Origin of the sequence: Stenotrophomonas sp. MYb238, assembly GCF_009496535.1 — a bacterium.
In the GTDB taxonomy this organism is placed as follows: domain Bacteria; phylum Pseudomonadota; class Gammaproteobacteria; order Xanthomonadales; family Xanthomonadaceae; genus Stenotrophomonas.
In genome coordinates this window covers 1-115343 of record NZ_WIDL01000004.1, presented here as the reverse complement: position 1 = coordinate 115343, position 115343 = coordinate 1, and the positions used below count along the sequence as shown (strand labels likewise).

At 70.1% G+C, this 115343-nt stretch carries 77 protein-coding genes (1 of these 77 running past the window's edge); 52 read left to right on the top strand and 25 right to left on the bottom strand.

Annotation, left to right across the window (positions count from 1 at the left end; all coding sequences use genetic code 11):
- Positions 1–535: the 5' portion of a phenylalanine 4-monooxygenase gene (gene phhA / locus CQ393_RS04155; RefSeq protein ID WP_153190364.1), read on the bottom strand. 356 nt of this gene lie to the left of the window's left edge; 535 of the gene's 891 nt are visible here — the first part of the coding sequence; the start codon lies at positions 533–535; its stop codon lies off the left edge, out of view.
- A gap of 127 nt (positions 536–662) precedes the next feature.
- Here phhA and CQ393_RS04150 point away from each other — a divergent pair, with 127 nt between their 5' ends.
- Both CQ393_RS04150 and CQ393_RS04145 read left to right on the top strand, forming a co-directional pair.
- Positions 663–1148 carry an Lrp/AsnC family transcriptional regulator gene (locus CQ393_RS04150; protein ID WP_055768812.1) on the top strand — a complete coding sequence of 162 codons (486 nt, stop codon included), beginning with the start codon at positions 663–665 and terminating at the stop codon, positions 1146–1148.
- Between the two features lie 132 nt (positions 1149–1280).
- Positions 1281–2510 carry an alginate export family protein gene (locus CQ393_RS04145; RefSeq protein ID WP_153190363.1) on the top strand — a complete coding sequence of 410 codons (1230 nt, stop codon included), beginning with the start codon at positions 1281–1283 and terminating at the stop codon, positions 2508–2510.
- 287 nt (positions 2511–2797) lie between these two features.
- Here the strand turns inward: CQ393_RS04145 and CQ393_RS04140 are convergent, their stop codons facing one another.
- Together CQ393_RS04140 and CQ393_RS04135 are read right to left on the bottom strand one after the other, a co-directional pair.
- Positions 2798–3835 (bottom strand): patatin-like phospholipase family protein, encoded by a 1038-nt coding sequence (locus CQ393_RS04140; RefSeq protein ID WP_343199549.1) that lies wholly within the window; start codon positions 3833–3835, stop codon positions 2798–2800.
- A 70-nt stretch (positions 3836–3905) separates the two neighbouring features.
- Entirely contained in the window at positions 3906–4919 is a 1014-nt protein-coding gene (locus CQ393_RS04135; protein WP_153190361.1) for a TIGR00266 family protein, read from the bottom strand.
- Positions 4920–5249: 330 nt separating this feature from the next.
- On the opposite strand from CQ393_RS04135, the gene CQ393_RS04130 reads away from it, so the two are divergent.
- Positions 5250–7421, top strand: coding sequence for a methyl-accepting chemotaxis protein (locus tag CQ393_RS04130; RefSeq protein WP_194269588.1), 2172 nt, complete (start codon positions 5250–5252; stop codon positions 7419–7421).
- 92 nt (positions 7422–7513) lie between these two features.
- Here CQ393_RS04130 and CQ393_RS04125 read toward each other — a convergent pair whose 3' ends face one another.
- From CQ393_RS04125 to CQ393_RS04115, 3 genes are all read right to left on the bottom strand, one after another.
- Positions 7514–8623 carry a glycoside hydrolase family 18 protein gene (locus tag CQ393_RS04125; protein ID WP_153190359.1) on the bottom strand — a complete coding sequence of 370 codons (1110 nt, stop codon included), beginning with the start codon at positions 8621–8623 and terminating at the stop codon, positions 7514–7516.
- Between the two features lie 170 nt (positions 8624–8793).
- Positions 8794–9636, bottom strand: coding sequence for a phosphatase PAP2 family protein (locus tag CQ393_RS04120; RefSeq protein ID WP_228114254.1), 843 nt, complete (start codon positions 9634–9636; stop codon positions 8794–8796).
- 57 nt (positions 9637–9693) lie between these two features.
- Complete coding sequence (locus CQ393_RS04115) at positions 9694–10518, bottom strand: ATP-binding cassette domain-containing protein (protein ID WP_153190357.1); 825 nt, start codon at positions 10516–10518, stop codon at positions 9694–9696.
- Positions 10519–10647: 129 nt separating this feature from the next.
- Here CQ393_RS04115 and CQ393_RS04110 point away from each other — a divergent pair, with 129 nt between their 5' ends.
- From CQ393_RS04110 to CQ393_RS04085, 6 genes are all read left to right on the top strand, one after another.
- Positions 10648–11850, top strand: a complete 1203-nt coding sequence (locus CQ393_RS04110; RefSeq protein WP_153190356.1) for a fatty acid desaturase — start codon at positions 10648–10650, stop codon at positions 11848–11850.
- Entirely contained in the window at positions 11847–12218 is a 372-nt protein-coding gene (locus tag CQ393_RS04105; protein WP_153190355.1) for an EF-hand domain-containing protein, read from the top strand. Before CQ393_RS04110 ends, CQ393_RS04105 begins: the two co-directional genes overlap by 4 nt.
- A 242-nt stretch (positions 12219–12460) precedes the next feature.
- A complete protein-coding gene (gene mutM, locus CQ393_RS04100; protein WP_153190354.1) occupies positions 12461–13273 on the top strand; it encodes a bifunctional DNA-formamidopyrimidine glycosylase/DNA-(apurinic or apyrimidinic site) lyase in 813 nt (270 codons plus the stop codon).
- 106 nt (positions 13274–13379) lie between these two features.
- A complete protein-coding gene (locus CQ393_RS04095; RefSeq protein ID WP_153190353.1) occupies positions 13380–14975 on the top strand; it encodes a glucan biosynthesis protein D in 1596 nt (531 codons plus the stop codon).
- Positions 14976–15252: 277 nt separating this feature from the next.
- Positions 15253–17895 carry a TonB-dependent receptor gene (locus CQ393_RS04090; protein WP_153190352.1) on the top strand — a complete coding sequence of 881 codons (2643 nt, stop codon included), beginning with the start codon at positions 15253–15255 and terminating at the stop codon, positions 17893–17895.
- Between the two features lie 110 nt (positions 17896–18005).
- On the top strand, positions 18006–19466 hold the full coding sequence (locus CQ393_RS04085; RefSeq protein ID WP_153190351.1) for an MFS transporter: 1461 nt from the start codon (positions 18006–18008) through the stop codon (positions 19464–19466).
- A gap of 203 nt (positions 19467–19669) precedes the next feature.
- Here the strand turns inward: CQ393_RS04085 and CQ393_RS04080 are convergent, their stop codons facing one another.
- The gene (locus CQ393_RS04080; RefSeq protein WP_153190350.1) at positions 19670–20686 is read right to left on the bottom strand and encodes a cupin-like domain-containing protein; all 1017 of its coding nucleotides are present in this window, start codon (positions 20684–20686) and stop codon (positions 19670–19672) included.
- 169 nt (positions 20687–20855) lie between these two features.
- Positions 20856–23924: a TonB-dependent receptor gene (locus CQ393_RS04075; RefSeq protein WP_153190349.1), complete on the bottom strand. Its 3069-nt coding sequence runs from the start codon at positions 23922–23924 to the stop codon at positions 20856–20858.
- On the opposite strand from CQ393_RS04075, the gene CQ393_RS04070 reads away from it, so the two are divergent.
- Positions 23923–24144 (top strand): hypothetical protein, encoded by a 222-nt coding sequence (locus CQ393_RS04070; protein WP_153190348.1) that lies wholly within the window; start codon positions 23923–23925, stop codon positions 24142–24144. The two genes, CQ393_RS04075 and CQ393_RS04070, sit on opposite strands and share 2 nt — an antisense overlap.
- A gap of 60 nt (positions 24145–24204) precedes the next feature.
- Here the strand turns inward: CQ393_RS04070 and CQ393_RS04065 are convergent, their stop codons facing one another.
- Positions 24205–25269: a LacI family DNA-binding transcriptional regulator gene (locus CQ393_RS04065; RefSeq protein WP_153190347.1), complete on the bottom strand. Its 1065-nt coding sequence runs from the start codon at positions 25267–25269 to the stop codon at positions 24205–24207.
- Between the two features lie 197 nt (positions 25270–25466).
- On the opposite strand from CQ393_RS04065, the gene CQ393_RS04060 reads away from it, so the two are divergent.
- Both CQ393_RS04060 and CQ393_RS04055 read left to right on the top strand, forming a co-directional pair.
- Positions 25467–28046: a glycoside hydrolase family 3 protein gene (locus CQ393_RS04060; RefSeq protein ID WP_153190346.1), complete on the top strand. Its 2580-nt coding sequence runs from the start codon at positions 25467–25469 to the stop codon at positions 28044–28046.
- Positions 28031–29047 carry a glycoside hydrolase family 16 protein gene (locus tag CQ393_RS04055; RefSeq protein WP_153190345.1) on the top strand — a complete coding sequence of 339 codons (1017 nt, stop codon included), beginning with the start codon at positions 28031–28033 and terminating at the stop codon, positions 29045–29047. The genes CQ393_RS04060 and CQ393_RS04055 overlap by 16 nt, the downstream gene beginning before the upstream one ends.
- A gap of 66 nt (positions 29048–29113) precedes the next feature.
- On the opposite strand, the gene CQ393_RS04050 is transcribed toward CQ393_RS04055, so the two are convergent.
- Positions 29114–29734 (bottom strand): thymidine kinase, encoded by a 621-nt coding sequence (locus tag CQ393_RS04050; RefSeq protein WP_153190344.1) that lies wholly within the window; start codon positions 29732–29734, stop codon positions 29114–29116.
- A gap of 142 nt (positions 29735–29876) precedes the next feature.
- On the opposite strand from CQ393_RS04050, the gene CQ393_RS04045 reads away from it, so the two are divergent.
- Positions 29877–31862, top strand: coding sequence for a UvrD-helicase domain-containing protein (locus CQ393_RS04045; protein WP_153190343.1), 1986 nt, complete (start codon positions 29877–29879; stop codon positions 31860–31862).
- A gap of 73 nt (positions 31863–31935) precedes the next feature.
- Entirely contained in the window at positions 31936–32457 is a 522-nt protein-coding gene (locus CQ393_RS04040; protein WP_153190342.1) for a GNAT family N-acetyltransferase, read from the top strand.
- 150 nt (positions 32458–32607) lie between these two features.
- Here the strand turns inward: CQ393_RS04040 and CQ393_RS04035 are convergent, their stop codons facing one another.
- Entirely contained in the window at positions 32608–33267 is a 660-nt protein-coding gene (locus CQ393_RS04035; RefSeq protein ID WP_153190341.1) for a DUF480 domain-containing protein, read from the bottom strand.
- Between the two features lie 157 nt (positions 33268–33424).
- On the opposite strand from CQ393_RS04035, the gene CQ393_RS04030 reads away from it, so the two are divergent.
- The 4 genes from CQ393_RS04030 (at position 33425) to plsB (ending at position 38968) form a co-directional block, all read left to right on the top strand.
- Positions 33425–34342, top strand: coding sequence for a 5'-nucleotidase, lipoprotein e(P4) family (locus CQ393_RS04030; RefSeq protein WP_153190340.1), 918 nt, complete (start codon positions 33425–33427; stop codon positions 34340–34342).
- Positions 34339–35079, top strand: coding sequence for an orotidine-5'-phosphate decarboxylase (pyrF, locus tag CQ393_RS04025; RefSeq protein WP_153190339.1), 741 nt, complete (start codon positions 34339–34341; stop codon positions 35077–35079). Before CQ393_RS04030 ends, pyrF begins: the two co-directional genes overlap by 4 nt.
- Positions 35080–35444: 365 nt before the next feature.
- Entirely contained in the window at positions 35445–36353 is a 909-nt protein-coding gene (locus CQ393_RS04020; protein WP_194269587.1) for a hypothetical protein, read from the top strand.
- Positions 36353–38968, top strand: a complete 2616-nt coding sequence (plsB, locus tag CQ393_RS04015) for a glycerol-3-phosphate 1-O-acyltransferase PlsB (RefSeq protein WP_153190338.1) — start codon at positions 36353–36355, stop codon at positions 38966–38968. Before CQ393_RS04020 ends, plsB begins: the two co-directional genes overlap by 1 nt.
- Before the next feature lie 289 nt (positions 38969–39257).
- Here plsB and CQ393_RS04010 read toward each other — a convergent pair whose 3' ends face one another.
- On the bottom strand, positions 39258–39461 hold the full coding sequence (locus tag CQ393_RS04010; protein WP_153190458.1) for a YdcH family protein: 204 nt from the start codon (positions 39459–39461) through the stop codon (positions 39258–39260).
- A gap of 68 nt (positions 39462–39529) precedes the next feature.
- Between CQ393_RS04010 and ttcA the strand changes: the two genes are divergently transcribed.
- The 3 genes from ttcA to CQ393_RS03995 all read left to right on the top strand — a co-directional run bounded on the left by ttcA (position 39530) and on the right by CQ393_RS03995 (position 42335).
- Positions 39530–40459 carry a tRNA 2-thiocytidine(32) synthetase TtcA gene (gene ttcA, locus CQ393_RS04005; RefSeq protein ID WP_194269586.1) on the top strand — a complete coding sequence of 310 codons (930 nt, stop codon included), beginning with the start codon at positions 39530–39532 and terminating at the stop codon, positions 40457–40459.
- 126 nt (positions 40460–40585) lie between these two features.
- Positions 40586–41494 carry a recombination-associated protein RdgC gene (locus CQ393_RS04000; RefSeq protein WP_153190336.1) on the top strand — a complete coding sequence of 303 codons (909 nt, stop codon included), beginning with the start codon at positions 40586–40588 and terminating at the stop codon, positions 41492–41494.
- Between the two features lie 52 nt (positions 41495–41546).
- Positions 41547–42335, top strand: coding sequence for a SprT family zinc-dependent metalloprotease (locus tag CQ393_RS03995; protein WP_153190335.1), 789 nt, complete (start codon positions 41547–41549; stop codon positions 42333–42335).
- A gap of 101 nt (positions 42336–42436) precedes the next feature.
- Here CQ393_RS03995 and CQ393_RS03990 read toward each other — a convergent pair whose 3' ends face one another.
- The 3 genes from CQ393_RS03990 to hemH form a co-directional block, all read right to left on the bottom strand.
- Positions 42437–42631, bottom strand: a complete 195-nt coding sequence (locus tag CQ393_RS03990; protein ID WP_153190334.1) for a hypothetical protein — start codon at positions 42629–42631, stop codon at positions 42437–42439.
- Between the two features lie 57 nt (positions 42632–42688).
- Entirely contained in the window at positions 42689–43465 is a 777-nt protein-coding gene (locus tag CQ393_RS03985; RefSeq protein ID WP_228114266.1) for an alpha/beta hydrolase, read from the bottom strand.
- A gap of 68 nt (positions 43466–43533) precedes the next feature.
- Positions 43534–44496 (bottom strand): ferrochelatase, encoded by a 963-nt coding sequence (hemH, locus tag CQ393_RS03980; protein ID WP_153190332.1) that lies wholly within the window; start codon positions 44494–44496, stop codon positions 43534–43536.
- A 283-nt stretch (positions 44497–44779) separates the two neighbouring features.
- On the opposite strand from hemH, the gene CQ393_RS03975 reads away from it, so the two are divergent.
- The 4 genes from CQ393_RS03975 (at position 44780) to tatC (ending at position 47176) form a co-directional block, all read left to right on the top strand.
- Positions 44780–45676, top strand: coding sequence for a lipid-binding SYLF domain-containing protein (locus tag CQ393_RS03975; protein WP_153190331.1), 897 nt, complete (start codon positions 44780–44782; stop codon positions 45674–45676).
- Between the two features lie 75 nt (positions 45677–45751).
- Complete coding sequence (gene tatA, locus CQ393_RS03970) at positions 45752–45979, top strand: Sec-independent protein translocase subunit TatA (protein ID WP_153190330.1); 228 nt, start codon at positions 45752–45754, stop codon at positions 45977–45979.
- Positions 45980–45995: 16 nt separating this feature from the next.
- Entirely contained in the window at positions 45996–46436 is a 441-nt protein-coding gene (gene tatB / locus CQ393_RS03965) for a Sec-independent protein translocase protein TatB (protein WP_343199503.1), read from the top strand.
- On the top strand, positions 46433–47176 hold the full coding sequence (gene tatC, locus CQ393_RS03960; protein WP_153190329.1) for a twin-arginine translocase subunit TatC: 744 nt from the start codon (positions 46433–46435) through the stop codon (positions 47174–47176). The genes tatB and tatC overlap by 4 nt, the downstream gene beginning before the upstream one ends.
- A gap of 72 nt (positions 47177–47248) precedes the next feature.
- Here tatC and CQ393_RS03955 read toward each other — a convergent pair whose 3' ends face one another.
- The 3 genes from CQ393_RS03955 to CQ393_RS03945 all read right to left on the bottom strand — a co-directional run bounded on the left by CQ393_RS03955 (position 47249) and on the right by CQ393_RS03945 (position 51270).
- Positions 47249–48139 carry a BPSS1780 family membrane protein gene (locus CQ393_RS03955; protein ID WP_153190328.1) on the bottom strand — a complete coding sequence of 297 codons (891 nt, stop codon included), beginning with the start codon at positions 48137–48139 and terminating at the stop codon, positions 47249–47251.
- A gap of 639 nt (positions 48140–48778) precedes the next feature.
- Positions 48779–49504: a glutamine amidotransferase gene (locus tag CQ393_RS03950; RefSeq protein WP_153190327.1), complete on the bottom strand. Its 726-nt coding sequence runs from the start codon at positions 49502–49504 to the stop codon at positions 48779–48781.
- The gene (locus CQ393_RS03945; RefSeq protein WP_153190456.1) at positions 49501–51270 is read right to left on the bottom strand and encodes a GspE/PulE family protein; all 1770 of its coding nucleotides are present in this window, start codon (positions 51268–51270) and stop codon (positions 49501–49503) included. Before CQ393_RS03945 ends, CQ393_RS03950 begins: the two co-directional genes overlap by 4 nt.
- 121 nt (positions 51271–51391) lie before the next feature.
- Between CQ393_RS03945 and glyQ the strand changes: the two genes are divergently transcribed.
- Genes glyQ through CQ393_RS03930 form a run of 3 tightly spaced genes read left to right on the top strand, consistent with a single transcriptional unit; the run spans position 51392 to position 56034 of the window.
- Complete coding sequence (gene glyQ / locus CQ393_RS03940; RefSeq protein WP_153190326.1) at positions 51392–52303, top strand: glycine--tRNA ligase subunit alpha; 912 nt, start codon at positions 51392–51394, stop codon at positions 52301–52303.
- Complete coding sequence (gene glyS / locus CQ393_RS03935; RefSeq protein ID WP_153190325.1) at positions 52300–54468, top strand: glycine--tRNA ligase subunit beta; 2169 nt, start codon at positions 52300–52302, stop codon at positions 54466–54468. Before glyQ ends, glyS begins: the two co-directional genes overlap by 4 nt.
- Positions 54469–54471: 3 nt before the next feature.
- On the top strand, positions 54472–56034 hold the full coding sequence (locus CQ393_RS03930; RefSeq protein WP_153190324.1) for a sulfotransferase: 1563 nt from the start codon (positions 54472–54474) through the stop codon (positions 56032–56034).
- Between the two features lie 48 nt (positions 56035–56082).
- Here the strand turns inward: CQ393_RS03930 and CQ393_RS03925 are convergent, their stop codons facing one another.
- Positions 56083–58857, bottom strand: coding sequence for a TonB-dependent receptor (locus CQ393_RS03925; protein WP_153190323.1), 2775 nt, complete (start codon positions 58855–58857; stop codon positions 56083–56085).
- Positions 58858–59058: 201 nt separating this feature from the next.
- On the opposite strand from CQ393_RS03925, the gene CQ393_RS03920 reads away from it, so the two are divergent.
- The 8 genes from CQ393_RS03920 (at position 59059) to CQ393_RS03890 (ending at position 81742) form a co-directional block, all read left to right on the top strand.
- Entirely contained in the window at positions 59059–60843 is a 1785-nt protein-coding gene (locus CQ393_RS03920) for an autotransporter assembly complex family protein (protein ID WP_153190322.1), read from the top strand.
- Between the two features lie 92 nt (positions 60844–60935).
- A complete protein-coding gene (locus CQ393_RS03915; RefSeq protein ID WP_153190455.1) occupies positions 60936–64715 on the top strand; it encodes a translocation/assembly module TamB domain-containing protein in 3780 nt (1259 codons plus the stop codon).
- Between the two features lie 114 nt (positions 64716–64829).
- The gene (locus CQ393_RS03910; protein ID WP_153190321.1) at positions 64830–66974 is read left to right on the top strand and encodes a S46 family peptidase; all 2145 of its coding nucleotides are present in this window, start codon (positions 64830–64832) and stop codon (positions 66972–66974) included.
- A gap of 222 nt (positions 66975–67196) precedes the next feature.
- Positions 67197–67901 (top strand): response regulator transcription factor, encoded by a 705-nt coding sequence (locus tag CQ393_RS03905; RefSeq protein ID WP_194269585.1) that lies wholly within the window; start codon positions 67197–67199, stop codon positions 67899–67901.
- Positions 67902–68144: 243 nt separating this feature from the next.
- Positions 68145–68918: a response regulator transcription factor gene (locus CQ393_RS03900; protein ID WP_153190319.1), complete on the top strand. Its 774-nt coding sequence runs from the start codon at positions 68145–68147 to the stop codon at positions 68916–68918.
- A 236-nt stretch (positions 68919–69154) separates the two neighbouring features.
- A complete protein-coding gene (locus tag CQ393_RS03895) occupies positions 69155–77335 on the top strand; it encodes an SdrD B-like domain-containing protein (RefSeq protein WP_194269584.1) in 8181 nt (2726 codons plus the stop codon).
- A complete protein-coding gene (locus tag CQ393_RS18025) occupies positions 77332–80715 on the top strand; it encodes an Ig-like domain-containing protein (RefSeq protein WP_194269583.1) in 3384 nt (1127 codons plus the stop codon). Before CQ393_RS03895 ends, CQ393_RS18025 begins: the two co-directional genes overlap by 4 nt.
- Positions 80716–80725: 10 nt before the next feature.
- Positions 80726–81742: an OmpA family protein gene (locus CQ393_RS03890; protein WP_194269582.1), complete on the top strand. Its 1017-nt coding sequence runs from the start codon at positions 80726–80728 to the stop codon at positions 81740–81742.
- Positions 81743–81812: 70 nt separating this feature from the next.
- Here CQ393_RS03890 and CQ393_RS03885 read toward each other — a convergent pair whose 3' ends face one another.
- On the bottom strand, positions 81813–83762 hold the full coding sequence (locus CQ393_RS03885; RefSeq protein ID WP_194269581.1) for a GGDEF domain-containing protein: 1950 nt from the start codon (positions 83760–83762) through the stop codon (positions 81813–81815).
- Between the two features lie 127 nt (positions 83763–83889).
- Positions 83890–85158 carry a hypothetical protein gene (locus CQ393_RS03880; protein WP_153190315.1) on the bottom strand — a complete coding sequence of 423 codons (1269 nt, stop codon included), beginning with the start codon at positions 85156–85158 and terminating at the stop codon, positions 83890–83892.
- A 126-nt stretch (positions 85159–85284) separates the two neighbouring features.
- Between CQ393_RS03880 and CQ393_RS03875 the strand changes: the two genes are divergently transcribed.
- A complete protein-coding gene (locus tag CQ393_RS03875; RefSeq protein ID WP_153190314.1) occupies positions 85285–86715 on the top strand; it encodes an ATP-binding protein in 1431 nt (476 codons plus the stop codon).
- Between the two features lie 84 nt (positions 86716–86799).
- Positions 86800–90222 carry a PAS domain-containing hybrid sensor histidine kinase/response regulator gene (locus tag CQ393_RS03870; RefSeq protein ID WP_153190313.1) on the top strand — a complete coding sequence of 1141 codons (3423 nt, stop codon included), beginning with the start codon at positions 86800–86802 and terminating at the stop codon, positions 90220–90222.
- Positions 90223–90495: 273 nt separating this feature from the next.
- Here the strand turns inward: CQ393_RS03870 and mntP are convergent, their stop codons facing one another.
- Positions 90496–91077 carry a manganese efflux pump MntP gene (mntP, locus tag CQ393_RS03865; RefSeq protein WP_153190312.1) on the bottom strand — a complete coding sequence of 194 codons (582 nt, stop codon included), beginning with the start codon at positions 91075–91077 and terminating at the stop codon, positions 90496–90498.
- Positions 91078–91429: 352 nt separating this feature from the next.
- Between mntP and CQ393_RS03860 the strand changes: the two genes are divergently transcribed.
- Positions 91430–93895 (top strand): methyl-accepting chemotaxis protein, encoded by a 2466-nt coding sequence (locus CQ393_RS03860; protein WP_153190311.1) that lies wholly within the window; start codon positions 91430–91432, stop codon positions 93893–93895.
- A gap of 61 nt (positions 93896–93956) precedes the next feature.
- Here the strand turns inward: CQ393_RS03860 and CQ393_RS03855 are convergent, their stop codons facing one another.
- The gene (locus tag CQ393_RS03855) at positions 93957–94622 is read right to left on the bottom strand and encodes a response regulator transcription factor (protein ID WP_054668422.1); all 666 of its coding nucleotides are present in this window, start codon (positions 94620–94622) and stop codon (positions 93957–93959) included.
- A 138-nt stretch (positions 94623–94760) separates the two neighbouring features.
- Positions 94761–96704 carry an acetate--CoA ligase gene (gene acs / locus CQ393_RS03850; RefSeq protein WP_153190310.1) on the bottom strand — a complete coding sequence of 648 codons (1944 nt, stop codon included), beginning with the start codon at positions 96702–96704 and terminating at the stop codon, positions 94761–94763.
- Positions 96705–96945: 241 nt separating this feature from the next.
- On the opposite strand from acs, the gene CQ393_RS03845 reads away from it, so the two are divergent.
- The 4 genes from CQ393_RS03845 to bla all read left to right on the top strand — a co-directional run bounded on the left by CQ393_RS03845 (position 96946) and on the right by bla (position 101745).
- Positions 96946–98376 carry a DcaP family trimeric outer membrane transporter gene (locus CQ393_RS03845; protein WP_228114252.1) on the top strand — a complete coding sequence of 477 codons (1431 nt, stop codon included), beginning with the start codon at positions 96946–96948 and terminating at the stop codon, positions 98374–98376.
- 148 nt (positions 98377–98524) lie between these two features.
- The gene (locus CQ393_RS03840; RefSeq protein ID WP_153190309.1) at positions 98525–98842 is read left to right on the top strand and encodes a DUF485 domain-containing protein; all 318 of its coding nucleotides are present in this window, start codon (positions 98525–98527) and stop codon (positions 98840–98842) included.
- Positions 98839–100563 carry a cation acetate symporter gene (locus CQ393_RS03835; RefSeq protein WP_153190308.1) on the top strand — a complete coding sequence of 575 codons (1725 nt, stop codon included), beginning with the start codon at positions 98839–98841 and terminating at the stop codon, positions 100561–100563. Before CQ393_RS03840 ends, CQ393_RS03835 begins: the two co-directional genes overlap by 4 nt.
- Before the next feature lie 141 nt (positions 100564–100704).
- Entirely contained in the window at positions 100705–101745 is a 1041-nt protein-coding gene (bla, locus tag CQ393_RS03830) for a class A beta-lactamase (RefSeq protein ID WP_153190307.1), read from the top strand.
- A gap of 21 nt (positions 101746–101766) precedes the next feature.
- Here bla and CQ393_RS03825 read toward each other — a convergent pair whose 3' ends face one another.
- A complete protein-coding gene (locus CQ393_RS03825; protein ID WP_153190306.1) occupies positions 101767–102522 on the bottom strand; it encodes an AraC family transcriptional regulator in 756 nt (251 codons plus the stop codon).
- A 162-nt stretch (positions 102523–102684) separates the two neighbouring features.
- On the opposite strand from CQ393_RS03825, the gene CQ393_RS03820 reads away from it, so the two are divergent.
- The 9 genes from CQ393_RS03820 to CQ393_RS03780 all read left to right on the top strand — a co-directional run.
- Positions 102685–103629 carry a proline racemase family protein gene (locus CQ393_RS03820; RefSeq protein ID WP_153190305.1) on the top strand — a complete coding sequence of 315 codons (945 nt, stop codon included), beginning with the start codon at positions 102685–102687 and terminating at the stop codon, positions 103627–103629.
- Complete coding sequence (locus CQ393_RS03815; protein WP_343199498.1) at positions 103626–104744, top strand: FAD-dependent oxidoreductase; 1119 nt, start codon at positions 103626–103628, stop codon at positions 104742–104744. The genes CQ393_RS03820 and CQ393_RS03815 overlap by 4 nt, the downstream gene beginning before the upstream one ends.
- Complete coding sequence (locus tag CQ393_RS03810; protein ID WP_153190304.1) at positions 104741–104983, top strand: (2Fe-2S)-binding protein; 243 nt, start codon at positions 104741–104743, stop codon at positions 104981–104983. Before CQ393_RS03815 ends, CQ393_RS03810 begins: the two co-directional genes overlap by 4 nt.
- Positions 104980–106284: an FAD/NAD(P)-binding oxidoreductase gene (locus CQ393_RS03805; protein ID WP_153190303.1), complete on the top strand. Its 1305-nt coding sequence runs from the start codon at positions 104980–104982 to the stop codon at positions 106282–106284. The genes CQ393_RS03810 and CQ393_RS03805 overlap by 4 nt, the downstream gene beginning before the upstream one ends.
- Positions 106281–107183, top strand: coding sequence for a dihydrodipicolinate synthase family protein (locus CQ393_RS03800; protein ID WP_153190302.1), 903 nt, complete (start codon positions 106281–106283; stop codon positions 107181–107183). The genes CQ393_RS03805 and CQ393_RS03800 overlap by 4 nt, the downstream gene beginning before the upstream one ends.
- Position 107184: 1 nt before the next feature.
- Positions 107185–108777, top strand: a complete 1593-nt coding sequence (locus CQ393_RS03795; protein ID WP_343199496.1) for an aldehyde dehydrogenase (NADP(+)) — start codon at positions 107185–107187, stop codon at positions 108775–108777.
- Positions 108774–109979: a Xaa-Pro peptidase family protein gene (locus tag CQ393_RS03790; RefSeq protein ID WP_153190301.1), complete on the top strand. Its 1206-nt coding sequence runs from the start codon at positions 108774–108776 to the stop codon at positions 109977–109979. Before CQ393_RS03795 ends, CQ393_RS03790 begins: the two co-directional genes overlap by 4 nt.
- A gap of 238 nt (positions 109980–110217) precedes the next feature.
- Positions 110218–112551, top strand: coding sequence for a S9 family peptidase (locus CQ393_RS03785; RefSeq protein WP_228114251.1), 2334 nt, complete (start codon positions 110218–110220; stop codon positions 112549–112551).
- A gap of 489 nt (positions 112552–113040) precedes the next feature.
- A partial coding sequence (locus tag CQ393_RS03780) for a fibronectin type III domain-containing protein (RefSeq protein ID WP_194269580.1) occupies positions 113041–115343 on the top strand: 2303 nt, incomplete at its 3' end.

Here is a 115343-nt window from a genome sequence, read left to right as displayed (position 1 = left end):
AGTACAGGCGGGTGAGGTTCTGCAGCGCGTCCGGGCCCACGGCGTGCGCCTTGACGCCGCCGCGGCCGTAGGCGGCCATGTAGTCGGCGAACACCGGGTTCATCAGCAGCGGCACGTGGCCGAACAGGTCGTGGAACAGGTCCGGCTCGGCGATGTAGTCGATCTGGTCGGGGCGGCGGATCCACCACGTCACCGGGAAGCGGCGGTTGGCCAGGTGCTCGAAGAAGTCCAGTTCCGGCAGCAGGCCTTCCACGCCGACCAGGGTCCAGCCGGTGGCCGCGCCCAGCACTTCGTTGAGCTGGTCGAAGCGCGGAATCATGTGCTCGCTCATGCCCATCTCGTCCTGGGCATCGAGGAACTCCCGGCAGGCGCGGCCGACCAGCAGCTCGCGCTGGCGCCGGTACAGCGTGCTCCAGGTGGCGTGGTCGTCGGCGCTGTAGCCGTCCCACGGCTGCTCCACCACGGCGGTGGTGTAGACCGGCACGTATCCCTTGTCGGTCTGATGGTGTTCTACGCGGCGCGGGGACGTATCCATGGCGGTGTTCCAAAAAGTGGATCACCCGGATGGTAGAAAGCCGGCCACGCAACAGGTGTGCGAAATTGCGCCAGATGCATGACATGGCGCAACATTGTTGCGTCGATTCGATGTTGCGGAGCAACAAATGAATGCCGTCTCCCTCGACCGCACCGATCTGCGCCTGCTGGCGGAAATCCAGCAGCACGGCCGCGCCACCAACGCCGAACTGGCCACGCGGGTGAACCTGTCGCCTTCTGCCTGCCTGCGCCGCGTACAGCGGCTGGAAGCCGAGGGCGTGATCGCCGGTTACGGCGCGCGCCTGGAACCGCGCGCCATCGGCCTGGGCCTGCAGGCCTTCGTGCGCGTGCAGCTGTCCAAGCACGGGCAGGCGGCGATCGGCCATTTCGTCGAGGCGGTGCAGCTGTGGGACGAGGTGGTGGCCTGCCACGCGCTCACCGGCGACATGGACTACCTGCTGCACATCTACGTGCGCGACCTGGACCACTTCTCCGCGTTCCTGCTGGACAAGCTGCTCGACGCCACCGGCGTGGCCGACGTCAATTCCAGCTTCGTGCTGCGCACGGTCAAGGAGTTCCGCGCGCTGCCGCTGTCGCAGCTCGGCCGCGGCTGATGCCGGCCGGCGCGCAGGCCGGCGGGGCAGCCGCACATTGGATCAGGATGCGATCGACGCCGGCTTGATCCGCATCATGGTGGCCGTGGGAGCGGGCGCGGAGGATGGCGCCACCCCCCACGAGAGCCCGCCATGTCGATCCGCCTCCTCCACGCCTTGCCCCTGCTGCTGGCCGCCGCCCCGGCGCTGGCGGCCGATGCCGGCGGCACGCCGCTGCTGGACCTGCGCTACCGTTACGAGCATGTCGGGCAGGACGGCTTCGCCCGCGACGCCGATGCCCACACCGCACGCCTGCGGCTGGGCTATCGCACCGCGCGCTGGCACGGCTGGTCGGCGCTGGGCGAGGTCGATGGCGTGGCCCACCTGGTCGGCGAGCGTTTCAACGACACCCGCAACGGCCGCACCCGATACCCGACGGTGGCCGACCCGGACTACGCCGAACTCAACCAGGCGCTGTTGCGCTACGACGGCGCGCGCGGCAACGTGCAGGTCGGCCGGCAGCGCATCAACCTTGGCAACCAGCGCTTCGTCGGCGGCTCCGGCTGGCGCCAGAACGAGCAGACCTACGACGGCGCGATGGCCGAGTGGGCGCCGGATACGCGCTGGAAACTGACCTACGCCTACGTGGGCAACATCAACACCGTGTTCGGCCCCGACGAACCGGCCACGCCCAGCCTCACCGCGCCGGCCAACATCCACGGCGACAGCCACCTGCTGCAGGCACGGTTCGCGCCCGGCGCGGCGCTGGCGCTCACCGGTTACCACTACCGCCTGGACCTGGAGAACGCGGCGGTGGCGGCCGGCGCGCCGCGCGGCACGCTGTCGAGCGACACCACCGGCCTGCGCCTGCAGGGCAGCCACGGCGCCTTCGGCTACGTGCTGGAGCATGCGCGGCAGGTCGACGGCCACGGCAATCCATGGTCGCTGGACAGCCGCTACTGGCTGGGCGAGGCCAGCCACGCCGCCGGCAACGTCAGGAGCACGCTCGGTTACGAAGTGCTCGGCGCCGGCCACGGCGGACCCGGCAACCGCGCCTTCCAGACGCCGCTGGCCACCAAGCACGCCTTCCAGGGCTGGGCCGACCAGTTCCTGACCACCCCGGCCGACGGCCTGCGCGATGCCTACGCGGGCGTGGCGCTGCCGTTGGCCGGCGGCAAGGCGCAGGCGATGTACCACGACTTCCGCAGCGACCGCGGCAGCCATCGCTACGGACGCGAGTTCGACCTGTCGTGGGAGCGCGCCGTTCCGCAGCTGAAGGGCCTGAGCGTGCTGCTCAAGGCCGCGCGCTACCGCAGCAGCGACGAGCTGCGCACGCGCGACGCCGACAAGCTCTGGGTGCAGCTGCAGTACACCCGCTCGTAGGAGCGCATCGCCGGCGCGCTCCGTAAGAGCACACCGTAGGAGCGCACTTCAGTGCGCGATGAAGCTTTACCGGAAAACCCTCGTGCATCGAAGCGCGTTCCCAAGACGCCGGCCCGCACAGCGAGCCGGCCAGGATGGCATTCGCGCCCGCGCCAGTCCCTGCCGGGATGACGTCAGCCGCGACCGCGCTTCCCGGCGATGCCCTGGCCGCACCTGCACCGGGAGCCGCCGCGCAGAAGATCCGGAGGCTTTCGGATGACCCGCTGGATTAAACGCCGCTCGCCGCTTCAGCGCGCAGGCGCAACGCAGTCCCCTTCCTTGCCGCGTAGCTTGTCCAGCCGCGAACGGCCGTCCAGGCAGCGCTGGTAGGCCTCGGTCGCCGCGGCACTGGCGCGCGCGTCGGCATCGCGCGCGGCCGCCGCGTGCGCCTGCCGCAGGCGGGCGATGCCGGCGCGGATCTGCGGCATCGCCGCCATCGCCGCCTTCTCGCCCTCGAGGATGGCGCGGCCGCGCTGCTCGAAATCGGCCGCGCCGATGTCCAGCACCTGCGGGCGGATCACCACGTCGGCGCGCGCCAGTTCCTGCTCGCCCAGGCGCTGGCCCATGATGGCGATGGACTGGTTCACCGCGCCCAGCAGGCTGGTCGGCCGCTGGCCGCTGGCCTTGCTGGAAATGTCCACGGCAATGACGTACTCCGCGCCCAGCTGCCGCGCGGCGTCCACCGGCACCGGGCTGACCACGCCGCCGTCGACGAAGGTCTTGCCGCCGATGGTGACCGGTTCGAACACGCCCGGCACCGAACTGGACGCGCGCACCGCCTGGCCGACGTTGCCGCGCACGAACACCGCGCGCTCGCCGTTCTCCAGCTGCGTGGCCACCGCCGCGAACGGCTTCTTCAACTGTTCGGCCGGCTTGTTGCCCACCTGCGCGTTGACGTAGTCCTGCAGCTTCTGGCCCTGGATCAGTCCGCCGGAGAACAGGCGCACGTCGCGGATGCTGGCCTGGTCCAGCGACACCGCCTTCTGCTGCATGTCGAAGGCGTTCATGCCGCTGGCGTACAGCGCGCCGACCACGCTGCCGGCGCTGGTGCCGGACACCACCACCGGTTCGAAACCGTTGGCCTCCAGCATCTTGATCACGCCGATATGGGCGAAACCCTTGGCCGCGCCGCCGCCCAGCGCCACGCCGATCTTCACCGGCTTGCCCGGTGCGACCGGCGTGGCCGCCATCGGCGCCGCGGACTTCACGTTCTCGCCCCCGCACCCGGCCAGCAGGCCGAACAGGGACAGGGACAGCAGCAGGCGGGCGTTGCGCGGCTTCATGATGAATGGGTGTGCGGGAAAGGGCGCAAGCATAGCGGCAACCGGCCAAACCGCGGGCCAACGGCCCGCGCGGTCAGAACCGGTTGTCGCCGTCCAGGATGCGTCCCAGCCCGCCCAGCACCGACCCCTCGCCGCGGCTCTGGCCGCCGCCCTGCGGCGCGGCCGCGAACATGCGTCCGGCCAGGCGCGAGAACGGCAGCGACTGCAGCCACACCTTGCCCGGGCCGGTGAGGGTGGCCAGGAACACGCCCTCGCCGCCGAAGAACATGCTCTTCAGCCCGGCCACGCGGCGCACGTCCATGTCCACGCCGGCGTGGTAGGCGACCACGCAGCCGGTATCCACGTCGATGCGCTCGCCGGCGGCCAGCTCGCGCTCGACCACGCAGCCGCCGGCATGCACGAACACCCAGCCGTCGCCTTCGAGCTTCTGCATGATGAAGCCCTCGCCGCCAAACAGGCCGGTCATCACCTTGCGCTGGAAGTGCACGCCGACCTGCACGCCGCGCGCGCCGGCCAGGAAGCTGTCCTTCTGGCAGATCAGCCTGCCGCCGTGCTCGTCGAGCTTCATCGGCAGCACGGTGCCGGGGTAGGGCGCGGCGAAGGCGACCTTGGCCTTGCCCTGGCCGGTGTGGGTGTAGAGCGTGGCGAACAGGCTTTCGCCGGTGATGACGCGCTTGCCGGCCGACAGCAGCTTGTCCATGAATCCGGCGCCCTGGCTTTCGTGGCGGCCGTCGCCGAACACGGTGTCCATCTGCACCGCCGCGTCCTTGAACATCAGCGCGCCCGCCTCGGCGATGGCGCTCTCGCCCGGGTCCAGCTCGATCTCCACGAACTGCATCTCATGGCCGACGATGCGGAAGTCGATGTCGTCGGCGCGGTTGCGGCGCCCGCCCACCGGCGGCGGCATCGGCGGCGGCGCGGCCTGGCCGCCGAACTCGGGCAGCGACACGGCCGGCTGCCAGCCCTGCATGCCTTCGCGCCAGGCCAGCGCGTCGCGGTGCAGCTGCACGTGGCGGCGGGCGTCGTCGTCGCCGAGCGGGCCGACGCGATCGGGTTGACCGGGGGTGTGGAAATACCACTGGCTCATGGACGGACCTGGCTGGCAAGGAGCGCCCAGTCTATGCCGCGCCGACGCCGTCCACGCATGCGTCGGCCATCGCCCCGCGTGCGTGTCGCGCGCGGTTCGCTCCATTCATTCTTTTCTTCGGTGGCAACGCTAAAGCGGCCGGTCGCAAGGCCGATAGATTCCGCACCGCGAGGAAGGGCTGGAGGCCGCGCCGCGCAGTTCTTGGCAATGCCGCCATGCTCGGGTGGTTGCTGAACAGGCAGCCATGAAGGCGCCACCCCGTCCGCCCTGGGAAAGCGGAGCGGTGGCGACGGAATGAGTCAGGGCGTTCACTCATTCAAGGGGAACTTCATGTCGATCAAAACGCTGTTCATCAGTCTGTTCGCCGTCACCCTGGTCATCCTCGGCCTGGTGTTCGCTTCCATCTTCGAGGTCAAGGCCACCGCCGCCCGGCTCAAGGCGGCCCAGCAGACGCGCTACGACTCCTACATGCTGGCCGACGAGCTGCGGCAGAGCTCGGACGACCTCACCCGGCTCGCGCGCATCTATGTCGTCACCGGCGACGAGCGCAACGAACAGCAGTACGCCGATATCGTCGCCGTCCGCAACGGCGGCAAGGCGCGTCCGGACGGCCAGGCCGTCTCGCTGCAGAAGCTGATGGAGAAGGCCGGCTTCACCGCCGCCGAGTTCGCCAAGCTCAAGCAGGCCGAAGACCTGTCCAACGAGCTGGCCAAGGTGGAGAACGCGGCCATGCACATGGTCAAGGGCCGGTACGACGACGGCAACGGCGGCTTCACCCGCGAAGGCGAGCCCGACCTGGAACGCGCGCGCGCGCTCATGCACGACCAGGCCTACCAGGACACCAAGGCCGCGATCATGAAGCCGATCGGCGAGTTCTTCGTGCTGCTGGACACGCGGACCGAAGGCCAGGTGCAGGCGGCGGAAAAGGCCAACGGCCTGTGGACGGGCATTGCCGTGACCTCGATCGTGGCCGCCCTGGTGGTGCTGCTGGGCGCGCTGCTGTTCGCCTTCCGGCGCATCATCGGCCAGCTCGGCGGCGAGCCGCAGGACGTGGTCAAGGCGGTGGAGCGCATCGCCAACGGCGACCTGCAGACGCCCATCGCGCTGCGTCCGGGCGACACCTCCAGCCTGGTGCATTCGCTGCGCGGCATGCAGGGCAGCCTGAAGTCCATCGTCGCGGACATCCAGTCGATGGCCGAGGCGGCGGTCCGTCGCGGCGACTTCAGCGTCAAGATGGACAGCGCCGGCCGCGCCGGCTTCATGAAGGACATCGCCGGGCTGCTGAACGAGCTGTCCGACGTGACCGAGGCCGGCCTGCAGGACATCAGCCGCGTGTCCGGCGCGCTGTCGGCCGGCGACCTCTCGCAGAAGATCGGGCAGGACTACCCTGGCCTGTTCGGGCATACCGCCGGCGCGGTCAACCACACGGTCGCGGTGCTGGCCGGCCTGGTCGATGAAATCCGCACCCTGGCCGACAGCGCCGGGCAGGGCGATTTCAGCCGCCGCATCGAGCTGGACGGCAAGCAGGGCTTCGGCCAGGAGATCGGCCGCCTGCTCAACCGGCTGTCCGTCACCACCGATTCCGGGCTGCGCGACGTGCTGCGGGTCGCCCAGGCGCTGGCCCAGGGCGACCTGACCCAGCGCATCGACACCGAATATCCGGGCCTGTTCGGCCAGGTGCGCGCCGGCATGAACGCCACCGTCGCCAACCTGCACCGCCTGGTCCAGCAGATCAAGGACGACGCCGACCAGATCGGGCTGGCCACCACCGAGATCGCCAACGGCAACCAGGACCTGTCCGCGCGCACCGAGACCCTGGCGGCCAACCTGGAGGAGACCGCAGCCAGCATGGAGGAGCTGACCTCCACCGTGCGCGACAACGAACAGCGCGTGGCCCGCGCCGGCGACATCACCCATTCCGCCACCGACGTGGCCGCGCGCGGCGGCGAGATCGTCAAGGCCTCGATCGTCACCATGGACGAGATCGCGCACAGCTCGCGGCAGATCGCCGAGATCATCAGCGTCATCGACGGCATCGCCTTCCAGACCAACATCCTGGCGCTCAACGCCGCGGTGGAGGCGGCGCGCGCCAGCGAGCACGGCCGCGGCTTCGCGGTGGTGGCCTCGGAGGTGCGCAGCCTGGCGCAGCGTTCGGCCGAGGCGGCCAAGGACATCAAGAACCTGATCACCGACGCGGTGGAAAAGGCGGAGAACGGCACCGAGCGCGTGCACCGGGTCGGCGAGGCGATGGAGGAGATCGTCACCGGCATCGGCGGCGTGACCGCGATCATGTCCGAGATCCTGCTGGCCAGCCGCGAGCAGAGCAGCGGCATCAGCCAGGTCGCGCAGTCCACCACGCAGATGGACGAAGTGACCCAGAGCAACGCGGCGCTGGTGGAGGAAGTGGCGGCGGCGGCGACCTCGCTGCGCGACCGCGCGCAGAGCCTGATGCAGTCGGTATCGGCGTTCAACCTCGGCAGCAGCCTGCGCCTGGCAGCGTAAGCGATTCACCCGTAGGAGCGGCTTCAGCCGCGAAGGGGCTTTCCCAGGAGAGCCCCTCGCGGCTGAAGCCGCTCCTACGGTTCCGCCGGCGCTCAGCGCGCGTGCAGCGCCTTGTGCAGCGCGTCCAGCAGCTGGCCGTCGTCCAGCCGGTGTTCCCAGTACATGATGCCGCCGAGCCGGTTGCGCCGGACGTAATCGGCCTTGATCGCCAGCGACTGCGGGTCGTCGTAGGTGATCAGCTGGCGGGTGGCGGGATTCCACAGCCACGGCACCTGCGCCTGCGCGTCCCAGTGGCGCTCCCAGCCCGGCGCGCCGAGGCGGCTGCGCACGATCTCGCCCCAGTCGATGAAACCGCCCTCGCTGCCGAACCTGCGGTACAGGCCGGCATCGACCGGCTCCACGTCGCCGAAGCGGCGGCCGTAGAACGGCACGCCGACGTTGATCTTGTCCGCCGGCACGCCGGCGTCGAGGAAGTAGCGCACCGCGCCTTCGGTGGTGCGTTCGTCCGCCGGCGCCAGCGCCGAACGCGCCAGCCCGCTCTGGTGGCCGGTGGTCGGGGTCAGGCTGCCGTGGAAGTCGTAGGTCATCAGGTTGATCCAGTCCAGCGACCGGGCGATGCGCGGCAGTTCCAGGCCTTCGGCGAAACGGCCCTCGGCCGCGGCGATGGTCAGCAGGTAGTGGCGTTGGCCCTGGCCTTCCCCGTCCAGCCGCGCGCGCAGTTCTTCCAGCAGCAGGGTGAAATTGCGGCGGTCGTCCGGGCTGTGCCTGATGCCGGCGTCGCCCAGGGTCGGGTATTCCCAGTCGATGTCCAGGCCGTCCAGGTCGAAGCGGTGGAGCAGGGCAACGCCGCTGTCGATGAAACGCGCGCGTGCGACCGCGGTGGCGGCTGCCTCGGAGAAGTTGCCGGCGCCCCAGCCGCCGATGGACAGCACGATCTTCAGCGCAGGGTTGTCGGCGCGATGGGCGACGAGCGCGTGCACGTGCGCCGGGTCGACGCTGTCGGGCAGGTACAGGCTGCCATCGGGCGCGACCTTGGCGAAGGCGAAGTTGACCACGTCCAGCTGCGCGGCCGGCAGCCGCGGCGGCGCCGGGCCGTCGGTCACGTAGCCGATCAGGCGGAAGGGCTGCGCCTGTGCGGCGGCGGCGAAGGCGAGCAGCGCGGTCGCCAGCAGGGCGCGCAGGCGGCGGTGTGATGCGGACATGGAAGGCCCTGGCAAGGATGAGCGCCAACTCTAGCCGCTATGGTGGGCGCCGCCGCGCGAGGTAACGCCTGAAACCGGCAGCCACGGGAAACCGTAGGAGCGACTTCAGTCGCGAAGGGGCCTTCCCGGTAAAGCCCCTTCGCGACTGAAGTCGCTCCTACGAAAGGCAGTCAGCGCGCTTCGGGCAGGTCGGTTTCCAGCGTGGCGGCTTCGGCGGCGCAGTCGCGCGGCACCGGCAGCGCCTGCACGCGCGCGGCGGCGATCTCCTGCCGCGCCGCGGCCAGGTCGGCGCGGAATCCGGCGTTGTCGTGCAGGCGCGCGACGGTGGCCGCGCCCATCGCCTGGCCCTGCTGCACATCGCTGTACCAGTGCACGTTGCACACCAGCCGGCTGTGGCCGTAGTTGCGGCCGCGTTCGAGCAGCGCGGTGGCGCGCTCGGGAGCGATCTCCGCCAGGATCAGCGCCCAGGCCCAGCCGATGGCGGTGTGGCCCGACGGGTAGGAGCCGCTGCCGCGCAGGTGCGGTTCGTCGTCGGGCGTGCAGGTCGGCTGGCCGTTGACCATGAACGGGCGTGGCCGCTGGTACCGGTTCTTGGCCGCGCGGGTCGCCGCGCTGGCGTCGATCAGGCTGCGCTGCAGCAGGCGGTACAGGGCCGGCGTGCGTCCGGCATCGACCGGCACCCCGAGCGCGCAGCTGAACTGCCCGGCGCCGGCGGGGAAACGCAGGTCGGCGTCGGCATGGGCCTGCTGGAAGCGCGCGCTGCCGCGCAGCGCGGTGGCCTGGCGGGCGACGGCGTCGTCCAGCGCGGCCCAGGCCGAGCCGGGCGCCGGCGGTGGCGGGCTCAGCGCCAGGCTGTCGGGGATCGCGTCGCCCTGCAGGTAGCCGGTCGGCGCCGGGGCGGGAATCGCGCCGTGGCCGGTGGAAACGGGCGCCGGTGCGCTGGCGCAGGCGCCGAGCGCGGCGGCCAGGACGAAGGCCGCGCCCAAGCGCGGCGGAAACGGGGAACGGGACATCGAGGGGCGTGGACGGATGGAACGGGACGGCATCATCGCACCGACGCCGGCGCCGACCTACACCGCGCGGGCCCAGGCGGTCAGCCGTCCGTCGTCCTCGCGCACCTCGATCGGGCCGCCGAACACCTCCGACAGCGGGCCGGCGCGCAGCAGCTCGCCGCGCAGGCCATCGGCGAAGATGCGGCCGCCCTTCATCAGCACCACGCGCTGGATTTCCGGGATCACTTCCTCGATGTGGTGGGTGACCAGCACCAGGGTGATGCCCTGCCCGGCGAGGTGGCGCATGGTGTCGATCAGGTGCTGGCGCGAGATCAGGTCCAGCCCGGTGGAAGGTTCGTCCAGCAGCAGCGCGCGCGGCTGGTTGACCAGCGCGCGGGCGATCAGCACGCGGCGGGTCTCGCCGGCGGACAGTTCGGCGTAACTGCGGCCCAGCAGCGACGAGGCGCGGGCCAGTGCCAGCGCGTGGCGCGCGCGTTCGCGCATGGCGTCGGTGACGTCGCGGTGCGCCGGCACCACGTAGCTGGCGAAGAAACCGGAGATCACCGCCTCCTCCACGCCCAGCCCGGGCATGTCGGACAGGTTGCTGGACAGGTCGCCGGTGACGATGCCCAGCTGCGAGCGCAGCCGGTCCACCTGCCAGCGGGTCTGCCCCATCACCCGGACCGGCACGTGGCCGTCGGCGCGCGCCAGCGGGTACAGCTCGCGCGTGATCAGCTTGATGAAGGAGGACTTGCCGCAGCCGTTGGGGCCGAGGATGGCGGTGTGCTGGCCCTGTTCGATGCGCAGGTCGAGTTCATGCAGGACCCGGACCTGGCCGCGGACGACGCAGGCGTGGTCCAGTTCGATCAGGGGGGCCGCGACGGCGGCGGGTGCGGTGGACATTCAGGCGGCGGCGGGGCAGGTGAAGGATTGGACCGGAAATCGCGCTCCGGGTGGATGAAGTTTGCCGCTACAGGCCCCATCATGTGTATCCACGGTTTCATCTGCCACCGAACGACCTGGAGTTCCACGATGTCCAACACCCTCCTCGACTTCCTCACCGGCGGCCTCGCCGGCCTGGGCTGGTGGGGCATGCTGGCGGTGCTGCTGGTGTTCACCCAGCTCACCATCTTCGCGGTGACCCTGTACCTGCACCGCAGCCAGGCCCACCGCGGCGTGGACTTCCACCCGCTGGTCGCGCACTTCTTCCGTTTCTGGACGTGGCTGACCACCTCGATGATCACCCGCGAGTGGGTGGCCATCCACCGCAAGCACCACGCCAAGGTGGAAACCGACGAGGATCCGCACAGCCCGGTGACCAAGGGCATCGGCCGCGTGTTCTGGCGCGGCGTGGAGCTGTACCGCGAAGCCCGCGCGCAGCGCGGCGACATCGAGCAGTACGGCCGCGGCGCGCCGGAGGACTGGATCGAGCGCCACCTCTACACCCCGCACGCCAACCTCGGCCCGGTGTTCCTGTTGGCGCTGAACTTCGTGCTGTTCGGCCTGCCGGGCATCGCGCTGTGGGCGATCCAGATGGCGTGGATTCCGTTCTGGGCCGCCGGCGTGGTCAACGGCCTGGGCCACTGGTGGGGCTACCGCAACTTCGAATCGGCCGATACCTCGACCAACCTGACGCCCTGGGCGTTCTGGATCGGCGGCGAGGAGCTGCACAACAACCACCACGCCTTCCCCAGCTCGGCGCGCTTCTCGATGCGCCGCTGGGAGTTCGACATCGGCTGGCAGGCGATCCGCCTGCTGCAGGCGCTGGGCCTGGCCAAGGTACTGCGCGTGGCGCCGACCATGGACATACGCCCGAACATCACCGTGCCCGATGCCGACACCCTCAGGGCGCTGCTCTCGCACCGCTTCCAGGCGATGACCGACTACCAGCGCAACGTGTTCGCGCCGGCCCTGCGCGAGGAAGCCGCCGCCGCCGGCGCCAAGCTGCGCAAGCTGCTGCCGCGGCGCATGCGCAAGGGACTGGTCAACGACGGCCGCTGGCTCAAGCCGGCCTGCCGCGACCAGCTGCAGCAGTGGGTGAGCCAGCGCCCGCGCATCCAGCTGCTGGTCGAGCACCGCGCGCGCCTGGCCGCGCTGCTGGAAGCGCGCACCCACGATGCCGCCGAACGCCTGCGACATCTGCAACAGTGGTGCCACGAGGCCGAGGCCAGCGGCGTGGCCGCCCTGCAGGCCTACGCGGCGCGGCTGAAGGGTTATTCGCTCAGCGCGGCATGACCGGCCGCATCCCGTGTTCCACCCGCAGACGCCGCCTCGTGCGGCGTCTGTCGTTCCTGCTGGCGGCGACGCTGCCATGGGCCGCGCCGGCGCAGGTGCAGGACACCGCCGAGTACCTGCGGCGCATGGACCTGGATGGCGACGGACGGGTAAGTCCGGACGAATACCTGCAATGGATGCTGTATGCCTTCGACCGCATGGACCGCAACGGCGACGGCGTGCTGGAACCGGAAGAGCAGCCCGGCGGCCGCGGCCGGCCGATCACCCGCGAGCAGCAGAAGCAGGTGATACGCGCGCGTTTCCACAGGCAGGACGCCGATGGCGACGGCTACCTCAGCGCGCGCGAACTGATGGCGCCGCCGCGCTGACCATGGTTCTCCAGCCACACCCCGTGGCCAAGACGCGGGATGTGGCAAGCGATAGACGGGGCCCGCGGTTTGCACCGCAAATCGTGGGGCGACAGCGCGGAGCGATGGCGCGTACCCCCTGAGTCAGGGGGCAAGCCGAAAGCGCGGGGTGTGGCAGGCGAAAGACGGGGCCCGCGGTTTGCAACGCAAACCTTGGGGCGATAGCGTGAAGCGATGGCGTGCCCCCGCACTACAATCGCCGCATGCCTGAACTGCCCGAAGTCGAAACCACCCGCCGCGGCCTGGAACCCCACCTGCAGGGGCGCCGCATCCATGGCGTGATCCTGCGCCGGCCGGACCTGCGCTGGCCGATCCCGCCGGAGGTCGAGCGCGAGCTGCCCGGCCAGCGCATCGCCGCGATCCGCCGCCGCGCCAAATACCTGCTGCTGGACACCGATGCCGGCAGCGCACTGCTGCACCTGGGCATGTCCGGCAGCCTGCGCGTGCTGCCCGGCGATACGCCGGTGCGCACGCACGACCACGTGGACATCAGCCTGGAGGACGGGCGCCTGCTGCGCTTCAACGACCCGCGCCGGTTCGGCTGCCTGCTGTGGCAGCCTTCGGGCGAGACGCACGAGCTGCTGCGCGACCTCGGGCCCGAGCCGCTGGACGACGCGTTCGACGGCGACTACCTGTTCGCGCGCAGCCGCGGCCGCAGCGCGCCGGTCAAGGCGTTCCTGATGGACCAGCGCATCGTCGTCGGCGTCGGCAACATCTATGCCGCCGAAAGCCTGTTCATGGCCGGCATCGGCCCGCTGCGCGAAGCCGGCAAGGTGTCGCGCGAACGCTACCAGCGGCTCGCCATGGCGGTGAAGGACATCCTCGGCCATGCCATTACCCGCGGCGGCACCACCCTGCGCGACTTCATCAGCCCCGACGGCGCGCCCGGCTATTTCGAGCAGGAGCTGTCGGTATACGGCCGCGAGGGCGAGGCCTGCGTGCGCTGCGGGCGCGTGCTGCGCCACGCCAGCATCGGCCAGCGCGCCACCGTGTGGTGCGGCCACTGCCAGCGGTGAACGGCCGGGCAGGCCGGCCCGCGGGCACGTTCCTGCCTTCACCCGCGGCTTACCTCCGTTCACCCGCGCCTGCCTATCATCCGCCCAACTCCTACCGGACGAACGCATGGATCGACGCGACTTCCTCCAGCGCGCCTCGCTGGCCCTGGCCGCTTTCGGATTGCCGGCGCTGCCGGCCTGCGCCGCCGCCGACAGGCAGCTTGGCCTGCGCCGCACGGGCCAGCCGCAGCCGTTCGATTTCGCCGCGCTGAAGGGACAGGCGCGCGCGCTGGCGCAGGCCCCGTACCGCAGCCACAAGCGCAGTCTGCCGCCGGAAGTGGAAGCGCTGGACTGGGACCAGTACCAGTCCATCCGCTACCGCCAGGACCATGCGCTGTGGGCCGACCAGCCCGGGAAGTTCCAGGCCAAATTTTTCCACCTGGGCCTGTATTTCCACACGCCGGTGCGCATGTTCGACGTGGTCGACGGCAAGGCCCAGGAGCTGGCCTATGACGGCGCCGCGTTCGACTACGGCAGCAGCGGCATCCATGGCGGCCGCCTGCCGGCGGACCTGGGATTTGCCGGCTTCCGCCTCAATACCCGTGCCGATACCGAGCGCGACTTCGCCGCGTTCCTCGGCGCCAGCTATTTCCGCGCGGTGGGCAAGGAGGGCCAGTACGGCCAGTCTGCGCGCGGTCTGGCGATCGATACCGGCATGGGCAGGCCGGAGGAATTCCCGGACTTCATCGCGTACTACCTGGAGCAGCCGGCGCGCGACTCCGACACCGTCGTCGTCTACGGCCTGCTCGATTCGCCGAGCGTGGCCGGCGCCTACCGCTTCGCCATCACCAATGGCGACGTGCTGCTGATGGACATCGACAGCGCGCTGTACCCACGCCGGGAAATCGAACGGCTGGGCATCGCGCCCTGTACCAGCATGTACCAGGTCGGCGAGAACGACCGCCGCATGGCCTGGGACTGGCGCCCGGAAATCCACGACACCGACGGCCTGTCGATGTGGAACAGCGCCGGCGAATGGATCTGGCGCCCGCTGTGCAACCCGGCGCAACTGCGCTTCAACATGTTCGTGGACGACAACCCGCGCGGCTTCGGCCTGCTGCAGCGCGACCGCGACTTCGACCACTACCAGGACGACGGCGTGTTCTACGAGAAGCGCCCGTGCCTGTGGGTGGAGCCGAAGGGACAGTGGGGCGAGGGCTCGGTGCAGCTGGTGGAGATTCCCACGGTCGACGAGACCTTCGACAACATCGTCGCGTTCTGGAACCCGAAGCAGAAGCCGCAGCCCGGGCAGGAGCTGCTGGTCGGCTACCGCCTGTACTGGGGCGCGCAGCCGCCGGCGCGGCCGCCGCTGGCGCAGTGCGTGGCCAGCCGCACCGGCCTGGGCGGGGTGATCGGCAAGAAGCGCGGGTATTTCTCCTGGCGCTTCGCGGTGGATTTCGAGGGCGGCGAACTGGCCGGCCTGATCGACAAGGCCGAGGTCGAAGCCGTGGTGGAAACCAACCGCGGCCGGGTGGAAGTCGTCTCCGCCCGCCCGCTGCGCGAGATCAAGGGCTACCGCGCCATGTTCGACCTGGTGCCGCCGGACGACGGCACGCAGCAGATCGACCTCCGCCTGTACCTGCGCAGCGGCGGCAGGACCCTCACCGAGACCTGGCTGTACCAGTACAGCCCGCCGCCGCCGGACCAGCGCACGCTGTACTGATCCTGCGGCGTCGCCCATCCGCGGTTCGCCCCATGCGACGCACCGCGGATGGGCCGTATTGCCCCCGTCGCGGACGGGCCGCGCAGCACATGGGCGCAGGTTTCATGCTGCGTTGCAGCGAAAAATCTCTTTCCGATCCATGGTTTGCAGGCGTGCCAACGCCTGCGCGGGTCGTGTCCGATCCGCGATTGACAGCGTTGTCAGGTGGCGCGTAAAACGTCCGTCGCCGGCCACGACGCCGTCACGAACATTCCGAAAGTCTTTGGAGAGAGACCAGATGGCCAACCACTGCCGGCAACACGCGCTCGCCTGCGCGATCCTCGCTGCGCTGATCACGACCGCCACCGCGCTGCCCGCCGCCGCGCAATCGGCGCAACAGGAAGAAAAGACCGAGGCACGCGATGCCTCCACGCTCGATGCGGTGATCGTCACCGTCGAACGCCGCGAACAGGACCTGCAGAAATACGCCGGCACCGCGCAGGCGATCTCCGCCGACGACACCCGCGCGCTGGGCATCAACAACGAGCTGCGCAACATCCAGGCGCTGGTGCCGGGCATGAGCATGGCCAACCAGGAAGGCAACCTGGAAATCTTCATCCGCGGCGTCGGCTCGTCCAACAACACCGAACTGGGCGACCCGGGCGCCGCGCCGCACATCAACGGCGCCTACATCCCGCGCCCGCGCGGCCTGGGCGGCATGTTCTACGACATCGAACGCGTGGAGATCAACAAGGGGCCGCAGGGCACGCTGCGCGGCCGCAACGCGCTGGCCGGCACGCTCAACATCATCACCAAGCGCCCGGACCTGGAGGCGTTCGGCGGCTACGTGCAGGCCGAGGCCGGCAACCGCGACCACCGCGGCGGCGAGTTCGCGCTGAACATGCCGCTGGGCGGCTGGGCCGCGATCCGCGTGGCCGGCTACAAGGTCGAGAAGGATTCGTCGTTCGAGAACGCCGGCAGGATGCAGGAGCTCGACCCGGCCGGCATCCAGGACGAGCACGGCGCGCGCGTGTCCTTCCTGTACCAGCCCGACGACAAGCTGTCGGTGTTCGCCATGGCCGACATGGGCAAGGAAGGCGGCACCGGCTACCCGGGCGCCACGGTCTACACCGCGGCCAAGGCCGGCTACCTGCCCGACGACCTGGACCTGCGCAAGATCGTCTACCGCGGCGCCCAGGGCACGCTGGACAGCACCAACTGGGGCGCGCAGACCAACGTCAGCTACGACTTCGGCCCGGTGGCGCTGGAATACAACGCCAGCTACCGCGACGTCGATTACCGCCAGACCAACGCGCAGAGCGAAGGCATCCTGTGGCCGGGCCGCAACATCGAGCCGGTCTCGCCCGCCAATCCCGGCGGCGTCGACTACGACAACTATTCCACCCAGTACTGGATGACCCAGTCGCAGTCCTACATCCACGAACTGCGCCTGTCCTCGGCCGACGACGCGCGCCTGCGCTGGACCACCGGCCTGTTCCACTTCAACGAGGACCAGCAGGTCGGCTACCTGTCGCTGGTGGACAAGGGCAGCTGGTACTCGGGCACCGAATTCACCATGCCCAAGGTCAACGGCCGTTCCTCGGCCGCGTTCGCCGACGGCACCTTCGACGTCACCGATCGCCTGCGCCTGAAGGGCGGCCTGCGCTACACCCAGGAAGAGAAGTCGCGCTACGGCATCGGCGGCAACTGGGCGATCGGCTTGGTCGGCACCGGTGGCGGGTTTTCCACCCGACTGGGTACGCCCGGCTTTGCGCCGGCCTTCATGAAGCGCCCCAACTTCGATGTGAGCAACATCACCTCGCAGGCGGACATGGCGCGTTTCCTGCTGCAGGGCATCCTGTCGCATGGTCGCAATGACACCATCCTCGACCAGATCGGCGGCGTGGCCAACGGTGGCAGCTTTGGCTGCGTGGATCGGCCGGACATCGGCGGCGACACTGCAAACTGCCCGTACGAATACGCCACCATCAGCGGCATCCCGGCGCAGCAGTTCGGCAGGAGCAAGTTCAACTTCACCGACTGGCGCGTGGGCTTCGAATACGACGTGTCCGACGACAGCCTGCTCTACGGCTTGGTTTCCAGCGGCCACAAGGCCGGCGGTTTCAACGACACCTTCGATCCGAAGGAGATCCCGGAGACGTTCAAGCCCGAATCCATCGTCGCTTACGAGATCGGCAGCAAGAACTCGTTCCAGATGCTGGGCCGCACCTCCACCTTCAACGTCAGTGGTTTCTACTACGACTACAGCGACCAGGTGTTCCAGGACCTGGCGGTGATCGCCACCAATCCGTCCACCGGCGAGGCCACCGGCTACTCGCTGGTCAACCGCAACGTCGGCAAGTCGGCGGTGTACGGCGTCGAGTTGGAAAGCGCGCTGCGCTTCCCCGGCAACGTGATGCTGAACCTCAACGCGTTGTGGCTGGACAGCGAGATCAAGGAAGGCAAGGTGGCCGATGTGCGCAGCCAGAACTACGGCGCCGGCGGCATCACCTCGATCATCGACCTGTCCGGCAACGAACTGCCGCTGGCCTCGAAGCTGACCTTCAACGCGCGCCTGCAACACACCATGGAACTGCCGTTCGGCACCCTGGACTGGCAGCTGTTGGCCTCGTACCGCTCGGCCTACTACCTGACCCAGTACAACAACCGCGACGTGGTGTTCATCTCCGACACCGCCGGCACGGTGGACCACGTCGAAGGCGCCGTCGAAGCCGGCTTCCCCGACCGCCAGCGTGCCCGCACCACGGTCAACGCCGGCATCGGCCTGACCACGCTGGACGGCCACTGGCGCGTGGAAGCCTGGGGCAACAACCTGCTGGACAACGACATCTCGCAGAAGGCGCTGGTCGGGTCGGGCATCAACGTGCGTTTCCTCAACGATCCGCGCAGCTACGGCCTGCGCCTGCGCTACCAGTTCTGATGTGACAGGATGGACCGCCCGCGGCGGCCGGCCATTGCCGGCCGCCGCGTCGCGGATGCGCGTGGGCAACGCCACGCTTGACGCCAACGTTCCGCCATGACGGAAAAGCCATGAGCCAAAAAACCCGCTGGTCGCAGTTCGGTGTACTCATCACGGTGTTCTTCTTCTGGGGCTTCGTCGCCGCCAGCAACGGCATCCTGATCCCAGTGTTCAAGAAAGCCTTCGACCTGACCCAGGCGCAGAGCATGTACGTGGCGATCGCGTTCTACGTCGCCTACACGGTCGGCTCGCTGATCTACGTCGCCGTGTCCAAGTCGATGGGCGTGGACGTGCTCAACCGCATCGGCTACAAGAACGGCATCTGCGTCGGCCTGCTGATCTCGGCGCTGGGCGCGCTGCTGTTCTACCCGGCGGCCAACCTGGGGTCGTTCACCCTGATGCTGTCGGGCCTGTTCATCGTCGGCCTGGGCTTCTCGCTGCAGCAGATCGCCGCCAACACCCTGGCCATCATCATGGGCGATCCGGCCACCGGCTCGCAGCGCCTGACCATGGCCGGCGGCGTCAACAACCTGGGCACCACGGTCGGTCCGCTGCTGGTGAGCATCGCCATCTTCGGCAGCGTCGCCGCCGGCAATACCGAAGCCAGCATCGAAAGCGTCAAGACGCCCTACCTGGTGCTGGGCGCGGCCTTCGTGCTGGTGGCGCTGTTCCTGAAATTCTCCTCGGTGCCCAACCACATCGACCTGGAGAAACTGTCCGAGACCGAAGCGCAGGACAGCAGCCGGCTGATCCACAGGAAGTCGGCGCTGGCCTATCCGCAGCTGGTCATGGGCATGATCGGCATCTTCCTCTACGTCGGCGTGGAGGTCTCCACCATCGACAACCTGCCGGCCTACCTGGAACTGCCGGTGGAGAAGGGCGGGCTGGGCATCGAGACCGCGCTGATCGCGCCGTTCGTGTCGCTGTACTGGGCCAGCCTGATGATCGGTCGCTGGGGCGGCGCGGCGGGCGCATTCGACGTGGGCGCCGGCACGAAGAAACTGCTGATGCTGGTGCTGCCGTTCGTCGCTTTCGGCGTGTACCTAGCGGTCAACGCGATCTCCGGCCACGACGCCTCGCAGTTCTTCCACTACGCGCCGGTGATCGTGCTGATGATCCTGGCCACCCTGGCCAGCAAGGGCAACCCGGCGCGCATGCTGCTGTACTTCGCCCTGTGCGGCATCGCCGCGCAGCTGGTCGGCATGTTCACCACCGGCATGACCAGCGTGATCGCCTTCATCAGCGTCGGCCTGTTCTGCAGCACGATGTGGCCGTGCATCTTCACCCTGGCGATCACCGGCCTGGGCAACACCACCAACCAGGGCAGCAGCCTGCTGGTCATGATGATCATGGGCGGCGGACTGGTCAGCTGGGCGCAGGGCGCGCTGGCGGACAAGGTGGGCGTGCATTACAGCTTCATCGTCGGCGTGCTGTGCTTCGCCTACCTGGCGTTCTATGCCGTCGCCGCCACGCGTACCCTGCGCCGCCAGGGCATCGACCTGGACAAGCTGGCGGCTGAAGGCGGGCACTGAGCCGGCCTGCCAGGTCTTCTGGAACCACAAACCCCGGTACCGCAAGGTGCCGGGGTTTTTTTGTGGGGCACTCGCCCACGGCGTATCGATGGCGCCCGACCCCGGGGCAGGTGGCAACGCAGGGCAACGCTGGATGGAGCAGGCACGCCGACGTTGTCGGCCGATGCCCGCAGCCAGCGCCCTCCGGCGCTTTGCCGGAAAGCTCAGGACTGCAGGCGTTTCAGCAGGTGCGCGCGCAGGTTGGCAGCCTTGTCGGCATCCAGTTCGCCTAGCACGTGGCGGGCGTGCGCGGGGATGTGCCCCGCCACCGTTTCCGCGTCGAACTCGAACACGTAGTGGCGGAATACCTCCTGCCATGTCGCGCGCTGTTCCGGGGGCAGGTCGCGCATGCTCAGCAAGGCCAGCATCAGCGCGTTCAGCGGCGCGCCGAGGTAGTCCGGCGTGCTGCGCCACCAGTAGTTGAGCAGGACGTTGAAGGCATCCAGCGCTTCGACGTGGTGCCACCACATCGACGGGATGAACAACGCATCGCCCGGCCCCAGTTCGGCCACCTGCGCGTGCCGCCAGGCCTCGGAAAAGCGCGGGAAGCGCGCAAGGTCGGGGGCCAGCGGATCGACCAGGCTCACCGGCTGCCCGGCGGGAGTGAAGTCCAGCGGCCCGATGTACAGATTGGCCAGCTGCTCCGGCGGAAACAGAGTGAAACGCCGCCGCCCCGCCGCGACGCAGGCGAGGTTGTCCGGCAGGTCCTGGTGCGCCGGTACGCGGCTGCGGTTGCCGATCCAGATGCTGGCCAGCGGCGCGCGCGCGCCCAGGTCGACGGCGTTGGCCGCACCCAGGCCGGGCAGCCAGGTATCGCAGGTGGTGGCGCCCAGGTAGATGGTGGGCGCGTCGGGTTGGCCTTCGTAGTTCAGCAGCGTATTGAGCGCGGCCGTGAGCGGCACCTGTTCGCGCCGGAAGTTGAAGCCGGTGAAGGAGGCATCGTAGAAGATCCTGCCTCCCGCCTCGGGCGGGGCCACGGTAGCGATGGCCGGCAGCGCATCGTTGGCGAAACGCTTCAGGTAGGCCACCGCCTCGGCATCGGAGCGGCGCGCGGCGGCCACCAGCGGCCAGTGCGCGACCAGGCCGCGCACGACCAGCGGCACGGGCGAGGACAACACCGTTTCCAGCGACGTATGCGCCGCGGCTTCGCGGATGGACTGGGCGGGCGGCAGGGGCGGCATGCGGGGCTCGCGTCCGGCGGGAGTCTGCAAGATAACCGACGCGGCATCGGTTGCGGCCCGTCGGCGTTCCTGGCGCCTTTGGCGCCGATCCGCTGGCGCCACCGCAGGTCCGCCGTGCATCCCGGCGACGGGGAGAGTAGCCGTCGCCGGGATGCGGGCAGTGGAGCGTTTAGAACTTGTAGCGCAGGCCCAGCATGTAGCGCGGCCCGGTCTGCGTGGCCAGGAACGCTTGCCGCTCGTTGCGCCCGTGCACGCGCATGGTCGCGTCGGTGAGGTTGATCGCCTCGGCGTGCAGCGACAGGCGCTCGTTGACCTGGTAGCCGATGTTCACGTCCAGCTGGCCGTAGTCTTCGACATAGAGCGGGTTGGGACGCCAGCTGTCGAAGGTGCTGCTCAGGAACTTGTCGCGCCAGTTGTAGGCCGCGCGGATCTGCCACGGCCCCTTGTCGTAGAAGCCGACCAGGTTGGCCGAATTGCTCAGGCCCACCAGCGGGAACTGTTCGTCGAGGTTGTAGTTGTCGTAGGTCAGGTTGGAATCGACGATGGTGTAGTTCGCCGACATGCCGAAGCCGCTGGCGCCGAACATGTGCTGGATGTTGAACTCCCAGCCGCGCAGCACGTTCGAATCCTTGTTGACCGGCACAGTGACCCGGAACAGCGCCGCCGGATCGCCCGGCTGGCCGGCGATGGTGCCGGTCAGGTTGCCGCTGGAATCCTTGCCCGTCACCGTCACGCCCGGCGAATTGGCGTAGTTGGTGAAGATGTACTGGCGCACGCAGTTGCGGAAGTCGACGCCGGTCGGGACGCAGCCGTTGGCTACCGCCGCGTTGAAGTAGGCGCCGCCCACCGGCGTGTGCAGGTCCGGGTGCTGCAGGTCGATGCTGGAGGTGCCGATGTAGTTGTCGATGTCCTTGCGGAACCAGCCCACCGACACGTAGCTGGCGTCGCCGTAGTACCACTCCATCGACAGGTCGAAGTTGCGCGCTTCCAGCGGCTTCAGGCCGGGGTTGCCCTGCGCGCCGGTACCGCCCTCGTAGGCGGCGAACGAGTCGATGGTCTGCCCGCCCTGGATGTGGTTCCACTGCGGCCGGCCGATGCTGTGGCCGTAGCTGGCGCGCAGCACGATCTGGTCGCTGACTTCCCAGCCCAGGTCCACGCTCGGCAGCCAATACCGGTAGTCGCCCTTGAGCTGGGTGAAGTCGGGCGCGCCGTACTGCACCGAGAACTCGTTGCCGCCGGTCCACAGCAGGCCGGTGGCGATCGGCACCAGCGCCTGCGAGGTCACCTCGGTCTTCTCGTAGCGCACGCCGAAGGCCGCGTTCAACGGCCGGCTTTCGCCCCAGCTGTTGCTCCACTGCAGCCACGCGCTCTGCGACTTCTCGGTGGTGCGGCGGTCGGTGGTGTAGCTGGTCGGACGCAGGTAGGCGGCGGCGTCGCCGCCGCGCGCGGCGATGGCGGCATCGCGCACCTTGTCGAAGTCGAACACGAAGAACTGGCCGAACATCGCGCCGCTGTTGGAGAAGCTCTTGAAGTAGCGGCTCATGTCCGCCGGGATCCACAGGTCGTCGGCGTAGTCGGCCGCGCCGCCGCCGAAGCCGCCCCAGTCGTCGCGCTGCACGAAGTTGTAGGCGGTGCGGTTCTGCACCTTGGTGTTGGCGATGCCGAAATCCAGCTTGGAATAGTTGTCGAAGGTGAAACGGCCGCGTGCCTGGCCCTGGTCCACTTCCGACTTCATGTAGCTGTCGCGGAACGACGAACCGGTCACCATCATCGCGCTGGCCGGCACCTGGCTCATGCCCGCCGGCAGCATCACCCCGAGGATCGGCAGCTTGCCGCTGAAGTCCACGCTGGTCACGCCGCGCACGAACGCGGCCGTACCGATCACGTTGTTTGAGCCGTACGGGCTGTCGGCGCCGGATTCGGCGGTGGAACGGTGCCAGTCGAACTCCAGGTTCAACGAATCGCTGGCCGCCCATTCCACGTTGAAGCCCAGCGACTTGTTCTCGTTCTTGGTGGCGAACAGCGCGCCGGCCATCGCCAGGTCGCCCCAGCGCGGCTCGAACCCGGCCGGGCAGACGTTGGAGGCGTTGCTGGCGGTCCACTGGTCGGTGGACGGGTTGTAGCAGCCGGCGTACTCGGTGTAGTGGGTCGGGGCCGCCACCGGGCCATCGGTCCACGCGCTTTCCGACGTGGCCTGGTTGAACCAGGTGGACAACTCGTGGCGGCGGTGCTGGATGCGGTTTTCCGAATAGGTGTAGTCCAGCGTGGCGGTGATGTTGTCGGTGGCCTTGAACTGCATCACCGCCTGCGCGTTGGTGCGCTTGCGCTGCACCGAGTTCAGCGCGTACAGCATGTTCTGCGGGATCGAATAGACATCGCCGGCGCTCGCGTCCGGCGGGTTGGTCGCGTTGCCGCTCAGCGCAGGATTGCTCATCGGGTCGCACCAGCGCGGGCAGCCGTACCAGCCGCCTGCCGAACCGCCTTCGTTGTAGCCGAGATCGCGGTCCTGGTAGCTGCCGGACAGCGCGAAACCGAAACGGTCATCGGCGAACCTGCGGCTGAAGATGCCGGAATATTCGCCGGTCCACGAATCGCCCTTCATCACGCCCGGCAGGTTGCCAGCCGAGGTGTCGTGCACGCCTTTGATGCCGAAGTTCGCTACCGGAGCGCTTTCCAGCGGCCGCGCGGTCTTGATGTTGATGGTCGCGCCGATGCCGCCGGTGGACGAGGACGCGCGGCTGGTCTTGTAGACCTCCACGCCGGCGATGGCCTCGGAGGCCAGGTTGGCGAAATCGAACGCGCGCGAGTTGGAGGCGTTGGTCGCCTCGATGCTCGATGCGGGCATCTGCCGGCCGTTGAGCAGCACCAGGTTGAAGTCCGGGCCGACGCCGCGCACCGTGACCTTCGAGCCTTCGCCCATCGAACGGTCGATCGACACGCCGGAAATGCGCTGCAGCGATTCGGCCAGGTTGGTGTCCGGGAACTTGCCGATGTCCTCGGCGACGATGCCGTCGACGATGCCCGAGGCGTCGCGCTTGAGGTTCATCGACGACTGCAGGCTGCCGCGGATGCCGGTGACGGTGATGGTGTCCAGGTCGGTGGCCTGGAGGGTTTCCTGCTTGGGTGCGCCCTCGGCCTGGCTGTTGCCGGCGTCCTGGGCCAGGACGGGCGAAGCGAGCGCGAGCATCAGCGCGGAGGTCAACAGGCGCCGTTCCGGCGCAACACGAGACTGCCTCATGAATCTTCCCTCCCCGGGGATTCAGATGGGTTCTTGGATGGTCGTGCGTTCAAGTGGAATCCAGCCGGAAAGGCTGGCGACTGGATTGGAAGTTAATTTGACAGCGTTGTCAAACAGACGCCAAAAAATAAGCCTGGTTTGCTTCAACCTGTTGATGAACAAGGGGAATGGAGATTTTGCATTGCCGCAAAACATCGCCGGCAGCCATCGCGCCGGATGACAGCGGGAGCAAACCCGATGGCGCCGACCACTCCGGGCGGCAGCCCGCGCGTTGCGTGCTTCAGTCCGGCGCCGGACCGGTGGAGCGCCGCACCTGCAGCGTGTAGGCCACGTCGACCACGCCGCCGCTGCCCATCTCGCGGATCTCCTTGAGCAGCTCCTGCGCGGCCACCCGGCCCATGTCGCGGGTGGGCTGGCGCACGGTGGTCAGCGCCGGGTAGATCTGGCGGGAGATCGGCGTGTCGTCGAAGCCGCAGACCGAAATATCGCCGGGCACCGACAACCCGCGCTCGCAGACGGCGCAGATGACGCCGGCGGCCATGTCGTCGTTGGCCGCGAAGATCGCGGTCGGCCGCTCGGGCAGGTCGAGCAGCGCGTTGGCGCCGGCATAACCCGATTCGTAGGAGAACTCGCCGTCCACCACCAGCGCCGTGTCGTAGCGCAGCCCGGCGCGGCGCAGGCCTTCGCGGTAGCCGGCCAGGCGCCACATGGCGGCGCCGTGCGCGGCGTGGCCCTTGATGTGCGCGATGCGGGTATGCCCGAGCGCGGCCAGGTGCGCCATCAGCGCGCAGACCGCGCCGATCTCGTCCACCACCACGCCCACGTGCCGGTTCTGCTCCTTGGCGGAGATGCTGGAATACGGGATGCCCAGGTCGACCAGGCGCTCCAGCAGCGCGGTGTCGTCGGTGAGCGGCGGGGTGAGCACGATGCCGTCCAGCTGCGACTGCATGATCAGCGATTCGACCTTGCCCACGATGTCCGCGGCGTCGTACACCAGCGGCGCCAGCATCAGGTTGTAGTGCTGCGCCTGGCAGGCGTCGAGCACGCCCAGCTCGATCTCCATCAGGTAGTTCGAGGACGGGTTGTCGAACAGCATGGCCACCAGGTACGAGCGCCGGCCGGCCAGCACGCGCGCCGACGGCAGCGGCCGGTAGCGCAGCTTCTCCACCGCCGCTTCGACCAGCGTGCGGGTGCGCTCGGACACGTTCGGTTCGTTGTTGAGCACGCGCGAGACGGTCTTCATCGACACGCCCGCCGTCGCCGCCACGTCCTCGATGCGCACGCGCCCGGGCTTGCCCGCGGTCGCCTGCGTGGATTCGGCCACCGCCCGTTTCTTGCCAGTCATATGGTTCCCGGTTCCCGCCAGGCAGGTGCCAACGCACATGGATACAGGTGCAACTTTATCCGCAATGCGGCGTGCCGCTATGCAGCAAGCCATCATCGCGTACTGGCGTTATTCTGCATTCGCCTGACAACGCTGTCATGGTGTCCTGCACAATCGTGCGTTTCTCCCAGCCCTCCCGTCCAGGAAGACCCTCGCCCATGAAGCCCAGCCTTCCGCATTCCCGCACCTGCGCAGATCGTCGACGGCTGCGCCCCCTCCTGCTTGGTGTCGCGCTGGCGCTGGCCTGCGCGCCCGTCGTCGGTGCCGCGCCGGCCTCGAAGGGCGCGGCGCCGGCCCGGATCGACCCCGCGCACTGGCCGCAGCCGGCCTGGCCGCTGGCGCTGGACCCGGCGATGGAGAAACGCATCGACGCGCTCATGGCGGCGATGACGCTGGAGGAAAAGGTCGGCCAGGTGGTGCAGGGCGACATCGCCAGCATCACCCCGGACGACGTGCGCAAGTACCGGCTCGGCTCGATCCTGGCCGGCGGCGGCTCCGACCCCGGCGGCAAGTACAACGCTCCGCCCAAGGACTGGCTGGCGCTGGCCGACGCGTTCTGGGAAGCCTCGATGGATACCCGCGGCGGCGGCAAGGCGATCCCGATCATCTGGGGCATCGACGCCATGCACGGCCAGAGCAACGTGGTCGGCGCCACCCTGTTCCCGCACAACGTCGGCCTCGGCGCCACCCGCAACCCGGAACTGCTGCGCGAGATCGCCCGCATCACCGCCGCCGAGACCCGCGCCACCGGCATGGAGTGGACCTTCGCGCCGACCGTGGCGGTGCCGCAGGACGACCGCTGGGGCCGCGCCTACGAAGGCTATTCGGAAGACCCGGCGCTGGTGGCCAGCTACGCCGGGGTGTTCGTCGAGGGCCTGCAGGGCAAGGCCGGCGCGCCGGACTTCCTCGACGACCACCACGTGATGACCACGGTCAAGCACTTCCTCGGCGACGGCGGCACCGACAACGGCAAGGACCAGGGCGACACCACGGTCGATGAAGCGCAGCTGCGCGACATCCACGCTGCCGGCTACATACCGGCGATCGCCGCCGGCGCGCAGTCGGTGATGGCCTCATTCAACAGCTTCCACGGCGAGAAGATGCATGGCCACAAGCCGCTGCTGACCGACGTGCTGAAGCAGCGCATGCACTTCGGCGGCTTCGTCGTCGGCGACTGGAACGGCCACGGCCAGGTCAAGGGCTGCAGCAACACCGACTGCGCGCAGACCTACATCGCCGGCCTGGACATGGCGATGGCCCCGGATAGCTGGAAGGGCATGTACGAAAGCACCCTGGCGCATGCGAAGGACGGCACCCTGCCGGTGGCGCGGCTGGACGACGCGGTGCGCCGCATCCTGCGCGCCAAATTCCGCATGGGCTTGTTCGAGAAGCCCAAGCCCTCGGCGCGCGCACTGGGCGGCAAGTTCGAGCTGCTCGGCGCGCCGGAACACCGCGCGGTCGCGCGCCAGGCGGTGCGCGAATCGCTGGTGTTGCTGAAGAACCAGGGCGGCGTGCTGCCGCTGGCGCCGAAGCAGCGTGTGCTGGTAGCCGGCGACGGCGCCGACAACATGGCCAAGCAGGCCGGCGGCTGGACCCTGACCTGGCAGGGCGACGGCACCAGGCGCGCCGACTTCCCCAATGCCGACACCATCTGGGACGGCATGAAGGCGCAGGTGGAAGCGGCCGGCGGCAAGGCCGAACTGGCCGTCGATGGCGCCTACAAGAGCAAGCCGGACGTGGCGGTGGTGGTGTTCGGCGAGGAACCCTACGCCGAGTTCCAGGGCGACCTGCCGGACCTGATGTTCAAGGGCGGCAAGTCCGGCGACCTGGAACTGATCCGCAAGCTCAAGGCCGACGGCATCCCGGTGGTGGCGGTGTTCCTCAGTGGCCGTCCGCTGTGGATGAACCGCGAGATCAACGCCGCCGACGCCTTCGTCGCGGCCTGGCTGCCCGGTTCGGAGGGCGCTGGCGTCGCCGACGTGCTGCTGCGCAAGCCCGACGGCAGCGTACGCCATGACTTCCACGGCAAGCTGAGCTTCTCCTGGCCGCGCCGCGCCGACCAGTACGCCAACAACGTCGGCCAGAAGGGCTACGACCCGCAGTTCGCCTACGGCTACGGCCTGACCTACGCCGACAACGGCAACCTGCCGGCGTTGTCCGAGGACCCGGGCATCGACCCGAACGCCTCGCGCACCAGTGTCTGGTTCGACCGCGGCGTGGCGACCACCGGCCTGACCCTGCGCCTGACCGGCGCCGACGGCGAGGCGATGGACATCGTGCACCCCAACGCCGCGACCGCCGACGGTTCGGTGGTGATGACCGCGGTCAACACCGACGTGCAGGAAGGCGCGCGCCAGTTCGCGTTCAAGGGCGCCGGCCTCGTCGAACTGCGCGCGAACATGCCGCTGGACCTGGTGCGGGAAACCAACGGCGACGTGCTGGCGATCGCCAGCGTGCGGGTCGAGGCGCTGCCCGCCGGCGGCAAGGTGGATTACCTGGCCACCTGTGGCGCCGGCTGCCGCGGCGAGATCGCCATCGGCGACGCGCTGGCGAAGCTGCCGCAGGGCCAGTGGGCGCGCCTTGGCGTGCCGCTCAAGTGCCTGCGCGGCGCCGGCGCCGATACCGGCAGGCTGGACATGCCGTTCGCGCTGCGCGGCAGCGACGGCCTGCGCCTGTCGCTGGCCAGGGTGAGCATCGGCACCGACTACGACCGGAAGGTCGAATGCCCGGCGCCCTGAGCCTGCTGGCGGCGGCGCTCCTGTCCGGCGGTGCTGCGCAGGCCGCGCCGCCGGGCTGGGAGCTGGTGTGGCAGGACGAGTTCGACGGCCAGGCCATCGACCCGTCGAAGTGGGAGCTGGAAGACAACTGCTGGGGTGGCGGCAACCACGAGCAGCAGTGCTACACCCGGCGCCGCGATCGACGGCCGGGCGCCAACGCGTACCTGGCCGATGGCCTGCTGCACATCGTCGCCCGCCGCGAAACCTGGACCGGCCCCGCGTCCCCGGAGGGCCGCGGCACGGCCAGTGCCACGCTGCCCTACACCTCCGCGCGGCTGCGCACCAAGGGCCGCCAGGAGTGGACCTTCGGCCGTTTCGAGATCCGCGCTAGGCTGCCGGCCGGGCAGGGCAGCTGGCCGGCGATCTGGATGCTGCCCACCGGTTCGCCGCATGGGCGCTGGGCCGCTTCCGGCGAGATCGACATCATGGAGGCGGTGAACCTGGGCACGCCCTCGGACATGCCCGGCGCCGCGCCCGGCACCCCGGAAACGCGCGTGCACGGCACCCTGCACTATGGCCGCCAGCCGCCCGGCAACGTGCATGCCGGCACCTGGCATGTGCTGCCCGGCAGCGCGAACCCGGCCGATGGTTTCCACGTCTATGCGCTGGAATGGGAGCAGGACGAGATCCGCTGGTACGTCGATGGCGTGCACTACGCCAGCCAGCGCGCCGAAGACTGGTATTCGCAGCGGCAGGATGCGCGCGGCGGCTGGGTCGATGCGCCGCCTGGCGCTCCGTTCGATGCCGCCTCGAAATTCCACCTGCTGCTCAACCTCGCCGTCGGCGGCGACTGGGCGGGCAAGGTCAACGCCACCGGCATCGATCCGGCCGCCTACCCGCAGGCGATGCAGGTGGACTACGTGCGGGTCTACCGCTGCGGTGCCGGCCGCCCCGACGGCAGCGGCTGCGCCACGCGCGACCCGGCGGCGCAGCGGGTCGTCCCCGGGAGGCCGAAACCGTAGGAGCGCACCTTGGTGCGCGATGGGGCCTCATCGCGCACCAAGGTGCGCTCCTACGAGGATCGCCCGTTACAGCGGCAGCGGCGCCTGCATCGGCTCGATGCGGCCCTCGCCGCGGGTGATCTTCTTGAATTCGGCGCGGCTGACCGACACGTAGCGGTCGTTGCCGCCGATCTCCACCTGCGGGCCGTCCTGCACCGCGAAACCGTTCCCGTCCACGCGCACGGTCATCGTCGCCTTCTTGCCGCTGTGGCAGATGGTCTTGATCTCCTGCATCTCGTCGGCCCAGGCCAGCAGGTACTGGCTGCCCTCGAACAGCTCGCCGCGGAAATCGGTGCGCAGGCCGTAGCACAGCACCGGGATGCGCAGCTGGTCCACGACCTCGCTCAGCTGCCACACCTGTGCCTTGCTCAGGAACTGCGCCTCGTCCACCAGCACGCAGCCCAGGCGCCCGTGCGCGGCCATGTCGCGTTCGACCAGTTGTTGCAGGTCGGTGTCGTGGTCGAAGGCGGTGGCCTCGGCCTGCAGCCCGATCCGTGAGGCGACCACGCCGCTGCCGGCGCGGTGGTCCAGGCGCGGGGTCAGGATCGCCACACGCATGCCGCGCTCGCGGTAGTTGTGCGCCGACTGCAGCAGGGTGGTGGTCTTCCCGGCGTTCATCGCCGAATAGTAGAAGTAGAGCTTGGCCATGGGACTGGGAACGGGAACGTGGTGAATGGGAACGAGGAACGGAAGGCAACGGCTGGCCCTGCGAGGTGACAGAATACCCGCCGCCGGCCGGCCCCGGCTCTCCCGCATTCCCCGTTGCCGTTCACTCGTTCCTCGCCTGCAGATGCTCGATTCCCTCAATCCTCCCCAACGCGCGGCGGTGCTGCACACCGAAGGCCCCCTGCTGGTGCTGGCCGGCGCCGGCAGCGGCAAGACCCGCGTGATCGTGGAGAAGATCGCCCACCTGATCGGCAGTGGCCGCTACAGCGCCCGCCGCATCGCCGCGATCACCTTCACCAACAAGTCGGCCAAGGAAATGCGCGAGCGCGTGGCCAAGCGCCTGCGCGGTGGCCCGGCCGAGGAGGTGACCATCTGCACCTTCCACGCGCTGGGATTGAAGTTCATGCAGATCGAGCACGCCGCGGTGGGCCTGAAGCGCGGTTTCTCGATCTTCGACGCCGACGACGCGGCGGCGCAGGTCAAGGACCTGCTGGGCGGCAGCAATGCCAAGCCCGACGACATCGAGGACATGAAGAACCTGATCTCGCGCGCCAAGAACGCCGGCCTCTCGCCGGAGCAGGCGATGCGCGCGGCGCGCAGCAACCGCGAGAAGGACGCGGCCATGGTGTACGAGCTGTACCAGGCGCGGCTGACGGCCTTCAACGCGGTCGACTTCGACGACCTGATCCGCCTGCCGGTGCAGGTGCTGGAGGAGAACCCGGACATCGCGCTGGCCTGGCGCGAACGCATCGGCTACCTGCTGGTGGACGAATGCCAGGACACCAACGACGCCCAGTACCGCCTGCTCAAGCAGCTGGCCGGGCCGGCCGGCAACTTCACCTGCGTGGGCGACGACGACCAGTCCATCTACGCCTGGCGCGGCGCCAACCCGGAGAACCTGCAGAACATGGCGGTGGAGTATCCGTCGCTGCAGATCATCAAGCTGGAGCAGAACTACCGCTGCTCCAACCGTGTGCTGCGCGCGGCCAACGCGCTGATCGCGCACAACCCGCACGAGCACCTGAAGACGCTGTGGTCCGACCAGGCCGACGGCGAGCGCATCCGCGTGTGGGAATGCCGCAACAGCGAGCACGAGGCGGAGAAGGTGGCCGCCGAGATCCAGTTCATCGCCACCAGCCGGCGCGTGCCGTGGAGCGATTTCTGCATCCTGTTCCGCGGCAACTTCCAGAGCCGGCCGCTGGAAAAGGCGATGCAGCTGGTCGGCGTGCCCTACCACCTGACCGGCGGCACCGTGTTCCTGGAACGGCAGGAAGTGAAGGACACGCTGGCCTGGCTGCGGCTGCTGGTGAACCCGGACGACGACACCGCGTTCATGCGAGCGGTGCAGGCGCCCAAGCGCGACGTCGGCGCCGGCACCCTGGCCAAGCTGGCCGAACTGGCCTCGGAGAAGGGCATGTCGATGGCGCAGGCGGCCGAGGCGATGGGCGCGCTGGCGCAGCTGCCGCCGCGCGCGGCCAACAGCCTGAGCCGCTTCACCGACATCCTGCGCGCGCTGCGCATGGACATGCGCCAGAGTTCCTCCGGCGACCTGGTGCGGCGCGTGGCCAGGGACTCGGGCCTGCTGGCCGAACTGCGCCACCAGGCCAAGGACACCGCCGGCTACGAGCGCCGCGCCAACAACCTGGAAGAACTGGCCTCGTGGTTCGAGAACGGCCCGCGCGGCGCCAGCGCCGCGGACATGGCCGCGCAGCTGGCGCTGATCTCGCGCAACGACAAGGACGACGGCGGCAACCAGGTGCGCATGATGACCCTGCACGCCTCCAAGGGCCTGGAATTCCCGTACGTGTTCATCGTCGGCTGTGAGGACGGCGTACTGCCGCACCAGGTCAGCCTCGACGAGGGCAACCTGCAGGAGGAGCGGCGCCTGCTGTACGTGGGCATCACCCGCGCCAAGATCCAGCTGTGGATGAGCTACAGCCGCCTGACCCGCAAGTTCGGCGAGCACGTGCGGCTCAAGCCCAGCCGCTTCTTCGACGAACTGCCGGCGGCGGAGATCCAGCGCGATGGCGCCGACCCGGTGGCCGACGCGGCGAACAAGAAGGAGCGCGCGCAGGCCGGGCTGGCGGCGATCCAGGCGCTGTTCGACTAGGCGTCCTCCGGCGCTTGCGCATGTCCGCGGCCGGAGCGACGCTGCCGGGCGACGACCATGGGCGGGGCAGGCGATGTTGATCGAAACCGAACGGCTGCGGCTGCGCCCGCTGCGCGACGACGACGGCGATGCCGCGGCGATGCTGGAGCTGCTCAACGAGCCGGGCTTCCACCGCCATATCGGCGACCGCGGCATCCGCACGCTGGAACAGGCGCGCGACTGCATCCGCAACGGTCCGATGGTGAGCTATGCGCGCCATGGTTATGGCATGTACGCGGTCGAGCGGCGCAGCGACGGTACGTGGCTGGGCAACGCCGGGCTGGTGCATCGCGCGGCGCTGCCGCATGCCGACGTGGGCTACGCGCTGCTGGAGCGCCATGCCGGCCAGGGCTATGCGCTGGAAGCGGCGCGGGCGGTGCTGGCCCATGCGCGCAGCGCGCTGGGGCTGGATACGCTGTGCGCGATCGTGGCTCCCGGCAATGCGCGTTCGGTAGCACTGCTGGAGAAGCTTGGCTTCGGGGCCGCCGGCACCGTGCGCCTGCCCGGCAAGGACGAGGACCTGCTGTTCTTCCTCAACAGACCGACAATCCGGTAGCTCGGGTTGCACTTCCGATGCGCGGGACGCAGGACGCGCATGCCGGGGGCATGACCGCGACCTGCCTCGCTCCGTAGGCGAGGGGTTTGCCCCTCGCGGGGCATTCCGGGCGATGTCCCCTGCGGGGCAAGCCCCGCAGCTGCGTCTGGATCAACCTTCCAGCCGGGACTGCAACTGCGCCAGCTGTTCCTGCAGCGCCGCCACGGTGGCTTCCAGCTGCTGCACGCGCTCTTCCAGCGCGCCGCCGTCCGCCGCGGCGGAAGAGGGCGCGCGGTACTGCGCCGCCAGTGCGTCCACATCCACCGGACCGCCCAGCAGATGCATGTAGCGGTCCTCGCGCTGGCCAGCGGCGCGCGGCAGCTGCACCACCAGGTCGCGCTGGATCAGGCGCCCGAGCTGGTGGCGCAGGTCCTCGGCGTCGGCGAACTTCGCCATCCGCTCGCTGCGCGTGGCCAGCTCGCCGGCGGTCTGCGGACCACGCAGCAGCAGCAGGCCGAGCAGCGCGACCTGCTGGCGCGGCAGGTCCAGCCTGGCGCCTAGCAGGTGTTCGTAGCGCTCGGCGCGCGCGGAGAAATGCTGGCGGGCCAGGCCCATCGTCTCCAGCTGGCGCAGCGCGTGCTGCACGTTGCCGGCGTCCAGGGCCATCACCGGGTCGCGCGCGGTCTTCTGGTTGGCGGCGGTCTGGGTGGCGTTGACGGTCAGCGGGTAGGCTTCCGGCGTGGTCGCCTCCTTCTCGATCAGGCAGCCGAGCACCCGCATCTGCGTGGCGTCGAGCACGGGAACGGGCGAGGAGGGGGTGGTATCGGTCATCGTCGGCATCCGGTCGCGCGAGGGGGCGCAAGCATAGCCGAGGGCGAAACCGGGGTCAGGGCAGGAGTCCGGCCGGATCCCGATTCCGGGCCCGGGGCGGGCAGGACAGCGAGCCGGTAAACTTGCCGGGTTTTCGTTCTGTCCGGTAGCCGCACCCATGTCCCGAACCCCGACCTCCCTCCTGCTTGCCGGCGCGCTGCTGTCGCTGGCCGCCTGCAGCACGTCCCGCCCCCTGGTCCACGGCGAACCCGCCGGCCCGGCTGCGGTCGTCGCGGCGCCGGCCGCGGTTGCCGCCGATGGCGCCAACGACAACCTCAACGCCGTGCTGTGGGTGCAGCGTGCGCAGGAATACCGCGCCAATTCCCTGCAGACCTGGCGCGCCGCGGCCGCGCAGCTGGACCGCGCGCTGGCCGACCGCTCGTGGACCGCGCTGCTGCCGGAAGAAGGCGGCAGCCACCAGTCGGCCAAGTTGAAGCCGGCGGTGGTGGTGGACGTGGACGAGACCGTGCTGGACAACTCGCCCTACCAGGCGCGGCTGGTGCGCAACGGCGGCAGCTACGACGATGCCAGCTGGGATGCCTGGGTGTCCGAAGGCAAGGCCGGCGCGGTGCCGGGCGCGGTCGAATTCGCCCAGGCCGCCGCCACCAAGGGCGTGACCATGATCTACATCACCAACCGCACCGAGCACATGAAGGACGTCACCCTGGCCAACTTGCGCCGGCTGGGCTTCCCAGTGGCCGGCGACGACGTCTACCTGGGCTTGGACAAGTACGTGCCCGGCTGCGAGCAGGAAGGCAGCGAGAAGGCCTGCCGCCGCCAGCTGGTGGCGCAGCAGTACCGCGTGCTGATGCAGTTCGGCGACCAGCTCAGCGACTTCGTCGCGATCGGCGTCAACACCCAGGCCGGCCGCGACGCGCTGCTGCAGGCCCACCAGGGCTGGTTCGGCCAGCGCTGGTGGATGCTGTCCAACCCGACCTACGGCGGCTGGGAGCCGGCGCAGTTCAACAACGCCTGGTCGCTGCCCGAATCCGAGCGCCGCGCCGCCAAGCGCGCCGCGCTGGACGTCGCCCAATGAACCGCGGCCCGCTACCGCTGCGTGCCGACGAGCGCCTGATCTTCGCGCTGGACGTACCGGGGCGCGCCGAGGCCATCGACTGGGTCGAGCGGCTCGGCGACGCCGTGTCCTTCTACAAGATCGGCATGGAACTGCTGGCCTCCGGCGAGTACTTCGCGGTGCTCGACGAACTGGCCAGGCGCGACAAGCGCGTGTTCGTCGACCTGAAGTTCTTCGACATTCCCGCCACGATCGCCGGCGTCGTCCGCCGTCTTTCGCAGTGGCCGGTGAGCTACTGCACCATCCACGGCTGGCATCCGGCGATGATGGAAGCCGCCGCGGCGGCCAACACCTCGGACATGCGCCTGCTGGCGGTCACCGTGCTGACCTCGATGGGCCGCGCCGACCTGGCGCAGATGGGCATCGACCGCGAGCCGGTGGACGTGGTGGTCGAGCGCGCGCTGGCCGCGCAGCGTGCCGGCATCGACGGCGTGATCGCTTCCGGCCAGGAAGCGGCGCCGATCCGCGCCGCCACCGGCGCCGGCTTCTCCATCGTCTGCCCCGGCATCCGCCCCGGCGGCCCGGCGGGCGACGACCAGCAGCGCACGGTCGGTGTGGCGCAGGCCTTCCGCGACGGCGCCGATGCCATCGTCGTCGGCCGCCCGATCCGGCTGGCGCCGGACCCGCGCGCGGCGGCGCAGGCCATGCAACGTGAAGTTGCGGATTTTTCATTTGAAAATCAATGGATTACGCATTGATTCATGAAGTGTTGCATTAACTGAAGAGGGCGCGTAGGCTGTGCCCGTCCCGGCATTGCCGGCGATGTGTCACATGTCCCCGGCCCTGCCGGTTTGAGGAGGTTCGCCACCGGCAACGGGGCGGCCTCTTTTTTTATGCGCGGCGTTCCCCGGCCTTGTAGGAGCGACTTCAGTCGCGACGGGCTTTACCGGTGAAGCCCCATCGCGACTGAAGTCGCTCCTACAGTCCGGCAGTCCCGCAAGCACGCTTGCCGCTGTCACCGGGCAGGCCGCAAGATGCGACGGCCCCGGGGAGGACCAACGACGCCATGCCACGCCGTTCATCTCGCAGCCGTTCGCATCTCCTGTTTCTGTCCCTGTGCGCCGTGGCGGTGCTCGCCGCCGGCTGCCGGCGGTCGCAGGAACCCCTGCCCGGCGCCGCCACCGAACCGGCCGCCGCCGTGCGCCAGCTGGTCCAGCACCTGCACGACGACGACCTGGAAGGCTACGCCCGCGCGGCGGTGCCACCGGCGCAGTACGCCGAACTGGAAGCGGCCTGGGCCCAGGGCCACAGCCGTTGGCCGCTGGACGAACTGCCCCTGCACGACAAGCTGCCGGCGCTGCTGGCCACGCTGTCGGCGGCCGATGCGGAAACCCGGCTGCAGCGCGCGTTCAAGGCGCAGATCGCCGGGCAGACCGCCAGCGTGCGCCAGGCCGCGCACTCGCTGGGCCTGTTCGGCGAGCAGTACATCAGCCACCAGGGCGACTACAGCGACGACGAGCGCGCCCACTACGTGCAGCTGGTCAGGGCGCTCGGCGACTGGGCCCAGGCCGCGCCGCTGTCCGATCCGAAGCTGGCCGGCGCGGCCATCGCCACCCTGACCGCCGCCGCGCGCGCCACCGGGCTGGACAGCGACGCCGCCCTGCAGGAAGCGGGCATGACCGGCAGCCTGCAGCGGCTGGCGCCGTTCGCCAAGGCCGCCAAGCAGGTGCTGGCCGGCTACGGGCTGTCGCTGGACGACAGCATCGCCCGGCTGCGCACCGGCCTGATCAGCCAGAAGGGCGACCGCGCCACCGTGCACGTGCAGTACCCGCTGGCCGGCAAGGACATCGACCTGCAGGTGGCGCTGGAGCGCCGCCAGGGGCGCTGGTACCTGGTGCGTACCCTGGCCGAGGTGGACGCGGTGCTGGCTGCCGCGCGCGCCGCCGCACCGGCGCCGGAACAGGGCGGTGCCCTCCCGCCTGGAGCCGGGGACGACACCGGGGACAGCCCGGCGGCGGCGGCTAAGCCATAATGTCGCCGATGTCGAAACAGAATTCCCGGCCCGAACAGGGCGAACTCCTGCCGTCGGGCGAGGCCAGCGCCCCGGCCTCGTCCCCCCTGCCGCCGACCCCGGCCGGCCGTCCGCCCGTGCGCCAGGGCCGGCGCCCGCTGTGGGCGCGCCTGCTCGGCCGGCTGATCGAGCCGTGGCTGGGCCTGAAGATCGAACCGGAACAACTGCAGCACGACCCGGCGCAGCCGGTGGTCTACGTGCTGGAGGACTACGGCCTGTCCAATGCGCTGATCCTGGACAAGGCCTGCCGCGACGCCGGCCTGCCGTCGCCGCTGGTGCCGCTGCCCGGCGACCCGACCGGGCGCAAGCGCGCCTACGTGGCGTTGTCGCGGCGTTCGAGCAACAACGCCTTGATCCCCGAGCAGCGCGGCGCCCGCACCCATTCCGATTCGCTGGCCCGGCTGCTGCAGGCGCACCGCGCCAACCCGGCGCTGGACGTGCAGCTGGTGCCGGTGTCGATCTTCGTCGGCCGCGCCCCGGACAAGCAGAGCGGCTGGTTCGCCGTGCTGTTCTCGGAGAACTGGGCGCTGGTCGGCCGCTTCCGCCGGCTGCTGGCGGTGCTGCTCAACGGCCGCGACAGCATCGTGCGCTTCGCCGCGCCGATCTCGCTGCGCCAAACCGTGGACGAAGGGCTGGAGCCGGAGCGCACGGTGCGCAAGCTGCAGCGCGTGCTGCGCGCGCACTTCCGCCGCATCCGCGAATCGATCATCGGCCCGGACCTGTCCACCCGCCGCCTGCTGGTGGACAAGGTGCTGGAAGCGGACACCGTGCGCGAGGCCATCGCCGCCCAGGCCAAGCGCGACAACTCCAAGCCGACCGATGCCTGGAAGAAGGCGCAGGGCTACGCCTGGGAGATCGCCGCCGACTACTCCACCCCGGTGGTGCGTTCGGCCAGCTTCCTGCTCAGCCACGTCTGGAACCGCATCTACGCCGGCGTGCTGGTCCACCACCTGGACAAGTTCAAGGAGGCCGCGCCCGGGCACGAAGTCGTCTACGTGCCCAGCCACCGCAGCCACATGGACTACCTGCTGCTGAGCTACCTGCTGTACGACCGCGGCATCGTGCCGCCGCACATCTTCGCCGGCATCAACCTCAACCTGCCGGTGGTCGGCACCCTGCTGCGCAAGGGCGGCGCGTTCTTCGCGCGGCGCAGCTTCCGCGGCAATCCGCTGTACTCGGCGGTGTTCTCCGAATACATGGCGCAGCTGGTCTCCGGCGGTTATTCCATCGAGTACTTCGTCGAGGGCGGGCGCTCGCGCACCGGCCGCCTGCTGCAGCCCAAGGGCGGCGTGATCTCGATGACGCTGCGCGCGTTCCTGCGCCAGCCGCGCAAGCCGGTGCTGTTCCAGCCCATCTACATCGGCTACGAGAAGCTGATGGAGGGCAACAGCTATCTGGACGAACTGTCCGGCCGGCCGAAGGAGAAGGAATCGATCTGGGCGCTGCTGTGGGGCATCCCCAAGGTGCTCAAGCAGAACTACGGCCAGGTGGTGGTGAACTTCGGCGAGCCGATCGCGCTCAACGACGTGCTGGCCGAACACGCCCCCGAGTGGGACGGCCGGCCGGTGCCCGAGGACGAGAAGCCGGCGTGGCTGATGAAGACGGTCGATACGCTGGCGCAGAACATCAACGTGCACGTCAATGCCGCCGCCGACGTCAACCCGATCAACCTGCTGGCGCTGGCGCTGCTGTCCACGCCCAAGCACGCGATGGGCGAGGCCGACCTGATCGCGCAGATCGAACTGTGCAAGAAGCTGCTGGTGGAGATGCCGTACTCGGACCGGGTGACGGTCACCCCGCATTCGCCCGAGCGCATCATCGCCCACGCCGAGGAGATCAACGTCCTCACCCGCGTCAAGCATCCGCTGGGCGACGTGCTCAGCGTCAGCGGCGACACCGCGGTGCTGCTGAGCTATTTCCGCAACAACGTGCTGCACCTGTTCACCGCCTCTTCGTGGGTGGCCTGCTGCTTCCAGAACAACCGCCGCATGAGCCGCGCCGGCCTGCTGCGGCTGGGCCGCGGGCTCTACCCGTTCCTGCAGCAGGAGCTGTTCCTGCCGTGGACCGAGGACGAATTCGCCGCGCGCATCGAGCAGACCATCAACGTATTCGTGCGCGAAGGCCTGCTGCAGCAGGTGGGCGAGGACGAGGGCGGCATGCTCGCGCGCAGCACCGGCCAGACCGACGAGGTGTTCCGCCTGCGCGCCATCGGCCACTCGCTGCAGCAGGCGTTCGAGCGCTACTACATCGCCATCTCGGTGCTGGTGAAGAACGGCCCCGGCGTGCTCGGCGCCGCCGAGCTGGAAAGCCTGTGCCAGCAGGCCGCGCAGCGCCTGAGCCTGCTCTACGCCCCGGCCGCGCCGGAGTTCTTCGACAAGACCCTGTTCCGCGGCTTCATCCAGAAGATGCGCGAACTGCGCCTGGTCTGGCCGGACGAGAACAGCAAGCTGCTGTTCGACGAGCGCCTCGACGCCTGGGCCAAGGACGCCAAGTTCATCCTTGGCCGCGAACTGCGCCACACCATCGAGCGCGTGAGCCCGGAAGCGGTGAAACCGGAGGAGCCGGCGGCGGGCTGATGGCTCCGCCGACACGCAACCCGGCGGCGACACGCAATGCGGCAACAGGTTTCCTGCTGGCGGTGACGATCTCCGGGTGTTGGCGGCGATACATGCCATGCGCACCTGGCCACGCGGCACTTCCGTGTGGTCAGCACCTTCGGATGAAGTAATGTCGCCGCTGGGCAGTGGACGGAGGATCGCTGCCATCCGGGCGTAGCTGCGGCAATGCGATGCATCCTTCTTGCTGGAAGCAAGCCGCGTCATCGACCGCTACGTGATCTGAACGCCCGCCGCCAATACCGGCGGCTCAGGCCGGCTCGTCCGGAATCAGCATGCTTTCCAGCCGGGCGATGCAGTCCTTGAGCTGCAGCTTGCGCTTCTTCAGGCGCTTGGCTTCCAGGTCGTCGTCCGGGTTGGCCGCTAGCTTGGCGATGCGCTCGTCCAGGCTGCGGTGCTCGGCCCGCAGTTCGGCGGTGCGCTGGCTGATCTCGGCGGGCGTCAGGGTTTCCATGGACATCGAGCATACAGGCTGTCGCACCATGCGCGAGGGGGCGCCGCCAAGCCGGTAGAATGCAGCCGATGAGTGCCGTCATTCCCCTTCCCGATCCCGCGCCCCGCGCCCGCGATTCGCGCATGGCCGAGCGCGAACACCACAAGCTCGCCAAGCGCCTGCGCCGCCAAGTCGGCCAGGCCATCGCCGACTTCGGCATGATCGAGGCCGGCGACAAGGTCATGGTCTGCCTGTCCGGCGGCAAGGACAGCTACACCCTGCTGGACATCCTGCTGCAGCTGCAGAAGAAGGCGCCGGTGCCGTTCGAACTGGTGGCCGTGAACCTGGACCAGAAGCAGCCGGGTTTCCCCGAGCACGTGCTGCCGGAATACCTGGCCGGCATCGGCGTGCCGTACCACATCATCGAGCAGGACACCTATTCGGTGGTCAGCCGGGTGATCCCGGAAGGCAAGACCATGTGTTCGCTGTGCTCGCGCATGCGCCGCGGCTCGCTGTACAGCTATGCCGAGGAGAACGGCTTCACCAAGATCGCGCTGGGCCACCACCGCGACGACATGGTGGCGACGTTCTTCATGAACCTGTTCCACCACGCCAAGATTTCCGGCATGCCGCCCAAGCTGCGCAGCGACGACGGCCGGCACGTGGTGATCCGCCCACTGGCCTACGTGCGCGAGAGCGACATCGTCGACTACGCGGCCGCGCGCCAGTTTCCGATCATCCCGTGCAACCTGTGCGGCAGCCAGGAGAACCTGCAGCGCAGGCAGGTCGGGCTGATGATGAAGCAGTGGGAAAAGGAGCACCCCGGCCGCATCGAGCAGATCTCGCGCGCCATGGGCGACATCCGCCCCTCGCAGATGGCCGATCCGAACCTGTTCGATTTCCTGGCGCTGGGCCGCCGCGACGGCGCGCCGCTGCCCGATGCGCATGCCTGGCTGGCCGGCGGCGAGAAGCAGGAAGAACCAGAAGCCCCTCTCCCACCGGGAGAGAGGCCGGGGTGAGGGCGATGGCGTCCTGATGCTTCCGGCATCGATGGCTTCGTCCGCCCCTCATCCGCCCTTCGGGCACCTTCTCCCGGCGGGAGAAGGGAAAAACCCGCATCCCCTTTCCCAGTTCCCGGATCCCCGATGTTTTTCAAGAATCTCACCCTGTTCCGCTTCCCCACCTCCGTCGATTTCTCCGAGGTCGATACCCTGCTGCCGCACGTCGTGCTCAAGCCGGTCGGCGCGCTGGAAATGAGCTCGCGCGGCTTCATCTCGCCGTTCGGGCGCGAGGAGAAGGAGCAGTTCTCGCACCGCATCGGCGATGCGCTGTGGCTCACCGTCGGCGGCGAGGAGAAGATCCTGCCCGGCGCGGTGGTCAACGACCTGCTGGCGCGGAAGCTCGAGGAGATCGAGGAGAAGGAAGGGCGCAAGCCCGGCGGCCGCGAGCGCAAGCGGCTGAAGGACGATCTGCTGCACGAACTGCTGCCGCGCGCCTTCGTCAAGAGTTCGCGCACCGACGCCTTCCTCGACCTGCAGCACGGTTACGTCGCGGTGGACAGTTCCAGCCGCAAGACCGGCGAGAACGTGATGAGCGACATCCGCGGCATGCTCGGCAGCTTCCCGGCGATGCCGCTGAATGCGGAAGTCGCGCCGCGCGCGATCCTGACCGCGTGGATCGCCGGCGAACCGCTGCCCGAAGGCCTGAGCCTGGGCGAAGAGTGCGAGATGAAGGACCCGGTCGAGGGCGGCGCGGTGGTCAAGTGCCAGCACCAGGAACTGCGCTGCGACGAGATCGACAAGCACCTGGACGCCGGCAAGCAGGTCACCAAGCTGGCGCTGGTGTTCGAGGACAACCTGTCCTTCGTGCTCGGCGACGACCTGATCGTGCGCAAGCTCAAGTTCCTCGACGGCGCGCTGGACCAGCTCGAACACATCGACGAGGAAGGCCGCCGTGCCGAACTGGACGCGCGCTTCGCGCTGCAGAGCGGCGAGATCCGGCGCCTGTTCCTGCTGCTGGAGCAGGCGTTCAAGCTGAGCAAGGCCGACAGCTGAACGGGCAATCCACCTACCTGCCCGGCGAACGGGCAGGGACTATGCTGGGCACATGGCCAACCTGTTCCGCCGTCTGATCGCACCCGCCGCGCCAAGCATCCAGCGCGACACGGTGCGGCTGCGCCTGGACGACGCCGAGATCGACGTGCTGCGCGTACGCGACCCGCGTGCGCGCCGGCTCAAGCTCAGCGTGGACGAACGCGGCGCGCGGCTGACGATGCCGCTGCGGACCAGCCTGGTTGCCGGCGAACGCTTCCTGCACGACAACCGGCAGTGGCTGCAGCAGCAGCTGGCGCGCTTCGACGGCGACGGCCTGCTGGTGCCGCCGCTGGTCCTGCGCGAGCCCGGCGCCTTGCCGCTGCACGGGGCGCTGTTGCCGGTGCGCTGGCAGGACGGCCGTTTCACCCGGATCGAGGTGGATGCGGCGGGCGCCTGCATCCAGCTGCCGACGCGGGCCGGCGACGCCTCGCTGCGCCGCGTGCTGCGCGAGTTCTATGAGGCGCAGATGCGCGCCGACGTCGGGCGCTGGCTGCCGGCCTACCTGCCGGGGCTGCCGCGCGCGCCGGTGCGGTTGCGGCTGAAGGTGATGTCCTCGCAGTGGGGCTCGCTGGCGCCGGACGGCTCGATGGCGCTGGACCTGGCGCTGGCGTTGGCGCGTCCCTCGGCCTGCGAGTACGTGCTGGTCCACGAGCTGTGCCACCTGATGCAGGCCAACCATTCGCCGGCCTTCTGGGCCGAGGTCGAGGCGCGTTTTCCGCATTGGCGGCAGGAGCGCGACTATCTGCGCGAAGAAGGGCGCCGGCTCAAGGCGGCCCTGCGGCAGCTGCTCAGCCCCCCGTAGGAGCGGCTTCAGCCGCGATGGGGCTCTACCGGTAAAGCCCCATCGCGGCTGAAGCCGCTCCTACGATAAAGAGTGGCATCGGCGGGAATGCTTGCCTGGTGCTACAGGAAGAGGACGAAGCCGCGGATCAAGGCCGCTACCGCGTCGGGCTGGTCCATGTACAAGACGCTATGGTTATGGCGCAGCAGCGCGGCGTTCGCGAGGCAGGCCGCCGGTTCAATGCGGCCATGCGGCAACTGTTCCGCAAACGGTAGGAGCGGCTTCAGCCGCGAGAAGCCTTCCCGGTAAAGCCCCATCGCGGCTGAAGCCGCTCCTACGAAAAGAGTGGCATCGGCAGGGATGCTTGCCCGGTGTTACAGGGAGAGGATGAAGTCGCCAACCACGGCCGCCACCGCGTCGGGCTGGTCCATGTGCAGATGGTGGTGGCCTGGCAGGGTGTGCAGGCGGCCATGCGCCAGCAACGCCGCGCGCTGGCTGCGTTCCGGCTCAGGGAAGTACGCCTGCGCCGGCGTGGCGTAGATCACCTGCGCCGGGCATTGGATGGCGGCCAGTACGTCGCGCACCTGGTCCTCGGTCATGCGCACTGCCGTGGGCAGCATCAGCCGCGGATCGCTGCGCCAGCTCCAGCCGCCTTCGACCGGGCGCACGCCGCGTTCGACCAGCAGCCGTGCCGAGTCCTCGTCCAGCTGGTTGGCCAGCATGCGCGCGCGCACCGGCGCGGCGAGGTCGGCGAACACGCGCAGCTGCTTGTCGCCAAGCGTGGCCAGCGCCGCCACATGCGCGCGCAACCGGACGACGGTTTCCTCCGCCGGGGCGGCGAGTCCGCCGAGCGCCTCGATCGCGACCAGCGCGCGTACCCGCTGCGGCGCCACCGCGGCCACCAGGCTGGCGATGGCAGCGCCCATCGAATGGCCCAGCAGCACGCAGCGCTCCCAGCCCAGCGCATCCATGATCGCCAGCACCTGCACGATCGCCTGCGGCGTGGTGTAGGCCGCATCGGCGGGCAGGTGATCGCTCTGGCCATGGCCGGGCAGGTCGACCATCGCCCAGTCCAGGTCCGGCAGCCGCGCCGCCAGCGGGACGAAGCTGGCGGCGTTGTCGAGCCAGCCGTGCAGGGCCAGCACCGGCATGCCGCCGGCCGTGCCGGTGCGGAGCCCGGCCACGCGCAGTCCGCCGGCATTCAGTGCGAACGGCGTGGTCATGCCGTCTGCGCGGTCGCCAGCGCGGCCAGCGCGCGGGCGTGGGCGGGCGTGTCGTTCAGGCAGGGGATGTAGCGCATGGCGGCGCCGCGTTCGGCGACGGTGGCGGTGAAGCCCATCGCCACTTCCTCCAGCGTTTCCAGGCAGTCGGTGGCGAAGCCGGGGCAGACCACGTCGAGCGTCTTCGCCCCGCCTTCGGCCAGCGCCCACAGTGTGGGCTCGGCATAGGGCTGCAGCCAGCGCTCGCGGCCGAAGCGCGACTGGTAGGCCAGCTGCCAGTCGCCCTCGCCCAGTTCGAGGGCGGTGGCGATGGCGCGCGCACTGGCCTCGCAGCGCTGCGGATAGGGGTCGCCGGCGTCGGCCAGCCGTTGCGGGATGCCATGGAAGGAGAACACCAGCCGGTCGCCACGGCCGTGCCGCTGCCAGTAGTCGCGGATCGAATCGGCCACCGCCGCCACCCACCGCGGGTCGTCGGCGTAATCGCGGACGAGGCGAACGTCCACGTCGCGGTGGCGCGCCTGCCACTGCTGCACCTGGTCCTCGACCGAGGCGGTGGTGGTGGTCGAATACTGCGGGTACAGCGGCAGCACCACGATGCGCGTGGTACCCGCCGCGGCCAGCGCGTCTAGCGCGGGCAGCAACGCCGGCTGGCCGTAGCGCATGGCCTCGCGCACCTGCCAGTGCGGCAGTTCGATGGCGAGGTTCGCCGCCAGGCGACGGGTGTACACCGCCAGCGGGGAGCCCTCGGGCAGCCAGACCTGCGCGTACTTGTGCGCCGAGCGGCCGCCGCGCAGCGGCAGGATCAGCCCGTACAGCAGCGGCTTCCACAACAGCGGAGGAATCGAGACCACGCGCGGGTCGCCGAGGAACTCGGCCAGGTAGCGACGCACCGCCGCGGCGGTGGGTGTCTCGGGCGTGCCTAGGTTGACCGCGAGCAGCGCGGTGGTGGGTGCGTCGGACATTCGCGCATTGTCGCAGAAGCAGGAAACGCGGTAGGGGTCGCGGAACGAAAAAGCCGCCCGCCGCGGCTGCCGCTTTCCACCGGCAGCGGAAGAAACGGCGCGGGCCTGCTCCCCGCCTTCGCGCCGGGTTCGGGGAGCGGGATGTCCCGCCCCCTGCTTGCGCCCCGCCGCGCTTTTCCCGGGCGCGGCCGCGCCGCCATTCCGCTCACTCCCGATTCATCGCCGTGCTTCCAATCTCCATCGCTTGCCGTATCTTTCCGTGCATCGACCTGTGGAGTCCGCCATGCGCCGCCTGCCGTACATCGCTCTGCTGCTGTCCGCCAGCCTGTTGTCCGCCACCGCCGTGGCCGGCCCGCAGGAGGACCAGCGCGCCCGCAACGCCGTGCGCGTGCTGGGCGAAATCCAGGAGATTCCCGAGCAGGCGATCCCGGACAAGCTGCTCGACGAGGGCCGCGCGATCATCGTCATTCCCGACACCATCAAGGCCGGCCTGGTGCTCGGCGGGCGCCGCGGCCATGGCCTGATGTCGGTCAAGACCGCCGACGGCAGCTGGTCCAACCCGGTGTTCGTCAAGCTCACCGGCGGCAGCATCGGTTTCCAGGCCGGCGTGCAGTCCTCCGACGTGATCCTGGTGTTCCGCAACAACCGCAGCCTGGACAACATCGTCAACGGCAAGTTCACCCTGGGCGCCGATGCCGGCGTGGCCGCCGGCCCGGTCGGGCGCAGCGCCGCCGCCGCCACCGACGGCCAGCTCAAGGCCGAGATATGGTCGTGGTCGCGCGCGCGCGGCCTGTTCGCCGGCGTGGCGCTGGATGGCGCGGTGCTGTCCATCGACGATGCCGCCAACCTCGACGCCTACGGCCAGGGCACCACGCCGCGCATGATCCTCGAAGGCCGCCTGAATGCGGCGCCTTCCAGCGACGTGGTCGCCTTCCGCGACCGCCTGGAAGAGTCCACCTACGCCGCGCGCGAGAAGCGCGGCACCCAGGGCGCCGCCGCGCCGGTAGCGTCGTCGGCGCCGCGCGCGCAGCCGGTCGCCGTGTCGGGCAATGCGCAGCAGGGCAGCGAGGCCACCACCCAGCCGCTGCAGCCGGCCACCACCGAGCCCGCGCCGCAGCAGGGTTTCCAGCCGGTGTCCGAAGGCGAGATCCGCACCGAGTCGCTGGACGGCGGCAACTGACCTTCGGCAGGGGCGTCCGGCAGGGCCGGGTGCGTTATGCTCAACGGCCTCCACACCGAATAACGCGAGCGGATCATGGGCAGTTTCAGCATCTGGCATTGGTTGATCGTGCTGGTCATCGTCGTGCTGGTGTTCGGCACCAAGCGGCTGACGAGCGGCGCCAAGGATCTGGGCAGCGCGGTCAAGGAATTCAAGAAGGGCATGCGCGAGGAAGACACCCCGCCGGCGCGCCTGAACGACGAATCGCGCGAACGCGAATCCAGCCGCGACACGCAGGCCGAGCGCGACCGCGAAACGCGCTGAACCGAAGGTTCCAGGCGTGTTCGATATCGGCTTTGGCGAACTGCTGCTGATCGCGGTGGTGGCGCTGGTGGTGCTGGGCCCGGAACGGCTGCCCAAGGCGGCGCGCTTTGCCGGGCTGTGGGTGCGCCGTGCGCGCAACCAGTGGGATTCGGTCAAGCAGGAACTGGAGCGCGAGCTGCAGGCCGAGGAGCTCCAGCGCAACCTGCGCAGCGTGCGCCAGTCGGTGCAGCAGGCCGAACGCGGACTGCAGGAAGGCGCCACGCAGCTGCACGGCGAAGTCGACGCGCTGCGTCGCGAGGTCGATGCGCCCGCCGCATCCGCGCAGCCTGCCGTCGATGCCGCCAAGGACGCTCAGGCCGGCTCCCTGCCGGCGCCCGTCGCCGGGGCGCATGAAGCGGACGCGCAGGCAACGACGGAGATAGCCGGGCCGCCGGAACAGCGGGAGCGCGCGCCATGAGCGACGAGTTCTCCGAGAGCCCGCTGATCGAACACCTGATCGAACTGCGCGCGCGGCTGGTGCGCGGCCTGCTCGGACTGGGCGTGGTGCTGCTGGCGCTGCTGCCGTTCTCGCGCGCCCTGTACAGCCACCTCGCCACCCCGCTGATCTCGCAGCTGCCCGCCGGGCAGTCGATGATCGCGACCAATCCGGCCGGCGCGTTCTTCGCACCGCTCAAGCTGACCTTCTTCACTGCCGTGTTCATCGCCGTGCCCTGGCTGCTGTACCAGGCCTGGGCGTTCGTGGCGCCGGGCCTGTATGCGCGCGAGAAGCGCCTGGCCCTGCCGCTGCTGGGATCGGCCGTGGCGCTGTTCTACATCGGCTGCGCGTTCGCCTATTTCCTGGTGCTGCCGGCGGTGTTCCATTTCCTGACCACCTTCCGCCCGGACGTCATCGCGATCACCCCGGACGCCAGCGCCTACCTGGATTTCGTGCTGGCGATCTTCTTCGCCTTCGGCGCCAGCTTCGAGCTGCCGGTGGCGATGGTGATCCTGGTGCTGCTGGGCTGGGTGACGCCACAGCAGCTGCGCGAGGGGCGCGGCTACGCCATCGTCGGCATCTTCGTGCTGGCGGCGGTGCTGACCCCGCCGGACGTGGTCTCGCAGCTGATGCTGGCGATCCCGATGTGCGTGCTCTACGAACTGGGCATCCACGCCGCGCGCTGGCTGATGCCGCGCAAGCAGGCGGTATCGGAGCCGTAGGCGGGACCTGCCCAGCCCGGGGTTTTCCGGTAGTTACCTGCGCGGGGCGGCTTCTGCCGCCCGCGGGACGACTCAGGCTTCGAAGACGTGCGTGTCGAGCGCCGGCGGCACCGCGCCGGCCGGGCCGAGCATCTGCTTCCAGGCCGCGTACACCGCGCCGGCGAACACCGGCATCAGCACCGCCATCAGCAGCAGCTGCGCCACCGCCATGGCCACGGTCTGACCGGCGATCAGGCCGACGATGACCGCCAGGATCATCACCGCGAAATAGATCGCGAAGATGGCGATGAAGGCCAGCACGAAGAACACCAGCATCGCCGGCAGGTTGCGCAGGCTCGAACGCAGGCTGCGGCGCAGTGCGTGCCAGCCGCCGACGCGCTGGAACATCACCTGCGGCGGCATCACGAACAGCGCCAGGGTGAGCGCGGCGAAGGCGGCCAGCATCAGCAGCAGCCACAGCAGGATGCGGCCGGCCGGCAGCGTCGCCACCAGCGCCTCGATCTGCGCCGGGTCCGGCTGCGCGCCGGACTGGCTCAGTTCGTTGAGGCGCAGCATCACCTCGGACAACCGCTGCAGGCCGTCGGTGCCGACCAGCACCAGCAGCAGCGTGCCCAGCACCAGCGCGGCCACCAGCTGCGGCAGCAGGGCCACCAGCAGGTGCGGCGCGCGGCCTTCGCGCACGCCTTCGAGCAGGTGCGACGGGCGCGCCTGGCGGTTCTGGTCGACTTCGCGCACGGCCCACAGCAGGCCGCCCATGAACAGCGGGCCGGCCAGCAGCAGCAGCAACTGCACCAGCGTGCCCAGCGCCGGCACCAGCAGGGACAGCGACAGCACCAGCGAGGTGCCTACGCCCCACAGGATGCCCAGCGAGCCCAGCGCCAGCGGCGCGCGCTTGAGCAGGCCGAAGCCGACCAGCAGCCATTCCGCGCCGGCGGAGGCCGGCACCTTGCGAATATCGCCCATTGCAGTTCCGAAAAGGGGAGGGCGCCGGCGACAGGCCGGCGCTGGGCGGATTATCGCCCGAAACCCCGTCCGGATTTATGAGGAACAAGTAACGGTGCGGCGGTGGCGCGGGGAGACTGTTTCGGGCTGCCGCCTTGCCGGGCACCCGCGTGGCGTCCCCGGCCGGCGGTACCCGGCAAGGATCGTGCTGGCAGTCGTGGCCGGCCTTCGATCCACCGGGGAAGCGCCAGCCGGGTCGTCGCGACGCCGCCGGCCGGTACCCCGCGCGGCGAGGCCCTGTGGGCAGGAACACGCACCGGTCGCAGTCTTAGGCCCGGCGATGCGAATCCGAACCGGCGCGCGGCCGGCGCAGAGCCGCTTGCAGCCAGTGCCCTGTTCAAGCAGCCAGTGCCCTGTTCAACGCGACGCAACCCGGTAGACCGCACATGACCGGCAAGCGGGATGTCGGCGACAGGCGGAAGGCTGGCGAAGATCGGCGCCGCAGCTGCCCGCCGGCAGCGACTTCGATCCCGACGCCCCCGTCATGTTGAGCCCGGCCAACCGGCCACGCGGGCCGTATCGGCAACGTCGCGACAACATCGCAGGCGATGGATCAGGGCCGTTCCAGCAGCGCGTCGGCGGGATGCCCGGCTACCGCCCTCAATGCACCTCGCGCCGCACGTGCCGCACGAAGCGGCGCAGCAGCTGGCGGGCCAGGGGGGCGGCGCTGACGTCGCGGGCCAGGCTGCGGGCGCAGCCGCCGTGGCGGGCGATGCAGTCGGCGCGGGCGCGCACGTAGCCGCGCATGTGATGGGTGGCGAATTCGGGGTGGAACTGCAGGCCCCAGGCCCGCTCCCCCCAGCGGAAGGCGTGGCAGTTGTCCTGCACCGAGCGCGCCAGCACGGTGGCGCCTTCCGGCGCGCGCAGCACGGTCTGCAGGTGGGTGGCGTGGGCCGGGAAACTGGCCGGCAGGCCGGCGAACAGCGGATCGGTGGCGGCGGGTTCGGCCAGCTCCAGGCGGATCGTGCCGGATTCACGGCCGGCCGGGTTGTAGTCCACCTGCCCGCCCAGCGCGTGCGCCAGCAGCTGGTGGCCGTAGCAGATGCCCAGCAGCGGCATGCCGCCGTGGGCGGCTTCGCGCAGCCAGTCGGCGCTGCGTTCGCTCCAGTCGGCGCGGTCGGTGACGAAGGCGGCCGAGCCGGTGACGATCGTGGCGGCGAAGCCGTGGCGTTCGGGCAGGCGTTCGCCGCGCTCGACGTTGACCACCACGGTCTCGGCTTCCTCCAGCCCCGCGGCGACGCGGATCCAGTGCGGGAAACGGCCGTAGCGGCGCAGGGTCGGGAACGGTTGCCCGGTTTCGACGATCAGGAACGGCTGGGACTTCATTCCGCGGGAGGCAGTACTGAAAGGACTTCCTCGATTGTAGTCAGCCCCTGCGCCACCTTTTCAAGCCCGGTGCGGCGCAGGGTTCGCAGCCCTTCGGCGCGTGCGGCGCGGCTGAAACCGGCCAGATCCATGTCGCGCGCGATCAGCGCGCGCAGCCGCGGAGCCAATGGCAGCAGCTCATACAGGCCGATCCGGCCCATGTAGCCGGTGCGCCGGCACTCCAGGCAACCGACCGGCGCACAGGCGTGGATGGCATCAGGTAATGCCTCATCGCCATCACGCAGCGGCGCCCATTCCTCGTCGTCGAGCACGTCGGCGCGCTTGCAGTGCGGGCACAGGGTGCGCACCAGCCGCTGCGCCAGCACGCCGTTGACGGTGGAGGCGATCAGGTAGTGCGGGATGCCCAGGTCGAGCAGGCGGGTGATGGCCGAGGGCGCGTCGTTGGTGTGCAGGGTGGACAGCACCAGGTGGCCGGTCAGCGCCGCCTGCACCGCCATCTGCGCGGTCTCCAGGTCGCGGATCTCGCCGATCATGATGATGTCCGGATCCTGCCGCAGCAGGGTGCGCACGCCGCTGGCGAAGTCCAGGTCGATGTTGGCCTGCACCTGCATCTGGTTGAACTCCGGCGCGATCATCTCGATCGGGTCCTCCACCGTGCACACGTTCACGTCCGGCGTGGCCAGCCGCTTGAGCGTGGAATACAGGGTGGTGGTCTTGCCCGAACCGGTGGGGCCGGTGACCAGCACGATGCCGTGCGGGCGCGACACCAGTTCGTTCCAGCCGGCCGCTTCCTCCGGGCTGAAGCCGAGCTGCTCGATGCTCTTGAACGCCGCGTCCGGGTCGAAGATGCGCATCACGCACTTCTCGCCGAACGCGGTGGGCATGGTCGACAGGCGCATCTCGACCTCGCGCCCGCCCGGCGAGCGGGTCTTGATGCGGCCGTCCTGCGGCCGCCGGCGCTCGGCCAGGTCCATGCGCCCGAGCACCTTGATGCGGCTGACCACGGCGGTCATCACCGCCGGCGGCAGCTCGAACACCTTGTGCAGCACGCCGTCGATGCGGAACCGCACCCGGCCCATGTCGCGGCGCGGTTCCAGGTGGATGTCGCTGGCGCGCTGCTCGTAGGCGTACTGCAGCAGCCAGTCGACGATGCTGACCACATGGTGGTCGTCGGCGTTGACGTCGCCGGCGCGGCCCAGTTCCACCAGCTGCTCGAAGCTGGGCAGGCTGCCGCCGTCGCTGCGCGCGTCGCCGCGGGCGCCCCGCACCGAGCGGGTGACGCCGAAGAACTCCATCGAATAGCGGTGCAGGTCCAGCGGGTTGACCAGCACGATCTCGATCCGGCGCCGGGTCAGGTGCTGCAGGTCGGGTATCCAGTCGCGTGCCATCGGCTCGCTGGTGGCCACCAGCACGCGTTCGCCGTCCATCGCCAGCGGCAGGATGCGATGGCGCCGCGCATAGGCATGCGAGACCACGGCGGTGGCATTGGCCACGTCCACCCGGGTCGGGTCGATGCGCAGGTGGCGGACGCCCGTGCGGGCGGCCAGCCATTCGGTCAGCCGTTCCAGCCCGAGCTCGCCGGACGCCGGCGGCGCGGCGGCCAGCTTGAGGTTGGCCAGCAGCACCAGCGGGTGCACCTCGCTGGCGTTGCGCGCGCCCTGCGCCGAGAAACGGATGCGCTCCTGGTCGTGCGCGGCCACCAGGCCGTCGCCGAGCAGGGCGGCGGCGATATTGGAAAACTGCAGCCGGCCGGGGGCGATGGCCATCGGCGGCGGCGGGGTCGGAGGGCTCTGCGCGGCCTGCTGTTCCACCTGAAACTCCTTGCTGGCGCGGCCGCCGCGCGGTCGCTCGCTATACTAGCGCACCCATCCGTACGGCCCAGGCAGCATGTCCGCGACTCCCACCGTTCCGATCACTTTCCAGGGCCTGATCCAGACCCTCAACGACTACTGGGCGAAGCAGGGCTGCGTGCTGATCCAGCCGCTGGACCTGGAAGTGGGCGCCGGCACCTTCCACCCGGCCACCTTCCTGCGCTCGATCGGCCCGGAAAGCTGGAACGCCGCCTACGTGCAGCCCAGCCGCCGTCCCACCGACGGCCGCTACGGCGAGAACCCCAACCGCCTGCAGCGCTACTACCAGTACCAGGTGGCGATGAAGCCCAGCCCGGACAACATCCAGCAGCTGTACCTGGATTCGCTCAAGGCGCTGGGCATCGATCCGCTGGTGCACGACCTGCGCTTCGTCGAGGACAACTGGGAATCGCCGACCCTCGGCGCCTGGGGCCTGGGCTGGGAAGTCTGGCTCAACGGCATGGAAGTCACCCAGTTCACCTACTTCCAGCAGGCCGGCGGCCTGGAGTGCCGCCCGGTGCTGGGCGAGATCACCTACGGCCTGGAGCGGCTGTGCATGTACCTGCAGAACTGCGACAACGTCTACGACCTGGTGTGGACCTACGGCCCGGACGGCACCCCGGTCAGCTACGGCGACGTCTACCACCAGAACGAGGTGGAGCAGAGCACCTACAACTTCGAGCATGCCGACGTGGAGGAGATGTTCCACCGCTTCGACGCCTGCGAGAAGGAAGCGCAGAAGCTGGTCGAGGCCGGCCTGCCGCTGCCGGCCTATGAGCAGGTCTGCAAGGCTTCGCATTCGTTCAATCTGCTCGACGCCCGCCGCGCCATTTCGGTGACCGAGCGCCAGCGCTACATCCTGCGCGTGCGCGCGCTGGCGCAGGCGGTGGCCAGGCTGTACGAGGCCAAGCGCCTGGAAGCGGTGGCCGCCAAGGAGGTGCAGGCATGAGCATGCAGCCGCTGCTGATCGAACTGGGCGTGGAAGAGCTGCCGGTCAAGGCGCTGCCGGGCCTGGCGCAGGCGTTCTTCGATGGCGTAATCGACGGGCTGGCCAAGCGCGGCATCGCCTTCGAGCGCGACGACGCCAAGCCGCTGTCCACCCCGCGCCGCCTGGCCGTGCTGCTGCCGGGCGTGGAAACCGAACAGCCCGAGCAGCACTCGGAAGTGTTCGGCCCGTATCTCAACATCGCGCTGGACGCCAACGGCGAGCCGACCAAGGCGCTGCAGGGCTTCGCCGCCAAGGCCGGCATCGACTGGACCGCGCTGGAGCGCACCACCGACGCCAAGGGCGAGCGTTTCGTGCTGCGTTCGGTGACCCCGGGCGCGAAGACCGCCACGCTGCTGCCGGAGATCGTGCGCGAGGCCATCGCCGCGATGCCGATCCCCAAGCCGATGCGCTGGGGCGCGCACGAGTACGCTTTCGCCCGCCCGGTGCACTGGCTGGTGCTGCTGCACGGCAACGACGTGGTCGATGCCGGGCTGCTCGGCCTGAAGTCCGACCGCTTCAGCCGCGGCCACCGCTTCATGGCCGACAAGCAGGTATGGCTGAGCACCCCGAACGACTATGTCGATTCGCTGAAGGCCGCCAACGTGCTGGTCGACCCGGACGCGCGCCGCGAGCGCATCGTGCACGAGGTCAACGCCGCCGCCGCGCAGGCCGGTGGCGTGGCGCGCATCACCGACGACAACCTGGAGCAGGTGGTCAACCTGGTCGAATGGCCGTCGGCGGTGCTGTGCGGCTTCGAGCGCGAGTTCCTGGCGGTGCCGCAGGAAGCGCTGATCGAGACGATGGAGATCAACCAGAAGTTCTTCCCGGTGCTGGATGCGGCGGGCAAGCTCACCGAGAAGTTCATCGGCATCGCCAACATCGAATCGAAAGACGTGGCAGAAGTCGCCAAGGGCTACGAGCGCGTGATCCGCCCGCGTTTCAGTGATGCCAAGTTCTTCTTCGACGAGGACCTCAAGCAGGGCCTGGCGGCGATGGGCGACGGACTGAAGACCGTCACCTACCAGGCCAGGCTGGGCAGCATCGCCGACAAGGTGCAGCGCGTCAGCGCGCTGGCGCAGGCCATCGCGCCGCAGGTCGGTGCCGACCCGGCGCAGGCCAGGCGCGCCGCCGAACTGGCCAAGAACGACCTGCAGTCGCGCATGGTGGGCGAGTTCCCCGAGCTGCAGGGTATCGCCGGCCGCCACTACGCCGTGGCCGGCGGCGAATCGCCCGCCGTCGCGCTGGCCATCGACGAGGCCTACCAGCCGCGCTTCGCGGCCGACGACATCGCGCTGTCGCCGCTGGGCAAGGTGCTGGCGATCGCCGAACGCCTGGACACGCTGGCGGGTGGTTTCGCCGCGGGCCTCAAGCCGACCGGCAACAAGGATCCGTTCGCGCTGCGCCGCAATGCGCTGGGGTTGGCGCGCACGATCATCGAGTCGGGTTTCGACCTGGATCTGCCGGCGCTGCTGCATACGGCGGGTGAGGGCGTGATGCTTTCTATGTCCGAGGTTGCGCTGAGAGAAAAGTCACGCGCCAGCGATGAGGCGAAGAGCAAGGGCATAGAAGTCCCGGCATCGCATGCCAATGCTCGTTCGCTCGCAGCGACCCAGCATACGGAACTCTACGACTTCATCATCGACCGCCTGCGCGGCTACTACGCCGACAAGGGCGTGCCCGCCACCCACTTCAACGCCGTGGCCGAACTGACGCCGGCCTCGCTGTACGACTTCGACCGCCGTATCGACGCCATCGGCACCTTCGCCCAGCTGCCGGAGGCTGAGGCGCTGGCGGCGGCCAACAAGCGCATCCGCAACATCCTGCGCAAGACCGAAGGCGACATCCCGGGCGCCATCGATCCGGCGCTGCTGCGCGAGCCGGCCGAGAGCGAGCTGGCCGAGGCCGTGGCCGCGGCCATCGACGACACCGGCGCGGCGCTGGCGCAGAAGGACTACGTCAGCGTGCTGGGCCGCCTCGCGCGCCTGCGTCCGCAGGTCGATGCGTTCTTCGACGGCGTCATGGTCAACGCCGAGGACCCGGCCCTGCGCGGCAATCGCCTCGCGCTGCTGCGCACCCTGGGCGACCGCCTGGGCAGCGTCGCCGCGATCGAGCATCTGTCCGGCTGAGGCATGGACGCGGCCGCCTCCTGGCAGTCCGCGCAGGCCGCCCTGGCCCGGCGCGACATGCCGGAGGCGCGCCGGCACCTGCTGGCGGTGCTGGAACGGCACCCCGCGCATGCCTACGCGCGGGTGATGCTGGCCGGCACGGTGCTGGCGCAGGGGCGTCTGCGCGAAGCCGTGCAGCAGCTGCAGCAGGCCGCGGCGCAGGAATACGACGATCCGGCGCTGTTGCTGCGGGTGGCGCAGGCGTTGCTGCGGGTGGGCGACAGCGAAGGCGTGGCGACGCTGATGCGCCAGGCCTGCGTGGCGCGCTGCGATGAGGCGTCCACCCTGGCGGCGCTGGCCCACGTGCTGCAGTCGCTGGGCCTGCATGCCGATGCGCTGCGGCTGATGCGGCGCGCCGCGGCGGCCGGGTTCGACAACGCCGATTTCCACTACTTCCTCGGCGTGCAGCTGCAGTTCAACGGCGAACTGGATGCGGCTGGGCAGGCGCTGGCGCGCTGCCTGGAACTGCGCCCCGGCCATGGCCGCGCCGCGCTGACGCGTGCGCGCCTGCGCCGCTGGGAGGCCGGCGACCACCATGTCGACGCGCTGCGCCGGCAGCTGCAGGCCGCCGGCGCCGACAGCGAGGACGGCGCGGCGCTGTGGTTCGCGCTGTACAAGGAACTGGAGGACCTCGGCGACCTGGACGGCGCCTGGGACGCGCTGCGCCAGGGCAATGCAACGATGTGGCGGCGGCTGCGCCACGACCGGCTGGCCGACCAGGCCCAGCACGCCGCCATGGCGCGGCTGGCGGCGGACGGGGCCTTCGCCGCGGCCGACGGCGTCGAGGACGACGGCGGCGCGCAGCCGCTCTTCATCGTCGGCATGCCGCGCTCGGGCACCACGGTGCTGGAGCGCATGCTCGGCAACCATTCGCAGGTGGCGTCGGCCGGCGAACTGGGCGATTTCGCCCAGCAGCTGCGCTGGGCCGCCGACCAGGCCGGACGCGCGCTGCTGGATCCGCCGCTGCTGCGGGCGCTGGCGTCGCTGGACTACCGGAGCATCGGCCAGGGCTATCTACGCCAGGTGCGCTGGCGGCTGCAGGGGCAACGCCGCTTCATCGACAAGCTGCCGCCCAACTACCTGCTGGCCGGGCCCATCGCCCGCGCGCTGCCGCAGGCGCTGATCGTGCATGTCCGGCGCGACCCGATGGCGGTGTGCTTCTCCAACTACCGGGCGATGTTCGGCGACTCCTACGGCTACAGCTACGACGTCGATGCCCTTGCCGCGCACCACCACGCCTATGCGGAACTGATGCGCGCCTGGCAGCGGCACCTGCCCGGGCGGGTGCTCGAGATCGACTACGAAGCGATGGTGCGCGACCCCGAGGCGGCGCTGGGGCAGGTGCTGCGCCGCTGCGGCCTGGCGCCCGAGCAAGGCGCCAGCGACCTGACCCGCAACGCCGCGGCCACGGCGACCCTGAGCAGCGTGCAGGTACGCGAGCCGGTGCACGCGCGCAATGTCGAGGAATGGCGGCGCTACGCCGAACGGCTCGCACCGCTGCGCGAACGCCTGCAGGCGGCCGGATGAAACAGGGGCGGCCGTGGCCGCCCCCGTTCCCTCCCCTGGCCGCGCGGGCTACGGGTTGCGCCCGAAACGCCAGTTCACTTCCAGCATGTAGGAGCGGCCGTAGCCGTTGTAGTTGAAGATGTTGTAGTACGGATAGCTGGTGTAGGTGCGGTCGCGCGGCGGCCGTTCGCCGGTCAGGTTGTTGGCGGTCAGGCTCAGCGAGACGTCGTCGGTCACCGCGTAGTCCAGGGTCAGGTTGAAGGTGGTCCACGCCTTGACCTTGCCGGCGTCGTCGGCCGCGTATCCCTCGGTGCTGTCCTGCGCGGCGAAGTTCGGCGTGCGCCCGTAGCGGATGCCGTACAGGGTGGTGGTCCAGTCGCCCATCTGCCAGCCCAGGGTGGCGCTGAAGATGTTCTTGAACTCCGAGGAGTAGTAGGGGTCGCGCAGCAGGTCGATCACCGGGTCCTCCGGGTACTGCTGGCTCTCGTGCTTGAGGGTGACGTTGTAGCGCGCGCCCAGCATGAAGCTGCCCCACGCATCGGTGGCCCAGCGGTAGTCCATGTTGGCGGTGATGCCGCTGACGTCCTCCTTGGCGACGTTGATCGGGTTCACCGCCACCGTGTTGATCTGGTTCGGCTGCGGTGCATTGGCGCCGGCGCGGCCGATGCGCTGCAGGGCATCGACGCAGGTGGGCGAGCCGGCGTCCAGCTGGCCCTGGCGGCAGGCCGACTCGTTGCGCAGCAGCATGTCCAGGTCGAGGTCGGCGACCTTGTTGTCGATCTTGATGCGGTAGTAGTCGGCGCTGACCGTGAAGCGCGCGCTGGGCGACCACACCACGCCGCCGCCCCACGACTTGGCGGTGATCGACTTCAGGTCGGGGTTGCCCGCACGCGAGCCGCGCACCTGTTCGTCGTTGTAGGAGCACTGGCTGATCGGCACGCCGGGCTCTTCGGTGGCGCAGCGGTAGTAGTCGGGCACGAAGGTGTAGAAACCGCTGTCGCCGGCGAACACGTAGGCCATGTCCGGCGACTTGAACGCGGTGGCGTAGTTGGCGCGGAACAGCAGCGAATCCAGCGGGCGGAACTCCAGCGCTCCCTTCCACGTCGCGCGCGAATCGCTGCCGCCGCCCTTGTTCTTGTAGTCGTCGTAGCGCCCGGACAGGCTGGCGGTGAGCAGGCTGAAGATCGGCACGCGCAGTTCCACCGCCGCGGCCCAGTTGTCGCGCTTGCCCGATCCCTGGGTGCCGCTCAGGCCCCAGAACTCGTCGCCGACCACGCGCGGGTCGGTGGGGTTGCTCCAGGACTGCTGGCCGGCCTGCAGCACGCCGGCGAAGCCGACGTCGCCGGCCGGCAGCGAGAACAGCGAGGTATTGGTGAACTGCAGGTTGACGTTCTGCGTCCAGGTCTTGGACTTGGTGCGGATCTCGCCCTGGAAGCTGCGGTACTGCTCGGGCGTCAGCGGCTGGTAGAAGCCGGCGTCGTCGGGCTCGTAGATCGGGTAGCCGTAATAGTCGCCCAGCTGTGGCCCGAGGAAATGCTCGCGGAAGAAGTCCTCCATCCTGTCCTTCAGCGGCCACCACTGGCGACTGTCGATGTGGTACTCCGAGCGCGCGTAGTAGGCGTTGTAGTCCCAGTTGGACTGGCCCACCAAGCCCTTGATGCCCACCGCGACGTTGTAGGAATCGGCGGTCTGGCGTTCGTTGTTGAAGTCGCGGTCGCCGGTCTCCTCGGGCGAGAAGATGCGCTGGTAACTCTCCAGGTCGCCGGTGAGGTTGTTGAAGATGTAGCCGCTGGTGTCGATCGAGGGCTGCCAGAAGCGCGATCCGGAGTTGCTCTCGTTCTTGGTGCGGTTGAGCAGCACGGTGGCGTAGACATCGGTGCTGTCGTTGAGCGCGTAGTTCAGGTTGGCGTAGCCCGACGCGCTGCGCTCCTTGTTGAGGATGGTCGAATACCCCGGCTCGTAGCGGCTGCCGCAGTAGTTGCCGCGGCCGGGGCGGGTGTCGTACATGGTGGTGCCGCCGAACAGGCCGGCCAGCGGCGCGCAGGCCGCCTCGCCGGGGTCGATGTAGGCGCCGCTGCTGCCGTTGTGCACGAACGTGCGGCTGCCGTAGCGGGCGGCGACATCGGGGTTGTCGTTGGTGGAATCGAAGTCCTTGCGGTTGAAGCCGTAGATCGGGTCCTGGTTGCTCAGTTGCAGGCCGGCGGTCAGGTCCAGCGTGTCCCAGCTGCGGCCGCTGGTCAGCTGGAAGCGCTGGTTGCCGCCGCCGCCGCCGTCGTAGCTGCCCATGCGGAAGCTCATCTGGGTGCCGTCCAGCTGCTTCTTCAGGATGATGTTGACCACGCCGGCGATGGCGCTGGAGCCGTAGATGGACGACTGGTTGCCGGGTGCGATGTCGATGCGCTCGACCATCGCGGTGGGGATGCTGGCCAGGTCGACGAAATTGCTCTGGCCGTTGTAGAGCAGCGGGTAGTCGGCCATGGGGCGGCCGTCGATCAGCACCAGGGTGAAGCCCGGGTCCAGGCCGAGCAGGCTGATCGGCTTGGCGCCGGGGGTGAAGCCGCCGGAAAACTGGCTGTCCTGCACGGCGCCGGTGGCCAGCGGCTGCGAGCGCAGCACCTCGTACACGTCCTTGAAGCCCTGCTTCTGGATGTCCTGGGCGGTGATCGAAGTGATCGGCGTGGCGGTCTCAACCTGGACCTGCGGGATCAGCGAGCCGGTCACGGTGATGCGGTCGAGGGTCTCTACGTTCTTCCTGGCGCCGGCGTCCTCGGACTGGGCGAAGGACAGCGGGGAATAGGCGGTGATGGCCGCGCAGATGGCGGCGCTCAGCAACTGGCGTTTCATGGGATGGATTCCTGGCTCGCGGCGGGTGGACGACGGAACCCAGTCGGACCGGACGCTCTTCCAGGAGCGGATTCGTTCGCGGCCCTGCCGCAACGACGCATGCATGACCGGAGGGGCTGGATGCGTTCACGATAATTTAACCGTCCGGGTGAAACCGCCGTGATGATTCCGGCCTTCACGAGCGCCCGGTATGCTGTCGCGATGCTGCCCAAGAACCTCGCATTTCTCCTTTTTCTGGCCACGTTCGCCGCCGTTCCCTTCGCCCATGCCCGCGGCACGATCGAGAAGGTCCAGATCAAGGGGCTGGACAAGGGCGACGATGCCGCCATCATCGAGAACATCGAGGTTTCGCTGTCGCTGTACGACGCGATCGGCAAGGTGCAGGGCGAATCGCGGCTGGAGTACCTGCTGTCGCAGGCCGAGCGGCAGACCCGGCAGGCGCTGGAGCCGTTCGGCTACTACAACCCGACCATCAGCGTGGAGGCCCCGCGTGACGGCGACACGGTACGGGTGGTGATCCAGGTGGAGAAGGGCCAACCGGTGCGGGTGCGCCAGTCGGAGGTGGTCATCACCGGCCCGGCCGCGCGCGACCGCTACCTGCAGCAGGACCTGGAGGATTTCCAGCCGCGCGAGGGCGAGCCGTTCGACCACAGCACCTACGAGGCCAGCAAGGTCGTCATCACCCGGCGCCTGTCCGAGCGCGGCTACTTCGATGCCGATTTCACCCAGCGCAAGGTCGAGGTGACCCGCGCCGAGGACGCGGCCGACATCTTCCTGAGCTGGGACAGCGGCCGCCGCTACAACATGGGCCGCATCACCTTCAACCAGGACTATTTCCGCCCGGGCCTGTTCGACCCGCTGGTGTACTGGGAAGAGGGCAGCTACTGGCACGAGGGCAAGCTCGACCGCCTGCGCGAATCGCTGACCAAGCTGGACTACTTCAGCACCATCGACATCCAGCCGCACCCGGAGGACGCCTATGGCGACGGCGAGGTGCCGGTGGACGTCAGCCTCACCCTGGCCAAGCGCACCATCTACACCGCCGGCCTGAGCTACGGCAGCGAGAGCGGCGCGGGCGTGCGCGGCGGCGTGGAGCGGCGCTACGTCAACAGCCGCGGCCACAAGCTCAACACGCAGCTGGACTACGCGCAGAAGCGCAAGAGCCTGATCACCAGCTACCGCATCCCGGCGTTCCGCTGGCTCGATGGCTGGTACACCTTCGCCGCCAGCGCCTACGACGAGCAGACGCGCTACATCGACATGCGCAACTTCAAGCTGATCGGCAGCCGCAGCGGCGAGATCAACCAGCACTGGACCGCGATCGCCTCGGTCAACGCACTGCGCGAGCGCTGGCGCTACAGTTCCGGCGACCAGTTCACCGACGCGGTCTACCAGTACTCCACGCTGGTGTATCCGCAGCTGACCGCCGACTACCTGGACGTGGATGACAGGGCGTTCCCGCGCCGCGGTTTCAGCGGCAACGCCACGCTGCGCGGCGGCATCGAAGGCGTTGGTTCGGACACCAGCTTCGTCCAGGCCGACGCCACGCTGCGCTGGTACATGCCGCTGGGCGACAGCGACCGGCTGATCCTGCGCGGGCAGGCCGGCACCACCTGGACCAGCGACCTGGTGGCGATGCCGCCGAGCCTGCGCTACTTCGCCGGCGGCGACCGCTCGATCCGCGGCTACGCCTGGCGCGAGGTCGGGCCGCGCACGCCGCCGCCGGACAAATACGCGCTCGGCGCCAAGCACCTGGTGGTGGGCTCGGCCGAGTACGAGCACTACTTCGGCGGCGGCCCATGGGGCGCGGCGGTGTTCGTGGACACCGGCAGCGCCTTCGACAACAGCATCGACCTGCATACCGGCGTCGGCTTCGGCGTGCGCTGGAAATCGCCGGTGGGCCCGGTGCGCATCGACATCGCCCATGGCCTGAACCATCCCGACTCGCAGTTCCAGCTGTACCTGAACATCGGAGCCGACCTGTGAGCCGCCGCCCCGCCCCCGCCGCGTCCGCCGACCTGACGCCCGAGGAACGCGAAGCGCGCATCGCCGAACTGCGCGCGCGCCGCCGGGCGCGCATGCGCACGCTGGCGATCCGCAGCGGCATCGGCATCGGCGTGCTGGTGGTGCTGGCCGTGCTGGCGCTGTACTGGCTGCTGCAGACCGTGGCCGGCCGCGACGTACTGCTGGCGCAGGTGGTGGCGCGGCTGCCAGCCGATTCGTCGCTGACCTGGAGCAGGGTCGAAGGCCCGCTGGCCGGGCCGCTGGTGCTGCACGACCTGGATTTCCGTTACGGCGACATCCACTTCAGCGCCGCGCAGGCCTACCTGGACCCGGACATCCGCCCGCTGCTGGGGCGCAAGCTGCGCCTGGACCTGCTGCGGATCAGCGACGCGCAGCTGGAACTGGGGCCGCCGGAGGACAAGCCGTTCGAGCTGCGGCGCTGGCCCGACGTATTGCCGGCGATCGAACTGCCGCTGGCGCTGCAGGCCGACACCATCGAGGTCGACGGCCTGCGCATCGTCCAGCAGGACGCGCCGCCGATCGACATCACCCGCATCCGCGGCGGCATCGAGGCCGCCAACGGCGAGTTCCGTGCCACCCAGCTCAAGGTCGCCGGCAACCTCGGCGATTTCCGCATCGACGGCCACTACCTGCCGCGCGAGGACTACCGCACCGACCTCACCGTGCGCGCGCTTATGCCGGCGCGGCCGGGCCAGCCGCGGGCGCGGCTGGGGCTGGTCGCGCGTGGCGACCTGGCGCACATGGAAGTCGCGCTGGCCGGTTATGCGCCCAGGCCGCTGCATGCCAGCCTGGTGCTCGACGGCCGCACCGACCCGGTGTGGAACGTGGCCGCGCGCAGCGAGGAACTGGACCTGGGCCAGCTCGTGCCGGCGCAGTACCTGGCGCAGGCGCCCGCGCCGCTGGCGCTGGACTTCACCGCGCGCGGCCGCGGCGGCAACGCACGCCTGCAGGGCCGCGTGCGCCAGGGCGACCAGGAACTGGTGCTGGCGCCATCCAACGTCGCCATCGACAACCAGGTGCTGACCGTCTCGCCGCTGGTGGCCGAGGCCTTCGGCGGCAGCGTGCGCCTGCAGGGCAGCGCTGATTTCAGCGACACCCGGAATCCGGGTTTCCGCTTCGCGGTGGTGGCCAACCAGCTGACCTGGACGCCAGCGCCCGACCCGACCGCACCGGACACCACACCGGTGCCGATGCACCTGAAGGAGGCGCGCCTGGGCGTGGCCGGCAGCCTGAAGAACTGGGCGGCGGTCGGCAAGGCCGAGGTGGCGCGCGACGCGCAGGATGCCAGCCTCGATTTCGACGTGCGCGGCAGCGACCGGCAGGCGCGCATCGAGAAGCTCAAGGCGACCACGCCCGGCGGTTCGCTCGATCTCGCCGGATCGGCGGCGTGGGAACCGGCGCTGTCGTGGGACGTGGATGCGACGCTGGCCGGCTTCGATCCCGGCTATTTCCTGCCGGGCTGGGAGGGCAACCTGTCCGGCACGCTGGCCTCGACCGGCACGCAGCTGCCCTCGCCCGCCGGCACCGACGACCTGCGCCTGGACGCCACGCTCGACGTACCGCAGTTGCGCGGCCGCCTGCGCGGCCGCAGCGTGGATGCGCGCGCCAAGGTGGCCCTGCACGGCACCCAGGGCGAGGGCGACGTGCGCCTGGTGCTGGGTGGCAGCCATATCGAGGCCAGGGGCAAGGTCGGCGACCGCCTGGACGTGGACGCGACGCTGCAGCCGCTGCACCTGGCCGACCTGCTGCCCGGCGCCAGCGGCAGCCTGGCCGGCAGCGTGCAGGTACGGGGTACGCCGGCGCAGCCGGACATCGGCGCCGACCTGCGCGGCGACGGCCTGCAGTGGAACGACTGGAAGGCCGGGCAGGTCAGCATCAATGGCCGCCTGCCGTGGCGCGGCGACAACGGCTCCCTGCAGCTGCAGGCCAGCGCGGTGGAGGCGGGCATGCTGCTCGACCGCCTGCGCGTGGACGCGCGTGGCAGCCTGCAGGACCTGCGCGTGGACGCGGAGGCCCGCAACGACCTGGGCGCACTGGCGCTGGCCGGCAGCGTGCGCCAGGCCGGCCAGGCGTGGCGCGGCGAACTGGCGACGCTGCGGATGACGCCGGTCAAGGGCGCGCCCTGGCAGCTGCGGCAGCCGGCGGCGTTCGCCGTGCAGGGCCCGCGGTTCACCTTGGGCGCCACCTGCCTGGGATCGGAGACCGGCGGCGCGCTGTGCGTGGATGCCGACTGGCCGCGCGAAGGCGTGCGCCTGCGCGGCGACGCGCTGCCGCTGGCGCTGGTGCAGCCGTGGTTGCCGCCCAATGCCGGCCGGCGCATGTACCTGCGCGGCGAACTCACCGTCGACGGCCAGCTACGCCCGCGCGGCAAGGCCTGGGAAGGCAGCTTCAAGGTCGCCTCGCTGGAAGGCGGCATCCGCCTAGGCGACAACGCCCGCGGCGAACTGGTGCGCTACGACCATTTCTCCGTCAACGTGGACATGCAGCCCGGCGGCATCAACGGCTATCTGGGCGTCGGCTTCCAGGGCGACGGCTTCGTCGACGCCAAGATGCGCACCGGCTGGGAACCGAACGCCGCGCTCGACGGCGAGCTGTACCTGAACATGTCGCGGCTGTACTGGCTGGAGCTGTTCTCGCCCGACCTGGTGCGGCCCCAGGGACTCATCGAGGGTCACGTCAGCCTGCGCGGCACGCGCGCGCAGCCCTCGCTCGGCGGCGAGGCGACGCTCAGCAACTTCACCGGCGAGTTCCCGGCGCTGGGCCTGGCCCTGAGCGAGGGCAAGGGCAGCTTCACCGCCCAGCCCGACGGCTCGGCGCGCATCGCCGCGGAAGTGAAGACCGGCGGCGAAGGCGCGTTGAAGGTGCAGGGCGGGCTGTCCTGGTTCGGCGACGCGCAGCCGCTGCAGCTGCACATCGGCGGCGACAACGTGCTGGTCTCCAACACCAGCGAACTGCGCGTGGTCGCCAACCCCGACCTCGACTTCACCCTGGCCGGCACCGCCATGGAACTGCGCGGCAGCGTGCACGTGCCCGAGGCGGCGATCGACCTGGAACGGCTGGATCGCGGCACCTCTGTCTCCGAGGACGTGGTGGTGCTCGATCCGGTCGACCCGGAGGAATCGCGTTCCTCGCCACTGGACATGGACCTGGCGGTGAGCCTCGGCGACAAGGTGAAGATGAGCGGCTTCGGCCTGAAAGGCGCGCTGACCGGCAAGATGCAGGTGCGTGCGCGTCCCGGCCGCGAGATGACCGCCAACGGCGGGCTGGAGGTCAGCGGCCGCTACAAGGCCTACGGCCAGGACCTGACCATCACCCAGGGCCAGCTGCTGTGGAACCACGGCATCGTCTCCGACCCGCGCATCAACATCCGCGCCCAGCGCGGCATCGGCGAGGTCACCGCCGGCATCGTCGTCACCGGCCGCGCGCAGCAGCCGCGCGTGGACGTGTGGTCGGACCCGGCGATGTCGCAGTCCGAGGCGCTGTCCTACCTCGTGCTCGGCCGCAGCCTGAGCATGGCCAGCAGCGACCAGGCGCAGCAGGTCAATGCCGCCTCGGCGGCGCTGTCGGCCGGCAGCGGACTGCTCGCCGCGCAGGTCGGCGCCAAGCTCGGCCTGGACGACGCCGGCGTCAGCCAGTCGCGCGCGCTGGGCGGCGCTGTGCTCGGCGTGGGCAAGTTCATCACCCCCAAGCTCTACGTCGGCTACGGCGTATCGCTGATCGGCAGCGGCTCGGTGCTCACGCTGAAATACCTGCTGCGCCGCGGCTTCGACATCGAAGTCGAGTCCAGCACGGTGGAGAACCGCGGTTCGGTTAACTGGCGCAAGGAGAAATAGCGCCGGCCGGCGGCCGGCAACCTCGTATGTCCCGGACTCAGGGACTGCCGGTGGTTGCCACTGCCTGCCGGCGCCGTTACCGTCGGCCGCTGTTCTGTCTGATGGGATCGTTCGATGAAGCGCAAACCGCTTGCCGCCGCCATGGCGCTGGGCATGAGCCTGGCTGCCGCCGCCAATGCCAACGAGGGCATGTGGATGCCCACGCAGCTGCCTGGACTGGCGAAGACGCTGAAGGAAGCCGGTTTCAAGGGCGATCCGTCGGCGCTGGCCGACGTCACCGCGCCGCCGCTGAGCGCGGTGGTGCGGGTGGGTGGCGGCACCGGCGCGTTCGTTTCCGGCGACGGCCTGCTGCTGACCAATCACCACGTCGCCTACGGGGTGATCCAGTACAACGCCAGCAAGGAACACAACACCATCGATGAAGGTTTCATCGCGCAGGGCCGCGCCGACGAGCGCGCCGCCAACCCGGATTACCGGGTGCTGGTGACGGTGGGCTTCGACAAGGTCACCGACGACGTGCTGAAGGATGCGCGCGGCAAGACCGGCCGCGCCTATTACGATGCGGTGGAGGACGCGCGCAAGCGGATCGTCGCCGACTGCGAGGCCGAGGGCGGCGTGCGCTGTTCGGTGGCCAACATGTACTACGGCAGCGATTTCTACCGCATCCGCCAGCTGGAACTGACCGACATCCGCCTGGTCTACGCGCCGCCGCGTGCGATCGGAAACTACGGCGACGAGATCGACAACTTCATGTGGCCGCGCCACTCGGGCGACTTCACCCTGCTGCGCGCCTACGTCGGCAAGGACGGCAAGCCGGCGCCGTACAGCAAGGACAACGTGCCCTACCAGCCGCCGGCGCACCTGAAGATGGCGCTGGACGGCCCGAAGGAAGGCGACTACGCCATGCTCGCCGGTTACCCCGGCATCACCTACCGGCTGCGCACCGCCGCCGAGTTCGCCAACCAGATCGACGCGGTGCTGCCGCGCCGGGTGGAGGTGTTCCAGCAGCTGATCGACGTCATCGAGGCGCAGGGCAAGGGCAACGCCGATGCGCGCACCCGCTACGCCTCGCAGCTGCAGTCGCTGAAGAACAACCGCAAGCGCGCCGCCGGCGAGCTGGAAGGGCTGCTGCGCAGCGATGCCAAGACCCAGCGCGCGCAGGACGAGCAGGCGATGCTGGCCGCTACCGATGCCAGGTACAAGGCCGACATCGACGCACTGTCCGCCTCGCTCGAGGCCGAGCGCGCGGCGGGCGAGCGCGAACTGCTGGTGGGGTTGATGTCCAGCCAGACCCAGCTGCTGCGCTCGGCGCTGCTGCTGGAGCGGCTGCGCGTGGAATCGGCCAAGCCCGACGCCGAGCGCGAGAGCGGTTACCAGCAGCGCGACCAGGCGCTGATCGAGGGCGTGCTCAGGCAGGTGCAGCGCCGCTACGACCCGGCGGTAGAGAAGGCCATCCTCACCGCGCTGCTCACCCGCTACCAGCAACTGCCCGACGGCCAGCGCGACTCGCATTACGACAACCTGTTCGGTCGCACCCCGGAGCAGCTGCACAAGGCGCTGGACGAACTGTACGCGGCCACGAAGCTCGGCGACGAAGCGCAGCGGCTGTCGCGCTTCGAGGCCGCGCGCAAGGGCGCCTTCATCGAGAACGACCCGCTGGTATCGGTGGCCGCCGCGCTGGTGATGGCGCAGCTGAGCGCCGAGCGCGAGAGCAAGGAACGCGCCGGCGAGCAGCTGCGGTTGCGTCCGGCCTACATGCAGGCGTTGTTCGCATGGCGGGCGAAGCAGGGCCGTGCCGTGTACCCGGACGCCAACGGCACCCTGCGCATCAGCTATGGCAAGGTGGAGGCGCTGCACCCGCGCGATGCGGTGAATTATTCGCCGGTGACCACTGTGGCCGGCATTGTCGAGAAGAACACCGGCGCGGTGCCCTTCGATGCGCCCAGGCCGCTGCTCGAGGCCATCGCCAAGGGCGATTTCGGCAGCACCGCCGACCCGGCGCTGAAGACGCAGACGGTCAACTTCCTGACCAACCTGGACACCACCGGCGGCAACTCCGGCTCGCCGGTGCTCAACGCCAAGGGCGAGTTGATCGGCCTGAACTTCGATTCCAACTGGGAATCGGTGAGCGCCAGCTGGTGGTTCGACCCGCGCTACAAGCGCGCCGTGCACGTGGACATGCGCTACCTGCGCTGGCTGCTGGCCAAGGTCTACCCGGCGCCGGCGCTGCTGGCGGAAATGGGCCTGCCGCAGGAGTAACGTCCGGGCGCGGTGGCCGGATGTCGCGGGCCGTGGCGGATGCGCCACGGCCCGCCTCGTTCCGGCGGATCGTGTCCGCCGTCGCGCGGCGGACGGCGCCACTGGCTAGAATGCCGGTGCGAACAGGGCGGGACCGGTCTTGGGGAAGCATTGATGGAGATGGAGCGTGGACTGCCGGCGGCCGAGGTCGGGTGCCGGCTGGATGGCATAAGGATATGGGTCGTGGAAGACGACCCCGAGTGGCGCGGCATGGTGGTCGACGAACTCGAGTACCACGGCGCCGCCGTGCGCGGCATCGACAGCGTGGAAGCGCTCTACCGCGAGCTGGCGGTGGACCGCTGCGACATCCTGGTGCTCGACGTCGGCCTGCCCGGCGAGGATGGGCTGAGCGCCACCGGACACCTGCGCAGGATGGACGGCATGGGCATCGTGCTGGTCACCGGCCGCAGCGGCACCGCCGACATGGCGCACGGGCTTTCGCTCGGCGCCGACATCTACCTGCCAAAGCCGCTGGAACTGCCGGTGCTGGTCGCTGCCCTGCACAGCCTGCACCGGCGCATGTCGCAGTCGGTTGCGGCCAACGCGCCCGCGCCCGTGCCGGCCTCCGCCATGGAAGCCAGCCCGGCGTGGAGCCTGCGTTCCGATGGCTGGGACCTGTTCGCCCCGAACGGCAGGGCGTTGACCCTGACCGTGGCCGAGCGCGGTTTCCTGCGCGAACTGTTCGCCGTTCCCGGCGAGGCGGTCGACCGCGAACGCCTGATCGCCGCGGTCACCGACCAGCCCTGGGATTTCGATCCGCACCGGCTGGAAGTGCTGGTGCACCGCCTGCGTGCCCGGGTGCGCAACGCCACCGACGCGATGCTCCCGGTGCGCGCGTTGCGGGGCATGGGCTACATGCTGGTATCCGACCAGGTCGCAGCCGCCTGACGGGCGCTGGCGGGGGCCGCCTTGTCTCCGGTCTCTTGCCGGTCGGCAGCGGGGCTTGGAGAGAAACCTATTCCGGACTCCGCTTTCGGCTTCACCGCGCCATCCGGTGCGGTAACGATGCGCAGGGTGTGAAGTTCGGAGATCTACAGAGATTTTTCGATACTGCCGGTTCGCCGGCTCCTGCCGAGAATCCCACCGGACGTTGAGGCCGCATCGGCGGCCGGCGCGGCACGGGGACCGGCATTGGAAACGAAACAGGATCTGCCGCTGGCCGATGCGGGACGCCAGCTGCAGGGGGTGCGCACATGGGTCGTCGAGGACGATCCGGAGTGGCGCGCGCTGGTAGTCGACGAACTCGAGCGGCACGGCGCGGTCGTGCGCGGCATCGACAGCGTGGAAGCGCTCTACCGCGAACTGGCTGTTGACCGCTGCGACATCGTGGTGCTCGACATCGTGTTGCCCGGCGAAGACGGATTGAGCGCGACCAGCCACCTGCGGCGCATCGACGACATGGGCATCGCGCTGGTGACCGGGCGCAGCAGCGCGGCGGACATGGCGCACGGCCTGTCGGCGGGGGCCGATCTCTACCTGACCAAGCCGCTGGAACTGCCGGTGCTGGTGGCCGCCCTGCACAGCCTGCATCGACGCCTGGCCTCGCGGCGCGCGGACCCACCTGCGCAGGCACGCGAGCCCGCGGCCGCGGGGGGGCGAGACGCCGGCGAGGACTGGAGCCTGCGCGCCGGTGGCTGGGAGCTGTGGGCGCCGAACGGCCGCTCGCTGCTCCTGACGGTGGCCGAACGCGTGCTGCTGCAGGAGCTGTTCTCGGCGCCCGGCACGCCCCTCGGCCGCGAGCGGTTGATCGCCGCGTTGTCGCCCACGCCCCGCGACTTCGATCCGCACCGGCTGGAAGTGCTGGTGCACCGGCTGCGCACGCGCGTCCGCACCGCCACCGGCCTCACCCTGCCGGTACGTACCCTGCGCGGCGCGGGGTACCTGCTGGTATCCGCACAGTCCTGATCTGCCCTTGCCGGCTGGCCGATGCGCGCCGGTTTCCGGCCTGTCGGTGAGGAAGTGTGAGGAAGCGGCAGCGACTGGTACTGCCAACGCCTCCGCGCCTGTCGAGAATGCCGCCCGAATGCCCGGAAAAGGCACTTCGCGCGTGCCGCAGGCGGCATGCACCGATACCACCGCAGGGCCCGGCCTTCCCAGTGAAGCCGGGTGGGGCGCAACAGCTGCAAGGCAGGGGAAAACCCGTGTACCAATCACACGATCAGGCCGGTCGCGCGACGCCGTCGCGCACGCATGCAAACGGATTCGCCACCCGCGCGATGAAGATCGTCGGCCTGTTGGCCGCGCTCGGATTCATGGCGCCGGTCGCGCAGGCCGCCGTGACCGCGACGCAGGTGACCACGGCGCCGGACATCGGTATCGGCCAGGACGTGAACGTCACCGTCAACTGGACGCGTACCAGCGCCGGCGGCGATACCGTCACCGTCGTCATCCCCGCCCAGCTGCAGGCCGACCCGCCCGCGCCTCCGGCCGGCTGCACCTATACCGCGCCGAACATGGTGTGCTCGACGAGCGCCGGCAGCAGCGGCACGGTGACCTTCCCGGTCCGCGGCGTGACCGCCGGCGGTTTCAACCTGACCGCCACCGGTACCTCGGGCCCGTCCGCCGCCTTCTCCGGCAACGTACGCAACGCCGGCGACCTTACCGTCGCCAAGACCCTGACCGTGCCGGCCGCCGGCAACCCGCTGACGGGCGGCAACAGCACCTTCCGCCTGGCCCCGAACATCGCCGTCGGAGGCAACAACGTGCCGGTGGGCGGCAGCATCGTCATCACCGACAACCTGCCGGGCAGCGCCGCCACGGGCTTCGTGGTGACGGCAATCACCTTCGGCGGTCCGCTGACGCCGGCGTGCACCGCGGTGGCCACGGCCAACAGCAGCCGCGTGCTGTCCTGTACCTATACCGCGGGCGGCTCCCCCATCACCGCTGCGCAGTTGAACAGCAGCTGGATCGACGTGAGCGGCACCACCCGAAGCTTCGGCAGCTTCGTCAACACGGCGACCGTCAGCTCCGCCAATACGCTCTACATCGACCTGGCGGCCGGCAACAACAGCGCCAGCCTCAACTACAACACCGAGCCGGCCACCGACCTGGCGGCGACCATCACCAGCACGCTCAGCAACAGTGCGGCTTCGCCTTCGCCCGGCCTGAGCAGCCAGACCATCACCATCGGCGTGACCAACAACGGGCCGATGGCATCGGCGGCAGGAACGGTGGTGGAGACCATCGTTCCGGCGGGCTTCACCCTCGGCACGCTGCCAGCGGGCTGTACGTCCACGCCGGCCAGCAGCCTGACCATTTCCCCGCCGGTGAGCGGCGGCACCGTGACCGGGACCTGGAACGGCACCAAGGTCAGCTGCACCGCGGGCGCGTTGAATGTGGGGCAGTCCGCCCCGTTCGTCATCCCGGTGACCCTGGACAACCTGCGCCGCACGGGCGAGTACCTGCCCGCCGTGCTGACCCTGCCCGCCGGCCAGGACGATGGCCAGCTGAACAACAACAGCGCCACCCGCCGCTACTGGATGGCGCCGTCGGCGGCCGACCTGGGGCTGAGCAAAAGCAAGCCCAACAAGGTGGCGCCGGGACAGACGATCAGCACCACCCTGACCGTCACCAACCGTGGTCCGGAAACCGTCAGCTGGGATGCCTCCCATCCGCTGCGCGTGGTGGATTGGCTTGATCCGCGCGAGATCACCAATGCCTCGGTCACGGCCAACAACGGCTGGACGTGCACGCTCACCCCGGCATCGCCACGGTCCGATGGCCAGTATCCGAGCCAGACGACACAGGTGTCCTGCGAGCATGCCGGCCCGGGCACGATGGGTGTCGGTGGCACGCGATCCTTCAGCTTCGCCCATACCGTGGCCGATGCCGCGACCCTGGGTCCGAACCCGGTGACGCTGACCAACATCGCCTGTACCGGCAGCGAGGTGCTGCGCCTGCTGGGCATGAACGAGAGCGACGGCCCGCAGCCGGCCGATCCCGAGGACGCCGGGGCGACCGGCGGCATTGGCGAGAACGGCACCAACGGCCAGGACTGCCAGTCCGCCAACGGCATCGGCACCACCATCGAGGACGTCCGCGTGGGCATCCGCAAGGAATCCTCCGTGGACGGCATCAGCTGGCATGACGACGTCGCCGACGCGCCGACGCTGGCCGCCGCCGACAACGACATGCACTGGCGGATGACCATCACCACGGCAGCGGCGCAGACGACGATCCCGACCCTGCAGGTGAAGGACATCTATCGCGGCCTGATGCGGGCCGCCGGCGCGGCGCCGACCTATGTCACGCCGAACATCACCTTCGCCTACGACACCTCGCTGGCGCCGGGGGTGACGCACAGTTGCCCGGCCAACATTTCCGGCAACCCCAACTCGTATGGCAATACGGGAAACACCACCGAGTCCGGCAATACCTACGAGCAGATCTGCAGCTTCAATGACGTGCCGGCCGGCGCCACCATCGTGGTCACGGCCACGCTGTCGCGTCCGCTGGGCGTGCCCACGGGCCAGCTGAACAACACCGCCACGCTGGATTCGACCAACGCGTTCCTGAAGGACCTGTCCGGCGGCAACGTATTGAGCGACGACGCGCGGGTGCTGATCCTGCCGCGTGCCGACGTGGCGATGACCAGCAAGACGGTGACGACCAGCATCCCGGCCAGCGGCGGCAACAACCCGATGGCGTCGGTGGGCGAGACCGTGCTGTTCACCCTCGTCGCCCGCAACCAGGGCCAGGACCATATCGCCGCCGGCAATTTCCGCATCACCGACAGCCTGTTCACCGGCGCGGCGACGCTGGCGACGCCGGCCTTCGATGTGCTGGAAGTGAAGCCGGCCGACGCGGCGAAGATGAGTTGCGCGGCCAGCAACCTGGCCAGCGGCGCCATTTCCTGCGTCAACGTCGCGACCATCTCCCGCCATGAGGTGCAGACGGTCACCGTGCGCGCGCGCGTCAAGAAGCCGCCGAGCTACACCGGCGCGCTGGGCGACAAGCTGTACGAGAACGTCACCAATACCGCCCACGTCCACCTGGACAACATGTGCGAGTACCGCTTCGACAGCGTGGCCAACTCGAACGCCTGCGGCGACGCCAACGCGCTGGCGAACAACACCGCTTCGGCCGTGTTCGACGTGACCGTGCCGTCGTTCGACCTGCAGCAGGGCAAGGTGCCGGTGTTCCCGGCCTTGCAGAACGAGTTCCGCGCCGGCGACGACCTGCGCTACCGCTTCAGCGTCCGCAACGCCGGTCCGTCGATCGCCGAAAACATCGTGATGACCGACGCGCTGACCGTGCCGGCCGGTTTCACCCTGGCGCTGCAGGGCACGCCGCAGAACATGAACGCCGGCGCGGCGAGCGCCGGCTACACCCTGGTCAGCAAGGCCATTACCTGCACCCAGGCATCGCCCAACACCGATACGGTGTGCACGTTCGGCACGCTGGACGTGAACGAAGAGGTGAACTTCGAGCTGGTGTTCCGTCCCACCGGCGCGTCGGCGACTCCGGAGATCTTCGGCAACGCCGTGCACGTCTGCGCCGACGAGACCAACAGCTACGAATCCTCCGGCAAGTGCACGGCCGATCCGCTGCAGGCGGGCAACAACCTGGCCGCGATCAACAACGTGCTGTTCCCGAGCACCGACCTGGAAGTGGTGAGCAAGACCGCCATGGTTTCGCCGGTCGACGTCGGCCAGGCCGTGCCGTGGCAGATTGTGCTGCGCAACAACGGCATTTCCACCTCCACCCAGATGCGCGTGGTGGATACGCTGCCGGCCGGCTTCGAGTGGATCGACACCACTGCGCCGAGCGTGGGTACCGCCACCGGCGGCGCCACGCTGGCCGCGGCGGGCGGCAACCTGGCCGTGCAGCCGGGCCCGACGGCGCCGGACGCGGCCGACGTGTGCTACGTCTCCAACGGCGTGGCCAGCGTCACCACCGCGACCCCGGTCCAGCAGGTCACCTGCCACGTCAACGGCAACTTCCCGGCCGGCAGCGGCTACACCCTGACCCTGCATGCGCGGCCCAAGGCCGGCGTGTTCGCCGGGCCGTGGCTCACCAACGTGGACAACCACGCGGCCGTGCAGCCGGGCAAGGACGCGGCCAACGAGGACCTGGCCAAGGACAGCGACCCGAACAACAACGACAAGGACGGCCCGGTGCAGGTGCGCAACGCCAGCATCGCCGGCCGCGTGTTCCTCGACCAGAACAACAACGGCGACACCGACGGGGGCGACAACGGCCTGGCGAACGTTGGCGTGCGCCTGACCGGCACCGACGTGTACGGCAACGCCATCGACGTGACCGTCACCACCGACGCCAACGGCGACTACGTGTTCAACGGCCTGGCGCCGTCCAATGCCGCCGGCTACACCATCAGCCAGGACCAGAGCACCGTGTCCGGCGGCTACAACAACGGCATGCCGCAGCCCAACAGCGCGCGCACCGTGCGCAACGGCGCCAGCACCGGCGTGACCGACAAGGGCACGCCCAGCATCGCCGCCGGCGGCGGCGTCATCAGCGGCGTCGTGCTCGGCAGCGGCGGCCAGGGCGTGCAGTTCGACTTCCCGGAAGTCACCCTGTACACGCTGTCCGGCCACGTGTTCCTGGACAAGAACGTCAACGACGTGCGCGATCCGGCCACGGACGATCCCATCGCCGGCGCCACCCTGGAACTGCTGGAACTGGTCGGCGGCAACTACGTGCCCGTCGGCGGTCCGACCGGGACCGCGCAGACCGACGCCAGCGGCTTCTACAAGTTCGTGGGCCTGGACCCGGCCAAGACCTACGCCGTGCGCGAAGCGCTGCCGGCCGGCTACCTGAACCGCCCGAGCGCGGTGAAGCCGGGCACCTGCGGCGGCGGCGGCTGCAGTGCCGGTACCGCGCAGACCGGCGTGGCCGGCGACGCGGCCACCACCGACCGCATCAGCGGCATCCGCCTGACCGGCAACGGCGAGAACTACGACTTCGGCGAACAGGAAGGCGCCGAGATCCATGGCCGCGTGTTCATGGACTACGACAACGACGGCGTGCAGAACGGCAGCGACGCCGGCATCGGCGGCCAGACCATCGAACTGCGCAACGCGGGCGGCACGGTGGTCGCCACCACGACCACGGCCAACGACGGCACGTTCTCGTTCACCCAGCTGCTGCCGGGCACCTACACCCTGCACCAGCCGAACCAGCCGGCGGGCACCGCCAACGGCATCACCACCGAAGGCACCGTCGGCGGCGTCGCCATGGGTACCGCCACCGGCGTGAACATCACACCGTCGCAGATCGACGGCATCACCCTGGCCCCGGGCCAGAAGTCGCTGGAGAACCTGTTCGCCGAGATCCCGACCCGCAGCACCATTGCCGGCCGGGTATGGCTGGATGGCAACGACAATGGTGCGATCGATGCCGGCGAGCAGGGTATCGCCAGCGTCACGGTCGAGCTGACCGGCACCGACGTCAACGGCAACCCGATCGCCCGCACCACCACCACCGGCAGCGACGGCAGCTACCTGTTCGCCGACCTGCCGGCGGGTACCTACACCGTTACCGAACCGGACCAGCCACCGGCGACGCTCAATGGCCAGACAGTGCCGGGCACCATCGGCGGCGTGCCGATGGCAGGCGCCACCGCGACCAACAAGGCCACCACGCCGTCGGCGATCGGCAACATCGTGCTCGGCGAGAACCAGCACTCGGTGCAGAACAACTTCGGCGAGATCGCGATGAGCGGTTCCATCGCCGGTACCGTGTGGCTGGATCGCAACAACGACGGCATCATCAATGTCGGTGAGGATGGCATTGCCGGCGTCATCGTGCGGCTGACCGGTACCGACAGCATGGGCAACCCGGTGATGGTCGAGATGCAGACGGACGCGCACGGCCACTATGTGTTCGAGGATCTGGCACCGGGCACCTATACGGTGACCGAGCCGGAACAGCCCGCTGGCACCATGAATGGCAAGACCCGTGTCGGCAGCCATGGTGGCGAAGCCACCGATGTGGCAACCACTCCATCGGCAGTCAGCAACATCGTGCTGGGTCCGAACCAGCATTCGATCGCCAACAACTTCGGCGAGATCCCGCCGGCCTCCATCGCCGGTCGCGTCTACAACGACGACAACGACAACGGGCAGGTCGATCCTGGCGAGACCGGCATCCCCGACCAGGAGATCGTGCTGGAAGGCACCGATGACCTGGGCAATCCGGTGCGGGTGACGACGACCACCGATGCCGATGGCCGCTACACGTTCCCGAACCTGCGTCCGGGCCGTTACAAGGTGACCCAGCCGAACCAGCCGCCGCAGACCGAGAACGGCCAGACCACGGCCGGCACCACCGGTGGCACCGCCACTCCCAAGGAGACCCCGACGTCGTCGATCAGCGACATCGAACTCTCCCCGGGCGAGCACTCGCAGTCCAACAACTTCGGCGAGATCAGCACCAACGTGCCCGACCTGCGGGTCAGCAAGTCGGTGGATCCGGCGACCCTGGTCACCGGCAGCGCCGCGACCTACCGCGTGGTGGTACGCAATACCGGCCAGGCCGCGACCAGCGGCGAGTACGAGGTCATCGACCGCCTGCCGCAGGGCGTGACCCTGGCGGACGTGCCGGCCGGCGACGGCTGGACCTGCACCGGCGCGGCCGGCGAGACCCGCTTCACCTGCCGCAGCGCCACCGTGCTGGCGGCCGGGCAGACGGCGATCGCCGCCATCACCGCGGCGGTGCGCGTGGGTGCCGATGCCTCGGCCGGTGCCGTCAACAACGCCGTGCTGGTCTCCGGCGGCGGCGAGCCCGAATCGCGCCGTCCGACGCCGGAAGAAAAGCAGGCGCTGGAAGGCGGCGACGTCGGCATCCTGCCGGTGTGCGAGGCCGACGTGGTGCACAACGCCTGCCGCCTGCCGAGCGAGCTGGTGAAGGCGTGGCCGGACGTGGTGGTCAGCAAGGCCGCCGACACCGCCGTGTTCACCGTTGGCCAGAACGCCAGCTACGCGATCCGCGTGCGCAACATCGGCGAACGCGCCACCGACGCCGAGTACGTGGTGAGCGAACACCTGCCGGCCGGCATCGTGCTGTCGGGCCTGCCCGCCGGCGACGGCTGGACCTGCACCGGCACCGCGGGCGAACGCCGCTTCCAGTGCGCCAGCTCCCGCGAACTGGCTGCCGGTGCGACCCACCCGGGTTCGATCAAGGTGCCGGTGGACGTGCTGCCGGAAGCCGTGCAGCAGGGCACCGTGAACAACGCGGTGGTCGTGTCCGGCGGCGGCGAGGATCCGGAGCGCAAGCCCACCGACGAGCAGTGGAAGCAGTTCGAGGAAACCCCGGGCCAGCTGGAGCTGTGCGATCCGCAGATCAGCCAGAACCTGTGCCGCGTGCCGAACGAGGTGCAGGAAGCGCCGGAAGACACGCTGCTGGTGATCAGCAAGCGCGGCGACCGCGCCATGGCTGAAGTCGGCGACACCGTGCAGTACACCATCGAGGTGCGCCATGTGTCCGGCAGCGCCGCGCGCACGGTGAACATCGTCGACGTGCTGCCGCGCGGCTTCACCTACCTGGACGGCAGCGCCCGCGTCGATGGCCGCGCGCTGGCCGAACCGCTGGGCCGGCCGGGTCCGCGCCTGGGCTTCGACCTCGGCCCGATCGCCGCCGGCGGCCAGCTGGTGCTGACCTACCGCGTGCGCATCGGCGTCGGCGCGCTGCAGGGCGACGGCATCAACCGCGCGCAGGCGCACGGTTGTTCGATTGCCGGCGGCTGCATCGATCCGGTCGGCCTTAACCCGCTGCCGGGCTCGACCCCGTCCAACCACGCCGAGTACCGCGTGCGCGTCACCGGCGGCGTGTTCACCGACGAGGCCTGCGTGCTGGGCAAGGTGTTCGTGGACTGCAACAACAACCACGTGCAGGATCAGGAAGAACTGGGCATCCCCGGGGTGCGCCTGTACTTCTCCGACGGCACCTGGCTGGTCTCCGACTCGGAGGGCAAGTACAGCTACTGCGGCCTGCCGCCGAACAGCCACACGCTGAAGGTCGATGCATCCACCCTGCCGGTCGGCTCGCGCCTGACCACCAGCAGCAACCGCAACCTGGGCGACGCCGACAGCCTGTTCCTGGACCTGAAGAACGGCGAGTTGCACCGCGCCGACTTCGTCGAGGGCAGCTGCGCCAACCCGGTGCTGGAGCAGGTCAAGGCCCGGCGTACCCAGGGCGAAGTGCGCGCGCCGGAGAGCGAACCCGGCCAGTCGCAGCTGCGTTTCGAAAGCAAGCCCGTCCGTGCGCCGCAGCAGGCCACGGACTCGGCCAACCAGAGACCGATCGTGGAACCCAGACCCAATCCGCCCTCGGCATCGGCCGCGCAGGAGGTGCAGCCATGAACCGCCGCCACTCCCTGCGTGCGACGCCGCGCCTGAGCCTGCTGGCCTGCGCGCTGGCGACCGCCGCCCTGCCGGCGATGGCCCAGAGCGTGGGCACCGGCACCCGCTTCACCCCGGTGCTGGGCGACGCCAGCACCCTGTACCCGCGTTCGCCGGCGAGCGCCGACGCCGCGCCGCAAGTGGTGGCGGCGCGACCGGGCCAGGTCGACTACGCGCTCAACCGCGGCGTGGACCTGGTGCGTGTCGAGGTCGACCGCGACGGCGTGCCGGCCGACGGCCAGACGCCGGTGCACGTGCGCGTGCAGCTGCTCGACGCGCAGGGCAAGCCGCTGTCCGGCAGGTCCTATGCCACCATCGAGAACAGCGGCGGCCGCGTCCGCCTGCCCGGCTCGCGCACCGACGAGTTCGGCCCCGGCGCCAGCGACGCCGACAAGGTCACCCCCGGCGTGCAGCTGGTGGTGGAGGACGGCGTGGCCGAATTCGACCTGCTGGCGCCGCACGAGCCGCAGGACGTGGTGCTGCGCATCACCGCCGGCGGCCAGACCGCCGAAGGCGTGATCGGCTTCCTGCCGGAAATGCGCGAGCTGCTGGCCACCGGCCTGATCGAGGGCGTGGTCAACTTCCGCAACAAGTCCAACGCCGGGCTGATCTCGCCGGTGCAGCACCACGATGCGTTCGACCGCGACATCCGCCGCTGGGAGAAGCAGTTCAACAACGGCAAGGCCAATGCCGCCGCGCGCACCGCGTTTTTCGTCAAGGGCCGGATCAAGGGCGAGTACCTGCTCACCGCGGCCTACGACTCGGACAAGGACGTGCGCGGCCGCCTGCTGCGCGACATCCAGCCGGAGGAGTTCTATCCGGTGTACGGCGACTCGTCGCTGCGCGGCTTCGACGCGCGTTCGGCCGAGCGCCTGTACGTACGCATCGACAACAAGCGCAGCTACCTGCTGTACGGCGATTTCCAGACCGGCGACACGCTGGCCACGGCCACCGGCATCGGTGGCAGCGGGCCGATCCCGCAGCGCAGCCTGAGCACCTACAACCGCACCGCCACCGGCCTGGGCTGGCACTTCGAGAGCGAGCGCGCACGCGGCAACGTCTTCGCCATCGAGGACTCGCTGCGCCAGGTCATCGAGGAGTTCCGCAGCCAGGGCAGCGGCCCGTACGCGCTGCGCAACAACGCGGTGCTGGAAGGCAGCGAGCGGGTGGAAGTGATCGTGCGCGACCGCAACCAGCCCACCCGCATCGTCTCGGTGCGTCCGCTGGCGCGGCTGGTGGACTACAGCTTCGAGCCGTTCTCCGGGCGCATCCTGCTCAACCAGTTCATGCCGTCCTTCGACAGCGACCTCAACCCGGTGTCGCTGCGCATCACCTACGAGCTGGACCAGCAGACCGAGAAGTTCTGGGTGTTCGGCGCCGACGGCCAGTTCAAGCTGACCGAGCGGCTGGAAGTGGGCGCCTCGGCGGTGGAAGACCGCAATCCCTATGCCGAGTTCCGCATGGGCAGCGTCAACGCCGGCTACCGCTTCGGCGAGAACACGATGCTGGTCGCCGAGTTCGCGCGCACCCGCAGCGAGGTCAACACCAGCTCGCTCAACCAGATCACCTCGCAGGGCCTGAAGGACGTGGTCGGCGAGGTCGAGGGCGACGCCTGGCGCGTGGAGTTCGCCCATGACGGCGACAAGTTCGATGCGCGCCTGTTCGCCGCGCGCACCGATCCGGCGTTCAACAACCCGGCCTCGCCGCTGTACGGCGGCCGCGGCGAGTACAGCGCACGGCTGAGCTACGCGGTGGGTCCGCGCCTGGAGCTGTACGTCGAAGGCCTGCGCAGCGAGGACCGCAATCCCGACGGTGGCAAGCGCGAGGCCGGTGGCGCCGGCGTGCGCGTGGGCGCCACCGAGCGCCTGACCCTGGACTTCGGCCTGCGCAGCGTGCGCGAGACCATCGGCGTGACCTCGCCGTGGTCGATGGGCTCGCCGTTCGGCCAGACCGGCGGCCTCACCGGCGGCTTCGCCACCGGCATGGGCGGCGGCGCGCTGGGCTACGGCCAGCAGGCGCTGGACCCGGCCACCGGGCTGATGGTCATCAACGGCTCGTCCTCGGGCAGCGTCATCACCAGCGACCTGCCGGTCGGCACCAAGCTGGAATCGGACAGCGCCCGTATCGGCCTGGGCTACCGCTTCAGTGAGAAGTTCAGCGGCGGCGCCGAGGTCGAGCAGAGCGTCAGCGGCGAGGACCGCCACCGCGTCGCCGCCGGCGTCGACTACCAGGTGTTCGAGCGCAGCCGCCTGTACGGCCGCTACGAGAAGCAGACCGGCCTGACCAGCGCCTACGGCATCACTACCACCGACCGCGAGGCCGATGCGCTGGTGTTCGGCGTGGACAGCACCTACCTGCGCGACACCCAGGCGTTCAGCGAGTACCGGCTGCGCGATGCCATCAGCGGCCGCGACGTGCAGGCCGCCTCGGGCATCCGCAACAACTGGGACATCCGCGAGGGCCTGCGCCTGAGCAGCTCGGCCGAGCGGGTCAACGTGATCGCCGGCGACACCGGCGACAGCACCGGCCTGGCGCTGGCGCTGGACTACAGCGCCAACCCGCTGTGGCGCGGCGCGGTGCGCGTGGAGCACCGCATCTCCGAGGACGTGGCGCACACCGAGGCCAACGAGGCGTTCGACACCACGCTGCTGCAGTTCATGGTGGCGCGCAAGCTCAGCCGCGACTGGACCCTGCTGGGCCGCAACTACCTGCTGGCGACCAACTACAAGGAACGCGGCGACGTCCTGCAGGACCGCTTCCAGCTGGGCCTGGCCTACCGCGACACCGACCGCAACCGGGTCAACGCGCTGATGCGCTACGAGTACAAGCTCGAGCGCGACGAAAGCGGGCTGACCCTGCTCGACGGGCAGGCGGTCAACGGCATCAGCCAGGACGTGCGCACCCGCGCCCATATCGTCTCCTCCCATGCCGACTGGCATCCGTCGCGGCCGTGGTGGCTGACCGGGCGCGTGGCCGGCAAGTGGCAGCGCGACCAGTTCGCCTTCGCCGACGGCGGCCGCGTCGACAGCAGCTTCCGTGCGGTGCTGTTCTCCGGCCGCATCGTCTACGACATCACCGAGAACTGGGACGTCGGCGTGCTCGGCTCCACCTTCCGCGGCCAGTCCGGCAGCAACCAGTACGCCTATGGCGTGGAAGTGGGCCGCCTGCTGCGGCAGAACCTGTGGCTGTCGGCCGGCTACAACTGGACCGGCTTCGAGGGCGACCGCGACCTCAACGGCTACGAGTACACCCAGCAGGGCCTGTTCCTGCGCCTGCGCTTCAAGTTCGACGAAGACCTTTTCCGCCGTGACCCGGTGCGCTACCGCGACCCGGCCCGCTGAGGACGACCCGATGAAATCCACGCACAACCGCTTTCCCCTGTCCCGCGCGCTGCTGGCGACCGCCCTCCTGTCCGCGCTGGCCGGCACCGCCGCCGCCCAGCAGACCCGGCTCAACCCGCAGGAAAAACGCATCACCGACGAGGCCATCCACGCCGACCTGCAGGGCTACGAAGCCACGCAGGGCCGCATCAAGGCGCTCAACGACGGCGGCCGCCCGGTGCGCGACTACCACCTGTCCAAGGCGCAGTGCTGGTTGGACGTGTCCTTCCACGAATACACCCGCAACGACCGCAGCGCGTTCCCGCAGGAAGCGCTGACCGAGTCGGAGAAGCTGATCGTGGACATGGAGAACGGCGTCTCGCCGATCCCGACCGACACGCCGCTGGTGAACGGCGCCAAGTACCTGCGCGACGACCTGTGGCAGCGCCTGAAGGCCATCCACGGCACCCCGGGCTTCAGCTGCGCGCAGCAGGCGGTGGCCTGCGGCGAGGTCGAGCTGGTCCATGCCGGCAACGAGTTCAACCAGCAGCAGTGGCGCCATTCCAAGCCCTACATCCAGATCGCCGAGGACCTGGTCAACGACGCCGAGGCGCTGGTGCGCCAGTGCGGCGTGGCGCCCGATGCCGCACCGCCGCCCGCGCCGGGTCCGCTGATCGCCAACGTGCTGTTCGAGTTCGACCGCGACGGCCGCAAGGACATCCGCACCTACTCGCTGGAGAGCGTCGATCGCGCGCTGGCCACCATCGCCGGCGAAAAGCGCGAACTGGCCGGCGTGCTCCTGGTCGGCCACGCCGACCGCATGCAGGGCAAGGGCTTCGACTACAACCAGGGCCTGTCGCAGCGCCGTGCGCAGACCGTGCGCGAGCTGCTGATCGGCCGCGGTATCGCCCCGGACAAGATCCGCTACGAATACCGTGGCGATACCCAGCAGGTACAGCAGTGCGACGGCGTCAAGCCGCGTGCGGCGCTGCTGGAATGCCTGCTGCCGAACCGCCGTGTCGAAGTGCGTTTCGAACTGGCGAGGTGAACGTCGCCGTGCGGGGGAACACCGGGGTCACAGCCGGATTTCCCTTCCGCGGCATCGGCGGGCACCGGGTTCAGGGCAGATGGGAAACCCGGCTCTGGCCGCGGTTTTCCTCCCGTGGCGGCAATGCCGCGGCGCCATCGCGCGGGGGCGCCCAGGACATCGGGCGGCCGCCGCCGATCGCGATCCAGCCCTGCGCGAGCGCATGCTCGGGGTCGCGCAGGATGCTGTAGACATCCACGTTGCGGCCCTCGGCCAGGCCCCACAGCCCGGCCCAGGTGCCCACGCCGCTGCGGCGTGCCACCTGCAGCGCCCGGCTCGCGGCGCGCAGGGTATCGGCGTGGGGCGCCACCATGCCGGGGAACAGCGGGTGCGGCGCCACGCCGGCCGAGACGCTGGGCGTCAGGCACTGCCCCGGCGCCACGTCCACCTGCAGCCGCTCGATGCAGCGGCACAGATGCGCGGCCAGCGCGAACGCCGCGGCCTGCGAGGTATTGGCGCGGATCACCACGAAGGTGGCGCCGCCCCAGCGCGCCACGTGGTCGTGCTCGTCGCTGTTGCGCACCAGTTCCTCGGCCACCGCGCGCAGCAGCACGTCGCCGGCGGCGTGGCCGTGCAGGTCGTTGAGCGACTTGAAGCCATCCACTTCCAGCAGCAGCACCGCGTCGCGCTCGTCGCCCGGGGACACTGACATGGCCGCATCCAGCAGGCGTTCGGCCTCGCGCCGGTTGGGCAGCCCGGTGACCGCGTCGGTGGTGCCGAGCTGGCGCAACCGGCGTTGCTGGCGGCGCATGCGCAGGTACAGCCCGCCGCCGCCCAGCAGCAGGATCGCCGCCGCGGCCAGCGCGGCATTGCGCAGCAGCCGGTCGCGGCTGGCCTCCTGGGTGGCGTTGATGCGGATCGGGTCCAGCGCCTGTTCGGCCCTGGCCTGCAGCCTGGCCAGGCGGTCGAGGTTGTCGCCCTTCATCCGCGCCTGGTCGATCTGCCTGGCCTGGCGCAGGTAGCCGCGCGCCTGCGCGGCGTCCCCCAGCGCCATGCTGGTTTCGGCGAGCAGATCCAGGCTGTCGCGGACGCTTTCGGGGAACTTGCCGGCTTCGGCCAGCGCCAGGGCCTGTTCGCCGAGGTGCCGGGCGTCCTCCGGCTGGTCCTGCTCCAGTGCGATCCTCGCCAGCCGCTGCAGGGTGACGACCTGGCCCAGCGGATCGTTCTGCTGCTGCCAGGGCAGCAGCGCGAGGAACTGCGCCTTGGCCGCCTCCAGCCGGCCGGTCGAATGCAGCACCTCGGCCCTGTGGCCGCGGATGCGGTGCAGCATCACGTCTTGGTTGGACAGGCGGTTGGCGATCGACTCGGTGCGGGCGAAGGCGCGCTCGGCTTCGTCGTAGCGCTTGAGCCGCAGCAGCGTGTAGCCGTAGTTGTAGTGGAGCATCACGTCCTGCGGCAGCGGCGGCCGGCGCAGGTGATCGGACAGCGCGATTGCCTGCTGCTGGTAGTGCAGCGCGCCTTCGGGATCGTCCATCTGCTCGGCGCGGATCAGGGCGATGCCGGTCAGGGCGGTGATCTGCGCGCTCACGTCGCCGTCGGCGATGCCGCGCTCCAGCATCGAGTCGAGCAGCTGCAGGCCTTCCTGGGTCTGGCCGTTGCGCTGCAGCAGGGTCGCGGCCATCTGCAGCGCCCGGTTGCGTTCGAGCGGCGGCAGGCCCGGCGTCTTCAGCAGCGCCTGCAACCGCGCCGCGGACTCCAGGCTGCCCTCGCCCTGTCCCAGCAGCTGCTGGGCGAAGCCGCGGCAGCCCACCGCGCCGATCTCGACCACCGGCGGCAGCGCCGGCATGGCCAGCAGTTTTTCCGCGGTCGCCAGCGCCTCGCGCGGCGCGCCGTGTACCGTGGTGTGGCAGCGCACCACCTGTTCCATCAGCCGGGCATCGGCATCGGCGACCTGGGCATGGACGGGACTTGCCAGAACCGTGCCGAGAGCCAGGCAGGGCAGCAGGCGGCGGAAGCGGGGAGCGCAGGGCGGAAAGGGCATGGCGTCAGGCGGTCCTGGCGTGAGGAAGTCCGTCCGGACAACGGCGGCACGGGAGCGGGCCGGCGGCGGATGGCCGGTAATATAGCCGCAGTGCCCGCCTGCCGCGCGGCAGGCGGCGGCGCCGGCCTCATTCGTTCCGTTGCCGGGGGCTCGGCGCGCGGCCGGCGCCGAGCCGGCGCGCATGCAGGTACAGGCCGGCGACACCCAGCAACAGCACCGCTGCGGCGGCGAGCGCGACGTTGCGCAGCAGGCGGTCGCGGTTGGCTTCCTGCAGCGCGTTGACGCGGTCCGGGCCCAGCATCTGCGCGGCGCGGGCCTGCATCCTGGCGAGGCGGGCGAGGCTGGCCGCCGACAATGCCGGCGGCCCGGCCAGGCGCGCGCGGCGCAGGTAGTCCCGCACCAGCGCCGCGTCGCCCAGCGCCAGGCCGATCTCGGCCAGCAGTTCCAGCCGGTCGCGCTGGCCCGACGGAAAGCGGCCGGCCTCGGCGATCGCCACGGCCTGTTCGGCCAGGACGCGCGCCTGTTGGGGCGCGCCTTCCTCCAGCGCGATCCGCGCCAGGTGCTGCAGGGTGGTGACCCGGCTCAGGGGATTGTGGCGTTCCTGCCAGCGCAGGACGGCGAGCAGTTCGACCTTGGCCGCCTCGCGCTGGCCGCGCGCGCGCAGGATCTCCGCGCGGTCGCTGCGCATGCGGTGCAGCAGCACTTCCTGGCCAGACAGCCGCCGGGCGATGTTCTCGGCGCGGTCGAACGCCCTGCCGGCTTCGCCGTAGCGTTCCAGCTGCAGCAGCGTGTAGCCGTGGTTGTAGTTGAGCGTGACGTCCTGCGGCCGCGGTGGCCGCGGCAGGTGGCCGGACAGGGCCAGCGCCTGCCGCTGGTAATGCAGCGCGCCTTCCGGATCGTCCAGCTGTTCGGCATGCACCAGCGCGATATGGCCCAGCGCGAGGATCTGGCCGCCGATGTCGCCGTCGGCGATGCTGCGTTCCTGCACGGCTTCGAGGATCTCCAGCCCCTCGTCGACGCGGCCGTCGCGCAGCAGCAGGAAGGCGGTGCGCCGCTGCACCTGCTGGTACTGGCGCAGCGGCAGGCCCGGCGTGCGCAGCAGCGACTGCAGCTGCGCGACCGCGCGCCTGCTGTCCTCGTTCCGGCCGAGCTGGTGCAGGGCCGCGCTGCGGCAACTGACCGCGTCGATCTTCATCGCCAGCGGCAGCGCCGGCAGGGCCAGCAGGCGGTCGGCCAGTGCCAGCGCATCGCGGGGCGCGTCGTAGACCAATGGCCGGCAGCGAGCCACTTCGTCCTTCAGGCGCGCATCGCCGTCGTCCGCGCATGCGGGTCCGGCCAGCGCCGGTACCAGCAGCAGGTACGGCGACAGGCGACGGAGAACGCGGAACAGGTGCATGGCTTTCCAGCGGCGGGGATCAGTGCCGTCCGCAGGACCGCATGGGCGCCGGACAACGGATGGTCCGTAATATAGCGGCGTCCTTCCATGTAACGCGGCGCCTGGCCGCGCTGGGAATTCCGCACGATGCTTTCCCGATCCTACCGGTCCGCTGATCCGGCCGATCCTGCCGAGCCACCGCAGGGCACGCGCTCCTTCGCGCGCCGGTGGATGCCGCCCGCGCTCGACGCCACCGAAGCGCGCGCCGCGGCGATGCTGCTGCGCCTGCTGCTGCTGGTGGCCGGCTACCAGCTGCTGCTCCTGCTGTGGAGCGCGCGCTCGACCGGCCTGCTGGCGCAGACACTGACCGTGGGTGGCATGCTGGCCTGCCTGGCTTCGCTGGAACTGCTGCGGCGCCGGCGGCTGCACCTGTCCGTGGTGGTCTTCGTGGTGCTCAACCTGGTGCTGACGTCGGTGGCCTATGGCTACTGGGGCCTGCGCGCGCAGATGCACGGGCAACTGCTGCAGCTGCTGCCGGTGCTGCTGGCCGGCGCACTGCTGGGCCGCCGCGCGCTGTGGCTGGCGACCGCCTGGCTGGGTGCGCTGCTGGCGCTGGGCGCGTGGCTGGACGCGGCCGCCGGCTTCTACCTGCCGGTGCGGGTGGCGCTGGCGGCGCACGACCTGTCGCTGGCCGCCTTCGGCATGGTGCTGGCCGCCTTCGTGCTGGACCAGTCGCTGTCCTCGCTGCGCGACAACCTGCGCATCGCGCAGCGGCGCGGCGCCGACCTGGCGCGCAAGCGCGACGAGCTGCAGCTGGAGATGCAGGAGAAGGAGCGCTCGCGCGAGCAGCTGGTGCACGCGCTGAAGATCGAGAACGTGGGGCGGCTGGCCAGCGGCGTGGCGCACGATTTCAACCACCTGCTGGCGCTGATCATGGGCTATGCGGGCAAGGGCCGCCGCAGCGACGATCCGGCCGAGCTGAAGGCCGCATTGCAGGGCGTGGAATCGGCGGCGCGGCGCGCGACCGCGGTGACCCGCCGCCTGCTGGATTTCAGCCGCCAGGACGTGGCGCGGCCGCAGCTGCTCGACGCGGCGCAGGCGGTGGCGGCGATGGAGCCGATGCTGCGCCAGCTGTTCGATGCGCGCGTGGCGTTCGAACTGGACACCGGCCAGACGCAGTGCCAGATCCACTTCGATCCGGCGCAGCTGGAACTGGTGCTGCTGAGCCTGGCCGCCAACGCGCAGCAGGCCATGCCCGACGGCGGCACGTTCCGCCTCGCGCTGTCCTGCCCGGAGCCGGGCAACGAGCTGCGCATCGAGGTGAGCGACAGCGGCCACGGTATGAGCGAGGACGTGCGGCTGCGCTGCCTGGAGCCGTTCTTCACCACCAAGCCCAGCGGCCAGGGCACCGGCCTGGGGCTGGCGGTGGCGGCCAACCTGATCGCCGCCGCCGACGGCCGGATCGCGGTGGAAAGCGCGCCGGGCGAGGGCACCCGTTTCCACCTGCGCCTGCCGGCACGGCCGCTGTCGGGCGAACCCGCGCACCGGCCCGAGGGCGGCGAGGCGATCCCGTACTGATCCACGCCGCGTCGCCGCCGCGGCCGCCATGGCCGCAGCGCGGCAGCGGCTACACTGCCGCACGGCCCGTCCGGAAACTCGTCCTTGGTCTCTAGCTGGATCCTGCTGCTGGTCTCGCTCGGCTACGCCGCGCTGCTGTTCGGCGTGGCGTGGTGGGGCGATCGCCGACCGATGTATCCGGACCGTCCCTGGCTGCGGCCGGTGGTCTACAGCCTGGCGCTGGCGGTGTACTGCTCGTCGTGGACCTTCTACGGCGCGGTCGGCACCGCGGTGCGCTACGGCATCGGCTACCTGCCGATCTACCTGGGGCCGCTGCTGCTGCTGCTGTTCGGCTGGCGCATCATCGAACGGCTGGCGCTGATCGCGCGCAGCGAGAACGTGGTCTCCATCGCCGACTTCATTTCCTCGCGTTACGGGCGCTCGCGGCGGCTGGCCGCGCTGGTGGCGCTGATCGCGCTGATCGGCGTGGTGCCGTACCTGGCGCTGCAGTACAAGGCGGTGGCGATGAGCCTGCAGGTGCTCACCGGCGATGCCGGCGGCGGCAGCGTGCTGACCGATCCGGCGCTGTACGTGGCGCTGCTGATGGCGCTGTTCGCCACCCTGTTCGGCACCCGCCAGGTGGATGCCACCGAACACCACCACGGCATGATGCTGGCCATCGCCCTGGAATCGATGATCAAGCTGCTGGCGATGGTAGCGGTGGGCGTGTTCGCCTACGTGTGGCTGTCCGAGCGCGGCACCGCGGTGGTGGCATCGGCGCGCACGCTGTTCGAGGCGACGCCGCCGGTGGGTTTCGTCTCCCAGACCCTGCTCAGCTTCCTGGCGCTGATCTGCCTGCCGCGCCAGTTCCACGTGGCGGTGGTGGAGTGCGGCGACGTCGGCGACGTGCGCCGCGCGCGCTGGCTGTTCGGCGGCTATCTGGTGCTGATCTCGCTGATGATCGTGCCCATCGCGGTGGCCGGCAGCGCGCTGCTCGGCGGTGGCCGCGTGGCCGACGACGCGCTGGTGCTGGCGCTGCCGATGAGCGGCGGCAACACCGCGCTGGCGCTGGTGGCCTACGTGGGCGGGTTCTCCGCGGCCACCGGCATGGTGATTGTGTCCTCCATCGCGCTGGCGACGATGATCAGCAACGACCTGGTCATGCCGCTGCTGCTGCGCCGCAGCGGCGACCACCGCGAGGCCGCCGACGTCGCCTCGCGCGTGCTTTGGATCCGTCGCCTGGCGATCCTGCTGCTGGCGCTGGTGGCCTACGGCTACTACCGCGGCAGCAACAACGACACCATGCTCGCCACCTACGGGCTGATGGCCTTCGCCGCGGTGGCGCAGTTCGCGCCCGGCCTGATCGGCGGGCTGTACTGGCGCGGCGCCAGCCGCCGCGGTGTCGGCGCCGGCATGGCGGTGGGCTTCGGCATCTGGGTGTACACCCTGCTGCTGCCGGCGCTCTGCCATGGCGGATGGCTGGACGTGGCGCTGGTCGAGCGCGGCCCGTTCGGCATCGGCTGGCTGCGGCCCGAGCAGCTGTTCGGCCTGCGCGGCTGGGACCCGCTGACCCACGGCACGTTCTGGTCGCTGCTGCTCAACGCCGCGACCATGCTGCTGGTGTCGATGCGCTGGCGTCCCGGGGTGGCCGAACGGCTGCGCGTGGCGCCGTTCGTGGAACCCTACGCGCAGCGCCCGGCGGTGGCCGGCGACTGGCCGGCGCACGTGAAGGTGCGCGACCTGCTGGCGCTGGCCACGCGCGTGGTCGGCGACCTGCGCGCGCGGCGCGCCTTCGCCGAGCAGGCGCAGGCGCTGCAGCGCGAGTTCCAGCCCGCCGCCGCCGCCGACCGCGCCTGGGTGCAGTTCACCGAGCGCCTGCTGGCCGCCTCCATCGGCGCGGCGTCGGCGCGCCTGCTGCTGACCAGCCTGCTGCGCGGCTCGGGCATGGACCTGGGCGAAGTGGTGGCGGTGCTGGACGAAGCCGGGCAGGAACTGCGCTTCAACCGCGAGATCCTGTCCACCACGCTGGAGAACATCAGCGCCGGGGTCAGCGTGGTCGATCCGGACATGCGCCTGACCGCGTGGAACCGCCGCTACCAGCAGATGTTCGGCTACCCCGACGGCATGCTCTACGTCGGCCGCCCGGTCGCCGACCTGATCCGCTACAACGCCGAGCGCGGCGAACTGGGCGAGGGCGACATCGAGGTGCAGATCAACCGCCGCATCGGCCACATGCGCGCCGGCACGCCGCACGTGTTCGAGCGCACCGGCGCCGACGGCAAGGTGATCGAGCTGCGCGGGCAGGCGCTGCCCGGCGGCGGCTACGTCACCAGCTACAACGACATCACCGACTTCAAGCGCGCCGAACAGGCGCTGCTGGAAGCCAACGAGACCCTGGAGCAGCGCGTGGCCGAGCGCTCGCAGGCGGCCGAGGCGGCGCAGCAGTCCAAGACCCGCTTCCTGGCCGCGATCAGCCACGACGTGCTGCAGCCGCTCAACGCCGCGCGGCTGTTCGCCTCGGCGCTGCGCGACGGCCTGCAGGAAGGCGACGAGCAGCGGCACCTGGCCGAGCGCGTGGACGCCTCGCTGCGCGCGGCCGAGGAACTGCTCGACGGCCTGCTCGACGTGTCGCGGCTGGACGCCGGCGGCCTGCGCCCGACCGTCACCGACTTCGATGCCGCGGTGCTGGTGCGCGAACTGGCCGCGCAATACACGCCGGTGGCGGCCGGGCGCGGCCTGCGCCTGCACGTGTTCGCGCGCCAGGCGTGGGTGCGCAGCGACCGCCGCCTGCTGCGCCGCGTGCTGCAGAACTTCATGGCCAACGCGCTGCGCTACACCCGCAGCGGGCGCATCGTGCTGGCGCTGCGCGTGCGCGGCGGACAGGTGGAGCTGCAGGTGTGGGACACCGGCCCCGGCATCCCCGAACACCACATGCAGCAGATCTTCAACGAGTTCCATCGCTACCAGCAGCCGTTCGACTGGGGCGAACAGGGCCTGGGCCTGGGCCTGTCGATCTGCCAGCGCATCTCGCGCCTGCTCGGCCACGGCCTGGACGCGCGCAGCCAGCCCGGCCGCGGCAGCATGTTCTCCATCACCCTGCCGCGCGTGCCGACGCCGGCGGTGGCGCCGCCGCCGCGCGCCACGCCGGCGTTCGGCGGCGACGAGGCGCTGGCCGGGCTGCGCGTGCTGTGCGTGGACAACGACCAGGAAATCCTCGACGGCATGCGCGCGCTGCTCGGCCGCTGGAAGGTGGAAGTGATCGCCGCCAGCACCGTGGACATGGCGCTGGAGAAGATCGCCGAGCGCCCGGACGTGATGCTGGTGGACTACCACCTGCACGACCGCATGGACGGCCTGGACGCGCTGGTCGCGCTGCGCGGGGCCGCCGGCCGCCCGCTGCCCGGGGCGCTGCTCACCGCCGACGGCCGCGACGAATTGAAGCGGCTGGCGCGCGAACGCGGCTACCGGGTGCTGACCAAGCCGGTGAAGCCGGCCTCGCTGCGCGCCTTTCTCACCGCCTGGCGGTAGGGCTGGCGGAATGCCGGCTGCGCCGGCGGTTGCCGTCCGCGTCCGCTTTCCGTAGATGCATGGCCTGCCCCGCATGGGGCTTCACCGGGAAAGCCCGTGCAGGGCAAGCTCCGTACCTGCGTGGAACGAGGTTGCTCCGATGAATACCCATGCCAACGGGCCAAAGCCCTTGTAGGAGCGCACTTCAGTGCGCGAGGGGCTCCACCGGGAAAGCCCCATCGCGCACTGAAGTGCGCTCCTACGGCGCCGCTGTCGTGGTGGAGCCGGGTTTCCTCAGGCCGCGCCGTGCAGGTGCTCGTACAGGATGCTGGCGCCGATGACGATCAGGATCACGCCGCCGATGATCTCCGCGCGTTTGCCGACCAGGGCGCCGAGTACGCGGCCGAGCATGATGCCCAGGGTCACCATGACCAGCGTGCACAGGCCGATCACCAGCGCGACCACGCCGATGTGCACGTCCAGGAACGCCAGGCTCACGCCGATCGCCGCCGCGTCGATGCTGGTGGCCAGGCCGGTGACGGCCAGGGTCCAGAAGCGGTGGTGGCGGTTGTCGTCGGTGTCCTGCGCTTCTTCCTCCGCGTCCGGGCGCAGGCCGGCCACGATCATGTGCACGCCCAGCGCGCCGAGCAGCACGAAGGCGATCCAGTGGTCGAAAGCCTCCACGTAGCGCGACGCGGCGCGGCCCAGCAGCCAGCCCAGCAGCGGGGTGATGGCCTCGATCGCGCCGAAGATCAGGCCGGCGCGCAGCGCGTCGGGCAGGCGCGGACGGCGCATCGCCGCGCCCTTGCCGATCGCCGCGGCGAAGGCATCGGTGGACATGGCGAAGCCGACCAGGAGGATGGAGAGAGGGGACATCGGGCTTACCTGGTCGGGCGGAGACGGACGGCACACGGCGCGCCCAACCTGATGTTGCGCACGCATGCCGCTGGTCTCGCCAACCGTGGAACCGGCCGCAGCGCCACGACGCAATGGTCGAGTGTGTTGACGCGTGCACTTCCAGACGCTGGAAGCAGGCTACTCCCCAAGGGAGCGCGGATTCTAGCACGGCACCGCGGGGCCCTCCGGGCGGCGCGCTGACATGCCCCTGTCATCGCCGGCTGGCTTCATTGCGCCGCACCGGACGCCTTGGCGCATCCGTCCGCGGAAAGCGCTAAAGAACCGGCGGGTGCGGCCGATCCAGGGGCGTCCCCACGCCCGGAGTCCTGCAATGAAGTTCCCGCTTGGAATCGCCCAGAAGCTGCGGTTGAGCCTGTTGGCCCTGGTCGTCGGCCTGGCCGTCATCGGCTCGGCTTATGCCTGGCTCAGCGCCGGCATGCGCGCCGCCGACCAGCGCCTGCAACGTTACCAGCAGGAGGCGGCGCGGCTGGAGAACCTGGCCCGCGCCTTCGCCGAGACGCGACGCGCGCAGGCCGAGTATGCCATGTCGTTCTCGACCGCCGCCGGACAGGCGTTCGGCAAGGCGCGCGTGCAGCTGGACGAGGCGCTGGCGCCGGCGCAGGGCGCCGACCCCTGGCCGGCGGAGCTGGCGGCGACGCTGCGGTCCTACCTCGAATCGGCGCAGTTGCTGGACGAACGCATCGGCGAGCTGGGCCACGATGCCGACAGCGGCATGCAGGGCGAACTGCGCGCGGCGGTGCACACGGTGGAAAACCTGATCGGCGACTACCGGGAGCCGGAACTGCAGGTGTCGATGCTGAGCATGCGCCGCCACGAGAAGGATTTCATCCTGCGCCGCGAGCAGAAATACGCCGACGAACTGGGCGCGGAGGCGATGCCGTTCGAACTGCTACTGCAGCGTGCGCGCATGCCCGAGGGCGTGCGCGGGCAGGTACGCGAGGCGATGCAGCGCTACCAGGGCGCGTTCCTGTCCTATGCGGCGGCGCGCTTCGGCGTGGACAGCGAAACCCAGGCGCTGGACGACCATGCCGCGCAGGTGGGCCCGGTGATCCAGCGCCTGCAGCGCGACCAGCGCAGCGCGCTGCAGGAACAGCGCGCCGGGCAGGCGTCCGCGCGCACCTGGATGAACGCCACCTTCGCCGCCACCGTGCTCATCGTCGGCCTGTTGCTGGTATCGCTGCTGGTGCTGCTGCTGCGCGCCATCGACCGGCCACTGGCCGATGCCGCCGCGTTCGCCCGCGCCATCGCCGACGACCACCTCGACGGCACCCTGGTGGTGCGCAACCGCGACGACGAGATCGGCCGCCTCGCCACCGCGCTGATGCAGATGCAGGCCAGCCTGCGCGAGCGCATCGCCGCCGAACGCATCGCCGCGCTCGCCAACCAGCGCGTGCGCCAGGCGCTGGACGTGGCCCGCGCCGCGGTGCTGGTGACCGATGCCGAAGGCCGCGTGGTCTACGCCAACGATGCCCTGCTGCAGACCTTCGCGCAGGCCGGCGTCCAGGCGCCGATCGGCACCGGCGTGGACGCGGCCGTGCTCGGCGCCGACGTGGCCGCGGTGCTTGCCGAGGCGGAGCGTGGCCACACGGTTGATGCCGAGGTGGAACTGGGCAATACCGGGTTCCTGCTGCGCGCCAGCCCGGTGCTGGAACAGGAGCGGGTGCTGGGGCTGGTGATGGAATGGCAGGACCGCCGCCTGGAGCGGGTGATCGCCCACGAGGTCGCCGCGGTGGTGGCCGCCGCCGCCGCGGGCGACCTGGAAGGGCGCATCGAGCTGGGCGACAAACAGGGCTTCGTGCAGGAGCTGGCCGGGCGCATCAACGCATTGCTGGACGGCGTGCAGTCGCAGGTCGGCGACGCCACCCGCGTCATCGGCCATTTCGCCCGCGGCGACCTGAGCGCGCGCATGCGCGGCGACGGCCATGGCATCTACGCGCGGCTGCGGCAGGGACTGGAAGTGGCGATGCGCCAGGTCGGCGGCATCGTCTCCAGCATCCAGCAGTCGGCCGGCAGCGTGCAGGCGGCGGTGGACGACATGGCCAGCGGCACCCGCGAGCTGGCCGGCCAGGTCCGGCAGCAGGTGGACGACGTGCACGACGCGTTGGGGCGCATCCGCTCGGTGGCCGGCGAGGCCCGCGAGAACGCCGGCAGCGCGCGCGCGAGCGCGGAAATCTCCGAAGCCGCCAGCGTCGCGGCCGAGCGCGGGCGCGAGGCCACTGCCGCCGCGGTGACCGGCATGGAGCGGTTGCGCGCCTCCTCGCGCCGCATCCGCGAGATCGTCGCCACGGTGGACAGCCTGTCGTTCCAGACCAACCTGCTGGCGCTCAACGCGGCGGTGGAAGCGGCGCGCGCCGGCAGCCATGGCCGCGGCTTCGCCGTGGTCGCCGGCGAAGTGCGCCAGCTGGCACAGCGTTCGGCCGAGGCCTCGCAGCAGATCCGCACGCTGGTGGACGCCTCGCTACAGCAGGTGGAGGCAGGGGCGCGCCTGGTCGACAGCAGCGGCGAGGCGATGCAGGACATCGGCGGCCGCGTGCAGCAGGTGGTGACGGCGATGGCGCGCATCGATGCGGCGTCGGCGCGCCAGGTCAGCGCGGTGGACGACGTTGAACGGCTGCTGCGCCGCATCGGCGAGGGAACGCGGCAGAGCGGCAATGTCGCCCATGCGTCCTCGCAGGCGGCCGTGGCGATGCGCGAACAGGCGCAGGAACTGGCCGTGGCGGCAGAGACGTTCGTGCTGGGCGGCGACGACGCGCCGCGCCAGCCGCGCGCGGCCTGAACGGCGTCACCGCGTCCATGGAGCGGCATCGCGCCGCTGCGCATGAGGCCGCCAGTGCGGCTCAGTCCTCTTCCGGCGGCAGCACGATGCTGTCGTCGTCGATGGCCAGCTTGCCGGCCATCAGCACCGCCTGGGTGCGGTTGGTGACGCCGAGCTTGCGCAGGATCGCGGTGACATGCGCCTTGATGGTGGCCTCGGACACGTTCAGGTCGTAGGCGATCTGCTTGTTGAGGCGGCCGGCGCCGAGCATCTGCAGCACGCGGAACTGCTGCGGGGTCAGCTCGCGCAGGCGCTGGCCGACCTCGCGTTCCTCGTGGTCGGTGGGCGGCACGTTGTGCGCCTCGGCCGGCGCCCAGCGCTCGCCGTCGAGGATGGTGCCCAGCGCGTGGCCGATGGTGTCCGAATCGGCCGACTTGGGGATGAAGCCGAACGCGCCATGGTCGAGCGCGCGCCGCATCACCGTCGGCTCCTCGCGCGCGGACACCACCACGATCGGCAGCTGCGGGTGCAGCGAACGCAGGTGCACCAGCGCGTTGAAACCCTGCGCGCCGGGCATGTTCAGGTCCATCAGCACCAGGTCGGCGTCGGGATGCTGCTCGGCCAGCGCGTACAGCGCCTCGACGCTGTCGGCCTCCAGCAGCTGCACGCCGGGAATCACCCGCTGCACCGCGCCGCGCAGCGCTTCGCGGAACAGCGGGTGGTCGTCGGCGATCAGGAGGGTAGGCATGGGGTTGGAGCGGGGAATGGGGAACAGGGAAGCGGGAGGGATGGAATGCAGCGCCAAGGGCAGGAAAGGGGGAAGCGAGGCCGGGGAACAACGCACAGTGGCGCATCATTCCCCTTTCCCACATTCCCTTCCCCCGCCTCAGCGCACCTTCCGCTCTTCCACCAGCGAGGCCACCACCGACGGATCGGCCAGGGTTGAGGTGTCGCCGAGCTGGTCCGGCGCGTTTTCGGCGATCTTGCGCAGGATGCGGCGCATGATCTTGCCCGAGCGGGTCTTGGGCAGGCCCGGTGCCCACTGCAGGTGGTCCGGCGCGGCGATCGGACCGATCTCCTTGCGCACCCAGGCCACCAGTTCCTTGAGCAGTTCGTCGGTCTGCGCCTCGCCGGCCACCAGGGTGACGTAGGCGTAGATGCCCTGGCCCTTGATGTCGTGCGGGAAGCCCACCACCGCGGCCTCGGCCACCTTCGGGTGGCTGACCAGCGCGCTTTCCACCTCGGCGGTGCCGATGCGGTGGCCGGAGACGTTGATCACGTCGTCGACGCGGCCGGTGATCCAGTAATAGCCGTCCTCGTCGCGGCGGCAGCCGTCGCCGGTGAAGTAGCTGCCCGGGTAGGTGCGGAAATAGGTGTCGATGAAACGCTGGTGGTCGCCGTAGACGGTGCGCATCTGGCCCGGCCACGAGTCGCGGATGATCAGGTTGCCCTCGGTGGCGCCTTCCTGGATCTCGCCGTCGGCGTTGACCAGCGCCGGCTGCACGCCGAAGAAGGGCAGGGTGGCCGAGCCGGGCTTGAGGTCGATCGCGCCGGGCAGCGGCGAGATCAGGATGCCGCCGGTCTCGGTCTGCCACCAGGTGTCCACGATCGGGCAGCGCGCGTCGCCGACCACCTCGTAGTACCAGCGCCAGGCTTCCGGATTGATCGGCTCGCCGACGCTGCCGAGCAGGCGCAGGCTCTTGCGCGAGGTGCGCTTGACCGGCGCCTCGCCCTCGCGCATCAGCGCGCGGATCGCGGTGGGCGCGGTGTAGAAGATGGTGACCTGGTGCTTGTCGATCACCTCCCAGAAGCGCGAGGTGTCCGGATAGTTCGGCACGCCCTCGAACATCACCGAAGTGGCGCCGTTGGCCAGCGGACCGTAGACGATGTAGCTGTGGCCGGTGACCCAGCCCACGTCGGCGGTGCACCAGTAGATGTCGTCCTCGCGCAGGTCGAACACCGCCTCGTGCGTATACGCGGCGAACAGCAGGTAGCCGGCGCTGGTGTGCAGCACGCCCTTGGGCTTGCCGGTGGAACCGGAGGTGTAGAGGATGAACAGCGGGTCCTCAGCGTTCATGCGCTCCGGCTCGCACTCGGACGGCTGCGGGTCGACCACGTCGTGGAACCAGCGGTCGCGCGGCGCCTGCATGTCCACCGCGGCACCGGTATGGCGCACCACCAGCACGGTTTCGACGGTATTGGTGCCGGGCAGCTTCAGCGCGGCGTCGACGTTGGCCTTCAGCGGCACCTTCCTGCCGCCGCGCAGGCCCTCGTCGGCGGTGATGATCAGCTTGCTGCCGCAGTCGCCGACGCGGTCGGCGATGGAGTTGGCGGCGAAACCGCCGAACACCACCGAGTGGATCGCACCGATGCGCGCGCAGGCCAGCATCGCCACCGCGGCGTCGACGATCATCGGCAGGTAGATGGTGACGCGGTCGCCCTTCTTCACCCCGAGGTTGCGCAGCGCGTTGCCGAGCTTGCACACCCGCTCGTGCAGCTGCCGGTAGGTGACCTTCTGCGCCGGCGCGTCGGGGCTGTCGGGCTCGAACAGCAGCGCGGTCTTGTCGCCGCGGGTGGCCAGCTGGCGGTCCAGGCAGTTCACGCTGACGTTGAGTTCGCCGTCCTCGAACCACTTGATGCGGAAATCGTCCAGCTGGTAGCTGACGTTCTTGATGCGGGTCGGCGGGGTGAACCAGTCCAGGCGCTCGGCGGCCTTGCCCCAGAACGCGTCGGGGTTTTCCACCGATTCGCGGTACTGCTGCTGGTACGTGGTCTTGTCGATCCGCGCCCTGGCGGCGAACGCGGGATCGACGGGATAGAGATCAGCCATGGCAACACCCTCACCTTTGCACTTGTAACCAATGGGGGAGCCGCATCCTGCGACGCGGCCGGGACTTCCCAAGTGTGCCGCATCGTCCCTGCCGCGCGCTGCCCCCCGGGTTAGACGATGGTCGAATACCCGCCCGCTTTCGACTAATGGCGAATAGCCGCCCGCCGCGAAGGCCGCGCACCCTGCCGCTGACCGTGCGACCGACGCGGCCGCCAACGCCAGCCGGAGAGAGGCAGACCCGATGAACAGACACGTGTTGAAACGAACGGGCAATGCGTTCCCCGCGACGGGGACGATGGTGCGCCGGCCTCTTGCCGCGGCGCTGTTCGTGGCGCTGCTGGCGCCGGGCATGGCCTGGGCCGACACCGCCAAGGAGAAGGCGCTGGAAGCCCGCGTCGCCGAACTGGAGCGCCAGGTGCAGCTGCTGCTGTCCACCCAGCAGCAACAGCAGGGTGCCATCGCGCAGACCCAGGGCGACGTGCAGCAGGTGCGCGCCGAGCAGGCGGCCGCCACCACCGCCCCGGCCAGGCCGGCAGTCCCGGCCGGCAAGCAACCGATCCAGGTGACCAGCATCACCCCGGGCGCCACGCCGGGCACCACCTTCAAGTTCGGCGGCTTCATCAAGGCCGACTTCCTCGCCACCCGCACCGGCGACGGCCAGCTCGCCGACGACGCCACCGGCCGCGCGCTGTACCTGCCGGGGCAGACCCCGGTGCACGGCGCCGGCGGCTCGGGCAAGGCCTCGGACGTGGACTACAACGCCCACGCCAAGTTCTCGCGCTTCAACCTGGGCGTGGACCACGTGGCCGAGAACGGCGACAAGGCCGGTGCGATGGTGGAGATGGATTTCTTCGGCAACGCGCTCGGCAACCAGACCGCGACCAACACCTACGGCGTCACCCTGCGCCATGCCTACATGTACTGGAACAACTGGCTGGCCGGCCAGACCTGGTCCAACTTCATGGACGTGGCCTCGCTGCCCGAGGCGGTGGACTTCGTCGGCCCCACCGACGGCGTGATCTTCGTGCGCCAGGCGCAGGTGCGCTACACCCAGGGCGGTTTCAGCGCCTCGCTGGAGAACCCGGAAACCACGCTGATCGGCGCCACCAGCTCCGACCGCGGCTCGCTGCCCGACCTGACGGTGCGCTACGGCTGGAAGGGCGACTGGGGCACCTTCGGCGTGGGCGGCCTGCTGCGCCAGCTGAAAGTGGACAACCAAGCCACCGGCGCGCACGGCACCGCCACCGGCGGCGGCGTGACCCTGGGCGGCAAGTGGGCGATGGGCGGCAGCGATTCGCTGCATTACCAGCTCACCGGCGGCCAGGGCATTTCCCGCTACATCGGCCTGGGCATCACCGGCGACAGCACCTGGGACGCGGTGCGCGACGAGCTCGACCCGACCGGCGTGATCGCCGGCTACGTCGGCTGGCGCCACGCCTTCACTCCCAAGCTGCGCACCAACCTGATCTACGCGCGCAGCGACTACGACAACGACGCCATCGCCGGCCCGCTGGTGACGAAAAGCGTGCAGTCGATCCGCGGCAACGTGTTCTACACGCCGATGCCCAAGGTCGATGTCGGCGCCGAGCTGATGTACGGCGTGCGCGAGATCGAGGACGGCCGCAAGGGCGACATCAGCCGCGTGCAGTTCACCACCAAGTACAGCTTCTGAGTCACCGGCACCGGCGTCGTCGCGGCGCCGGTGCCGGCGCAGGAAAGGCAGTCCGCATCATCTCCCTGCCCCCACGGGGAGCACTCATGCAACGCACCGGCGCGCACCGCACGCCCGCGTCCGTATTCCCGAAATCTGGAGAATCCCGATGAATGCTTCCGTCGATCCCCGTGTTGAGCGGATCGCTTCCCACCCCGCCTACCAGCGGCTGCGGCGCTCGCGCAACCGCCTGGGCTGGTTCCTGACCGTGCTGATGCTGCTGGGCTACTACGGCTACATCGGCCTGATCGCCTTCGACAAGGCGTTCCTGGCCAAACCCATCGCCGAGGGCAGGATCACCACCGTCGGCATCCCGATCGCGCTCGGGCTGATGGTGTTCACCATCGTCATCACCGGCATCTACGTGCGCCGCGCCAACAAGGAGTTCGACCAGTTGACCCACCAGATCGTGGAGGACGTGCAATGACCCGCGCTTCCCTGCTGCGCCCGGCCGCGCTGCTGGCCCTGCTCGCCGCCAGCGGCGCCGCGCTGGCGGCCGGCGGCGACATCGGCCAGACCGTGCGCCAGCCCACCAACTGGACCGCGATCATCATGTTCGCCGCATTCGTGCTGGCGACCCTGGGCATCACCAAGTGGGCGGCCGCGCGCACCCGCTCGGCGTCGGACTTCTACACCGCCGGCGGCGGCATCACCGGCTTCCAGAACGGCCTGGCGATCGCCGGCGACTACATGTCGGCGGCCTCGTTCCTGGGCATCACCGCGGCGGTGATGGCCAACGGCTACGACGGCCTGATCTACGCCATTGGCTTCCTGGTCGGCTGGCCGATCCTGACCTTCCTGATGGCCGAGCGGCTGCGCAACCTCGGCCGCTTCACCTTCGCCGACGTGGCCGGCTACCGCTTCGCGCAGAAGCCGATCCGCCTGTTCGCCGCCTCCGGCACGCTGGTGGTGGTGCTGTTCTACCTGATCGCGCAGATGGTCGGCGCCGGCGCGCTGATCAAGCTGCTGTTCGGCCTGGACTACTGGATCGCGGTGGTGCTGGTCGGCGTGCTGATGATGGTCTACGTGCTGTTCGGCGGCATGACCGCCACCACCTGGGTGCAGATCATCAAGGCCTGCCTGCTGTTGTTCGGCGTGACCTTCATGGCGCTGATGGTGATGTGGAAGTTCGGCTTCAGCTTCGAGAAGCTGTTCTCCACCGCGGTGCAGGTCAAGGCGCAGATCGCGGCCAACGGCGGCAAGGGCGCCGGGGAGGCGGCGGCCGCGGGCCTGTCGATCATGGGCCCGGGCGGCTTCGTCAAGGACCCGATCTCGGCGATCTCCTTCGGCATGGCGCTGATGTTCGGCACCGCCGGCCTGCCGCACATCCTGATGCGCTTCTTCACCGTTCCCGACGCCAAGCAGGCGCGCAAGTCGGTGTTCTGGGCCACCACCTGGATCGGCTACTTCTACATCCTGATCTTCATCATCGGCTTCGGCGCCATCGCCCTGGTGCTGACCAACCCCGAGTATGCGGACCCGGTCACCGGCACCATCCAGGGCGGGCCGAACATGGCCGCGGTGCTGGTCGGCAAGGCGGTGGGCGGCAACCTGTTCATGGGCTTCATCTCGGCGGTGGCTTTCGCCACCATCCTTGCGGTGGTCGCCGGCCTGACGCTTTCCGGCGCCTCGGCGGTGTCGCACGACCTGTACGCGACGGTGATCAAGCAGGGCAATCCGCCGGCAGGCTCGGAACTGCGCGTCTCGCGCGCCACCACCGTGGTGCTGGGCGTGGTGGCGGTACTGCTGGGCATCGCCTTCGAGAAGCAGAACGTGGCCTTCATGGTGTCGCTGGCCTTCGCCATCGCCGCCTCGGCCAACTTCCCGGTGCTGATCCTGTCGCTGCTGTGGAAGGACTGCACCACCCGCGGCGCGGTGATCGGCGGCTTCCTCGGCCTGGCCTCGTCGCTGCTGCTGACCCTGCTGTCGCCGTCGGTGTGGGTGGATACGCTGGGCAACCCGGCCGGCAGCGCGCCGTTCCCGTACACCAGCCCGGCGCTGTTCTCGATGACCATCGCCTTCGTCGGCATCTGGCTGTTCTCGGTGCTGGACAGGAGCACGCGCGCGCAGGCCGAGCGTGCGGCCTACCCGGCGCAGCAGGTGCGCGCCGAGACCGGCATCGGCGCGAGCAGGGCTGCCGAGCATTGAGCGCCGTTTGAGGAAGAAAGAAGAAGGAGGCCGCCCATCGCTGGGCGGCCTCCGTCGTTTCCGGGGGTGCCGCGCGGATCGGCCCTGCCGTTACCATGCCGGTCGCGCCTTCGCATCCGTTCCGCTGCAAGAGGATCTTCCATGACCGTCCGCGTCCGTCGTTCTCCGCATCCGCGCCTGCGCGCTTCCGTGCTGGCTTCCGCCCTGCTGCTGGGCAGCCTGTGCGCCACGCCGATGCCGGCCCAGGCGCGACAGGCGCAGCCGCAGGCGATCGCGCTGCAGGCCGAAGCCGAGCGCCTGGCGGCGCAGTTGCCGGGCGACGTCGGCGCGGCGCTGGTGCACCTGGAAAGCGGCCGCGCGGTCTACGTCGACGCCGACCGGCCGTTGCCGATGGCCAGCACCATGAAGGTGCCGGTGGCGGTGCACATCCTCAAGCTGGTGGACGAGGGCAAGCTGGGCCTGCAGCAGCAGGTGCTGCTGGGCCCGGACGACATCTACCCGGACATGGGCGGGCCGATGGACACCCATCTGAGCGCCGGTTCGGCCATCACCATCCGCGACCTGCTGCACATGATGATCACGGTCAGCGACAACAACGCCACCGACATCCTGATCCGCACCGGCGGCGGTCCCGAGGCGGTGCAGCAGCGCATGCGCGCGCTGGGCGTCGACGGCCTGCGCGTGGACCGCTACATCTGGGAACTGCTGGCCAACTACTATGGCGACGCCGCTTCGCACGCGCGGCCGCTGGGCCCGGCGGCCTATGGCGAACTGTCGCGCGGCGAACGCAGCGAGGCGCAGCGGCGCACCAACATGGACGCCTGGAACGCCGACCCGCGCGACACCAGCAGCGCCCGCGCCATGGCGCAGCTGCTGCAGCGCACCTGGAAGGGCGAGCTGCTGTCGCCGGCGTCGACCCGCGTGCTGCAGCAGATCATGCTCGATACCCGCACCGGCAACGCGCGCCTGCGCGGCATGCTGCCCAGCGGCACGCCGGTGGCGCACAAGACCGGTACGGTGGGCGACGTGATCAACGACGTCGGCGTGATCGAGCTGCCGAACGGGCGCGGCCACATCGTGGCCGCGGTGTTCATCCGCTCGCGCGCCTCCACCGAAGCGCGCGACGCGGCCATCGCCCAGCTGGCGCGCGCCGCGCACGACTACTACCTGTTCGTGCCCTGAGCGGAAACCCGGGCTCCCCACTCAGCCGGTCCGGTGCGCCGGTCCGGCCGCGTCGGCCGGCTCGCCGCCGTAGAACACGTCTTCCAGATTGCGGTACTCGCTGGGCGTCATGCCGACGGTGGCCTTGAACTGGCGCGCGAACGCGCTCTGGTCGCTGAAGCCGCAGCGCTGGCCGATGCCGGCGATGCTGCCGGACTCGCGCAGCAGGCGCATGGCCATCTCGATGCGCAGCTTGATCAGGTACTGCTGCGGGGTGAGCTGGAACACATGGCGGAAGTGCCGTTCCAGCTGCGCCAGCGACATGCCGGCCAGTTCGGCCAGCTGCGGCGCGCGCAGGTTGGACTCGAAATGTTCCTGCATGTGCGCCACCACGCGGTCGAGCTGGGCGAAGGCCGAGTGGCGGCTGTTGGGCCGGCCGAGGTCGCGCGAGACGCCCATCAGCCCGCAGATTTCACCGTCGCGGAACAGCGGGCGCTTGAGCGTCAGGCACCAGCCGGGGCGGCGGTTCGGGTACAGGTGTACTTCCAGGCGGTCGGCGATGGGATCGCCGGCCAGCACCTGCCGGTCCTGCAGCAGGTAGCGGTTGCCCAGCGGCGGCGGGAACACTTCCAGCGGCGAGCGGCCGATGACGTCGCCGCGTTTCCTGCGGCCCAGCCGCTGCACCAGGGTGAGGTTGCAGTGCGTGTAGCGTCCCTCGCGGTCCTTCACGAAGAACACGGTGTCCGGCAGCGCATCGAACAGGTGCTGCACTTCGCTTGAGGAATGCTGTGCGTCCATGGGCGTCGTCTTCGCGTTGGCGCTCGTCGGCGTGGCGTGCGGCCGATCCTAGCGCATGCTTCCGGGCCGTGCCGCAGCGTTTGCGCGGTTGTGCCGAATTCCGCACGAGGGCGCCGAATGCACTGCTATTCGGCCCTGCGGCGGCGGTGGGAGCATGGCCGCATGCACCGCATAGACATCATCGATTCGCATACCGCCGGCGAACCCACCCGGGTCGTGCTCGGCGGATTTCCCGACCTCGGCGGCGGCAGCCTGCAGCAGCGCCGCGGGCGCCTGGTGCGCGATTTCGACCACTGGCGCGCGACGCTGGCCTGCGAGCCGCGCGGCTCGGACACGATGGTCGGCGCGCTGCTGCTGCCGGCCGAAGACCCGTCGGCGTGCACCGGGGTGATCTTCTTCAACAACGTCGGCTGCCTGGGCATGTGCGGCCACGGCACCATCGGCGTGGTGCGCACCCTGGCCGAACTGGGCCGCATCCAGCCGGGCCGGCACCGCATCGAGACGCCGGTGGGCACGGTCGGCGTGGAACTGTTCGACGACGGCCGCGTGGCGGTGGACAACGTGGAGAGCTGGCGCCACCTGCACGATGTCGCGGTGGACGTGCCCGGCCACGGCGTCGTGCGCGGCGACGTGGCTTGGGGCGGCAACTGGTTCTTCATCACCGCGCAGGCGCCCTGCGCGCTGACCCTGGCCAACCAGCGCGAGCTGACCGCCTATACCGAAGCGATCCGCATCGCGCTGGAGCGCGACGGCATCGCCGGCGCCGACGGCGCCATCGACCACGTCGAAGTCAATGCGGCCGCGCCGGATGGCAGCGGCGCCGCACGCAACTTCGTGCTGTGCCCGGGCCTGGCCTACGACCGCTCGCCCTGCGGCACCGGCACCAGCGCCAAGCTGGCCTGCCTGGCCGCCGACGGCAAGCTGGCCGAGGGCGCGAACTGGGTGCAGCAGGGCATCCTCGGCAGCGTGTTCGAGGCTTCGTACCGGCAGGGCGGGCGCGGCATCCTGCCGCGGATCACCGGACAGGCGTGGATCACCGCACGCGCGACCCTGCTGATCGACGAAACCGATCCGTTCGCCTGGGGCATCGGCAGCCGGGCGCCGTGAGCGGACGCAGCCGCCACGACCTGATCGTCATCGGCGCCGGCATCGTCGGCGCCGCCTGCGCGGAGGCGGCGGTCGCCGCCGGGCTGCGCGTGGCGGTGGTCGAGAGCGGCGCCATCGGCGGCGGCGCCAGTGCCGCGGCGATGGGCCATCTGGTGGCGATGGATGGCGATCCGCACGAACTGGCGCTGTGCGTGTATTCGCTGCAGCTGTGGCGGCGCTGGGCGGCGTGGCCGGAGAGCGAGCACCGGCGCTGCGGCACGCTGTGGGTGGCGCGCGAGGAAACGGAACTCGAGGGCGTTGCAGCGCGCATCGAAGCGCTGGCGGCGATGGGCGTGCGCGCCGAAGCGGTGGATGCGCGCGGCCTGCATGCACTGGAACCGGCGCTCGCCGCGGGCATGAAGGGCGGCATGCGTGTGGCCGACGACGCGGTGGTGTATCCGCCGCGCGTGGCCTGGCGCCTGATCGAGGAAGCGCGCGGTGCCGGCGCACAGGTGTTTGCCGGCGTGCGCGCCGAGCATCTGGTCGATGGCGGCGTGCGCCTGGCCGATGGCCATGTGCTGCACGGACCGGTGCTGGTGGCCACGGGCGTGGCCCTGCCGGAGCTGCTGCCGGAACTGCCGATGCGCGCGCGCAAGGGGCAGCTGGTGATCACCGAGCGCCATCGGCCGCTGCTGCGCCACCAGCTGATCGAAATGGGCTATGCCGCCGCCGCGCATGGCGCGGACGCGGCCAGCGTGTCGTTCAACGTGCAGCCGCGACCCAACGGCCAGCTGCTGATCGGGTCCTCGCGTGAGTACGACGCCACCGGCACGGACATCTCGCTGCCGCTGCTGCGGCGCATGCTGCAGCGGGCCATCGCCTTCGTGCCGGCGCTGCGCGAGGTGCGCGCGCTGCGCAGCTGGTGCGGCTTCCGCCCGGCCACTGCCGATGGCCTGCCGTATCTGGGGCCGGTGCCGGGCCGCCGCGATGTATGGGTGGCGGCCGGCCACGAGGGCCTGGGCATCACCGCGGCGCCGGGCAGCGCGCGGCTGGTGATCGACGCCCTGCTCGGGCGCGCCCCGGCTTTGCCGCTGACGCCCTACCTGCCCGAACGCGCGCTGCGGGGCAACGCATGAACAGCATCGTGCTGAGCGTCGATGGCGTGCCGGTGGAAGTGCCCGACGGCGCCAGCGTGGCCGCCGCGGTCGCGCGCCGCGGGCCGGTGTTCCGGCGTTCGGCCAGCGGCCAGCCGCGCGCGCCGTTGTGCGGCATGGGCGTGTGTTTCGAATGCCGGGTCAGCATCGACGGCGTGGCGCAGCTGCGCGCCTGCATGGTGCTGGCGCGTGCAGGCATGCGCGTGGAGACGCAGCCATGAAGCAGCGGCGTTTCGACCTGCTGGTGGTGGGCGCGGGGCCGGCCGGCCTCGCCGCCGCGCATGGCGCGGCCCGGCGCGGGGCGAAGGTCGGGCTGGTGGACGCGCAGCCGCGCGCCGGCGGCCAGGTGTGGCGGCACGACCTGCGCTTCGGCGCGCCGTCGATGGCATGCGCGCAGATCGACGGGCTGGGCGCAGCCGGCATCGAATGGCTGGCCGGTCATGAAGTCGTCCTGGCCGATGACCACGCCGTGGTCGCCAGCCATGCCGACGGCGCGGTGGCGCTGCACTGGCGCAAGCTGGTGATCGCCACCGGCGCGCGCGAACTGATGCTGCCGTTTCCCGGCTGGACCCTGCCCGGCGTGACCGGCGCCGGCGGCCTGCAGGCGCTGGCCAAGCAGGGCTGGCCAGTGGCTGGAAAACGCGTGGTCGTGGCCGGCACCGGTCCGCTGCTGCTGGCGGCGGCGGCGACGCTGCGCCGCCATGGCGCACGGGTGCTCGGTATCCACGAGCAGGCGCGCAGGGAGGTGCTGCATGCCTTCGCGCGCCGGCTTTGGCGCTGGCCGGCGCGGCTGGCGCAGGCGGTGGCGCTGCGCACCCGTCTCGCCGGCGTGTCATGGCATGCCGGCAGCGTGGTGTTGGCCGCGCAGGGCGACGCCACCCTGCGCGCGGTCGAGGTGGACCGCGGTCGCGGCCGCGAATGGATCGAATGCGACCAGCTGGCGGTCGGCTGGGGACTGGTGCCCAACGTCGAGTTGGCGCGCCTGCTGGGCTGCGAGCTGGATAACGCGTCCGTGCATCCGGCCGTGCGCGTCGATGCGCGCCTGCGCAGCAGCCATCCCGATATCCATGCCGCCGGCGAGGCGCTCGGCATCGGCGGGCGCGACTGCGCGCGTGTAGAAGGCGCGATGGCCGCCTGCTTCGCGCTCGGCGACGAACGCGGCGGCGAGGCGCTGCGCGCGCGCCGCGAGCGCGAGCGCGCCTATGCCGCCCTGCTGCACGCCCACTTCGCTCCCGATGCGCGTACCCATGCGCTGGCGACGCCCGACACCCTGGCCTGCCGCTGCGAGGACGTGCCGATGTCTGTGGTGCAGGCGCATGCCGATCCGCGCCAGCTGCGGCTGGTCACCCGCTGCGGCATGGGCGCCTGCCAAGGCCGCATCTGCGGCGCGGCGCTGCGCGAACTGCGGCTGGCCTCGCCGTCCCTTTCCCCCACCGCCGTACGGCCGCCGCTGACCCCGGTCGCGCTGGCTGCGCTGGCCGATGTTCCTTCCGACGAACCCGAACAAGGTACAGACCCATGAGCAATGCAGGTTTCTGGCGCGGCGTGCTGCCGGCCATCACCACGCCCTTCACCGCAAGCGGCGAGGTCGATCATGTCTTCCTGGCCGAACACGCCCGGCGCATGCTCGCCGCCGGCTGCAGCGGCATCGTGCCGCTGGGCTCGCTGGGCGAGAGCGCCACGCTGACCTTCGACGAGAAGATCGCCATCGTGCGCACCCTGGTCGCCGCGGTGGAAGGGCGCGTGCCGGTGGTGGCGGGCATCGCCGCACTGTCCACCGCCGAGGGCGTGGCGCTGGCGCAGGCGGTGAAGGCCGCTGGCGCCGGCGGCGCGATGGTGCTGCCGCCGTACGTGTATTCCAGCGATGCGCACGAGATGGGCGCCTACATCCGCGCCATCCTCGCCGCCACCGACCTGCCGGCGCTGCTCTACAACAATCCCATCGCCTACCGCACCGATTTCACCCCGGCGCAGATCGCGCGCTTCGCCGCTGAGTTCCCGCACGTGCAGGCGGTCAAGGAATCCTCCGGCGACGTGCGCCGCCTGGCGGCGATCCGCGAACTGATCGGCGACCGCCTGGTGCTGCTGGTGGGCGTGGACGACCTGATCGTGGAAGGCATCGCGATGGGCGCCGAGGGCTGGATCGCCGGCACCGTCAACGCCTTCCCGGAAGAAGCGGTACAGCTGTTCGAGCAGTCGCGCGCCGGCGGCTACGAGGCGGCGCGCGAACTGTACGAATGGTCGCTGCCGCTGCTGCGCATGGACACGGTTCCCAAGTTCGTGCAGCTGATCAAGCTGATGCAGGAGCGCGCCGGCCTGGGCAGCGAGCGCGTGCGCGCGCCGCGGCTGGTGGTGGAGGGCGCCGAGCGCGAACAGGCGCTGGCGCTGATCGACCACGCCATCGCCACCCGGAAGCGCTGACGTGGATACGGTCGCGCCCCTGCTCATCGCCGGCCGCTGGCAGGCCGCACAGGACGGCACGGAGATCTTCCATGCGTTCGATCCGGCCAGCGGCGACGCCATCGGGCCGGCGTTCCCACGCAGCGGCGCGGCCGACGTGGAACAGGTGCTGGTCGCGGCCAGCGCCGCCGCGCCGCTGCTGGCGGCCACCGACCCGGCGCGCATCGCCGCCTTTCTCGACGCCTACGCCGATGCGCTGGAAGCCGACGCCGACACGCTGGTGCAGCTCGCGCATGCGGAAACCGGCTTGCCGACCGCGCCGCGGCTGCGCGGCAACGAGCTGCCGCGCACCTGCAGCCAGCTGCGCCAGGCCGCCGCCGCCGCGCGCAACCGCAGCTGGACGCAGCCGGTGATCGATACCGCCGCCGGCCTGCGCTCGCATCGCGCGCCGCTGGGCAAGCCGGTGCTGGTGTTCGGGCCGAACAACTTCCCGTTCGCCTTCAATGCCGTGTCCGGTGGCGACTTCGCCGCGGCCATCGCCGCGCGCAACCCGGTGATCGCCAAGGCCCATCCCGCGCATCCGGCCACCAGCGAGCGCCTGGCCGGGCACGCGCAGCGCGCCGCCGAGAGCGCCGGCCTGCCGCCGGCCACGGTGCAGCTGCTGTACGACGTCAAGCCGGCGCTGGGCCTGGCGCTGGCCGGCGACGCGCGGCTGGGCGCGGTCGCCTTCACCGGCAGCCGCGCCGCCGGGCTGGCCCTGAAGCAGGCCGCCGATGGTGCCGGCATTCCTTTCTTCGGCGAGCTGTCCAGCCTCAACCCGGTGTTCCTGCTGCCCGGCGCGCTTGCCGGGCGCGGGCCGGCACTGGCCGAGGAGTTCTGCGGCTCGTGCCTGCTCGGCAGCGGCCAGTTCTGCACCAATCCCGGGCTGGTGATCGTGCCGGAAGGCGCGGCCGGCGATGCCTTCGTCGCCGATGTGCAGGCGCGTTTTGCCGCGACCGCGCCGTTGCTGCTGCTGTCGTCCGGGGTGCTGGCATCGCTGCGACGTTCGATCGCGGCGCTGCGCGCGGCTGGCGCGCAGCTGCTGTGCGGCGGCGATGCCGGCGATACGGGTTTCCGCCATGCGCCCACGCTGTTGACGGTGCGCGCGACGGATTTCCTCGCCGATCCGCAGCGGTTCCAGGGCGAGGCCTTCGGGCCGTGCAGCCTGCTGGTGCGCGTGGCCGACGCGGCGCAGATGCAGGCCATCGCCTCCACCCTCGAAGGCCAGCTCACCGCCACGCTGTACCGCGCCGCCGACGGTGGCGACGATGCCGCCTGGCAATCGCTGGCCGCGCTCCTGCGCCCGCGCGTGGGCCGGCTGATCGCCGACCGCATGCCCACCGGCGTGCAGGTCAGTCCGGCGCAGCAGCATGGCGGTCCGTTCCCGGCATCGACCCAGCCCGGCTTCACTGCGGTCGGCCTGCCGGCGGCGATCCTGCGCTTCACCGCGCTGCAGGCATACGACAATGTGCCCGATGCGCTGCTGCCGCCCGAACTGCGCGACCGCAACCCGGGCGGACTGCCACGCTGGATCGACCAGCACTGCACCACCGCGGATATCGGAGCCACCCCATGAATGCACAGATCGCACACCTCACCCTGGAACAGGCGCGCGCGCAGCTGGCGCCGTGGCCGCACCGCGCGCCGCCGATCAGCGATGCCGAACACGCGCAGCGGCTGGAGCGCGCGCGCGGGCTGATGCGCGCGCAGGGCGTGGACGCGCTGCTGGTCAGCGCCGGCACCTCGCTGCGCTGGTTCGCCGGCGTGCCGTGGGGCGGCAGCGAGCGGCTGGTGGCCCTGCTGCTCACGCTGGAAGGCGAGCCGCTGATGGTCTGCCCGGCGTTCGAGGAAGGCTCGCTGGACGCGGTGCTGCGCATCCCGGCCGGCAAGCACCTGTGGGAGGAACACGAGGACCCGCACGCGCTGGTCGCCCAGGCCATGGCCGAGCGCGGCGCACGCACGCTGGCGCTGGACCCGGAAGCGCCGTACCGCGTGCAGGTGGGCCTGGCCGCGCACCTGGGCGCGGCCGCCATCACCTCGGCCGCGGCGGTCATCGACGGCTGCCGCATGTGCAAGTCGCCGGCCGAGCTGGCGCTGATGCAGCAGGCCTGCGACATGACCCTGCAGGTGCAGCGGCTGGCCGCCGGCATCGCCTGCGAGGGCATCGGCACCGACGAGCTGGTGCGCTTCATCGACGAGGCCCACCGCGCGCTCGGCGCCGATGGCGGCTCGACCTTCTGCATCGTGCAGTTCGGCCACGCCACCGCGTTCCCGCACGGCATCCCCGGCGTGCAGCACCTGCGCCGCGGCGACCTGGTGTTGATCGACACCGGCTGCAGCGTGCAGGGCTACAACTCCGACATCACCCGCACCTGGATCTTCGGCGAGGCTGATGCCGAGCAGCGGCGCATCTGGGACCTGGAGCGCGCCGCGCAGCAGGCCGCGTTCGACGCGGTGCGCCCCGGCGTGGCCTGCGAGGCGGTGGACCAGGCCGCGCGCGCCGTGCTGGAAGCGGCCGGGCTGGGCCCGGACTACCGCCTGCCCGGGCTGCCGCACCGCACCGGTCATGGCTGCGGGCTGGCGATCCACGAGGCGCCGTACCTGGTGCGCGGCAACGCCCTGCCGCTGGCGCCGGGCATGTGCTGCAGCAACGAGCCGATGATCGTGGTGCCGGGCCGCTTCGGCGTGCGCCTGGAAGACCACTTCCATGTCACCGCCGACGGCGCGCAGTGGTTCACGCCGCCGTCCGTCGCCATCGACCAGCCGTTCGCCGACTGACGTGCTCCTGCGCGCAATCGGATACCAAGCCGTTCTCCCACCGGAGCGAAACCGCACGGCCTGCGCGTCACTGGCGCGCATGCGGTCGAGCGCCCACGCCGCTGGCGTGGGCCGGGGAGAGGACGGGGACGAAACGCCGCACGCCGGTTCCGCAGCGCGGTGCCGCACCCACATCCGCCCTCCGGGCACCTTCTCCCATGGGGAGAAGGAAAGAGCAGGACACCAGGGGAAACGACGCATGTTCCATTTCGCAGATCTTCGCCGCCACGCCTTCGCCTGCCTGTTGGCGCTGTCCTGCGCCGCGATGCCGGCATCGGCGCAATCCTCCCCGCGCGACGCACCGGACGAGGCCGCCTACCGGCGTTCGCTGCAACTGCGCGAGCAATGGATGTACCTGACCACCGGACTGGCCGGCCCCGTCACCTGGATCGATAACGCGCGCTACCGCTACCGGCGCACCGCGCCGGGCGGCTTCGAGTTCGTGGTGCGCCGGGTGGGGCAGGCGCAGGCCGAGGCCGCGTTCGACCCCGCGCGGCTGGCCACGGCGCTGGCGCCGCTGCTCGGCCGTAGCGTGGATGGCCGCCGCCTGCCGTTTTCCGACTACGAGATGGACAAGGACGGCAGGGCGCTGCGCGCCTGGGTGGACGACGGCTGGGTGCGCTGCGAGCTGGGTGGCGAGTACCGCTGCGCGCGCTGGAGCGCCTCCGGCCCGTCACCGCGGCCACGCGGCTGGGGCGTGGTGCGCGATCTCTCGGTGGCGGCCGACGCTGCGCCGCAGCGCTCGCCGGACGGCCGCATGGAAGCCTTCGTGCGCGACGGCAGCGTGCTGCTGCGCACGCTGGCCGACGGCAGCAGCAGGGTGCTGGCGCGCGACGGCGCCGACAACGATTTCTACGACCCGGAGAGCATCGTCTGGTCGCCCGATTCCAGCCGTTTCCTGGTGCTGCGGGTAAAGCCGGGCGACGCGCGCCGGGTGACGCGGGTGGAGACCTCGCCGCGCGACCAGGTGCAGCCGCGCGTGCGCACCCAGCTGTATCCCAAGCCCGGCGACGCGGTCGACATCGACCGCCCGGTGATCTTCGAGGCCGCCAGCGGCCGCCGCATCGACGTGCCGACCGCGCTGTTCGCCAACCCCTACGAGATCAGCGCGCCGCAGTTCCGCGCCGACGGGCGCACGCTGGCGTTCCGCTATACCGAACGCGGCTTCCAGCGCGTGCGTCTGGTCGAGGTGGACGCGCACAACGGCGCCGCGCGCAGCGTGGTGGAGGAACGCAGCGACACCTTCGTCAACAGCTGGTGGCACCGCGCCGATTTCCATGACGTGGGCAACCGCGGCGAGCGCATCGTGTGGATGTCCGAGCGCGATGGCTGGAACCACCTGTACATGGTCGATGGCCGCAGCGGCCGCCTGCGCCAGCTCACCCGCGGCCCGTGGGTGGTGCGGCAGATCGTCAAGGTGGACGAGCAGCGCGGCTGGATCTGGTTCGCCGGCAACGGCCGCGAGCCGGGGGACCCGTACCTGCAGCACTTCTACCGCGTCGATTTCGACGGCAGGAACCTCGTGCACCTGACCCCGGGCGATGGCTGGCACGAGCTGAGCCTGTCGCCGGACATGAACCACTATGTCGATACGTATTCGCGGCTGGACCAGCCCAACGTCACCGAACTGCGCGACGCGCGCGACGGCCGCCTGCTGGACACGCTCGAACGCGGCGACGCCAGCGCGCTGTTCGCCGCCGGCTACCGCGCGCCGGAAACCTTCAGCGCGCCAGGCCGCGATGGCACAACGCCGATCTGGGGACTGGTGGTGCGGCCCACGCACTACGACCCGTCGCGCCGGTATCCGGTGATCGAGAGCATCTACGCCGGCCCGCACGATTCGCACGTGCAGAAGAAGTTCTGGCCATTCGACGCGCAGTCCAGCAACGAGCGCCTGATCGGCGCGCAGGCGCTGGCCGACCTGGGTTTCATCGTCGTGCAGATCGACGGCATGGGCACCATGAACCGCTCCAAGGCCTTCCACGACGTGGCCTGGAAGAACCTGGGCGACGCCGGTTTCCCCGACCGCATCGCCTGGCACAAGGCGATGGCCGCGCGCGATCCCTCCTACGACATCAGCGGCGGCGTGGGCGTCTACGGCGCCTCGGCCGGCGGCCAGAACGCGCTCAACGCGCTGGAGTTCCACCCGGAGTTCTACACCGTGGCGGTGGCCTACAACGGCTGCTACGACAACCGCATGGACAAGCTCAGCTGGAACGAGCAGTGGATGGGCTGGCCGGTGGACGACAGCTACGCGCGCGCATCGGGCGTGGACAACGCGCACCGGCTGCGCGGCCAGCTGCTGCTGATCGTCGGCGAGCAGGACGAGAACGTCGACCCGGCCTCGACCTACCAGGTGGCCGACGCCCTGATCCGCGCCGGCAAGGACTTCGACCTGCTCGCCGTGCCCGGCACCGGCCACGGCGTGGGCCGTTCGCAGGAGCCGGTCGACTACATCCAGCGCCGCAAGTTCGATTTCTTCGTGCGCCACCTGCTGAAACAGCCGACGCCTGTGTGGAACGCCCGCGACTGAGTGGAGCGCTCTCCGGAAGAGGAACCCCTTGCTCGCGGCGGCACCTGAGGCCCCTCTCCCACCGGGAGAGGTTGGGGTGAGGGCAGGGCCGGCCCGACGGGATTGCCTGCACGCCAGCGCCAGGTTCCGGAGTGCCTTGGCCTTCCCCCCTTGCGAATGGGTCCAGGGGAGACAGGCCCGGAACGGGGAGCCTCCACTGGCCCAGCCACCGTCGTCCCCGGTTCCGGCCGCGTAAGACCCCGGGTCCCCCCTCCCGGAACCCCCGAGGCTCCCTCGCTCCAGATTCCGCTTCCGGCGCCGGCCACGGGCTGCTAGATTCGTCGGGCCTGCGTGAGCAGGCGTGAGGGATGCCGAGGTTGCGACAGGTCCGGACGGCGGGCGTGATCGGATCCGGCTGCTTTCTGCGGTTGGGGATCTGAAGGGTTCATTCCGTGGGCGGGCCGCCGGTGGGCGGGCCGCCCCTTTGCCTATGTTGCACAGGGGAAACGCATGTCCAGCATCATTTCAGGTGGCTTTTTCCCGAAGAGCCACCTCAAGCCACGCTTGAAAAGCGGCCTTGCCGCGTTGGCGCTGATGGCGGGAATGCTCCTGGCCACCACGGCGATGGCGGCGCCGCCCGCGGACGAGAACTACGACGACAACCCCGGTTATACGGTCAACGGCAGCAACAGTTTCACGCTCGATGGCATCGCCTACGCCGTCACGGGAACTGCCGGCCCATACAGCCACATGGTGACGAACGACCCCTCCTACACCGCATTGGCGGGTGGCGGTTCCGATTCCGCACTGGTCTTCGACTCCGTTGGGCAGTGGGATTTGTCCAGCGTCCAGGTCGGCGCATCCGATGGAAGCCATTTCAAACTTGCCCGCCTGAGCTTCGACCTCATTTCCGATGCGAGCATCACCATTACTCCCTATGACGGCGCCACACCCGGCACGGCGCTCATTTTCAACACCCCGAACCAATACGTAACGCAGAACAATCTCGATTTGTCGGCCAACACGCACTTCCAGAACATCACCCACTTCGTGATTTCCGGGACCAACCTTATGGTGGCGCTGGACGATCTCGATTTTGAGCCCGCGGTCCTGCCCGACTCCACGCCGCCGACGGTGACCGGCGTGACGTCGAGCACCGCCAACGGCACCTACAAGGCCGGCGACGTCATTGCCGTGCAGGTCAATTTCAGCGAGCCGGTGCTGGTCACCGGTACGCCGCAGCTGACCCTGGAAACCGGCGCCACCGATCGCACGGTCAACTACGCCAGCGGCAGCGGCACCGGCACGCTGACGTTCAACTACACGGTGCAGGTCGGCGACAGCAGCGCCGACCTGGACTACGTGGCTACCAGTGCGCTGGCGCTCAACGGCGGCACCCTCAAGGACGCGGCGGGCAACAACGCGGTGCTGACCCTGGCCACGCCGGGGGCCGCCAATTCGCTGGGCGCCAACAAGAACCTTGTCGTCGACGGCGTGGCGCCCACGGTTTCCGGCGTCACGTCCAGTACGACCAATGGTACCTACAAGGCCGGCGACGCAATCTCGATCCAGGTCAATTTCAGCGAGGCGGTGACGGTCAACACCGGCGGCGGTACGCCGCAGCTGGTGCTGGAGACCGGCGCCACCGACCGGGCGGTCGGCTACAGCAGCGGCAGCGGCACCAGCACGCTGACGTTCAACTACACGGTGCAGGCCGGCGACAGCAGCGCCGACCTGGACTACGTGGCGACCAGTTCGCTGGCCCTCGGTGGCGGCACCATCAGGGACGTGGCGGGCAACGACGCCACCTTGACGCTCGCATCGCCCGGCGCGGCCAACTCGCTGGGCGCGAACAAGAACCTCGTCATCGACGGCGTGGCGCCGGCAGTGACCAGCATCGTGCCGACCGGCAGCCCGGCATCGACGGCGGTGTCGGTGGATTTCATCGTCACCTTCAGCGAGGCGGTGACGGGTGTCGACAGCAATGATTTCGAGCTGACGCTCGTCAATTCGGCAGCGGGCATGGTTGCCAGTGTGACGGGCAGCGGCACCACCTATACGGTCACCGTCAATGCGATAAGCGGCAGTGGCAGCCTGCGGCTGGACCTCAAGGGCAGTGGCACCGGCATTGTCGATGCTGTCGGCAACGTGGCGGCCGGCTACAGCAGCGGCACGGCCCACACCGTCGCCATCCCGACCGCACCGGGCGCGCCGACCATCGGCACCGCCACGGCCGGCGATGCCTTGGCCACGGTGACCTTCACCGCACCGGCCAGCGATGGCGGCTCGGCGATCACGACCTATACCGCCACGCCAAGCCCCGCCGTAGCGGGCGGCCCGTTCACCTGTGCCGGGCCGACGGCGTGCCCGATCACGGTCACCGGCCTGACCAACGGCACGGCCTACACCTTCACGGTGACGGCAACCAACGGGACCGGCACCAGCGCCGCCTCGGGGGCCACCAATCCGGTCACGCCCAAGGCCAACCAGACCATCACCTTTGCGCAACCGGCCAACTACAACTTCGGCACCACGCCGACCCTGAGTGCTACCGCCAGCTCCGGGCTCGCGGTTGCCTTCAGCTCGTCCACGACCAGTGTCTGCACCATCACCAGCGGCGGTGCGTTGACCTTCGTCAGCGCCGGCACCTGCACCATCGACGCCGACCAGGCCGGCGATGCGTCCACCAACGCGGCGAGCACGGTGGCCCGCAGCTTCACCGTCAACGCCATCGTCCCCGACGCGCCGGTCATCGGCACGGCCACGGCCGGCAACCAGCAGGCCACGGTGACCTTCAGCGCACCGTCGTCGAC

Coding starts and splice junctions, on each gene's coding strand:
- CQ393_RS04010 (WP_153190458.1), bottom strand. CDS start 39,461: ATGGAAACCCTGACGCCCGCCGAGATCAGCCAGCGCACCGCCGAACTG.
- CQ393_RS03875 (WP_153190314.1), top strand. CDS start 85,285: ATGCTTTCCCGATCCTACCGGTCCGCTGATCCGGCCGATCCTGCCGAG.
- CQ393_RS03915 (WP_153190455.1), top strand. CDS start 60,936: ATGCGCACGCTGGCGATCCGCAGCGGCATCGGCATCGGCGTGCTGGTG.
- CQ393_RS04115 (WP_153190357.1), bottom strand. CDS start 10,518: ATGTCCACCGCACCCGCCGCCGTCGCGGCCCCCCTGATCGAACTGGAC.
- acs (WP_153190310.1), bottom strand. CDS start 96,704: ATGGCTGATCTCTATCCCGTCGATCCCGCGTTCGCCGCCAGGGCGCGG.
- CQ393_RS04065 (WP_153190347.1), bottom strand. CDS start 25,269: ATGACTGGCAAGAAACGGGCGGTGGCCGAATCCACGCAGGCGACCGCG.
- CQ393_RS03930 (WP_153190324.1), top strand. CDS start 54,472: ATGGACGCGGCCGCCTCCTGGCAGTCCGCGCAGGCCGCCCTGGCCCGG.
- CQ393_RS04150 (WP_055768812.1), top strand. CDS start 663: ATGAATGCCGTCTCCCTCGACCGCACCGATCTGCGCCTGCTGGCGGAA.
- CQ393_RS04095 (WP_153190353.1), top strand. CDS start 13,380: ATGGATCGACGCGACTTCCTCCAGCGCGCCTCGCTGGCCCTGGCCGCT.
- CQ393_RS04120 (WP_228114254.1), bottom strand. CDS start 9,636: ATGTCCCGTTCCCCGTTTCCGCCGCGCTTGGGCGCGGCCTTCGTCCTG.
- CQ393_RS03845 (WP_228114252.1), top strand. CDS start 96,946: ATGAACAGACACGTGTTGAAACGAACGGGCAATGCGTTCCCCGCGACG.
- CQ393_RS04080 (WP_153190350.1), bottom strand. CDS start 20,686: ATGCCGCCCCTGCCGCCCGCCCAGTCCATCCGCGAAGCCGCGGCGCAT.
- tatA (WP_153190330.1), top strand. CDS start 45,752: ATGGGCAGTTTCAGCATCTGGCATTGGTTGATCGTGCTGGTCATCGTC.
- CQ393_RS03820 (WP_153190305.1), top strand. CDS start 102,685: ATGCACCGCATAGACATCATCGATTCGCATACCGCCGGCGAACCCACC.
- CQ393_RS04090 (WP_153190352.1), top strand. CDS start 15,253: ATGGCCAACCACTGCCGGCAACACGCGCTCGCCTGCGCGATCCTCGCT.
- CQ393_RS03985 (WP_228114266.1), bottom strand. CDS start 43,465: ATGCCGGTGCTGGCCCTGCACGGCTGGCTCGACAACGCCGCCAGCTTC.
- CQ393_RS03785 (WP_228114251.1), top strand. CDS start 110,218: ATGTTCCATTTCGCAGATCTTCGCCGCCACGCCTTCGCCTGCCTGTTG.
- CQ393_RS04125 (WP_153190359.1), bottom strand. CDS start 8,623: ATGTCCGCATCACACCGCCGCCTGCGCGCCCTGCTGGCGACCGCGCTG.
- tatC (WP_153190329.1), top strand. CDS start 46,433: ATGAGCGACGAGTTCTCCGAGAGCCCGCTGATCGAACACCTGATCGAA.
- pyrF (WP_153190339.1), top strand. CDS start 34,339: ATGAACCGCGGCCCGCTACCGCTGCGTGCCGACGAGCGCCTGATCTTC.
- CQ393_RS03950 (WP_153190327.1), bottom strand. CDS start 49,504: ATGAAGTCCCAGCCGTTCCTGATCGTCGAAACCGGGCAACCGTTCCCG.
- glyQ (WP_153190326.1), top strand. CDS start 51,392: ATGTCCGCGACTCCCACCGTTCCGATCACTTTCCAGGGCCTGATCCAG.
- CQ393_RS04145 (WP_153190363.1), top strand. CDS start 1,281: ATGTCGATCCGCCTCCTCCACGCCTTGCCCCTGCTGCTGGCCGCCGCC.
- CQ393_RS03805 (WP_153190303.1), top strand. CDS start 104,980: ATGAAGCAGCGGCGTTTCGACCTGCTGGTGGTGGGCGCGGGGCCGGCC.
- CQ393_RS04045 (WP_153190343.1), top strand. CDS start 29,877: ATGCTCGATTCCCTCAATCCTCCCCAACGCGCGGCGGTGCTGCACACC.
- CQ393_RS04110 (WP_153190356.1), top strand. CDS start 10,648: ATGTCCAACACCCTCCTCGACTTCCTCACCGGCGGCCTCGCCGGCCTG.
- CQ393_RS04055 (WP_153190345.1), top strand. CDS start 28,031: ATGCCCGGCGCCCTGAGCCTGCTGGCGGCGGCGCTCCTGTCCGGCGGT.
- hemH (WP_153190332.1), bottom strand. CDS start 44,496: ATGTCCGACGCACCCACCACCGCGCTGCTCGCGGTCAACCTAGGCACG.
- CQ393_RS03840 (WP_153190309.1), top strand. CDS start 98,525: ATGAATGCTTCCGTCGATCCCCGTGTTGAGCGGATCGCTTCCCACCCC.
- CQ393_RS04060 (WP_153190346.1), top strand. CDS start 25,467: ATGAAGCCCAGCCTTCCGCATTCCCGCACCTGCGCAGATCGTCGACGG.
- CQ393_RS03790 (WP_153190301.1), top strand. CDS start 108,774: ATGAATGCACAGATCGCACACCTCACCCTGGAACAGGCGCGCGCGCAG.
- CQ393_RS03825 (WP_153190306.1), bottom strand. CDS start 102,522: ATGGACGCACAGCATTCCTCAAGCGAAGTGCAGCACCTGTTCGATGCG.
- CQ393_RS03835 (WP_153190308.1), top strand. CDS start 98,839: ATGACCCGCGCTTCCCTGCTGCGCCCGGCCGCGCTGCTGGCCCTGCTC.
- CQ393_RS04070 (WP_153190348.1), top strand. CDS start 23,923: ATGAATCTTCCCTCCCCGGGGATTCAGATGGGTTCTTGGATGGTCGTG.
- mntP (WP_153190312.1), bottom strand. CDS start 91,077: ATGTCCCCTCTCTCCATCCTCCTGGTCGGCTTCGCCATGTCCACCGAT.
- CQ393_RS03925 (WP_153190323.1), bottom strand. CDS start 58,857: ATGAAACGCCAGTTGCTGAGCGCCGCCATCTGCGCGGCCATCACCGCC.
- CQ393_RS03995 (WP_153190335.1), top strand. CDS start 41,547: ATGGCCAACCTGTTCCGCCGTCTGATCGCACCCGCCGCGCCAAGCATC.
- CQ393_RS04105 (WP_153190355.1), top strand. CDS start 11,847: ATGACCGGCCGCATCCCGTGTTCCACCCGCAGACGCCGCCTCGTGCGG.
- CQ393_RS04075 (WP_153190349.1), bottom strand. CDS start 23,924: ATGAGGCAGTCTCGTGTTGCGCCGGAACGGCGCCTGTTGACCTCCGCG.
- CQ393_RS04135 (WP_153190361.1), bottom strand. CDS start 4,919: ATGAGCCAGTGGTATTTCCACACCCCCGGTCAACCCGATCGCGTCGGC.
- mutM (WP_153190354.1), top strand. CDS start 12,461: ATGCCTGAACTGCCCGAAGTCGAAACCACCCGCCGCGGCCTGGAACCC.
- CQ393_RS03855 (WP_054668422.1), bottom strand. CDS start 94,622: ATGCCTACCCTCCTGATCGCCGACGACCACCCGCTGTTCCGCGAAGCG.
- bla (WP_153190307.1), top strand. CDS start 100,705: ATGACCGTCCGCGTCCGTCGTTCTCCGCATCCGCGCCTGCGCGCTTCC.
- CQ393_RS04050 (WP_153190344.1), bottom strand. CDS start 29,734: ATGGCCAAGCTCTACTTCTACTATTCGGCGATGAACGCCGGGAAGACC.
- CQ393_RS04085 (WP_153190351.1), top strand. CDS start 18,006: ATGAGCCAAAAAACCCGCTGGTCGCAGTTCGGTGTACTCATCACGGTG.
- CQ393_RS03920 (WP_153190322.1), top strand. CDS start 59,059: ATGCTGCCCAAGAACCTCGCATTTCTCCTTTTTCTGGCCACGTTCGCC.
- CQ393_RS04030 (WP_153190340.1), top strand. CDS start 33,425: ATGTCCCGAACCCCGACCTCCCTCCTGCTTGCCGGCGCGCTGCTGTCG.
- CQ393_RS03860 (WP_153190311.1), top strand. CDS start 91,430: ATGAAGTTCCCGCTTGGAATCGCCCAGAAGCTGCGGTTGAGCCTGTTG.
- CQ393_RS03810 (WP_153190304.1), top strand. CDS start 104,741: ATGAACAGCATCGTGCTGAGCGTCGATGGCGTGCCGGTGGAAGTGCCC.
- CQ393_RS04130 (WP_194269588.1), top strand. CDS start 5,250: ATGTCGATCAAAACGCTGTTCATCAGTCTGTTCGCCGTCACCCTGGTC.
- CQ393_RS03945 (WP_153190456.1), bottom strand. CDS start 51,270: ATGGCCATCGCCCCCGGCCGGCTGCAGTTTTCCAATATCGCCGCCGCC.
- ttcA (WP_194269586.1), top strand. CDS start 39,530: ATGAGTGCCGTCATTCCCCTTCCCGATCCCGCGCCCCGCGCCCGCGAT.
- CQ393_RS03990 (WP_153190334.1), bottom strand. CDS start 42,631: ATGGGGCTTTACCGGGAAGGCTTCTCGCGGCTGAAGCCGCTCCTACCG.
- CQ393_RS03955 (WP_153190328.1), bottom strand. CDS start 48,139: ATGGGCGATATTCGCAAGGTGCCGGCCTCCGCCGGCGCGGAATGGCTG.
- CQ393_RS03885 (WP_194269581.1), bottom strand. CDS start 83,762: ATGCCCTTTCCGCCCTGCGCTCCCCGCTTCCGCCGCCTGCTGCCCTGC.
- CQ393_RS04000 (WP_153190336.1), top strand. CDS start 40,586: ATGTTTTTCAAGAATCTCACCCTGTTCCGCTTCCCCACCTCCGTCGAT.
- CQ393_RS18025 (WP_194269583.1), top strand. CDS start 77,332: ATGAACCGCCGCCACTCCCTGCGTGCGACGCCGCGCCTGAGCCTGCTG.
- glyS (WP_153190325.1), top strand. CDS start 52,300: ATGAGCATGCAGCCGCTGCTGATCGAACTGGGCGTGGAAGAGCTGCCG.
- CQ393_RS04040 (WP_153190342.1), top strand. CDS start 31,936: ATGTTGATCGAAACCGAACGGCTGCGGCTGCGCCCGCTGCGCGACGAC.
- CQ393_RS03880 (WP_153190315.1), bottom strand. CDS start 85,158: ATGCACCTGTTCCGCGTTCTCCGTCGCCTGTCGCCGTACCTGCTGCTG.
- CQ393_RS04035 (WP_153190341.1), bottom strand. CDS start 33,267: ATGACCGATACCACCCCCTCCTCGCCCGTTCCCGTGCTCGACGCCACG.
- CQ393_RS03975 (WP_153190331.1), top strand. CDS start 44,780: ATGCGCCGCCTGCCGTACATCGCTCTGCTGCTGTCCGCCAGCCTGTTG.
- CQ393_RS03800 (WP_153190302.1), top strand. CDS start 106,281: ATGAGCAATGCAGGTTTCTGGCGCGGCGTGCTGCCGGCCATCACCACG.
- CQ393_RS03910 (WP_153190321.1), top strand. CDS start 64,830: ATGAAGCGCAAACCGCTTGCCGCCGCCATGGCGCTGGGCATGAGCCTG.
- plsB (WP_153190338.1), top strand. CDS start 36,353: ATGTCGCCGATGTCGAAACAGAATTCCCGGCCCGAACAGGGCGAACTC.
- CQ393_RS03890 (WP_194269582.1), top strand. CDS start 80,726: ATGAAATCCACGCACAACCGCTTTCCCCTGTCCCGCGCGCTGCTGGCG.